87 protein-coding genes and 1 tRNA gene (1 of these 88 only partly in view) are annotated in these 89945 nt (G+C 60.0%); 61 read left to right on the forward strand and 27 right to left on the reverse strand.

Annotated features, from left to right (window positions below; genetic code table 11):
• The 3 genes from HFK74_RS25160 to HFK74_RS25170 form a co-directional block, all read left to right on the forward strand.
• On the forward strand, positions 1–167 hold the 3' portion of the coding sequence (locus HFK74_RS25160; protein WP_180205843.1) for a hypothetical protein. Its footprint begins 217 nt before the window's first position; only the last 167 of its 384 coding nucleotides appear in the window; its start codon lies off the left edge, out of view; the stop codon is at positions 165–167.
• 192 nt (positions 168–359) lie between these two features.
• Positions 360–746, forward strand: coding sequence for a hypothetical protein (locus HFK74_RS25165; RefSeq protein ID WP_180205901.1), 387 nt, complete (start codon positions 360–362; stop codon positions 744–746).
• 153 nt (positions 747–899) lie between these two features.
• Positions 900–1643 (forward strand): hypothetical protein, encoded by a 744-nt coding sequence (locus HFK74_RS25170; protein WP_257230420.1) that lies wholly within the window; start codon positions 900–902, stop codon positions 1641–1643.
• 187 nt (positions 1644–1830) lie between these two features.
• Here HFK74_RS25170 and HFK74_RS25175 read toward each other — a convergent pair whose 3' ends face one another.
• Together HFK74_RS25175 and HFK74_RS25180 are read right to left on the reverse strand one after the other, a co-directional pair.
• Positions 1831–2160: a hypothetical protein gene (locus HFK74_RS25175; protein ID WP_180205844.1), complete on the reverse strand. Its 330-nt coding sequence runs from the start codon at positions 2158–2160 to the stop codon at positions 1831–1833.
• A 158-nt stretch (positions 2161–2318) separates the two neighbouring features.
• Positions 2319–2403 (reverse strand) — tRNA-Leu (locus tag HFK74_RS25180).
• A 105-nt stretch (positions 2404–2508) separates the two neighbouring features.
• Here HFK74_RS25180 and queA point away from each other — a divergent pair.
• The 6 genes from queA (at position 2509) to HFK74_RS25210 (ending at position 8593) form a co-directional block, all read left to right on the forward strand.
• On the forward strand, positions 2509–3558 hold the full coding sequence (gene queA / locus HFK74_RS25185) for a tRNA preQ1(34) S-adenosylmethionine ribosyltransferase-isomerase QueA (protein ID WP_008020244.1): 1050 nt from the start codon (positions 2509–2511) through the stop codon (positions 3556–3558).
• Positions 3559–3572: 14 nt separating this feature from the next.
• Positions 3573–4688, forward strand: coding sequence for a tRNA guanosine(34) transglycosylase Tgt (gene tgt, locus HFK74_RS25190; RefSeq protein WP_162135911.1), 1116 nt, complete (start codon positions 3573–3575; stop codon positions 4686–4688).
• A 43-nt stretch (positions 4689–4731) separates the two neighbouring features.
• A complete protein-coding gene (gene yajC / locus HFK74_RS25195; protein ID WP_007956696.1) occupies positions 4732–5067 on the forward strand; it encodes a preprotein translocase subunit YajC in 336 nt (111 codons plus the stop codon).
• A gap of 63 nt (positions 5068–5130) precedes the next feature.
• On the forward strand, positions 5131–6999 hold the full coding sequence (secD, locus tag HFK74_RS25200) for a protein translocase subunit SecD (RefSeq protein WP_180205845.1): 1869 nt from the start codon (positions 5131–5133) through the stop codon (positions 6997–6999).
• A gap of 9 nt (positions 7000–7008) precedes the next feature.
• Entirely contained in the window at positions 7009–7923 is a 915-nt protein-coding gene (secF, locus tag HFK74_RS25205; RefSeq protein WP_180205846.1) for a protein translocase subunit SecF, read from the forward strand.
• Positions 7924–8041: 118 nt separating this feature from the next.
• On the forward strand, positions 8042–8593 hold the full coding sequence (locus HFK74_RS25210) for a glycine zipper 2TM domain-containing protein (RefSeq protein WP_180205847.1): 552 nt from the start codon (positions 8042–8044) through the stop codon (positions 8591–8593).
• 239 nt (positions 8594–8832) lie between these two features.
• On the opposite strand, the gene suhB is transcribed toward HFK74_RS25210, so the two are convergent.
• Complete coding sequence (gene suhB / locus HFK74_RS25215; RefSeq protein WP_008057724.1) at positions 8833–9651, reverse strand: inositol-phosphate phosphatase; 819 nt, start codon at positions 9649–9651, stop codon at positions 8833–8835.
• Positions 9652–9796: 145 nt separating this feature from the next.
• Here suhB and trmJ point away from each other — a divergent pair, with 145 nt between their 5' ends.
• From trmJ to HFK74_RS25320, 21 genes are all read left to right on the forward strand, one after another.
• Complete coding sequence (trmJ, locus tag HFK74_RS25220) at positions 9797–10567, forward strand: tRNA (cytosine(32)/uridine(32)-2'-O)-methyltransferase TrmJ (RefSeq protein ID WP_008057726.1); 771 nt, start codon at positions 9797–9799, stop codon at positions 10565–10567.
• A 2-nt stretch (positions 10568–10569) separates the two neighbouring features.
• Entirely contained in the window at positions 10570–11346 is a 777-nt protein-coding gene (gene cysE / locus HFK74_RS25225) for a serine O-acetyltransferase (RefSeq protein WP_180205848.1), read from the forward strand.
• A gap of 264 nt (positions 11347–11610) precedes the next feature.
• Complete coding sequence (iscR, locus tag HFK74_RS25230; protein WP_007903581.1) at positions 11611–12102, forward strand: Fe-S cluster assembly transcriptional regulator IscR; 492 nt, start codon at positions 11611–11613, stop codon at positions 12100–12102.
• Positions 12103–12152: 50 nt separating this feature from the next.
• Positions 12153–13367 (forward strand): IscS subfamily cysteine desulfurase, encoded by a 1215-nt coding sequence (locus HFK74_RS25235; protein WP_008057730.1) that lies wholly within the window; start codon positions 12153–12155, stop codon positions 13365–13367.
• 102 nt (positions 13368–13469) lie between these two features.
• Entirely contained in the window at positions 13470–13856 is a 387-nt protein-coding gene (gene iscU / locus HFK74_RS25240; protein ID WP_007974006.1) for a Fe-S cluster assembly scaffold IscU, read from the forward strand.
• Positions 13857–13890: 34 nt separating this feature from the next.
• Entirely contained in the window at positions 13891–14214 is a 324-nt protein-coding gene (iscA, locus tag HFK74_RS25245; RefSeq protein ID WP_003227904.1) for an iron-sulfur cluster assembly protein IscA, read from the forward strand.
• An 8-nt stretch (positions 14215–14222) separates the two neighbouring features.
• Positions 14223–14744: a co-chaperone HscB gene (gene hscB, locus HFK74_RS25250; RefSeq protein WP_008025499.1), complete on the forward strand. Its 522-nt coding sequence runs from the start codon at positions 14223–14225 to the stop codon at positions 14742–14744.
• 51 nt (positions 14745–14795) lie between these two features.
• On the forward strand, positions 14796–16658 hold the full coding sequence (hscA, locus tag HFK74_RS25255) for a Fe-S protein assembly chaperone HscA (RefSeq protein WP_180205849.1): 1863 nt from the start codon (positions 14796–14798) through the stop codon (positions 16656–16658).
• A gap of 2 nt (positions 16659–16660) precedes the next feature.
• Positions 16661–17002, forward strand: coding sequence for an ISC system 2Fe-2S type ferredoxin (gene fdx / locus HFK74_RS25260; RefSeq protein WP_007998670.1), 342 nt, complete (start codon positions 16661–16663; stop codon positions 17000–17002).
• 14 nt (positions 17003–17016) lie between these two features.
• Positions 17017–17217 carry a Fe-S cluster assembly protein IscX gene (gene iscX / locus HFK74_RS25265; protein ID WP_180205850.1) on the forward strand — a complete coding sequence of 67 codons (201 nt, stop codon included), beginning with the start codon at positions 17017–17019 and terminating at the stop codon, positions 17215–17217.
• Between the two features lie 88 nt (positions 17218–17305).
• Positions 17306–17731: a nucleoside-diphosphate kinase gene (gene ndk / locus HFK74_RS25270; protein ID WP_007903599.1), complete on the forward strand. Its 426-nt coding sequence runs from the start codon at positions 17306–17308 to the stop codon at positions 17729–17731.
• 28 nt (positions 17732–17759) lie between these two features.
• On the forward strand, positions 17760–18902 hold the full coding sequence (rlmN, locus tag HFK74_RS25275; RefSeq protein ID WP_008057736.1) for a 23S rRNA (adenine(2503)-C(2))-methyltransferase RlmN: 1143 nt from the start codon (positions 17760–17762) through the stop codon (positions 18900–18902).
• Positions 18903–18918: 16 nt separating this feature from the next.
• Positions 18919–19677 (forward strand): type IV pilus biogenesis/stability protein PilW, encoded by a 759-nt coding sequence (gene pilW, locus HFK74_RS25280; protein ID WP_180205851.1) that lies wholly within the window; start codon positions 18919–18921, stop codon positions 19675–19677.
• Positions 19677–20696: a RodZ family helix-turn-helix domain-containing protein gene (locus HFK74_RS25285; protein WP_180205852.1), complete on the forward strand. Its 1020-nt coding sequence runs from the start codon at positions 19677–19679 to the stop codon at positions 20694–20696. The genes pilW and HFK74_RS25285 overlap by 1 nt, the downstream gene beginning before the upstream one ends.
• Before the next feature lie 3 nt (positions 20697–20699).
• Entirely contained in the window at positions 20700–21809 is a 1110-nt protein-coding gene (ispG, locus tag HFK74_RS25290) for a flavodoxin-dependent (E)-4-hydroxy-3-methylbut-2-enyl-diphosphate synthase (RefSeq protein ID WP_008057743.1), read from the forward strand.
• 36 nt (positions 21810–21845) lie between these two features.
• Entirely contained in the window at positions 21846–23135 is a 1290-nt protein-coding gene (gene hisS, locus HFK74_RS25295) for a histidine--tRNA ligase (protein WP_180205853.1), read from the forward strand.
• A gap of 41 nt (positions 23136–23176) precedes the next feature.
• Entirely contained in the window at positions 23177–23818 is a 642-nt protein-coding gene (locus tag HFK74_RS25300; protein WP_180205854.1) for a tetratricopeptide repeat protein, read from the forward strand.
• Positions 23811–24962 (forward strand): outer membrane protein assembly factor BamB, encoded by a 1152-nt coding sequence (gene bamB, locus HFK74_RS25305; protein ID WP_180205855.1) that lies wholly within the window; start codon positions 23811–23813, stop codon positions 24960–24962. The genes HFK74_RS25300 and bamB overlap by 8 nt, the downstream gene beginning before the upstream one ends.
• Before the next feature lie 235 nt (positions 24963–25197).
• Entirely contained in the window at positions 25198–26670 is a 1473-nt protein-coding gene (gene der, locus HFK74_RS25310) for a ribosome biogenesis GTPase Der (RefSeq protein WP_008057747.1), read from the forward strand.
• A gap of 229 nt (positions 26671–26899) precedes the next feature.
• Positions 26900–28048, forward strand: a complete 1149-nt coding sequence (locus HFK74_RS25315; RefSeq protein WP_180205856.1) for a pyridoxal phosphate-dependent aminotransferase — start codon at positions 26900–26902, stop codon at positions 28046–28048.
• Positions 28036–28827 (forward strand): amidohydrolase, encoded by a 792-nt coding sequence (locus HFK74_RS25320; RefSeq protein WP_180205857.1) that lies wholly within the window; start codon positions 28036–28038, stop codon positions 28825–28827. Before HFK74_RS25315 ends, HFK74_RS25320 begins: the two co-directional genes overlap by 13 nt.
• Positions 28828–29034: 207 nt before the next feature.
• Here the strand turns inward: HFK74_RS25320 and leuA are convergent, their stop codons facing one another.
• Positions 29035–30714: a 2-isopropylmalate synthase gene (gene leuA / locus HFK74_RS25325; protein WP_180205858.1), complete on the reverse strand. Its 1680-nt coding sequence runs from the start codon at positions 30712–30714 to the stop codon at positions 29035–29037.
• A 394-nt stretch (positions 30715–31108) separates the two neighbouring features.
• Here leuA and HFK74_RS25330 point away from each other — a divergent pair, with 394 nt between their 5' ends.
• Positions 31109–31465, forward strand: a complete 357-nt coding sequence (locus tag HFK74_RS25330; RefSeq protein ID WP_180205859.1) for a hypothetical protein — start codon at positions 31109–31111, stop codon at positions 31463–31465.
• 133 nt (positions 31466–31598) lie between these two features.
• On the opposite strand, the gene HFK74_RS25335 is transcribed toward HFK74_RS25330, so the two are convergent.
• Positions 31599–32420 carry a M23 family metallopeptidase gene (locus tag HFK74_RS25335; protein ID WP_180205860.1) on the reverse strand — a complete coding sequence of 274 codons (822 nt, stop codon included), beginning with the start codon at positions 32418–32420 and terminating at the stop codon, positions 31599–31601.
• A gap of 3 nt (positions 32421–32423) precedes the next feature.
• The gene (gene xseA, locus HFK74_RS25340) at positions 32424–33803 is read right to left on the reverse strand and encodes an exodeoxyribonuclease VII large subunit (RefSeq protein ID WP_032831500.1); all 1380 of its coding nucleotides are present in this window, start codon (positions 33801–33803) and stop codon (positions 32424–32426) included.
• Between the two features lie 183 nt (positions 33804–33986).
• Between xseA and HFK74_RS25345 the strand changes: the two genes are divergently transcribed.
• The 4 genes from HFK74_RS25345 to guaA all read left to right on the forward strand — a co-directional run bounded on the left by HFK74_RS25345 (position 33987) and on the right by guaA (position 38718).
• Positions 33987–34754: a sulfite exporter TauE/SafE family protein gene (locus tag HFK74_RS25345; protein ID WP_180205902.1), complete on the forward strand. Its 768-nt coding sequence runs from the start codon at positions 33987–33989 to the stop codon at positions 34752–34754.
• A gap of 61 nt (positions 34755–34815) precedes the next feature.
• Positions 34816–35364 carry a sugar ABC transporter ATPase gene (locus HFK74_RS25350; protein WP_180205861.1) on the forward strand — a complete coding sequence of 183 codons (549 nt, stop codon included), beginning with the start codon at positions 34816–34818 and terminating at the stop codon, positions 35362–35364.
• 207 nt (positions 35365–35571) lie between these two features.
• A complete protein-coding gene (gene guaB, locus HFK74_RS25355; RefSeq protein ID WP_095193736.1) occupies positions 35572–37041 on the forward strand; it encodes an IMP dehydrogenase in 1470 nt (489 codons plus the stop codon).
• Between the two features lie 99 nt (positions 37042–37140).
• The gene (guaA, locus tag HFK74_RS25360; RefSeq protein WP_180205862.1) at positions 37141–38718 is read left to right on the forward strand and encodes a glutamine-hydrolyzing GMP synthase; all 1578 of its coding nucleotides are present in this window, start codon (positions 37141–37143) and stop codon (positions 38716–38718) included.
• A 71-nt stretch (positions 38719–38789) separates the two neighbouring features.
• Here the strand turns inward: guaA and HFK74_RS25365 are convergent, their stop codons facing one another.
• Positions 38790–41825, reverse strand: a complete 3036-nt coding sequence (locus HFK74_RS25365; protein ID WP_180205863.1) for a membrane-targeted effector domain-containing toxin — start codon at positions 41823–41825, stop codon at positions 38790–38792.
• 100 nt (positions 41826–41925) lie between these two features.
• A complete protein-coding gene (gene treR, locus HFK74_RS25370) occupies positions 41926–42630 on the reverse strand; it encodes a trehalose operon repressor (RefSeq protein WP_180205864.1) in 705 nt (234 codons plus the stop codon).
• A gap of 238 nt (positions 42631–42868) precedes the next feature.
• On the opposite strand from treR, the gene treP reads away from it, so the two are divergent.
• The 7 genes from treP to tadA all read left to right on the forward strand — a co-directional run bounded on the left by treP (position 42869) and on the right by tadA (position 52309).
• Complete coding sequence (gene treP, locus HFK74_RS25375) at positions 42869–44311, forward strand: PTS system trehalose-specific EIIBC component (RefSeq protein ID WP_180205865.1); 1443 nt, start codon at positions 42869–42871, stop codon at positions 44309–44311.
• Between the two features lie 132 nt (positions 44312–44443).
• The gene (gene treC / locus HFK74_RS25380; protein ID WP_180205866.1) at positions 44444–46093 is read left to right on the forward strand and encodes an alpha,alpha-phosphotrehalase; all 1650 of its coding nucleotides are present in this window, start codon (positions 44444–44446) and stop codon (positions 46091–46093) included.
• Between the two features lie 104 nt (positions 46094–46197).
• The gene (locus HFK74_RS25385) at positions 46198–47421 is read left to right on the forward strand and encodes a carbohydrate porin (protein ID WP_180205867.1); all 1224 of its coding nucleotides are present in this window, start codon (positions 46198–46200) and stop codon (positions 47419–47421) included.
• 62 nt (positions 47422–47483) lie between these two features.
• Complete coding sequence (gene ptsP / locus HFK74_RS25390; protein ID WP_180205868.1) at positions 47484–50018, forward strand: phosphoenolpyruvate--protein phosphotransferase; 2535 nt, start codon at positions 47484–47486, stop codon at positions 50016–50018.
• A gap of 2 nt (positions 50019–50020) precedes the next feature.
• Positions 50021–50311 (forward strand): PTS transporter subunit EIIB, encoded by a 291-nt coding sequence (locus HFK74_RS25395; protein ID WP_180205869.1) that lies wholly within the window; start codon positions 50021–50023, stop codon positions 50309–50311.
• 124 nt (positions 50312–50435) lie between these two features.
• Positions 50436–51812, forward strand: coding sequence for a multicopper oxidase family protein (locus HFK74_RS25400; protein WP_180205870.1), 1377 nt, complete (start codon positions 50436–50438; stop codon positions 51810–51812).
• A complete protein-coding gene (gene tadA / locus HFK74_RS25405) occupies positions 51812–52309 on the forward strand; it encodes a tRNA adenosine(34) deaminase TadA (protein WP_180205871.1) in 498 nt (165 codons plus the stop codon). The genes HFK74_RS25400 and tadA overlap by 1 nt, the downstream gene beginning before the upstream one ends.
• A gap of 131 nt (positions 52310–52440) precedes the next feature.
• Here tadA and cmoB read toward each other — a convergent pair whose 3' ends face one another.
• From cmoB to HFK74_RS25445, 8 genes are all read right to left on the reverse strand, one after another.
• Positions 52441–53397, reverse strand: a complete 957-nt coding sequence (gene cmoB, locus HFK74_RS25410) for a tRNA 5-methoxyuridine(34)/uridine 5-oxyacetic acid(34) synthase CmoB (protein ID WP_180205872.1) — start codon at positions 53395–53397, stop codon at positions 52441–52443.
• Positions 53394–54137 carry a carboxy-S-adenosyl-L-methionine synthase CmoA gene (gene cmoA, locus HFK74_RS25415; protein WP_180205873.1) on the reverse strand — a complete coding sequence of 248 codons (744 nt, stop codon included), beginning with the start codon at positions 54135–54137 and terminating at the stop codon, positions 53394–53396. The genes cmoB and cmoA overlap by 4 nt, the downstream gene beginning before the upstream one ends.
• A 254-nt stretch (positions 54138–54391) precedes the next feature.
• A complete protein-coding gene (locus HFK74_RS25420; RefSeq protein WP_180205874.1) occupies positions 54392–55027 on the reverse strand; it encodes a lysoplasmalogenase in 636 nt (211 codons plus the stop codon).
• Positions 55028–55029: 2 nt separating this feature from the next.
• Complete coding sequence (locus HFK74_RS25425; protein WP_180205875.1) at positions 55030–55422, reverse strand: protease inhibitor I42 family protein; 393 nt, start codon at positions 55420–55422, stop codon at positions 55030–55032.
• 155 nt (positions 55423–55577) lie between these two features.
• Positions 55578–56036, reverse strand: coding sequence for a hypothetical protein (locus HFK74_RS25430; protein WP_180205876.1), 459 nt, complete (start codon positions 56034–56036; stop codon positions 55578–55580).
• Between the two features lie 179 nt (positions 56037–56215).
• Positions 56216–58633 carry an endopeptidase La gene (lon, locus tag HFK74_RS25435; RefSeq protein WP_180205877.1) on the reverse strand — a complete coding sequence of 806 codons (2418 nt, stop codon included), beginning with the start codon at positions 58631–58633 and terminating at the stop codon, positions 56216–56218.
• Between the two features lie 167 nt (positions 58634–58800).
• Positions 58801–59304, reverse strand: a complete 504-nt coding sequence (locus HFK74_RS25440; RefSeq protein WP_008057785.1) for a murein L,D-transpeptidase family protein — start codon at positions 59302–59304, stop codon at positions 58801–58803.
• Between the two features lie 125 nt (positions 59305–59429).
• The gene (locus HFK74_RS25445; RefSeq protein WP_180205878.1) at positions 59430–59981 is read right to left on the reverse strand and encodes an NUDIX hydrolase; all 552 of its coding nucleotides are present in this window, start codon (positions 59979–59981) and stop codon (positions 59430–59432) included.
• A 147-nt stretch (positions 59982–60128) separates the two neighbouring features.
• On the opposite strand from HFK74_RS25445, the gene HFK74_RS25450 reads away from it, so the two are divergent.
• From HFK74_RS25450 to purT, 5 genes are all read left to right on the forward strand, one after another.
• The gene (locus HFK74_RS25450) at positions 60129–60728 is read left to right on the forward strand and encodes a CoA pyrophosphatase (RefSeq protein WP_180205879.1); all 600 of its coding nucleotides are present in this window, start codon (positions 60129–60131) and stop codon (positions 60726–60728) included.
• A 55-nt stretch (positions 60729–60783) separates the two neighbouring features.
• Positions 60784–61308, forward strand: a complete 525-nt coding sequence (locus tag HFK74_RS25455) for a gamma carbonic anhydrase family protein (RefSeq protein ID WP_180205880.1) — start codon at positions 60784–60786, stop codon at positions 61306–61308.
• Positions 61305–61520 (forward strand): DUF1289 domain-containing protein, encoded by a 216-nt coding sequence (locus HFK74_RS25460; protein WP_180205881.1) that lies wholly within the window; start codon positions 61305–61307, stop codon positions 61518–61520. Before HFK74_RS25455 ends, HFK74_RS25460 begins: the two co-directional genes overlap by 4 nt.
• A gap of 142 nt (positions 61521–61662) precedes the next feature.
• Positions 61663–62130, forward strand: coding sequence for a VUT family protein (locus HFK74_RS25465; protein ID WP_008057794.1), 468 nt, complete (start codon positions 61663–61665; stop codon positions 62128–62130).
• 99 nt (positions 62131–62229) lie between these two features.
• A complete protein-coding gene (gene purT, locus HFK74_RS25470; protein ID WP_180205882.1) occupies positions 62230–63411 on the forward strand; it encodes a formate-dependent phosphoribosylglycinamide formyltransferase in 1182 nt (393 codons plus the stop codon).
• Positions 63412–63524: 113 nt separating this feature from the next.
• Here purT and HFK74_RS25475 read toward each other — a convergent pair whose 3' ends face one another.
• The 3 genes from HFK74_RS25475 to HFK74_RS25485 form a co-directional block, all read right to left on the reverse strand.
• Positions 63525–64841: an MFS transporter gene (locus tag HFK74_RS25475; RefSeq protein WP_180205883.1), complete on the reverse strand. Its 1317-nt coding sequence runs from the start codon at positions 64839–64841 to the stop codon at positions 63525–63527.
• Between the two features lie 234 nt (positions 64842–65075).
• Positions 65076–66329 (reverse strand): transporter associated domain-containing protein, encoded by a 1254-nt coding sequence (locus HFK74_RS25480; protein WP_180205884.1) that lies wholly within the window; start codon positions 66327–66329, stop codon positions 65076–65078.
• 12 nt (positions 66330–66341) lie between these two features.
• Positions 66342–67154 (reverse strand): inner membrane protein YpjD, encoded by an 813-nt coding sequence (locus tag HFK74_RS25485; RefSeq protein ID WP_032831493.1) that lies wholly within the window; start codon positions 67152–67154, stop codon positions 66342–66344.
• A 195-nt stretch (positions 67155–67349) separates the two neighbouring features.
• Here HFK74_RS25485 and ffh point away from each other — a divergent pair, with 195 nt between their 5' ends.
• From ffh to rplS, 5 genes are all read left to right on the forward strand, one after another.
• Positions 67350–68726 (forward strand): signal recognition particle protein, encoded by a 1377-nt coding sequence (gene ffh, locus HFK74_RS25490; protein WP_180205885.1) that lies wholly within the window; start codon positions 67350–67352, stop codon positions 68724–68726.
• Positions 68727–68976: 250 nt separating this feature from the next.
• Entirely contained in the window at positions 68977–69228 is a 252-nt protein-coding gene (rpsP, locus tag HFK74_RS25495) for a 30S ribosomal protein S16 (protein ID WP_003198088.1), read from the forward strand.
• 5 nt (positions 69229–69233) lie between these two features.
• Positions 69234–69770, forward strand: a complete 537-nt coding sequence (gene rimM, locus HFK74_RS25500; protein WP_180205886.1) for a ribosome maturation factor RimM — start codon at positions 69234–69236, stop codon at positions 69768–69770.
• A 2-nt stretch (positions 69771–69772) separates the two neighbouring features.
• Positions 69773–70525, forward strand: coding sequence for a tRNA (guanosine(37)-N1)-methyltransferase TrmD (gene trmD / locus HFK74_RS25505; RefSeq protein WP_008057805.1), 753 nt, complete (start codon positions 69773–69775; stop codon positions 70523–70525).
• A gap of 45 nt (positions 70526–70570) precedes the next feature.
• A complete protein-coding gene (gene rplS / locus HFK74_RS25510) occupies positions 70571–70921 on the forward strand; it encodes a 50S ribosomal protein L19 (protein WP_003175895.1) in 351 nt (116 codons plus the stop codon).
• Positions 70922–71095: 174 nt separating this feature from the next.
• Here rplS and HFK74_RS25515 read toward each other — a convergent pair whose 3' ends face one another.
• Entirely contained in the window at positions 71096–72904 is a 1809-nt protein-coding gene (locus tag HFK74_RS25515) for a sodium:proton antiporter (protein WP_180205887.1), read from the reverse strand.
• Between the two features lie 105 nt (positions 72905–73009).
• Here HFK74_RS25515 and xerD point away from each other — a divergent pair, with 105 nt between their 5' ends.
• The 5 genes from xerD (at position 73010) to HFK74_RS25540 (ending at position 78356) form a co-directional block, all read left to right on the forward strand.
• Positions 73010–73906 carry a site-specific tyrosine recombinase XerD gene (xerD, locus tag HFK74_RS25520; RefSeq protein WP_180205888.1) on the forward strand — a complete coding sequence of 299 codons (897 nt, stop codon included), beginning with the start codon at positions 73010–73012 and terminating at the stop codon, positions 73904–73906.
• A gap of 251 nt (positions 73907–74157) precedes the next feature.
• A complete protein-coding gene (gene dsbC / locus HFK74_RS25525; protein ID WP_180205889.1) occupies positions 74158–74889 on the forward strand; it encodes a bifunctional protein-disulfide isomerase/oxidoreductase DsbC in 732 nt (243 codons plus the stop codon).
• 123 nt (positions 74890–75012) lie between these two features.
• Entirely contained in the window at positions 75013–76317 is a 1305-nt protein-coding gene (locus tag HFK74_RS25530; protein ID WP_180205890.1) for a homoserine dehydrogenase, read from the forward strand.
• Positions 76318–76386: 69 nt separating this feature from the next.
• On the forward strand, positions 76387–77796 hold the full coding sequence (gene thrC / locus HFK74_RS25535; protein WP_008057816.1) for a threonine synthase: 1410 nt from the start codon (positions 76387–76389) through the stop codon (positions 77794–77796).
• A 272-nt stretch (positions 77797–78068) separates the two neighbouring features.
• Positions 78069–78356, forward strand: coding sequence for a DUF3509 domain-containing protein (locus HFK74_RS25540; protein WP_008057818.1), 288 nt, complete (start codon positions 78069–78071; stop codon positions 78354–78356).
• 171 nt (positions 78357–78527) lie between these two features.
• Here HFK74_RS25540 and HFK74_RS25545 read toward each other — a convergent pair whose 3' ends face one another.
• Both HFK74_RS25545 and HFK74_RS25550 read right to left on the reverse strand, forming a co-directional pair.
• Positions 78528–79499, reverse strand: coding sequence for a TIGR02285 family protein (locus HFK74_RS25545; RefSeq protein WP_180205891.1), 972 nt, complete (start codon positions 79497–79499; stop codon positions 78528–78530).
• Positions 79453–80652: a CaiB/BaiF CoA-transferase family protein gene (locus HFK74_RS25550; protein WP_180205892.1), complete on the reverse strand. Its 1200-nt coding sequence runs from the start codon at positions 80650–80652 to the stop codon at positions 79453–79455. The genes HFK74_RS25545 and HFK74_RS25550 overlap by 47 nt, the downstream gene beginning before the upstream one ends.
• A 147-nt stretch (positions 80653–80799) precedes the next feature.
• On the opposite strand from HFK74_RS25550, the gene HFK74_RS25555 reads away from it, so the two are divergent.
• From HFK74_RS25555 to HFK74_RS25565, 3 genes are all read left to right on the forward strand, one after another.
• Entirely contained in the window at positions 80800–81342 is a 543-nt protein-coding gene (locus HFK74_RS25555) for a YaeQ family protein (protein ID WP_008057823.1), read from the forward strand.
• 57 nt (positions 81343–81399) lie between these two features.
• Entirely contained in the window at positions 81400–83109 is a 1710-nt protein-coding gene (recJ, locus tag HFK74_RS25560) for a single-stranded-DNA-specific exonuclease RecJ (RefSeq protein ID WP_008057825.1), read from the forward strand.
• A gap of 282 nt (positions 83110–83391) precedes the next feature.
• Positions 83392–84498, forward strand: a complete 1107-nt coding sequence (locus tag HFK74_RS25565; RefSeq protein ID WP_180205893.1) for an NADH:flavin oxidoreductase/NADH oxidase — start codon at positions 83392–83394, stop codon at positions 84496–84498.
• 56 nt (positions 84499–84554) lie between these two features.
• On the opposite strand, the gene HFK74_RS25570 is transcribed toward HFK74_RS25565, so the two are convergent.
• On the reverse strand, positions 84555–86180 hold the full coding sequence (locus tag HFK74_RS25570; RefSeq protein WP_180205894.1) for a glucan biosynthesis protein D: 1626 nt from the start codon (positions 86178–86180) through the stop codon (positions 84555–84557).
• A gap of 413 nt (positions 86181–86593) precedes the next feature.
• Between HFK74_RS25570 and HFK74_RS25575 the strand changes: the two genes are divergently transcribed.
• Positions 86594–86779 carry a hypothetical protein gene (locus HFK74_RS25575; RefSeq protein WP_008057830.1) on the forward strand — a complete coding sequence of 62 codons (186 nt, stop codon included), beginning with the start codon at positions 86594–86596 and terminating at the stop codon, positions 86777–86779.
• Positions 86780–86831: 52 nt separating this feature from the next.
• Here the strand turns inward: HFK74_RS25575 and HFK74_RS25580 are convergent, their stop codons facing one another.
• From HFK74_RS25580 to HFK74_RS25595, 4 genes are all read right to left on the reverse strand, one after another.
• On the reverse strand, positions 86832–87122 hold the full coding sequence (locus HFK74_RS25580; RefSeq protein WP_180205895.1) for a type II toxin-antitoxin system RelE/ParE family toxin: 291 nt from the start codon (positions 87120–87122) through the stop codon (positions 86832–86834).
• Positions 87100–87348 carry a CopG family ribbon-helix-helix protein gene (locus tag HFK74_RS25585; RefSeq protein ID WP_008057832.1) on the reverse strand — a complete coding sequence of 83 codons (249 nt, stop codon included), beginning with the start codon at positions 87346–87348 and terminating at the stop codon, positions 87100–87102. Before HFK74_RS25585 ends, HFK74_RS25580 begins: the two co-directional genes overlap by 23 nt.
• Positions 87349–87551: 203 nt before the next feature.
• Complete coding sequence (locus HFK74_RS25590; RefSeq protein ID WP_180205896.1) at positions 87552–89036, reverse strand: APC family permease; 1485 nt, start codon at positions 89034–89036, stop codon at positions 87552–87554.
• A 222-nt stretch (positions 89037–89258) separates the two neighbouring features.
• A partial coding sequence (locus HFK74_RS25595; RefSeq protein WP_180205897.1) for an aldehyde dehydrogenase family protein occupies positions 89259–89945 on the reverse strand: 687 nt, incomplete at its 5' end.

The raw sequence follows: 89945 nt of genomic DNA on the forward strand, positions 1-89945 counted from the left end.
CCTTCCCTCGCTTTTTTATAAAGCGCGGAATAGCCAGTGCTGAAGATGTCGAGAACTTTCCACTTCCATTTAGGCGCAAATTAATTATTTTGCAATGGAGTGTAATAGGGTTGCTCACCACTTTGGTGTTCCTGGTTTCATTGTGGGAGTCAGGAGTGCTCAAGTAATGTGGCTGTGGATCTATGTTGTGTCTGATCGGTGGCTGGCTGGCTTAAGGCTAGCCAGCTACCGAGAACTAAACTGCAAGCTCAGAAATTTAGGTATGTTGATTTGTATTGGCAATAGGACGCTTGGCTGTAGGGTTTGCCCTCGGCAAGACGGGTGAAAAAAACTGGCGAAATAATTTACGAGACCCTGAAATGAGCGTGAGTGTCGCGCAAAAGATATTTCTGTGTATCAGCATAATTGGTTTTAGCGGTCTTCTCATTTTCCTTTGTGTGGCGTTGCATTTGGCCTACACCAAAATGGATATGATGCTGGATCACTTGAAAAACTGCCCATCTATTATGGTTAGGGCTCAATTTAAGAATGGGGGTGCTTGGGGAAGGCTGTTCGTTCTGGCTGCAATGATGGGCGTTATGACTATGCCTAATGTGTATCTTCGCGATGGCGGAGCCAGTGCTAAGGACCTGCAAAGCTTTCTTGGGAACCTCAGACGCAAACTAATTGTTTTGCATTGGAGTGGGGCATTTTTTATTGTTCTATTGCTTGGGCTTTTTGTAGTTAGCGCACTTGGCTTCGTTTAACAATGTTTGGAGTGAAGTTCACTGCGGAAAATGGAGTAGGAGAAAGGGGGCAATTGGAAAAATGGGCAGATTGTCCGTACACCGTATGAGAATAGATCCAATTTTGCGGTCGTCCCCTTTTTGCCCTCTCGACTCTGAAGATAAGGAATGATCATGAAACTCATAGAGTGGGCTGACCTCAAGGTCCTCTACAAGTACAGTCGAAAACAACCTAACAAACTATTGTTCAAACGCGAAAATGCTCGCAGGTTATGGCCCATGTGGACGACTGCAGCTTCAACGATACTGCTCGTTGTGTTCGCCGGCTTGGGCATCAAGAACCCGGCACTGATTCCCTACGCCTACATAGCCCTCCTTCCTTGGGCACTCGCGCTCTACTTCACTCGCCTCAAAGCGCTTCGCATCGTTTATCCGCGACAGTTCGCCGAACATGCCATCGACCGTCAGTCCTCACTGGGAAAGGAAAATATCCTTTGCTATGCCTTTTTTCTGGAGGCGCTACGCAATGAGGGCTACACGGTCGCGAAGCTCCGGGAGTTATCGGCCTATGCGGACCTGACAGGCAAACCGGCACGCCCAGCGCTGTCGCAGAACCTGGGTTTTGCCTCGCTCATTGCCTTTATGATTGCCCTTTGCGCCGAGGTCATCAAAGCTACAACATTCTTTACGTTGGGCAAGGGCTGGGTATTTGTGATGCTGTGCATCGTCGCGCTTTTCATCTATGGGATGGTTTTGGACGGCATTCACAGCACGGCCTATGAGAGGGGGTGGGTAAAACGCTATCTAGACATGGCAGTCTGTGACCTGGAGGAGTCTATTCAGGGAACCCCGCGGGACAGTGCCGAGGTACTCGCGCGGCATACCCGGTCTGCCGTAGTCACAACTTCATCTGCGTAAGCCAACCCCACCAAAATCATTACTCCCTAATGAACTGTTTAGGTTGTTCATCAGGGGTTAAGGAATTTTCATGAGGGAAACACGGAGTCGGAAGGGAAAAGGGGACGGATTTATTATTGGATGAACACATGGCGACCAGCTTTGGCCCTGCTACGGGCATTCCCGTTTTTAGGTCGCACGCAGTCATTCATTGAATCTCTTTCAGGTAATCCTTGAGCGCAACAAGCGGGGCATCAAGCTGCACCATCGTCTGAGTGCTGGCAAATTCCCCCGCCAACCTCCGCAACTCCCGCCCCAACGGCTTATCCACACCCCCAACAGCCTCCAACGCCAACCCCACGCACTCACCCACCTTCACCTGAATCCCCTCAACATCCCCCCGCCGCACCAGCAACTCAAACACATCCCGCTGGTAATCCCCCATCACCAAATCATCCCGCAAAATCGGGCTTGAACCTTCCGACTCGTAAGCCAGCTTGAGGGAGAAGAGGGCGACGGTTTCCAGGTGCGATTCCATGGGGGGAGTCCTTGTGAAATGTTCCGGCGGTGCGGGTGGTGTGGAGGAGGAGGGTCAAAAGCTTCGCCGGCAAGCCGACTCCTACAGGTCGGCGGCGTACCGGTCACTTTTTGACAGGCGAAAAAAAAGGCCTTGCTAAGCAAGACCTTTCTTAATTTTGGTGCCCCGAGGGAGACTCGAACTCCCACTCCTTTCGAAAACGGATTTTGAATCCGCCGCGTCTACCAATTCCGCCATCAGGGCAATGGCCGCGGAGTATAGAGATGAGATAACCGTCGGTCAATCAGGTACATGGAGAATTTTTGATATTTCCGCTAGACTTCCCGGCCCTGCTAGACGAACCCCATCATGCGCGTTGCTGACTTTACTTTCGAGCTTCCTGATTCGCTGATCGCCCGCCACCCTTTGGCCGAGCGTCGCGGTAGTCGCCTGTTGACCCTGGATGGGGTCAGCGGCGCCCTGGCACACCGTCAATTCACTGATTTGCTGGAGCATTTGCGCCCTGGCGATTTGATGGTGTTCAACAATACCCGGGTGATCCCGGCGCGGCTGTTTGGCCAGAAGGCTTCCGGCGGCAAGCTGGAAATCCTGGTGGAGCGGGTGCTGGACAGTCATCGCGTGCTGGCCCATGTGCGTTCCAGCAAGTCGCCCAAGCCTGGGTCGAAGATTTTGATCGACGGCGGTGGCGAGGCTGAGATGCTGGCGCGCCACGATGCGTTGTTCGAGCTGGGCTTTGCCGAAGAGGTGTTGCCGCTGCTCGACCGCGTTGGGCACATGCCGCTGCCTCCTTATATAGACCGCCCGGACGAAGGCGCGGACCGCGAGCGTTACCAGACCGTCTACGCCGAGCGTTTGGGCGCGGTGGCGGCGCCGACGGCGGGGCTGCATTTCGATCAGGTGCTGATGGAGGCGATTGCCGCCAAGGGCGTCGAGACGGCGTTCGTGACCTTGCACGTGGGTGCTGGCACGTTCCAGCCGGTGCGGGTCGAGAAGATCGAAGACCACCACATGCACAGCGAATGGCTGGAAGTCGGCCAGGACGTGGTGGATGCGGTTGCCGCCTGTCGTGCGCGCGGCGGTCGTGTGGTGGCGGTGGGGACCACCAGTGTGCGTTCCCTGGAAAGCGCTGCCCGCGATGGCGTGCTCAAGCCGTTCAGCGGCGACACCGACATTTTCATCTACCCGGGCCGGCCGTTTCATGTGGTCGATGCCCTGGTCACCAATTTCCATTTGCCTGAATCCACGTTGTTGATGCTGGTCTCGGCGTTTGCCGGTTATCCGGAAACCATGGCCGCCTATAAGGCCGCCGTCGACAACGAATACCGCTTTTTCAGCTACGGTGATGCGATGTTTATCACCCGTAACCCCGCACCACGTGGCCCTGAGGACAAAGAATGAGTCGCCAATGTCGTATGTCGTTTGAGTTACTTGCTACTGACGGCAAGGCTCGTCGCGGTCGTTTGACCTTCCCGCGCGGTACCGTCGAGACCCCGGCTTTCATGCCGGTGGGCACCTACGGCACGGTCAAGGGCATGTTGCCGCGGGATATCGAGGCCACTGGCGCTGAAATCATTCTGGGCAACACCTTCCACCTGTGGCTGCGCCCGGGCATGGAAGTGATCAAGAAGCACGGCGACCTGCACGATTTCATGCAGTGGAAAGGCCCGATTTTGACCGACTCCGGTGGTTTCCAGGTGTTCAGCCTGGGCGCCATGCGCAAGATCAAGGAGGAGGGCGTGACTTTCGCCTCCCCGGTCGACGGCGCCAAGGTGTTCATGGGCCCGGAAGAGTCGATGCAGGTCCAGCGCGACCTGGGCTCGGACATCGTGATGATTTTCGACGAATGCACGCCGTACCCGGCCGACGAAGACGTCGCTCGCGTGTCCATGGAGTTGTCGCTGCGTTGGGCCCAGCGCTCGAAAAACGCCCATGCCGACAACACGGCGGCGCTGTTCGGTATCGTTCAGGGCGGCATGCACCAGGATTTGCGCATGCGCTCCCTGGAAGGCCTCGACAAGATCGGCTTCGACGGCCTGGCCATCGGCGGTCTGTCGGTGGGCGAGCCCAAGCATGAAATGATCAAGGTGCTGGATTATCTGCCAGCCCAGATGCCGGCTGACAAACCTCGTTACCTTATGGGCGTTGGCAAACCGGAAGATCTGGTGGAGGGTGTGCGCCGCGGTGTGGACATGTTCGATTGCGTGATGCCAACCCGTAATGCCCGCAATGGGCATCTGTTCATCGATACCGGCGTGATCAAGATCCGTAACGCGTTCCATCGCCATGATGATTCGCCGCTGGATCCGACCTGCGATTGCTATACCTGCCAGAACTTCTCCCGCGCTTATCTGCATCACCTGGACAAGTGCGGCGAAATGCTGGGGAGCATGCTCAATACCATCCATAACTTGCGTCATTATCAAGTGCTTATGGCTGGTTTGCGCGAGGCTATTCAACAGGGTACATTGGCCGCCTTTGTCGATGCCTTCTACGCCAAACGCGGGCTACCCGTTCCGCCTTTGGACTGAGTTTTCTGACCCCAAGATTCAACATTTGCAACTGGAGTGCTAAATGAGCTTTTTTATCTCTAATGCCATGGCAGACGCTGCAGCACCTGCTGCAGCCCCGATGGGCGGCGGCTTTGAGTGGATTTTCCTGGTCGGCTTCCTGGTCATCTTCTACCTGATGATCTGGCGTCCACAGGCCAAGCGCGCCAAAGAGCAGAAAAACCTGCTGAGCAGCCTGCAGAAAGGCGACGAAGTCGTGACCACCGGCGGCATCGCCGGCAAGATCACCAAAGTGGCCGACGATTTCGTGGTCCTGGAAGTTTCCGACACCGTCGAAATGAAGTTCCAGAAGGGCGCCATCGCCGCCACGCTGCCAAAAGGCACGCTCAAAGCGATCTAAGTTTCAACTTCTACTCAATCGACGGGGCGCGCAAGGCGCCCCGCGTCATAAGCGGGCGGCGTGATGCTGAACAAATACCCTCTGTGGAAATACATTCTGATCCTGGCGGTGCTGGCGATCGGTCTGATTTATTCCGCTCCCAATCTTTATCCTGATGACCCGGCCATTCAGGTCAGCGGTGCAAGCACTGCACTGCAGGTCAATCAGGCTGATCTGGACCGTGTGAGCGCTGCGCTCAAGGAATCCGGGATCAACGTCAAGGCTGCCACCCTGGCTGCCAACGGCAAGGGCGGCTTGATTCGCCTGACCAAGGCTGAAGACCAGCTGCCGGCCAAAGACGTCGTGCGCAAGGCATTGGGTGATGACTACGTCGTTGCACTGAACCTGGCGCAAACCACCCCGCAATGGCTGCGCAGCCTGGGCGCGCACCCGATGAAGCTGGGCCTGGACTTGTCCGGTGGTGTGCACTTCCTGCTGGAAGTGGACATGGACAAAGCCCTGGACGCACGCTTGAAAGTGTACGAAGGCGATGTAAAGAGCCTGTTGCGTAAAGAGAAACTGCGCTATCGCAGCCTGCCGCAACTTAACGGCGCCATTCAGCTGGGTTTCAGTGATGAAGCGTCCCGCGAACAGGCCCGTACGATCATCCGCAAGAACTTCAACGATTTCGACATTGTTCCGGCCGACCTCAATGGCCAACCGGTGCTGCGTCTGGCGATGACCCCGGCCAAGCTGGCGGAAATCCGCGAATACTCCATCAAGCAGAACTTGACCACGGTACGTAACCGCGTCAACGAGCTGGGTGTTGCCGAACCTATCGTCCAACGTCAGGGCGCCAACCGCATCGTGGTTGAGCTGCCGGGCGTGCAGGACACCGCCGAAGCCAAGCGTATCCTCGGCAAGACGGCCAACCTGGAATTCCGCCTGGCGGCTGAGCCGGGTGCTTCGAAAGCCACTTCCGAGTCCTTCGAGTTCCGTGAGGGCAAGCGTCCTCCTGCGCTGATCGAGCGTGGCCTGATCATCACCGGTGACCAGGTGACTGACGCCAAGGCTGGTTTCGGCGAGCACGGTACGCCTGAAGTGAACATCCGCCTGGATGGTCATGGTGGCGAGCTGATGAGCCGCGCGACCCGTTCGAACGTCGGCCGCAGCATGGCGGTGATCTTCATTGAGCAGCGTCCAGTCACCACTTACACCAAGCAAGTGGTTGATGGCGTCGAGAAAGACGTGGCGGTGCAGTCGTTCAAGGAAGAGAAGAAAATCATCAGCCTGGCGACCATCCAGTCGCCGCTGGGTGCGCAATTCCGTATCACCGGCCTCAACGGCCAGGGCGAGTCGTCCGAACTGGCGCTGCTGCTGCGTGCCGGTGGCCTGGCTGCACCGATGTACTTTGCTGAAGAACGCACTATCGGCCCGAGCCTGGGTGCGGACAACATCACCAAGGGTATCGATGCTTCGTTGTGGGGCATGCTGTTCGTCTCGCTGTTCATCATCGCCATCTACCGCTTCTTCGGCATCATCGCCACCGTCGCACTGGCGGTGAACATGGTGATGCTGCTGGCCCTGATGTCGCTGCTGGGGGCAACGCTGACCCTGCCGGGTATCGCCGGTATCGTGTTGACGATGGGCATGGCGGTCGACGCCAACGTGCTGATCTTCTCGCGGATTCGTGAAGAGATCGCCGCCGGCATGACCGTGCAGCGCGCAATCAACGAAGGCTTCGGCCGGGCATTCACCGCGATTCTCGACGCCAACCTGACCACGTTGCTGGTCGGCGGCATCCTGTTTGCCATGGGCACCGGCCCGGTCAAGGGCTTCGCAGTGACCATGTCCCTCGGGATCTTTACCTCGATGTTCACGGCCATCATGGTGACCCGCGCGATGGTCAACCTGATCTTCGGCGGACGTGACTTCAAGAAGTTGTGGATTTAAGGGGCTGCCATGTTACGTACAATCAACTTCATGGGCGTTCGCAACTTTGCGTTCGGCGTCACATTGTTCCTTACCGTGCTGGCCTTGTTCAGCGTCGCCACCAAGGGCATGAACTGGGGCCTGGACTTCACCGGCGGTACGCTCATCGAGCTGACCTACGAGCGTCCGGCCGATGTCACCAAGGTGCGTGAGCAACTGGTTACCGCCGGTTATCACGAAGCCATCGTGCAGAACTTCGGTGCTACTACCGATCTGCTGGTGCGTATGCCTGGTGAAGACCCGCAACTGGGTCACCAGGTGGCTGAAGCGCTGCAGAAAGTCGGCGGCGAAAACCCGGCGACGGTCAAGCGCGTCGAGTTCGTCGGCCCGCAGGTGGGTGAAGAACTGCGCGACCAGGGCGGCCTCGGCATGCTGATGGCGCTGGGCGGCATCCTGATCTACCTGGCGTTCCGCTTTCAGTGGAAGTTTGCGGTCGGTGCGATCGTTTCCCTGATCCACGACGTGATCGTGACCATCGGTATCCTGTCGTTCTTCCAGATCACCTTCGACCTGACGGTGCTGGCGGCGGTGCTGGCGATCATCGGTTACTCGCTCAACGACACCATCGTGGTATTCGACCGGGTTCGTGAGAACTTCCGTGTACTGCGCAAGGCCAGCCTGATCGAGAACATCAACATCTCGACCACGCAAACCCTGCTGCGCACCATGGCCACCTCGATCTCCACCTTGCTGGCGATCGCGGCCCTGTTGTTCTTCGGTGGCGACAACCTGTTCGGCTTCTCCATCGCCCTGTTCATCGGTGTTCTGGCGGGTACCTACTCGTCGATCTACATCGCCAACGTGGTGCTGATCTGGCTGAACCTGAGCTCCGAAGACCTGATTCCTGCGGCCAACACCGAGAAGGAAGTCGACGACCGTCCTTGAAGGAGGCTTCCCTCAGCGATGTAGTCAAAAAAGGCGCGAGTTGAACTCGCGCCTTTTTTTATGCTCCAAGGCTAGGAGAAGCGCGGTTAATCCCGCCTGTGATGGTAAGGAGGTTCATGTGAACAAGTCGATGCTGGTTGGTGCTGTACTGGGTGCTGTCGGTGTGACTGCCGGCGGTGCTGTGGCCACCTACAGCCTGGTTAAAGATAACGGCCCTGAGTATGCGCAAGTGCTCGCCGTTGAACCGATCAAGACACAAATCAAGACTCCACGTGAAGTGTGCAAGGATGTAGCGGTCACCCGGCAAGCGCCGGTCAAAGATCAACACCAGATCGCCGGTACCGTGGTAGGTGCGCTGGCGGGTGGTTTGCTGGGTAACCAGATTGGCGGCGGCACCGGCAAGAAGATTGCCACGGTTGCAGGCGCTGTCGGTGGTGGTTATGCCGGTAACAAGGTTCAGGAAGGCATGCAGGAGCGTGACACCTACACCACGACCCAGACCCGTTGTAATACGGTGAATGACATCAGTGACAAGGTGGTCGGTTACGACGTGCGTTATTCGCTGGATGGCAAGGAAGGCAAGGTGCGGATGGATCGCGATCCGGGGAACCAGATCCCTGTGGATAAAGAGGGCAAGTTGATCTTGACGGAGAATCAGCAGGCGCATTGATCCGCTGAAGCCAGATTCAAAAAGAAGCACCCTGCGGGGTGCTTTTTTGTGCGCACGATTCAAGCGTCACCGCAAACCCCTTGTAGGAGTGAGCCTGCTCGCGATAGCGGTCTTTCATTCAAAATAAATGCTGGCTGATACACCGCTATCGCGAGCAGGCTCACTCCTACAGGGGGCTGCGGTGAATTCCAGGCATAAAAAAAGCACCTCGAAGGGTGCTTTTTCTGTCGCTTGGGGGCTTAGCGCTTCAGCGAGGCTGGCAGGTGCGGCTGGATGGCCGTCAGGACTGCCTTGAAGCACTTGGTGTTGCCGGCAACGACGTGGCCTTTTTCAAGGAAGTCGTGACCGCCGGTGAAGTCGCTCACCAGGCCGCCAGCTTCCTGGATCAGCAGGGCGCCTGCCGCCATGTCCCACTCGGACAGGCCCGACTCCCAGAAGGCGTCGAAACGGCCGGCAGCCACGTAGGCCAGGTCCAGGCTCGCCGAGCCAGCGCGGCGGATGCCGGCAGTCTGGCCCACCAGGGCGCGGAACATGCCCAGGTAGTTGTCGAGGTTGTCCATCTGGTCGTCACGGAACGGGAAGCCGGTACCCAGCAGGGCGCCGTCCAGGCTGGTGCGACCGCTGACGCGCAGGCGACGACCGTTCAGTTGGGCGCCGCGACCACGGCTGGCGGTGAATTCTTCCTGGCGAACCGGGTCCAGGACAACAGCGTGTTCCAGGCGACCGCGGTATTTGCAGGCGATGCTGACAGCAAAGTGAGGAATGCCGCGCAGGAAGTTGGTGGTGCCGTCCAGCGGATCGATGATCCACAGGTACTCTTCGCCTTCGATGCCGGAACCGGCGTGCATGCCGGTCTCTTCACCCAGGATCGAGTGGTTCGGGTACGCCTTGCGCAGCGCGTCGATGATTTTCTGTTCAGCGGCGCGGTCCACCTCGGATACGTAATCCTTGGCGTCTTTTTCGTCGACCTTGATGGTATCCAGGCGCTCGATGGAGCGGAAGATCAATTCACTGGCGCTGCGGGCGGCGCGCAGCGCGATATTCAGCATGGGCTGCATGGATGTGTCACCTAAGGTTGTTAAAGAAAGCCGGGCATTCTATCAGAAAGTTTCTACAGGAGAAGGACGACGTTCGCTTTCATGGCTTAACGGTAGTGAGCGCTGTAAGATTCTGCTCCCGATAATGTGTTCGAGAGCGCCTCCCTTGCTGCAAAACATTCGTGTCGTCCTGGTCAATACCAGCCATCCGGGCAATATCGGCGGGACCGCGCGCGCCATGAAAAACATGGGGCTGTCGCGCCTGGTGCTGGTCGAACCACGCCTGTTCCCGCACCACGAGGCCGATGCCCGTGCTTCCGGTGCCGGTGACATCCTTGAAAAGGCGCAAGTCGTCGCCACCTTGGAAGATGCCCTGGTCGGTTGCAATCTGGTGCTGGGCACCAGTGCCCGCGACCGGCGCATTCCCTGGCCACTGCTGGATCCGCGCGAATGCGGGACCAAAGTGGTCGAGGAAGCCGGGCAGGGCGCCGAGATCGCCCTGGTGTTCGGTCGTGAAGATTCCGGCCTGACCAATGACGAGCTGCAGCGATGTCACTATCACGTGCACATTCCATCAGACCCTGAGTTCAGTTCGCTGAACCTTGGGGCGGCGGTGCAGGTGTTGAGTTATGAAGTGCGCATGGCCTGGCTGGCCGCCCAAGGCCAGCCAACCAAGGTCGAGAAGGAAGAAGTGGCGTCGGTCAAAAGCGCTGAGCTGGCGACCATGGATGAGCTGGAGCGATTCTATGAGCACCTGGAACAGACCCTGGTGGCCATCGAATTCCTCGACCCGGAAAAGCCACGGCACTTGATGGCGCGCCTGCGCCGGTTGTACGGACGCAGCTCGGTCAGCCGGGCGGAAATGAATATTTTGCGTGGCATCCTCACGGAAACCCAGAAAGCGGCCCGTGGTGAGCTTCTTAAGCGGAAGGATTAATGATGTTTGAGCGTTTGCGTGAAGATATCCAGAGCGTATTCCATCGAGACCCGGCGGCGCGTAACGCTTTTGAAGTCCTGACCTGCTACCCCGGCATGCATGCCATCTGGATTCACCGTTTGTCGGCAATGCTATGGCGCGCGGACCTGAAGTGGCTGGCGCGGCTGGTGTCGAACTTCGGTCGCTGGTTGACCGGGATCGAGATCCATCCGGGGGCCAAGGTCGGTCGGCGTTTCTTCATTGACCATGGCATGGGCATCGTCATTGGTGAAACGGCTGAAATCGGCGACGACGTGACCATTTACCAGGGTGTGACCCTGGGCGGCACCAGCTGGAACAAGGGCAAGCGTCACCCGACCCTGGGTGATGGCGTGGTGGTCGGGGCGGGAGCGAAGGTGCTCGGTCCGTTCACTGTTGGCGCCGGCGCCAAGGTGGGCTCCAATGCCGTTGTGACCAAGGAAGTGCCACCGGGCGCCACTGTGGTGGGCATCCCGGGGCGGATCATCGTCAAGCCTGACCAGGAACTGGACGCCAAGCGCAAGGCCATGGCCGAGAAAATCGGCTTCGATGCCTATGGTGTGACGGAAGACATGCCGGACCCGGTGGCGCGTGCCATCAACCAGTTGCTCGACCACCTGCAGGCGGTCGATGGGCGCCTGGAGGGGGTGTGCGGGGCGTTGAAGGATCTGGGCAGTAATTACTGTGCCAAGGACCTGCCTGAGCTGCGCGAAGAAGACTTCGCCTGTGTGAAGGACAAGGACCAAAGCCAGGCCAGCTAGACCGAGTCGACTTCATCGCGGGCAAGCCCGCTCCCACAGGGATTTTCGGTATCCACACAATTTGTGCTTCACCCGAAACCTTGTGGGAGCGGGCTTGCCCGCGATGAACGATAACTCGGTACTGCTGGCTGTTTGGCCCCAGCCTTTGCTATGATGCGGCCGCTCTTTTGCGGGTAAACCTGACTAAAGTACTAGGTCTTATAGTTGACTTAAATACTCGGGAATTGCATACTCGCCTCATTCCGAACTCCGTGGTAATTGTCCATGCGACTGACTACAAAAGGCCGATACGCCGTGACCGCCATGCTCGACCTGGCGTTGCACGCGCAGCACGGGCCCGTGTCCCTGGCCGATATCTCCGAGCGCCAAGGCATCTCCCTGTCCTACCTCGAGCAGCTGTTTGCCAAATTGCGCCGCAGCAATCTGGTCTCCAGCGTTCGCGGTCCAGGCGGTGGCTACCAGCTGTCACGCGACATGCAAGGTATCCAGGTCGCCCAGGTGATCGATGCGGTGAACGAATCGGTCGATGCAACCAAATGCCAGGGCCAGGGTGATTGCCATCAAGGTGACACCTGCCTGACCCACCACTTGTGGTGCGATCTGAGCCTGCAGATTCACGAATTTCTGAGCGGTATCAGCTTGGCTGACCTTGTGACTCGCCGTGAGGTGCAAGAAGTAGCCCAGCGTCAGGATCAACGCCGTTGCAACAGCAAGGCGCCACGCCTGGACAAGATTGAAGCGTCCGCCGTCGAATGACAGCCAGAGAGCTAGCGGCACGCCAGCCAGCCTGATTTAGGAGATAGTCCATGAAATTGCCGATTTACCTTGATTACTCTGCGACTACCCCGGTTGATCCGCGTGTCGCGCAAAAGATGAGTGAATGCCTGCTGGTCGACGGAAACTTCGGTAACCCGGCGTCCCGTTCCCACGTGTTTGGCTGGAAAGCCGAAGAATCCGTCGAAAACGCCCGTCGTCAGGTGGCCGACCTGGTCAACGCCGACCCGCGCGAAATCGTCTGGACTTCCGGTGCCACCGAATCCGACAACCTGGCAATCAAGGGTGCGGCACATTTCTATGCCACCAAAGGCAAGCACCTGATCACCACCAAGATCGAGCACAAGGCTGTCCTGGACACCATGCGCCAACTGGAGCGTGAAGGTTTCGAAGTGACCTACATCGAGCCTCGCACCGACGGCCTGGTTACGCCTGAGATGATCGAAGCCGAACTGCGCGACGACACCATCCTTGTGTCGGTGATGCACGTGAACAACGAAATCGGCACCATCAACGACATCGCAGCGATCGGCGAACTGCTCCGTTCCAAGGGCATCCTGTTCCACGTCGACGCCGCCCAGTCCACTGGCAAGGTCGAAATCGACCTGCAGAAGCTGAAAGTCGACATGATGTCGTTCTCCGCCCACAAGACCTACGGTCCTAAAGGCATCGGCGCCCTGTACGTCAGCCGCAAGCCGCGTGTTCGCATCGAAGCGACCATGCACGGCGGCGGTCACGAGCGCGGCATGCGTTCGGGCACCCTGGCGACCCACCAGATCGTCGGCATGGGCGAAGCGTTCCGTGTGGCCAAGGAAGACATGGCTGCCGAGAACGTGCGTATCAAGGCCTTGAGCGACCGTTTCTACAAGCAGGTCGAGCACCTGGAAGAGTTGTACGTCAACGGCAGCCTGACTGCCCGCGTACCGCACAACCTGAACCTGAGCTTCAACTACGTTGAAGGCGAGTCGCTGATCATGGCGCTCAAGGACCTGGCGGTTTCGTCCGGTTCGGCCTGCACCTCGGCGTCGCTTGAGCCTTCGTACGTACTGCGCGCCCTGGGCCGCAACGACGAACTGGCACACAGCTCGATCCGCTTCACCTTCGGCCGTTTCACCACCGAAGAAGAAATCGATTATGCCGCGCAGAAAGTCTGCGAGGCCGTTACCAAGCTGCGCGCTTTGTCGCCGCTGTGGGACATGTACAAAGACGGCGTCGATATCTCGAAGATCGAGTGGGCGGCACACTAAACAAAGAAGCCGCCGGATACAGCTCCTGTAGCGACGCGGCGACTGACGCAAGCGCAGCTACAGGGTCTCAAGAGCGGCCCTGATGAGTGAGGATTGAGAATCATGGCTTACAGCGAAAAGGTCATCGACCACTACGAAAACCCGCGCAACGTCGGCAAGATGGACGCGGAAGATCCTGATGTCGGCACCGGCATGGTCGGCGCTCCGGCGTGCGGCGACGTGATGCGCCTGCAGATCAAGGTCAACGACGCCGGCATTATCGAAGATGCCAAGTTCAAGACCTACGGCTGCGGTTCGGCGATCGCCTCCAGCTCCCTCGCCACCGAGTGGATGAAGGGCAAGACCCTGGACGAAGCGGAAACCATCAAGAACACCCAGCTGGCTGAAGAGCTGGCCCTGCCGCCAGTGAAAATTCACTGCTCGGTACTCGCCGAAGACGCCATCAAGGCGGCTGTTCGCGATTACAAGCAGAAGAAAGGCTTGATCTGACTTTCAGTTTTTGGCGACGAGTAAGGAGTCACCGATGGCTATCAGCATGACAGAAGCGGCTGCTCGACACGTGCGACGCTCCCTTGACGGGCGCGGCAAAGGTGAGGGGATTCGCCTGGGTGTTCGCACCACGGGCTGCTCCGGCCTTGCCTACGTGCTGGAGTTTGTCGACGAGGTGGTTGCAGAGGACCAGGTGTTCGAGAGTCACGGCGAGAAAGTGATCATCGACCCGAAAAGCCTGGCCTACCTGGACGGCACCGAGCTCGATTTCGTCAAGGAAGGGTTGAACGAAGGCTTTAAGTTCAACAACCCCAACGTACGCGGTGAATGTGGCTGCGGCGAAAGCTTCAACATCTGAGGCTTGTCGTGGGTACTCCTTGTCATTTCGCTTTATTCGAGCTGCAACCGAGCTTCAACCTGGATCTCGACCAGCTGGCTACGCGCTACCGTGAGTTGGCGCGCAGTGTACACCCAGACCGCTTTGCCGACGCTTCCGAGCGGGAGCAGCGGCTGGCGCTAGAGCAATCCGCGAGCCTCAACGAGGCCTACCAGACGCTCAAGAGTCCACCCAAGCGCGCGCGATACCTGCTCGCCTTGAATGGTGGCGAGTTGCCGCTGGAGGTCACGGTGCATGATCCGGAGTTTCTTCTGCAACAGATGGAGTTGCGCGAAGAGCTCGAAGACCTGCAGGACAGCGCCGACCTCAATGGCGTTGCCGTCTTCAAGCGCCGCCTGAAAGTGGCCCAGGAAAAACTGAACGACAGTTTCGCAGCCTGCTGGAATGATGCAGCGCAACGTGAACAGGCCGAACGCCTGATGCGGCGCATGCAGTTCCTCGACAAGCTGACCTACGAAGTGCGCCAGTTAGAAGAGCGCCTCGACGATTAACCCAGTGCCGCTCCGGTCGCACGCCTGATATACAGATAAGTCCTGATAACGATGGCCCTACTGCAGATCGCCGAACCCGGCCAAAGTCCTCAACCGCACCAGCGTCGCCTGGCTGTGGGGATCGACTTGGGCACTACCAATTCGCTGGTCGCTGCGTTGCGCAGTGGTCTTTCCGAGCCTCTGGCTGACGCGCAAGGGCAGGTCATCCTGCCGTCTGCCGTGCGCTATCACGCTGATCGCGTCGAGGTTGGCGAATCCGCCAAGCTGGCTGCCGCCACCGATCCCTTGAACACCGTGCTGTCGGTCAAGCGCTTGATGGGTCGCGGTCTGGCCGACGTCAAGCAGTTGGGCGATCAACTGCCATACCGCTTTGTCGGCGGCGAGTCGCACATGCCGTTCATCGACACGGTCCAGGGCCCGAAAAGCCCGGTCGAAGTGTCTGCCGACATCCTCAAGGTCCTGCGCCAGCGCGCTGAAGCGACCCTGGGCGGTGAGCTGGTAGGGGCGGTGATCACCGTTCCGGCCTATTTCGACGACGCCCAGCGCCAGGCCACCAAGGACGCGGCCAAGCTGGCCGGCCTGAACGTGCTGCGCTTGCTCAACGAGCCGACTGCCGCGGCGGTGGCTTACGGTCTGGATCAGCATGCCGAAGGCCTGGTGGCGATTTATGACCTGGGCGGTGGCACCTTCGATATTTCGATTCTGCGCCTGACCGGCGGTGTGTTCGAAGTTTTGGCTACCGGCGGCGACAGCGCCCTGGGCGGTGATGACTTCGACCACGCGATCGCTGGCTGGATCATCGAGAGCGCCGGCCTGTCCGCCAATCTCGATCCGGGTGCGCAGCGTCAACTGCTGCAAACGGCCTGTGCTGCCAAAGAAGCCCTGACCAACGCCTCGTCGGTCGAAGTGGCACATGGCGACTGGAAAGCCGAGCTGACCCGCGAAGCCTTTGATGCCTTGATCGAGCCGATGGTCGCGCGCAGCTTGAAAGCCTGTCGCCGTGCGGTGCGTGATTCCGGTGTAGAGCTGGAAGACGTGCATGCGGTGGTCATGGTCGGCGGCTCGACTCGCGTGCCGCGCGTTCGCGAAGCCGTCGCTGAGGCCTTTGGGCGTCAGCCACTGACTGAAATCGACCCGGATCAAGTGGTGGCCATCGGTGCCGCGATCCAGGCCGATACCCTGGCCGGTAACAAGCGCGATGGCGATGAATTGCTGCTGCTGGACGTGATTCCGTTGTCCCTGGGCCTGGAAACCATGGGCGGCCTGATGGAGAAGGTGATTCCACGCAACACCACCATCCCCGTCGCTCGCGCCCAGGACTTCACCACCTACAAAGATGGCCAGTCGGCCATGGCGATCCACGTGTTGCAGGGCGAGCGCGAGCTGATCAGCGACTGCCGCTCCCTGGCACGCTTCGAATTGCGCGGTATTCCGGCGATGGTGGCCGGCGCGGCGAAGATTCGCGTGACCTTCCAGGTCGATGCCGACGGCTTGCTCAGTGTTTCCGCTCGCGAATTGGGTTCGGGCGTCGAAGCCAGCATCCAGGTCAAGCCGTCCTACGGCCTGACCGACGGCGAAATCGCCAAGATGCTCAAGGATTCGTTCCAGCACGCCAATGACGACAAGGTTGCCCGCGTATTGCGCGAGCAGCAGGTCGATGCCCAGCGCTTGATTGAAGCGGTGCAGGGCGCCCTGGAAGCCGACGGCGACCGCCTGCTCGATGCCGAAGAGCGCATGGTCATTGAATTGCAGATGCAGGAACTGACCGAACTGATGAAAGGTTCCGATGGTTTTGCCATCGAGCAGCAGACCAAGCGTCTGTCGCAAGTAACCGACGCTTTTGCCGCCCGTCGCATGGACTTGACCGTGAAAGCCGCGCTGTCGGGGCGCAACCTGAATGAGATTGAGGAATAACGATGCCGCAGGTCATTTTTCTGCCACACGAAAAGTTTTGCCCGGAAGGCATGGTCGTGGAGGCTGAGACAGGTATTTCCATCCTCGAACTGGCCCACGAACACCATATCGAGATGGAAAGTGCCTGTGGCGGCGTCTGCGCCTGCACCACCTGTCACTGCATCATCCGCGAGGGTTTCGACTCGCTGGAAGAGGCTGACGAGCTGGAAGAAGACTACCTTGACAAGGCTTGGGGCCTTGAGCGCGAATCGCGCCTGGGCTGTCAGGCCAAGGTCGGCACCGAAGACCTGACCGTCGAAATTCCGAAGTACTCGCTCAACCACGCAGCCGAAGCACCGCACTGATTCAAGGAATTGTCATGAAACTCAAGTGGACTGATGTGCTGGAGATCGCGATCCAGCTGGCTGAAAGCAAGCCCGATGTTGACCCTTTGTCGGTCAACTTCGTCGATCTGCGCAAATGGGTGATGGAATTGCCCGAGTTCGACGATTTGCCTGAGCATTGTGGCGAAAAGATCCTGGAGGCCATTCAGGCCCACTGGATCGAAGAACGCGACTGAGCCACGCTGCAGGTTAGGCAATACCCAAGAACCCGCGTATAATTCGCGGGTTTAATTTTTCGCAAATTACCGTTTCTGGAGTTACACCATGGCTGTTCAACGTACTTTCTCCATCATCAAGCCTGACGCCGTTGCTAAAAACGTGATCGGCGAGATCACCACTCGTTTCGAAAAAGCTGGCCTGCGCGTTGTAGCTTCGAAACTGAAGCAACTGTCCAAAGCCGAAGCCGAAGGCTTCTACGCTGAGCACAGCGCTCGTGGTTTCTTCAACGACCTGGTTGCTTTCATGATCTCCGGTCCAGTTGTTGTTCAGGTTCTGGAAGGCGAAAACGCTATCGCTCTGAACCGTGAGCTGATGGGCGCTACCAACCCTAAAGAAGCTGCTGCTGGCACCATCCGTGCTGACTTCGCTGACTCGATCGACGCCAACGCCGTACACGGTTCGGACTCCGAAGCCGCTGCCGCTCGCGAAATCTCGTACTTCTTCGCAGCTACTGAAGTAACCACTCGCTAAGCATTGGCTTAAGAGTGAAGGTGAATCCATGACTACATCGACTGTAAAAACTAACCTGCTGGGTCTGACTCAACAGGAAATGGAAAAATTCTTCGACTCAATCGGGGAGAAGCGTTTCCGTGCCGGTCAGGTAATGAAATGGATTCACCACTTTGGCGTCGATGATTTCGACGCCATGACGAACGTCAGCAAGGCCTTGCGCGAAAAGCTCAAGGCTGTTGCTGAGGTCCGTGGTCCGGAAGTGGTCAGCGAGGACATCTCCAGCGACGGCACCCGTAAGTGGGTGGTGCGCGTGGCGTCCGGCAGCTGCGTCGAGACCGTGTACATTCCCCAGGGCAAACGCGGCACCTTGTGCGTTTCGTCCCAGGCAGGCTGTGCCCTGGATTGCAGTTTCTGCTCCACCGGCAAGCAAGGCTTCAACAGCAACCTCACCGCCGCCGAAGTCATCGGCCAGGTGTGGATTGCCAACAAATCCTTTGGCAGCGTCCCGGCAACCGTCGACCGTGCCATCACCAACGTGGTGATGATGGGCATGGGTGAGCCGCTGCTGAACTTCGACAACGTCATCGCCGCCATGCACCTGATGATGGACGACCTGGGCTACGGCATTTCCAAGCGCCGCGTGACCCTGTCGACCTCAGGCGTAGTGCCGATGATCGATGAGCTGTCCAAGCACATCGACGTCTCCCTGGCGTTGTCCCTGCACGCACCGAATGACGCATTGCGTAACCAATTGGTGCCGATCAACAAGAAGTATCCGCTTAAGATGCTCCTCGAGTCGTGCCAGCGCTACATGTCGTCCCTGGGCGAAAAGCGCGTGCTGACCATCGAGTACACCTTGCTCAAGGACGTGAACGACAAGGTCGAGCACGCCGTTGAAATGATCGAGTTGCTCAAGAACATCCCGTGCAAGATCAACCTGATTCCTTTCAACCCGTTCCCGCATTCCGGGTACGAGCGGCCAAGCAACAACGCCATTCGTCGGTTCCAGGATCAGCTTCATCATGCCGGTTTCAACGTCACTGTCCGCACCACCCGTGGTGAAGACATCGACGCCGCTTGTGGTCAACTGGTAGGGCAGGTGCTGGATCGCACCCGTCGCAGCGAACGTTATATCGCCGTGCGTGAACTGAACGCCGACAACGATATGGCTTCGAACGCTGCGAAGTAATCAAGAGAGGATCTCCATGTTCCTGCGCTTTGCGCTGCTTTTGCTAATGGCCAGCCTGTGCGCTGGCTGTGTGCTTTCGGGCGACTACAACCCGATGAAGACCAGCAAAGGCCGTGACGAGGCGCGCGAGGCCTACGTGCAACTAGGCATCGGTTATTTGCAACAAGGCATGACCGAGCGCGCAAAAGTGCCGCTGAAAAAGGCGCTGGAGCTGGACGCCGCGGACCCGGACGCTAATGCGGCGCTGGGGTTGGTGTTCCAGGCCGAGATGGAGCCGGAGCTGGCTGACCAGCATTTTCGCAAGGCGCTGTCCTCCCGTCCCGCCGATGCGCGAATCCTCAACAACTACGGCAGCTTTCTCTTCGAGCGGAAACGTTACAAGGAAGCCTACGAGCGCTTCGAACAGGCCGCGGCCGATACCCTGTATCCTGAGCGTTCGCGGGTGTTCGAGAACCTCGGCATGACCGCTTCGATGCTCGGCCAGCGTGAGTTGGCCCAGCAACAACTGGAAAAAGCCCTGCGTTTGAATCGACAACAGCCTCGGGCATTGCTGGAAATGGCTGAGTTGTCTTACGAAGACAGGCATTATGTGCCCGCGCGTGACTATTACGACCGTTTTAGCCTGCTTACCGAGCAAAATGCACGTAGTCTATTGCTCGGCATTCGCCTGGCAAAAGTGTTTGATGATCGCGACAAGGCCGCCAGTGCGGGCCTGCAATTAAAACGACTCTATCCCGGTACACCGGAATATCAGCAATACCTGTCGGAGCAATGATGAAAGCGGCGCATCCCGAAGTTGTAGCAGCGAATCGCGTTAACCCCGGTGAGACCTTGCGCCAGGCCCGCGAAAGCAATGGCTGGTCGCTGGCCGAAGTGGCCCTCAAGCTCAACCTTACCGTCAATTCCCTGAGCAATCTGGAAGCCGGTGAGTTCGACAAGCTGCCAGGGCATACCTTCGCCCGCGGCTATATTCGCGCCTATGCCAAATTGCTCGGCATGGACCAGGCCGTCCTGGTCCAGCAGTTCGACCAATCCACCGGTACCGACTCCAAGGGCAGCAACGTTCACAGCCTTGGCCGTATCGAAGAACCGGTGCGCGTGTCCCACACCATCCTGCGCATTGTCAGCCTGTTGTTGCTGGTGGCCGTGGTGGGTGGCGGTTTTGTCTGGTGGCAGGACCAGACGTCGCTGCGCACCAAGGACCTGATCAGCCTGACCCCGGAACACGTGGAAGTTGAAGGCGCCGACGGCACCACCCAGATTCATCCGCTGGACGAGCCGGAAGACCAGGCCGTCGCCGAAGGCCAGGCTGAAACCACAACGGCCTTGGCATTGCCGCAGGCCGACACCTCGACCCAGGCACCGACTGAAACGCCTGCTCCGGCAACTGTTGCACCGGCCGCTACCGCTCCGCTCGTGGCCACACCTGTTGCGCCAGCCCCGGCAGCTCCTGTTGTTGCAGCGCCTGCGGTGACTGCACCGGTTGCTCCAAGTGCTCCAGCGCCAACCGCTGCGGCTCCAGCACCGGCACCCGCAGCGCCTGCGGTGGCAGGCCAGGGCCAGGTCCAACTGCAGTTCACCGCCGACTGCTGGACCCAGGTGACCGACGGCAACGGCAAGGTGCTGTTGAGCGGTCTGAAGCGTAAAGGCGAAAGCGTTTCCCTCAATGGCAAGCCGCCGTTTTCCGTGCGCCTGGGTTATGCCCGCGGCGCGCAAGTCAGCTACAACGGTCAGGCGGTCAATGTCGCTCCGTTCACCAGTGGCGAGACTGCTCGCCTGAAGTTGGGTCAATAAGTCATGCACGGCGAATCTCCAATCAAACGTCGCGAATCGCGCAAGATCTGGGTCGGTAATGTACCTGTTGGCGGCGATGCGCCCATCGCTGTGCAAAGCATGACCAACAGCGACACCAATGACGTCGCTGCGACTGTTGCGCAAATCAATCGCCTGGAAGCAGCCGGTGTCGATATCGTGCGGGTATCCGTGCCGGATATGGACGCCGCCGAGGCCTTCGGCAAGATCAAGCAACTGGTCAAGGTGCCCTTGGTCGCCGACATTCACTTCGACTACCGCATTGCCTTGCGCGTGGCCGAGCTGGGTGTTGACTGCCTGCGGATCAACCCGGGCAACATCGGTCGCGAAGACCGTGTGCGCGCGGTGGTCGATGCCGCCCGCGATCGCGGCATTCCGATCCGTATCGGCGTGAACGCCGGCTCCCTGGAAAAAGACCTGCAGAAAAAATACGGCGAGCCGACCCCGGCTGCGCTGGTCGAATCGGCGTTGCGCCACGTCGAACACCTTGAGCGCCTGAACTTCCAGGACTTCAAGGTCAGCGTGAAAGCCTCCGACGTGTTCATGGCCGTCGAAGCCTACCGCTTGCTGGCCAAGGAAATTGTCCAGCCACTGCACCTGGGGATCACCGAAGCCGGTGGTTTGCGTTCAGGCACAGTGAAATCTGCCGTGGGCCTCGGTATGCTGCTCGCCGAAGGGATTGGCGATACCATTCGCATCTCGTTGGCGGCTGACCCGGTCGAGGAAGTGAAAGTCGGCTACGACATCCTCAAGTCCCTGCATCTGCGTTCCCGTGGCATCAACTTCATCGCCTGCCCGAGTTGCTCGCGGCAGAACTTCGATGTGGTCAAGACCATGAACGAGCTGGAAGGGCGCCTCGAAGACCTGCTGGTGCCGCTGGATGTCGCGGTCATCGGTTGCGTGGTCAACGGGCCGGGCGAAGCCAAGGAAGCCCATATCGGCTTGACCGGCGGCACGCCAAACCTGATTTACATCGACGGCAAGCCGTCGCAGAAACTGACGAATGACAATCTGGTGGATGAGCTTGAACGCTTGATCCGCCAGAAAGCGGCCGAGAAGGTCGAGGCTGAAGCAGCGGTTATCGCTCGCGGCTAAGCCCGACGACGCGCCGAACGAATTTAAGGATTTAATGTGAGCAAGTCTCTGCAAGCCATTCGTGGCATGAACGACATCCTGCCCGAACAGACCCCCCTGTGGCGTCATTTCGAAGGCACCGTTTCGCGCCTGCTGGATAACTACGGTTACAAGCAGATCCGTATGCCGATCGTCGAGTTCACCGAGCTGTTCAAGCGCTCCATCGGTGAAGTGACCGACATCGTCGAAAAAGAGATGTACACCTTCGACGACCGTAACGGTGACTCCCTGACCCTGCGCCCTGAAGGGACCGCAGCCTGCGTGCGTGCCGTGCTCGAACACGGCATCACCGGCGGTGGCCAGGTGCAGAAACTCTGGTACATCGGCCCGATGTTCCGTCACGAGCGTCCGCAGAAAGGCCGTTATCGCCAGTTCCACCAGATCGGCGTCGAAGTGTTCAACCTCGACGGTCCGGACATCGATGCCGAGCTGATCGTGCTGACCTGGCGCCTGTGGGGCGAGCTGGGCATCCGCGATGCGGTCAAGCTCGAACTCAACAGCCTGGGCACCAGCGAGTCCCGTGGTCGTTATCGTGAAGCGTTGGTCGAGTTCCTGTCCGGTCACCTGGACAAGCTGGACGAAGACAGCCAGCGCCGTCTGAAAACCAACCCGCTGCGGGTCCTGGACACCAAGAACGCCGACACACAGGCGATTCTGGTCGATGCGCCGAAAATGGCCGATTACCTCGACGAAGAATCCCGCGTGCACTTCGAGGGCCTCAAGGCTCGCCTGGACGCCGCCGGCATTCCTTATGTGATCAACCCGAAGCTGGTTCGCGGGTTGGACTACTACAGCAAGACCGTTTTCGAATGGGTCACCGACAAACTCGGCGCCCAGGGCACCGTGTGTGCCGGTGGTCGTTATGACGGCCTGGTCGAGCAGATGGGCGGCAAGCCTACTGCTGGCGTCGGTTTCGCCATGGGCATCGAGCGCCTGGTGTTGCTGCTGGAAACCCTGGAGCAGATCCCGGAAGAAATCTCCCGTCAGGTCGACGTCTACCTCTGCGCCTTCGGTGAAGCCGCCGAGCTGGCTGGCCTGGCCCTAGCCGAGCGCGTGCGCGACCAGTTGCCCAACCTGCGCCTGCAAGTCAATGCCGGTGCCGGCAGCTTCAAGAGCCAGTTCAAGAAGGCCGACAAGAGCGGTGCGCTGTACGCACTGATCCTCGGTGACGACGAAATGGCCCAGCAAGTGGTAGGTTTCAAACCCCTGCGTGGCCAGGGCGAACAACAAAGCATTGCCTGGGATGCGCTTGCTGCACACCTGGCCACCTGCGTCGTGCAGGGTTGAAGCTGTCTTAACAGCCGAATTAGCGATTAAGGAGTATTGGGGTGTCGAGTACCGAAGACGAACAGCTGGCGGATTTTAAGGAATGGTGGTCACGCAACGGCAAGCCCCTGGTCACTGGCGGCCTGTTGGCGCTGGTCATCGTGTTCGGTTGGCAGGCGTTCCAGAAGTATCAGAGCAACCAGTCGCAAGGCGCCTCGATGCTCTATCAGCAACTGCTCGAAACCACGCTGACGCCTGACGGCAAGCCGGATGCGGCGCGGGTCTCGGACCTGGCCGGCAAGCTCAACAGCGAGTTCGGCGGCAGCGCCTATGCGCAATACGGCAGCCTGTTCGTGGCGAAAGTCGCGGTCGACAGTGGCAAGCTCGATGACGCAGCCAATGAGCTCAAGGCCATCGTCGCCAAGCCGGCCAACCCGGCACTGGGCGAAATCGCCCGTCAGCGCCTGGCGCAGGTGCTGGCCGCGCAGAGCAAGGTCGATGAAGCCCTGAAGCTGCTCGAAGGCGATGCCGACAAGGCTTTCCTGGCCACTCGCGAAGAACTCAAGGGCGACCTGCTGGTGCAGCTGGGTCGTACCGACGAAGCGCACGCGGCGTATCAAAAAGCCAAGGCGGCACTGTCGGATGAAGCGGCGGTCGGTGGCCTGCAAATCAAGCTGGACGACCTGGCCAAAGGGGATGCGTGACGTGATCCGTTGGAAGCATGCAGCATTGCTGGCCCTGGCCATTTTGGCCGCGGGTTGCAGCAGCAACAGCAAGAAAGAATTGCCACCGGCCGAGTTGACCGATTTCAAGGAAGAAGTGGTCCTGCAAAAGCAGTGGAGTCGTTCGATCGGTGACGGTCAGGGCGAAACCTACAACATGCTGGTTCCGGCCATCGATGGCGATACCATCTATGCCGCCGATGTCACCGGTGTGGTGATGGCGCTGGATCGCAGCAACGGCGACGTCAAATGGAAGAAAGATCTCGAACTGCCTGTTTCCGGCGCCGTTGGCGTGGGTTACGGTCTGCTGACGATCGGTACGATCAAGGGTGAAATCGTTGCCCTGGACGCCATCAACGGCGAAGAGAAATGGCGCGCTCGCGTGTCCAGTGAAGTCCTCGCACCACCCGCCAACAATGGCGATGTGGTCGTGGTCCAGACCCAGGACGACCGTTTGATCGGTCTGGATGCCGCCACCGGCAACCAGCGCTGGTTGTATGACAGCACGCCGGCGGTACTGACCCTGCGCGGCACCAGCGCACCGATCGTGACCAACCGCCTCGCGGTGGCTGGCTTCTCGACCGGTAAAGTGGTCGCTCTCGACATCTCCAACGGCGTGCCGGTGTGGGAACAGCGTGTAGCGATCCCGCAAGGTCGTTCGGAACTGGAGCGTGTTGTCGACATCGACGGCGGCTTGCTGCTGTCCGGTGAGACGATTTATGTCGCCAGCTACCAGGGTCGCGTTGCGGCACTGGACCTGCAAAGCGGCCGGCAGCTCTGGCAGCGTGATGCTTCCAGCTACGCCGGTGTCGCCCAGGGTTTCGGCAGCGTCTACGTGAGCCTGTCCTCGGGCACCGTTGAAGGCGTCGACGAGCGTTCCACCACAGCCTTGTGGAGCAACGATTCGCTGGCTCGCCGTCAACTGACGGCTCCGGAAGTGTTCTCCAGCTACGTTGCAGTCGGTGACCTGGAAGGTTACCTGCACCTGTTGAGTCAGGTGGACGGTCGATTCGTCGGCCGTGAGCGCATCGACAGCGACGGCCTGCGTGCGCGTCCGCTGGTGGTGGGTGACACGATTTATGTCTATGGCAACAGCGGCAAACTGGAAGCCCTGACCATTAAGTAACGACTATGCTTGGGTTTTAACCCCAAGCGGCTTCACCTGTGGGTAGAAATGTGGGAGCGAGCCTGCTCGCGATGGACGTTAACGATGACGTTGGCGACCTGAATAAACGCGGTGCCTTTGCGTTTATCGCGAGCAGGCTCGCTCCCACAGAAAAGCACACAGTGATTGCCCCGAGCACCAGCCGCTGCCTAGCAGCGGCTTTTGTATTTTCTGAAATAACGAAGTGGAGAGCCGCATGGTTCCCGTAATCGCCCTGGTGGGCCGACCGAACGTCGGCAAGTCCACCTTGTTCAACCGCCTGACCAGGACTCGCGACGCCATCGTCGGCGACTTGTCCGGTCTGACCCGTGATCGCCAGTACGGTGAGGCCAAGTGGCAAGGGCGTTCCTACATTCTGGTCGACACCGGCGGTATCTCCGGTGACGAGCACGGTATGGACGAAAAAATGGCCGAGCAGTCGCTGCTGGCCATTGAAGAAGCGGATGTTGTTCTGTTCCTGGTAGATGCCAAGGCCGGTTTCACCGCCGCCGACCAGATGATCGCCGAGCATTTGCGTAAACGTAACAAGCGTTCCCACGTAGTGGCCAACAAGGTCGACAACATCGACCCGGAAATGGCCCGCGCTGAATTCGCCCCTCTGGGCATGGGCCATGCGATCCCGATCGCGGGTGCTCACGGTCGTGGCATCACCCAGCTGCTGGAAATCGCCTTGGGCGACTTCCCGAAAGATGAAGACGAGCCGCAAGAAGGCGAGGAAGAAGAGGACGTCGCTGAAGGCGAGGAAGCCAAGCGCATTCCTGGCCCGAGCGAAAAAGACGGGATCAAGATCGCCATCATCGGTCGCCCGAACGTCGGCAAGTCGACCCTGGTCAACCGCATGCTCGGTGAAGACCGGGTAATCGTGTATGACCAACCCGGCACCACCCGCGACAGCATCTACATCCCGTTCGAACGTAACGAGGAGAAGTACACGCTGATCGACACCGCCGGTGTGCGCAAGCGCGGCAAGATCCACGAAGAAGTCGAAAAGTTCTCCGTGGTCAAAACCCTGCAAGCGATCAAAGACGCCAACGTGGTGATCTTCGTGATGGACGCCCGCGAAGGCGTGGTGGACCACGACCTCAACCTGCTGGGCTTTGCCATCGAGTCGGGTCGTGCGCTGGTCATTGCGATCAACAAGTGGGACGGTATGACGCCGAGCGAGCGCGACTTCGTGAAGGTCGAGCTGCAACGTCGACTGTTCTTCGTTGACTACGCCGACATCCACTTCATCTCGGCACTGCACGGCACTGGCGTGGGCAACCTCTACGCCTCGGTGCAGAACTCGTTCAAGTCCGCGGTCACCCGCTGGCCGACCAACCGCCTGACCCAGATCCTGGAAGACGCGGTTGGCGAGCACGCACCGCCGATGGTCAACAACCGCCGGATCAAGCTGCGTTACGCTCACTTGGGTGGTGCGAACCCGCCGATCATCGTGATCCACGGTAACCAGATCGAGAAGGTGCCGAAGTCTTACGTTCGTTACCTGGAAAACACTTATCGCCGTGTGCTCAAGCTGGTCGGTACGCCGATCCGCATCGAGTTCAAGGGCGGCGAGAACCCGTACGAAGGCAACAAGAACTCGCTGACCGACCGCCAGGTCAACAAGAAGCGTCGCTTGATGTCGCACCACAAGAAGGCCGACAAGAAGCGCCGCGACAAGCGCTGATCTGCGGTTTTGATCGTTCCCACGCTCCGCGTGGGAATGCATCCCGTGACGCTCTGCGTCACATTCGGTATGGACGCGGAGCGTCCGTGGCGGCATTCCCACGCAGAGCGTGGGAACGATCAGCTTGGAGAAGGGCGCTGTTAGCGCCCTTTTTCATGCCTGCCGTTTGGGCTATCCTCGGGCTCTCCCGCGCCGCCGTTAGAGCCGGGTGTAGAGCAGGGAGTCCTCGATGATCACCAGTAAGCTGCCGAATGTCGGCATCACCATCTTTACGCAGATGTCTCAGCTCGCGGCGCAAACCGGGGCGCTCAACCTGTCCCAGGGTTTTCCCGATTTCGCTGCACCGCAGGCCCTGTGCGATGCGGTTGGTCGGCATATCGCCAATGGCCACAACCAATACTCGCCAATGACCGGCCTGCCGGTACTGCGTCAGCAGATCGTGGCGAAAATCGCCCGCAGCTATGGCGTCACCGTCGATGTGGACAGCGAAGTAACCGTGACGCCCGGCGCGACCGAGGCGATTTTCTGCGCCATTCAGGCGGTTATCCACAGCGGTGACGAAGTCATCGTGTTTGATCCGGCTTATGACAGTTACGAGCCCTCGGTCGAGCTGGCCGGTGGCCGTTGCGTTCACGTGCAACTGGGGCTGGACGACTTCAGCATCGATTTCCAGAAGCTCGCCCAGGCACTGAGTCCGCGCACGCGGATGATCATCCTCAATACCCCGCACAATCCCAGCGGCGCACTGATCAACCGCGCTGAGCTGGACCAACTGGCGGCGTTGATCCGCGATCGCGACATCTACGTGATCAGCGATGAGGTCTACGAACACCTGGTCTACGACGGTGTGCCCCACGTCAGTGTGCTGGCCCATGAAGAGCTGTATCAGCGTGCCTTCGTGGTCAGTTCCTTCGGCAAGACCTACCACGTCACTGGCTGGAAAACCGGCTACGTGGTCGCGCCACCGGCCCTGACGGCAGAGTTGCGCAAGGTGCACCAGTACGTGAATTTCTGCGGCGTCACACCGCTGCAGTATGCCTTGGCCGACTTCATGGCCGAACACCCGGAGCACGTGGAAGAGTTGCCAGCGTTCTATCAGGCCAAGCGCGACCTGTTCTGCGATCTGTTGGTGCCTTCGCGCTTCAGTTTTACCCGGGTAAGCGGTACTTATTTCCAGTTGGTCGATTACTCGCAGATCCGTCCTGACCTCAATGACGTCGAGATGGCGCTGTGGATGACCCGTGAACATGGCGTAGCGAGTATCCCGATCTCGGTGTTCTACCAGACGCCGCCGGTCGGCCAGCGCCTGGTGCGCCTGTGCTTCGCCAAACGTGAGGAGACCCTGCGTGAAGCAGCGGAAAAACTATGCGTGATCTGAGTGCGCTGCCGAACCTGACCGTTGCGCTGATCCAGACCACCCTGGCCTGGCACGATCGCCAGGCCAACCTGGAGCATTTCGAACCGTTGCTGGAACAGGCTCGCGGCGCGGACCTGATCATTCTGCCGGAGATGTTCACCACCGGTTTCTCGATGGAGTCCGAGACCCTCGCCGAAGCTGAAAACGGGCCGACCAGTAAATGGCTGCGGGCCCAGGCGGCAAAATTGGATGCGGTGATCACCGGTAGCGTGATCGTACAGGCCGCTGATGGCAGCCATCGCAACCGCCTGTTGTGGGCGCGGCCGGACGGCGAAGTGTGGCACTACGACAAGCGTCACCTGTTCCGCATGGCCGGCGAGCATAATCACTACACCCCGGGCGAGCGCCAGGTGCAGTTCGAACTCAAGGGCTGGCGGGTACGGCCGCTGATTTGCTACGACCTGCGCTTCCCGGTGTGGAGCCGTGACCCGCAGGACACGGACTTGCTGCTGTACACGGCAAACTGGCCGGGTGCACGGCGTCAACACTGGAACCGCTTGCTGCCGGCACGGGCGATCGAGAACCTGTGCTATGTGGCGGCGGTTAACCGCGTCGGCACCGATGGCAAAGGCTTTGCCTATACCGGGGACAGTCAGGTGCTGGATTTCCAGGGTGAGACCTTGCTCAGCGCGGGGGAGGCGGACGGCGTGTTCAAGGTGGTGCTGGATGCGGCGGAACTGGCGGCTTATCGCACGCGTTTTCCGGCGAACCTGGATGCCGATACCTTCGAATTCACCTGATATCGTCGCTGGCTGAAAGGGCCTCTTCGCGGGCAAGCCCGCTCCTACAAGGTTTGCGCCGGCCACTAAATTTTGTGTACCCCACCAATCACTGTAGGAGCGGGCTTGCCCGCGAAGAGGCCGGTACAGGCACTACAAAAATCACAGGCAAACAAAAAGGCCCCGAGATTCACATCTCGGGGCCTTTTGTATTTCAGCGAAGACTAATTACGCCGCTTTCGCTTCCGGCTGGCTCAGCGAACGGTTCAGCGCGCTGAACAGGGCCTTGAAGCTGGCGGTGGTGATGTTTTCATCGATGCCCACGCCGTGCACCGCACGTTCACCGTTCACGCGCAGCTCGATGTAGGCCGCAGCCTTGGCATTGGTGCCCGCGCCAATGGCGTGTTCGTTGTAATCCATGATTTCCACCGGGATCGGAAGGCCGGCCACCAGTGCTTCCAGGGCGCCGTTGCCCTTGCCGCGCCAGTGCAGGTTGGTTTCGCCCTGGCCCTTGCTGGCCACTTCCACTTCGACGGCGCTGTGGCCGTTTTCTTCCTGCAGGCGATGGCTGACCAGCGCGTACGGGGTGTTGGCCTGCAAGTACTCGCTGTGCAGCAGCGCGTGGATTTGCTGGGCGGTCATTTCCAGGCCCAGGCGATCGGTTTCACGCTGCACGACCTGGCTGAACTCGATCTGCATGCGACGCGGCAAGCTGATGCCGTATTCCTGTTCCAGCAGGTAGGCGATGCCGCCCTTACCCGACTGGCTGTTGACGCGGATGACCGCCTCGTAGCTGCGGCCGATGTCGGCCGGGTCGATCGGCAAGTAAGGCACTTCCCACAGGGCATCGGATTTCTGCTGGGCGAAGCCCTTGCGGATCGCGTCCTGGTGCGAGCCGGAGAATGCGGTGTGCACCAGATCGCCAACGTACGGGTGACGCGGGTGAACCTGGATCTGGTTGCACTCTTCGACGACTTTGCGTACGCCGTCGATGTCGGAGAAGTCCAACTCAGGGTTCAGGCCCTGGGTGTACATGTTCAGGGCCACGGTCACCAGGTCGACGTTACCGGTACGCTCGCCGTTGCCGAACAGGCAGCCTTCGACGCGATCGGCGCCAGCCATCAGGCCCAACTCAGTGGCGGCCACGCCAGTGCCACGGTCGTTGTGGGTGTGCAGGCTGATGATTACGCTGTCACGACGGTTGATGTGACGGCCAAACCATTCGATCTGGTCGGCATAGATGTTCGGGGTCGCGCATTCGACGGTGGCCGGCAGGTTGAGGATGATCTTGCGCTCGGGCGTCGGGTTCCAGACTTCGATCACCGCGTCGCAGACTTCCTTGGCGAACTCCAGTTCGGTGGCGCTGAAGGTTTCCGGGGAGTACTGGAAGGTCCACTCGGTTTCCGGCTGCTGGGCGGCATATTTGACGAACAGCTTGGCCGCGTTTACGGCGATTTCCTTGACCCCTTCCAGGTCCTGGTTGAAGACAATGCGGCGGAAAGAAGGAGAAGTGGCGTTGTACAGGTGAACGATGGCTTTTTTCGCGCCACGCAGGGATTCGAAAGTACGCGCGATCAAATCTTCACGTGCCTGGGTCAATACCTGGATGGTGGTGTCGTCCGGGATATGACCGTCTTCGATCAGGGTGCGTACGAAGTCGAAATCGGTCTGCGAGGCGGACGGGAACGACGCTTCGATTTCCTTCACGCCAACCTGCACCAGGGTTTTCCAGAAGCGCAGCTTCTTGACGGCGTCCATCGGTTCGATCAGCGACTGGTTGCCATCGCGCAGGTCGGAGCTGCACCAGATCGGCGCGGCGGTGATGGTCTTCGACGGCCAGGTGCGGTCCGGGAGATCGATGGTCGGGAACGCGCGGTATTTCGAAGACGGGTCTTTGAGCATGCTCATCGGGAAATCCTTATTGTGTTGGCCGAAAAAAGGCGGCCTGCCGGTGGATCAAAATGTTCTTGGAGTAACGCTGGGGATGAGGCGCCGCGATTCAGCCCGGCAGTCGTGCGCTGACAAGGCACAAGCTGCGGTGCTGACGAAGCTGAATGAGGGTGTGAGAGGTTTTCATGTCTTCAACCCTAACCGCGGGGGGGAAGGATGGCAAGCGGTCGAAAAAAATTGAGAGGAATCCTCTTCAGGGCTTATTTATCGAGATTTTATTGCTCGGCATAAGCCTGATCTTCAGGTTGTTTGCGCAAGGTTTGAACGATGCGCAATCGACGGATTGAGCGACCGCGTCCTCGCAGTGGGACTATTCTTCTTTAAAGCCCCGACGGGCAAGCGGGAGTCGGCGATGAACGAGTCCGATTGGAAACAGTATTGCGTATTGCGTCCGGTGGCCCATGAGCGGATGTGCACCCGGATCATGACCGATGTCGAAAAGATCGTGCTGGACACGAGTATTGCGCCCTACGAGCGGATCGATGCCAGCGAGGAATTGCTGAAAGCCGGGCAAAAAGAGCTGTATTGGGCGTTTGGCGTCTTCAGGTTTTCACGCCATGAAGCGCGGTCGCATTTGCTTGGGTTGTGCGCGCGGGAGTTGATCACGGCGGAGGAGTTGAGCTGGTTTTCAGTGGAGACCCAGGAGTGGGTCAGGCATTGCCTGGCGGACCGGGAAGTCCATGGGATAGAAGATCTGGAGGCGGAATAGACGGCGTCAGTGACGCCGCCTTCGCGGGCAAGCCCGCTCCCACAGTGACCGAGGTGAACATGAATTTTGTGTGCACCGCCAATCCCTGTAGGAGCGGGCTTGCCCGCGAAGGGGCCATCAGCCATACAAAGGATCAGGGTTGGAATGCCCCGATAAATATCGCCGGATCCACCCGCGCATCATTCAGGCTGACATTCCAGTGCATATGCGGCCCGGTCGCCCTGCCGGTAGCACCCACCTTGCCGACCACCCCACCACGCGCCAGCTGCTGCCCAACCTTCACATCGATCTTCGACATATGGCAGAACATGCTGATAAAGCCCTGGCCATGGTCGACAAACACCGTATTGCCATTGAAGAAGTAGTTACCAATCAAGATCACCTTGCCCGCGGCCGGGGTCTTGATCGGTGTCCCGGCAGGCACGGCGAAGTCCAGGCCTGAGTGGGGATTACGTTCTTCACCATTGAAGAACCGGCGCACACCGAACTTGCTCGACAGCGGGCCATTGACCGGCTTGTCCAGCAGCACATTACTCGGCGTATTCGGGCTGAAGGTGCGGTAGGCGGCGATCTGCTCGGCCAGCTCGCGCTCGATGCGCTTCAGGTTGTCCTGATCAGGATTGACCTGCTGGGTATTCTTCAGGGTGATGCGTTGTTCCGGGTATTTCTTGTTACCGACGGTGAAACCCAGGCTGCGCCCACCGCTGCTGATGGACTGGGCGCCCGGCTTGACCGTCAGCGGCACGCCGACAATCGCCAGCCAGTTGTTCTGTTCCTTGATCACCAATACAGGCTTGCCCTGATAACTGGCTTTCGGCGCTTGCACGGCAGCGCCCAGGTCGACCACCGCTACGCCGCCCGGCACCGGCTTGTTCAACAGGCGGGTGATGTAACTGTCGGCGTGGGCGTTGAAGGTCAGGCACAGCAACAGCAGCGGAGCTAAAAAACGCGGCATGGATCAGTCCAGTAAAGAGAGGGTGACGGGCGTCAGGTGATTGTCTTCGACCCGCACCTGCAGTTCGCCTTCACCCAATTTGGCCTTCAGGCGCTGGCCGGTGTGGGTCTGTGCGGCATTGCGGATTGCATTGCCACGCTCGTCGAGCAAGATGCTGTAGCCACGGCCGAGGGTCGCCAGGGGGCTGACCACGTGCAGTGTTTGCATCTGGCTCTGCAGTTGCAGGCGACGGTTTTTCAGGCCCTCGCGGATGGCGCGGGGCAAGCGTTCGGCGAGGCTGTCGAGACGTTGGCGCAGCATCGCCAATTGACGGCCCGGATGTTGCCCGGCCAGGCGGGTTTCCAGGCGGATCAGCCGTTCGCGGCGGGTGTTGAGGCTGCGTTCGAAGGCGCGGCGCATGCGCATGTCCAGGTCGTCCAGGCGTTGCGCTTGCTGGCGCAGGCGTTCGCCGGGATGGCGCAGGCGACGAGAGATGCCTTCCAGGCGCAACCGGTCACGCATCAGGCGATCGCGCATGCGCATCACCAGGCGCCGATGCAGGCTTTCGACCCGCCGTACCAGGTCGCTGGAATCCGGTGCCAGCAGTTCGGCGGCGGCCGATGGCGTGGGCGCGCGGACGTCGGCGACGAAGTCACTGATGGAGACATCGGTTTCATGGCCGACGGCGCTGACGATCGGTGTCACGCAGGCATCCACCGCACGCGCCACGGCTTCTTCGTTGAAGCACCAGAGGTCTTCCAGCGAACCGCCACCGCGGGCCAGGATCAACGCGTCGAAGCCGCGGGCGTCCGCCAGTTTCAGCGCGCGGACAATCTGCGCGGTGGCTTCGCGGCCCTGCACGGCGGTGGGGATCAGGGTCAGTTGCACCTGCGGCGCGCGGCGGCGGAACACGCTGATGATGTCGCGGATGACCGCACCGGTGGGCGAGCTGATGATGCCGATACGCTGCGGATGCGCCGGCAGCGGCACTTTGCGTTCGGCGCTGAACAGGCCTTCGGCGCTGAGTTTTTCCTTCAAGGCATCGAAAGCCAGGCGCAACGCCCCATCACCGGCCGGCTCCACGGTGTCGAGGATCAGCTGGTAATCGCCGCGCCCCTCGAACAACGAGACTTTGCCGCGAACCTTGACGGCCAGGCCATCCTTCAACGCCTGGCGCACACGCGCGGCGTTTTGCCGAAACAGCGCGCAACGCACCTGGGCGCCGCTGTCCTTGAGGGTGAAATACACGTGGCCCGACGCCGGCCGGGCGAGGTTGGAGATTTCGCCTTCGACCCAGATGTTGCTGAAAACGTCTTCAAGCAACACCCGCGCGCGGCCGTTGAGCTGGCTGACGGTCAGGACTTCGCGGTCCAGGCCGAGTCTTGCAAAGGGATCTTTAATCATGGGGCGCATGATAAAGGCAATCTCCACGGGAATGCACGATCCCCTGTAGGAGCGAGCCTGCTCGCGATGGACTTGAGGGCGACGCGCTTATCCATACATAACGCGTTATCGTTAACGTCCATCGCGAGCAGACTCGCTCCTACAGGGGTAGAGTCTGCTTCGCGATTCATGGATGACTGGGGAATTAATGTGCTTGAGTTGATGAGCCAATGGCCATTTGGCGCCACGGACTGGCTGGTAATCGGGTTGGGCATCGCCCTGGCCTACATCGTGTTCGGCATTGCCGGTTTCGGCACGGCGCTGGTGGCCGGGCCGATCCTGATCCTGTTCATGCCGCTGTCGAAGATCGTGCCGTTGCTGGTGTTGCTGGATTTTGTCGCGGCATTCGGCAATCTGTTGCCCTCGCGGCGTGATGTCGCCAAGCCTGAGCTGCTGCGATTACTGCCTTGCATGGCCGTGGGCTGCACGCTGGGCGTGGCTTTCCTGTTGAACCTCAAGTCCGATCTGTTGCTGCTGTTGATGGGGCTGTTCATCAGTGCCTATGCCATCTACAGCCTGTGGATAAAAACCCGCCCGGCGCAGTTGTCTGCCGCCTGGGCATTGCCGATGGGCACCGTGGGCGGGATGTTCGGGGCGCTGTTTGGCAGTGGTGGCTTTCTGTATGCGATCTATTTGAACGGCCGCTTGCCCAAGGAAGCGGCCCGCGCGACCCAGAGTGCGCTGATCAGTTGCAGCACGGTGGTGCGCCTGAGCCTGTTCATTGTCGCGGGTGTCTATGCCGAGCTACCCTTGTTGGTGCTGGCGTTGTGTTTGCTGCCGGCCATGGCAATGGGCCTGTGGATCGGTCGACGGTTGACCATGAAATTGTCGCGCGAGGCGTTCGTGCGGCTGGTGACCTGGCTGGTACTGGCCAGCGGTATCGCCTTGATCGGGCGTTACTTGAGTACTTGACCTCTGAAGCCCTGGGCTTAAGCTGCCGGGCTTCTTTCAAAGCGTTACAGCAGGCCGCCCCATGAATTCCCAAAGCATCATTGTCCCGAAAATTTCCACGCTGCCGGTGCATGAGCCACGGGCCCGGGCGATCGTGCGTTGGCTGGTGCGCAAGAACATCATCAACGAAGAGCTGACCACCTGTGGCCGCACCGGCAATCGCATGGGCCACGCCATCGCCGACGGTGCCCGGGCAGTGGTCCTGCATCCGCAAGCCTTGCCGTTCGGTGAGCCGGTCAATGGCCTGGAGATCGTCACCAAGCGCTGCATCTATACGCCGGCCAAGGGATTTCTTGGCGAGGCCGGTTGTGCCGAGTGTCGCAAGGAGATCGGTGAAGCGCTGTTTGAAAGCCTGGAAGACTGGATGCCCGGGCGTACCGACAACTTCACCTGCCCGGAATGCGGGCATGAAGACGACATCAACGGCTTTCTATTCCTGCAGGAGTGCGGGTTTTCCAACCTGGGCTTCATTTTCAACAACTGGGCCGAGGCGGGGTTCAAGCAGAGCTTTCTCGACGAATTTGCCGATTGGCTGGATCAGCCTGTCAGTTGGGTGAAAGTGGAGTTGTGAAACGGCTGATGGACCGCGTTATCGTTCTTCGCCGGCAAGCCAGCTCCTACAGATTCGGCGTGATCTTGTAGGAGCTGGCTTGCCAGCGAAGCTCTTCAAATCTCCCGTCGATCACCGCATCGATAATAGACAGAGTTTTACATTGAACCCGAGGGGGTGTCTGACTATAATGGCGCGCTTCCATTTTCCCGCTCGGGAGCCCCCGCGATGCTGCGTATCAGCCAAGAAGCTCTGACATTCGACGACATTCTCCTAGTGCCCGGTTATTCCGAGGTGCTTCCTAACGAAGTCAGTCTCAAGACCCGCCTTACCCGTGGCATCGAGCTGAATATTCCACTGGTTTCCGCCGCCATGGACACCGTCACTGAAGCCCGTCTGGCAATCGCCATGGCTCAGGAAGGTGGTATCGGCATTATCCACAAGAACATGACCATCGAGCAGCAAGCTGCCGAAGTCCGCAAGGTCAAGAAGTTCGAAGCCGGCGTCGTCAAAGACCCGATCACCATCGAGGCTGATGCCACGGTGCGTGACCTGTTCGAACTGACCCGCCTGCACAACATTTCCGGCGTTCCGGTACTGCACGATGGCGACCTGGTCGGCATCGTCACTTCCCGTGACGTGCGTTTCGAAAATCGCCTGGACGCCAGTGTCCGTGAAGTGATGACGCCTAAAGAGCGCCTGGTCACGGTCAAGGAAGGCGCCGACAAGAACGACGTTCGCGAGCTGCTGCACAAGCACCGCATCGAACGCGTGCTGATCGTCGACGACAAGTTCGCCCTCAAGGGCATGATGACCGTCAACGACATCGAAAAAGCCAAGGCTTACCCGCTGGCCAGCAAGGACGATCAAGGTCGTCTGCGCGTTGGCGCTGCCGTCGGTACCGGTAAAGACACCGGTGACCGCGTTGCCGCCCTGGTCAATGCCGGCGTTGACGTGGTGGTGGTCGACACCGCCCACGGTCACTCCAAAGGCGTGATCGACCGCGTTCGCTGGGTTAAAGAGAACTTCCCTGAAGTGCAGGTGATCGGCGGCAACATCGCCACCGGTGCTGCCGCCAAGGCCCTGGCCGAAGCTGGCGCTGATGCGGTCAAGGTCGGTATCGGCCCTGGCTCGATCTGCACCACGCGTATCGTCGCCGGTGTCGGCGTCCCGCAAATCAGTGCCATCGCCAACGTCGCCGCTGCCCTTGAAGGCACTGGCGTACCGTTGATCGCCGACGGCGGCATCCGTTTCTCCGGTGACCTGTCCAAGGCCATCGTAGCCGGTGCTTCCTGCGTGATGATGGGCTCGATGTTCGCCGGTACCGAAGAAGCGCCGGGCGAAATCGAACTGTTCCAGGGCCGTTCGTACAAGGCTTACCGCGGCATGGGTTCGCTGGGCGCCATGTCCCAGGCCCAGGGCTCCTCCGACCGTTACTTCCAGGACTCCTCGGCCGGCGCCGAGAAGCTGGTTCCGGAAGGCATCGAAGGGCGTGTTCCGTACAAGGGCACCCTGAGCGCCATCATCCATCAACTGATGGGCGGCCTGCGTTCTTCCATGGGCTACACCGGTAGCGCCAACATCGAAGAGATGCGCACCAAGCCTGAGTTCGTGCGGATCACCGGCGCTGGCATGGCCGAGTCCCACGTCCACGACGTGCAGATCACCAAGGAAGCGCCAAACTACCGCGTAGGTTGAGCCTTCAAGTAAAAAGTTAAGCAACCGGGGCTGTATTATTCAGCCCCGAGTTGTTTCTGAATCACGACTGTTTCTGAATGACTTAGACGAGACTGAATCATGGCCCTCGATATTCACGCCCACCGCATCCTGATCCTCGACTTCGGTTCCCAGTACACCCAGCTGATCGCCCGCCGCGTGCGTGAAATCGGCGTGTACTGCGAACTGCACCCGTTCGACATGGATGACGAAGCGATTCGCGAATTCGCGCCAAAAGGGATCATCCTCGCCGGCGGCCCCGAGTCCGTACACGTCGCCGACAGCCCTCGCGCACCGCAAGCGGTGTGGGACCTGGGCGTGCCGGTTTTCGGTATCTGCTACGGCATGCAGACCATGGCCGAGCAACTGGGCGGCAAGGTTGAAGGTTCCGAGCTGCGTGAGTTCGGTTACGCCCGTGTCGACGTGGTCGGCAAGAGCCGCCTGCTCGACGGCATCGAAGACCACATCGACGCCGACGGCCTGTTCGGCCTCGACGTGTGGATGAGCCACGGTGACAAGGTCACCCGCATGCCGGAAGACTTCCACATCCTGGCCAGCACTCCAAGCTGCCCGATCGCTGGCATGTTCAGCGACGAGCGTCGTTACTACGGCGTGCAGTTCCACCCGGAAGTGACCCACACCAAGCAGGGCGGTCGCATCCTGTCGCGCTTCATCCTCGAGATCTGCGAGTGCGAAGCGCTGTGGACCCCGTCGAAGATCGCTGAAGACGCCATCGCCCAGGTTCGCGCCCAGGTCGGCACCGACAACGTACTGCTCGGCCTGTCTGGCGGCGTTGACTCCTCGGTAGTTGCTGCGCTGCTGCACAAGGCCATCGGCGACCAACTGACCTGCGTCTTCGTCGACAACGGCCTGCTGCGTCTGCACGAAGGCGAGCAAGTGATGGCCATGTTCGCCGAGAACATGGGCGTCAAGGTGATCCGCGCCAACGCCGAGGACCAGTTCCTCGACAACCTGGCCGGCGAGTCGGACCCTGAGAAGAAGCGCAAGATCATCGGCCGTACCTTTATCGACGTGTTCGATGCCCAGTCCAACAAACTGGAAAACATCAAGTACCTGGCCCAGGGCACCATCTACCCGGACGTGATCGAGTCGGCTGGCGCGAAAAGCGGCAAGGCCCACGTGATCAAGTCGCACCACAACGTGGGCGGCCTGCCGGAAGAAATGAACCTCAAGCTGGTCGAGCCACTGCGTGAGCTGTTCAAGGACGAAGTCCGTCGTCTGGGCCTGGAACTCGGCCTGCCGTACGACATGGTCTACCGTCACCCGTTCCCGGGCCCGGGCCTGGGTGTGCGTATCCTCGGTGAAGTGAAGAAGGAATACGCCGACCTGCTGCGTCGTGCCGACCACATCTTCATCGAAGAGCTGCGCAAGGCCGACTGGTACCACAAGGTCAGCCAGGCATTCGTGGTGTTCCAGCCGGTGAAATCGGTTGGCGTGGTGGGTGATGGCCGTCGTTACGCCTGGGTCGTGGCCCTGCGTGCCGTGGAAACCATCGACTTCATGACCGCGCGTTGGGCACACCTGCCTTACGAACTGCTGGAAACCGTCAGCGGCCGCATCATCAATGAAATCGAAGGCATCTCCCGCGTCACCTACGACGTGTCGAGCAAGCCGCCAGCGACGATCGAGTGGGAGTGATCCCGGTCTGATTGATCGCCTGTAACACCGCAAAGGCCCCGTGAATGTGAATTCACGGGGCCTTTTGCGTATCAGGCTGCTACAGAGGGCAGCCGCCCTTCCAACGTGAGGCCCATGCGGTTGAGTGCGTGGGCAAGGCTGATCAGGTTTGCGAAGGTGATCTGATGCACGCCGGCCCAGGCAGGGCGGTTGATCCGAAAGCCGTTGTCCATCGTTCGCCCGATTGTCGTTCGCACAATCTGGCCAGCGCGGCTGCGATGAATCAGCGAGAAGGCATCCTGCGACCGTTCAATGGTGAACATGCCTTGGCGCATCAGCAGCTGATCGATCTGTTCGGGCGTTCGTTGAATGAACGGCGTTGGCGTCTGCAGGCTGATGTCGGCATACAGGGTGTCGGTATTACCGCGCATCGGGCCAAGTCCCCCCGCAATCTCATGGCCTACTTCGATACCCTGGTCGATGTCCAGGTCCAGAGGTTGATCGGGTTGCACTTCTTCTATGCGCAAACCGATACCACCTTCCGTTTCGCTGATGCCGGCCATTCCCCTGAACGTGTTGGTGTTTTCCTGCTCGGTGAGTACCAGCCATTTTCCGCCACCGTTGCGGGCTTGAGTGGCTTGCATGATGGTGTGGGTGAGGTAGGTCTTGATGGATTGCCGTGATCTGAGGCCCGTGGTCGTGTCCGTATAGCGATAACTTGCCAGGCAGTCAGTGGCCTGGACTCGAATACCGTTGCGTTGGGCCGTTTTGACGACCTCCAGCGGCGTGAACTGTCCCGCAGGATCGCCTGGCAGCTTTTGCAGGTACATCTTCAGCATGCCGCGCATCATCCCGGTCTCGGCGAAGCTGTTCAGCTCGACTTGACTGAAGTCGTTGAGCAGGCGATGCATGTAGAGCGTCTTGACGCCTTGCCGGGCAAACGTCGGCATGTTTTCAATCAGGAACCGCATGCTGGCAATGCGATCCTGACTTTCGCCGACCACCAGCCCCGGCGCTGCTTCGAATATCTTCTCGATGAGTTCGGTAACGGTTGTGGATGGCGTGATCGCGGGCTGGACCGGCCGGGGAGGCAGCGAGGCGAAAAAGTCCTGGGGCTTCTGGAATTCGATTGCATCCCTGACCAGTGCCGTGCGGCGTCCGGCGACGAACTCTTCGTAGGGGGAAAGCCCTCTAATGGACCCATCGTACATAGCGACGACTTTTATATGAGTTTCCGGTTCTCCCATCGCCAGGAAGTTCAGTGAGCGGCCGTTGGGGGCATCGTATCGGGTCAAGTGCGTCAGATCTTTCACTTTGGGCGGCACTGGAACCGTGGGCCGGGAGGGGCCGGGAACAGGCTTGCTGAGGCCTTTGCCGCCGCCGGTCAAGCGTAGTTTCGGTGCCAGCTCCCATTCACCTTCGGCATTCAGGCGTACCGGAATTGAGCCCGTGAAGGCATCAGGATTTTGCGGGTCGATGATGGCCCAGCTACCGCCGCCGTTGACGTCAGCTTCGTAACGTACGTAGTAAGCCCGTTCGTTGATCAGGATGGCGTTGGCAGGGTTTGAGTCCAGGGTGTAGATACTTTGGTATTTCCCGCTGGTGGCCATGGGGTAGCTTTCGAGGATTTCATTGCTCTGCCAGTGCTCTGGCACTTCAATAGCCTCCCCGGTTTCGTCGGGCAGGATTGGCAATACACTGGGTTCAAGTGGACCTTCTTCTGATTCGCCGGGCTCGTGGGGTTCTACGGTTTCCTGCTCCGGATCGATCGACTTGTCCAGCTCCGCAGCTTCAGTCTCAGCCGCAGCCCCGGCTTCGTCCAACACACTCGCGTCCCTGAGCAGCGGGATATTGAACAGCACATTGATGCCATCGAGCACCGCGCCAATCACGCCAGCCTTGCGATCAGCCGCAGTTTTGCCATTCACCGCCTTGTCGATGTTCAAACCCATCGCCGCAATGCTGGCCCCGATCACGGGCAAGGCGATGGGCCAGCCGAGCACCGCCAGTGGGCCGAAGACCTTCAAGCCGACAGTCAGGTAACCCAGCCACAGGTGTTCGCGCATTTGCCCATTGGTCACCAGGGTCAGATTGGCTTCCTCCAGCATCGCACCCTGCACGGCCCGGCTCTGCCAGGTGAACACGTCGCCGCTGACGGTGATGTTTTTCTGATTGATCAGGTGATGATCGTATTTGCCCCAGGTGCCGACCAACTGGTTCATCAGTGGGGTGATGTTGTCGTGGACCTCCTTGCGAACCGACAGTGGGAAATGGGTCATGAATTCGGTTCGGGGTTGCTCTTCGTTCATCTGCAACAGCATCCACCAGTGTATGTCGGTGGGCGTCGGGTGCACGTGGAAAGGTGTGGCTGCGCCAGGTACGTAGGTGATCTGCCGACCGTTGCGGTCGACGATGCGCAGGATGTCGGTGGCGACATGGCCTGCGACATCCAGCGCACAGACTTTCAGATCCGCAGGCACGGTGTTTTGCGCCCTTAGGGTCGCCAGGGTGACAGGCCAGGTCGTGTCGCCAACGGCGGCCCTGACGACGGTCTGGAAGTCCTCTTCCCCCAGTTGCCCGCTCTCGCGCGCCTCTATGGCTTTACTGAAGTAGTTACACTTGGCCAGGGTCCGATAGTCATCGAAATGCTTGGTCCAGAAGACATTGAATCGGGTCAGGTAGCGGTCACTGAGGTTCAGCTCCCAAAGGTCGGCGAGCACCTTGCTGGGGTACATCCGCACTTCATTGGTTTCGTTGTAGAGACTGGCGTTGGCATCTGCGGTGTAGAACCCGCCATTGCTGTTCAGTTCGAGGGCATCGTCCTGGTCGGTCACGCGAAACCGATGTATGACCAATTGCGTCAGTGTGAACGACTCACTGGGTTTGGGTGCGTGTTCCCACCCCAGAAAGGCCTTGGTGCTGCTGGCCGAGACATTGTCGAAACGATGCCACCAGACCTGGTCCGGATCGTAGCCGGTGATGCCGTGTTTTTTCAGGATTTCACTGGCGACGGCATGGGCTTCTTCCAGCAGGCCGGGGCAGGCGGTCACGACGACGGGCGCAATGAGTTTGAGCTGTTCCCGGTCGGCGGCATGGGTTGCGGCTGGGATGGTTTGATCGCTAGGCATGATCTCGTTCCTTGAGAGGTGGGCCTGCGAGGATTGCCCAGTTGCTCAAGGAGCGTGCACTACATAGTTATGCCTGCACGCGGTTCAACCCTCTGCCGGGTCAGCGTCGCGCCACGTCCGAAAAGTAGAACTTGTCGAGGGTATGCCGTGATTCCGTGTACTCGAACTGCCGGCCGTCCTGCAGAAACGTCTGGTTGCTGACCACGATTACATGGCTCTGGCCGTCGAGGTCCAGGTGTTGCTGGTCGTCCTTGCTGCGGGGCACGGCTTCAATGGTGCGCTGGGCGTAGGCGATTTGCAGTTGCAGGGTCTGTTCGATGAAGGCGTAGATCGAGTGTTCGGCGATGTCCCGTGAGAGTCCGGGAATCACGTCGCTGACGAAATGGTTGATGTCGAGGATCACGCGTTTTCCGTCGATCCGCCGTACGCGCTTGATCCTCGTGATCAGGCTACCTTCTTGCGCCTTGATGTGTTCCAGCAGCGCACCTTCGAGAGGGATCTGGCTGAACTCGACCACCTCGGTGCTGACGTCGTTGCCCAGTCGCGGATAGGTCTCCTGGAAGCTGACGATGCCACCCAACTGGAATTCGATCGGGTTGGTCGACAACACAAAGGTGCCTTTTCCGTGGACTTTCTGGGCGAAACCGCGCTCCTGCAGTTGCTCGATGGCCTTGCGCACGGTGCCGCGACTGGCCTGGTAGCTGTCCATCAGTTCGGTTTCGGAGGGCAACCGGGCGCCGCGCTCCAGACGTTCGGTGGTGATGCTGGCAAGCAGATCGCTGTAGATCTGGTTGTATTTACTCATGGGGATGGCTCTGTGCCGCAAAGTACTCGAGGTTTCGAACCTTAAGGGCAGGGTAGGGGTTTGTCCATGTGGGTTTAGGATTTCATCGTCTGTGCGGGTAGGAAAAATCGCCGCCTGTCGGGTTACAGATAAACAAATTCAAACTCGTCTGTACGAGTTGTTGATTTAACTCGTACAGACGAGTACTTTTCGCTTCGGCGTGCTGCCAATAACAAAAAACCACAGCGGAAGAACAAGCATGAGCCACGACTATCCGAACATCGTCAGCGAGCTGCTGCAAAGCCTCGGTGGCAGCGACAACCTTGAGCAGGCCGCGCATTGCGTCACGCGTCTGCGCCTCGCCCTCAAGGATCCACGCCTGGTCAACAGCGCCACGCTGAACCAGATCGACCTGGTCAAAGGCTCATTCTTTACCGGCGGCCTGTTCCAGGTGGTGATCGGCCCTGGTGAGGTGGAGAAGGTCTACGCAGAATTGCGCCATCAAACCGGTCTGGCCGCGTCGACAATCGCCGACGTCAAACAGAAAAGTGCCGAAAAGATAAACGCCATGCAGCGCCTGGTGCGGGTGTTTTCCGACGTGTTCATGCCCATCTTGCCAGCGTTGATCATTGCCGGCCTGCTGATGGGCATCAACAACCTGATCGGCGCCAAGGGCATGTTCATCGAGGGCCAAACCCTGCTGGACGCCTACCCGAAGCTTGACGGGCTCTGGAGCCTGATCAACCTGATGGCCAACACCTCGTTCGTGTTCCTGCCTGCGCTGGTGGGCTGGTCAGCCGCCAAGCGATTTGGCGGCAGCGAAATCCTCGGCATCGTGCTGGGCCTGATGCTGGTTCACCCCGATCTGCTCAACGCCTGGAATTACGGCAAGGCGGTCGCCGGTCTCGAGGGCCAACGCTTGCCGTACTTCGACATCCTCGGTGTGTTCCAGATCGAAAAGGTCGGTTATCAGGGGCAGATCCTGCCCATCCTGCTGGCGGCCTACGTGATGAGCGTTATCGAAAAATGGCTGCGGGCGCGAGTGCCTAATGCGGTGCAATTGCTGGTGGTGCCGATCACCACCATCGTGGTGACCGGCGTGCTGGCGCTGGCGGTCATTGGCCCGGTGACCCGGCACCTGGGGATTCTCATTACCGAAGGGGTGGTCACCCTGTTCGATCTGGCGCCGATGGTCGGCGGTGCGATCTTCGGCCTGCTGTACGCCCCCCTGGTAATCACCGGCATGCACCACATGTTTCTTGCGGTCGATTTGCAGCTGATCTCGACCCAGGGCGGCACCTTTATCTGGCCCATGATCGTCATGTCCAACCTCGCCCAAGGCAGCGCGGCGCTCGCGGTGTTCTACATGACCCGTAGCGTGCGGGATAAATCCATGGCGTCGACCTCAGCGATTTCGGCCTTTTTCGGCATCACTGAGCCGGCGATGTTCGGGGTCAACCTGCGCTACAAGTTTCCGTTTTACGCCGCACTGATTGGCTCGGCATTGGCGAGCATCTTCCTGTCGCTGAACAAGGTCCAGGCCTCGGCCATCGGTGTCGGCGGCTTGCCGGGATTCATCTCGATCATTCCGCAGTTCATCCCGATGTTCGTGATCGGGATGATCATCGCCCTGGTCGTGCCGTTTGTCCTGACCTGTGGGTTGAGCATGAAGATTGTCCGGCCCGGGTATCGGGTCGCCTGATAGATCGCATTCGCGGGCAAGTCGAATCGTCGCACCGCTCGCTCCTACAACGGAAACGCGCCCCTGTAGGAGCGAGGCTTGCCCGCGAAGGGGCCCGAAAGGCCGGTACAAAACTTACTGAAGGAATCCGCCATGCAAGACTGGCAACGTTCGGTTATCTACCAGATCTACCCGAAGAGTTTTCACAGCCACGCGGGCAACCCCACGGGTGATTTGCTCGGTGTCGTGGCCAAGCTCGACTACCTGCACTGGCTGGGTGTCGATTGCCTGTGGCTCACGCCGTTCCTGCGTTCGCCCCAGCGCGACAACGGTTACGACATCAGCGATTACTACGCCATCGATCCCAGCTACGGCACCATGGCCGACTGCGAGTTGCTGATTGCAGAGGCCGGCAAGCGCGGGATCAAGTTGATGCTCGATATCGTGGTCAACCACACCTCGATCGAGCACACCTGGTTCCAGCAGGCGCGCAGCAGTCTCGACAATCCGTATCGCGACTTCTATATCTGGCGCGATCAGCCCAATAACTGGGAGTCCAAGTTTGGTGGTTCGGCATGGGAGTACGAAGCGCAGACCGGCCAGTATTACCTGCACCTGTTCGATCACACCCAGGCCGACCTGAACTGGGACAACCCGAAGGTGCGCGCCGAAGTGTTCAAGATGATGGAGTTCTGGCGGGATAAAGGTGTCGGGGGGTTCCGTCTGGACGTGATCAACCTGATCTCGAAACCGGCGGACTTTCCCGAGGACAACACCGACGGCCGACGCTTCTATACCGACGGCCCGAATGTTCACCAATACTTGCAGCAACTGCACCGCGAAGTGTTCGAAGGGCATGACCTGATCAACGTCGGCGAGATGTCGTCTACGAGTCTCGACCACTGTATTCGCTATTCGCGGCCGGACTCGAAAGAACTGTCGATGACCTTCAATTTCCACCACTTGAAGGTTGATTACCCAAACTTGCAAAAGTGGGTTCGCGCCGATTTCGATTTTATCGAACTCAAGCGCATCCTCTCCGACTGGCAAACCGGTATGCAGGCCGGTGGCGGTTGGAATGCGCTGTTCTGGTGTAATCATGACCAACCGCGGGTGGTCTCACGGTTTGGTCATGACGGAGAACATCGCGTGGTGTCGGCGAAGATGCTCGGCACCGCGCTGCATTTTCTCCAGGGCACGCCATTTGTATATCAGGGCGAAGAACTGGGCATGACCAATCCGGGCTTCGATCACATCGACCAGTACCGTGATGTCGAAACCCTGAACATCTTCCGGCTCAAGCGCGAGGGGGGTATGAGCGATGCCGACAACATGGCGGCGATCATGCAGAAGTCCCGCGACAACAGCCGAACACCGATGCATTGGAGCACCGGACCAAACGCCGGTTTCAGCACGGCGCAACCCTGGATCGGCGTACCGGCGAACGCGTCGCAGATCAATGTCGCCGCTCAACTCGACGACCCGGATTCAGTGCTGCACCACTACCGCCAGTTGATCAATTTGCGGCGTACCGAAGTGCTGATATCCGACGGTGTTTACCGTCAGTTGTTGCCTGGGCACGCGCAAGTCTGGGCCTATGTTCGGGAAGGAAGCGGCGAGCGTCTGTTGGTAATTAACAACTTCTACGGGACGCCTTGCGAAGTTGAATTGCCGGATGCAGTGATTGCTGAATTCATGAGTCAGCGCCTGGTCATCAGCAACTATGCGGACTGTCCGCCGCGAAATCGGCAAGTGTTTTTACGACCCTATGAGTCGTTTGTCCTGCACTTGAACGACCACTAACCCCTCACCAGAAAGCACCGTTTCAAAAACACGCAGAACGCTGCGCGGGGGACTTTTGCGCGCCGATTTTGCTGCTGCACACAATAAAAATAATGGGGTGTTTCTTGAAAACAACAATAAATCGCAGCATTGCAGCGGCTGGCCTGTGCCTGGCATTGCCACTCTCGGCACAGGCTCTGGAGTTTGGGGGCTACTTGCGCAGCGGCGTCGGAACTTCGGTCAACAGCAGTTCCCAGTCGTGTTTCCAATTGCCGGGGGCGCAGACGAAGTATCGGTTGGGCAACGAGTGCGAGCAGTATGGGGAGCTGGAGTTGCGTCAGGATCTGTTCAACCTGGACGATGGGTCGGTGCTCAGCGTCGACGGCATGGCTTCGCTGTATAACCAGTACGATCAAAGCCCGACGTTCCAGGGTGACAACGGTTCGGTACGCCTGCCACAGTTGTATGCGCAATGGTCGAACATGCCTGGTCTCAACGGCGGTTCGCTGTGGGCGGGTCGGCGCTATTACAAACGCAATGACATTCACATTTCCGACTTTTACTACTGGAACCAGAGCGCCACCGGGGGCGGCATCGAGGACGTGCTGATCGGTGACCTGAAATACAGCTACGCCTTTTCGCGCAAGGACAACCTGTACCAGAAGGACTACATCAATCGTCACGATTTCAACGTGGCCGGTTTCAACACCAACCCCGGCGGTGAGCTGGAAGTTGGCTTGAGCTACATCGACAAGCCCGACAGCCGCGACGCCCATCGTGGCTGGGCGATCACCACCCAGCATGTGCAGAAGGGCTTTCTGGGTGGCAAGAACAAACTCGCGTTTCAGTATGGCGAAGGGCCGGGCACCGGGTTGGGTTATACCGGTAACGTGAAGTTCGATGACAGCAACAAAAGCTACCGGGTGGTGGAGTTCTTCGACTGGCAGGTGACGCCGCGGTTTGGCGGGCAGGTCGAGGCTGTCTATCAGAAGGATATTCGCCCCGACGGCGCAGGCCAGGACTGGATTTCCCTGGGTGTTCGGCCTGCCTACGCGATTAGCGAGCAGTTCAAGCTGGTGACCGAACTGGGGCTCGATCAGGTCGAAGCCACGGGTGGCACGCGCAAGCTGAGCAAGTTCACCTTCGCCCCGACCTGGTCGCCCAAGGGCCCGGCATTCTGGGCGCGCCCCGAAGTGCGCCTGTATTACACCTATGCCAGCTGGAACGAGGCGGCCAAGCGTGCGGCCAATGAGCTGGCAGCAGGTTCAGCGTTGTCCGACACCGGTGCCTTTGGCAGGGCGCGACACGGTTCGAACGTCGGATTGCAGGTCGAGTACTGGTGGAAATAAGCGATGCTGTCGGAGCCTCGCGCTCCATCGGCACTTCAAAGCACAAAAGAGCAGGTGACGTCATGGCCATACCCCAACAATTGCAACTCCACGCGCCCCTGTCCGGCGTATTGATGCCGCTGGACCTGGTGCCCGATCCGGTGTTTTCCAGCCGGGTCATTGGCGACGGGCTGTGCATCGATCCGGCGTCAACAACCTTGTGCGCGCCGCTTCGCGGGGTGGTCAGCAATGTGCAGGCCAGTGGGCATGCAGTCAGCATCACCGATGAAAATGGCGTGCAGGTGTTGATGCACATCGGGCTCGATACGGTGAACCTTGCAGGCAAGGGGTTCACGCAGTTGGTGGCGGAGGGGCAGCAGGTTGAGGTCGGGCAGGCGCTGATCGAGTTCGACGCCGATTTTGTTGCCTTGAATGCACGCAGCCTGCTGACCTTGATGCTGGTGGTCAGCGGTGAGCCGTTCACCTGGCTGGGGGCGCAAACGGGGTGGGTAGACAGTGGTCAGCCGTTGCTGGGCTTGAACCCTGTCGGGCAGGCAAAGGATGAGGCGGTGTTGCAAGAGGTCGGGGCGCTGTACTCCAATCCAGTGACGTTGCCTAACCTGAACGGCTTGCACGCCCGTCCTGCGGCGGTGTTCGCCCAGGCGGCGAAAGGTTTCTCGGCAAGCATTTTTCTGCATAAACAGCAGGAGCGTTCTAACGCCAAGTCCCTGGTGGCGATCATGGCGTTGCAGACGGCGTTTGCTGACGTTGTGCAAGTCAGCGCGGTCGGCCCGGACGCAGAGGCGGCGATCAAGACACTGGTCGAGCTGCTGGCCGCCGGATGTGGCGAGGCGGTGACGGTGACGGCGAACGTTGCCCCGGCGCCTCTGGAAACTTCATCGCCCAAGGTGTTGCGTGGTGTGTGTGCCTCGGCGGGTTCGGCATATGGCCAGGTGGTCCAGATCGCCGAGCAGGCCCTTGATGTCAGTGAATGGGGTGAAGGTTCGCAAGTTGAGCGCGAGCGCCTGTGCTCAGCGCTGAGTGAGGCCGTAGCCGCTTTGCAGCAGATGCGTGACAACGCCACGGGCGATGCCCAGGCAGAGATCTTCAAGGCTCACCAGGAATTGCTCGAAGATCCGGGTTTGCTTGAGTTGGCGCATGTGCTGATCGACGAAGGCAAAAGCGCCGGTTTCGCCTGGCGTGCGGCCACCGAGTCGACGGCAACCTTGTTCAAGAGCCTGGGCAATGCCCTGTTGGCCGAGCGAGCGGCAGACCTGGACGACGTCACCCAGAGAGTGCTCAAGTTGATACTCGGTGTGCAGGATCGCACGCTGGAGTTGCCTGAAGGCGCCATCCTGATTGCCGATCAACTGACACCGTCGCAGACCGCCGGGCTCGATACCCGTAAGGTGTTGGGCTTTGCCACGGTCGGCGGTGGTGCCACCAGCCATGTCGCGATCCTGGCGCGGGCCTCCGGTTTGCCGGCGATCTGCGGGTTGCCGGTGCAAGTGCTGGCGCTGGCCAACGGCACCCAGGTGTTGCTCGATGCCGATAAGGGCGAGTTGCAACTCGACCCGGATCTGGCCGCCATTGAGCAACTACAGGTCAGGCGCAAGCTTGAGCAGCAGCGCCAGCACCATGAATTGGCGCAGGCATCGCGGGCTGCCTGTACCCGTGACGGTCATCATTTCGAGGTGACGGCCAACATCGCTTCGCTGGCTGAAGCCGAGCAGGCGATGGCGCTGGGAGGCGAGGGGGTTGGTTTGCTGCGTTCGGAGTTTCTGTATCTGGATCGCCACCATGCGCCGAGCCATGACGAGCAGGCATCCACCTACAGCGCCATCGCCCGGGCCCTGGGGCCGGCGCGCAATCTGGTGGTGCGCACCCTGGACGTTGGCGGCGACAAGCCTTTGGCCTACGTTCCAATGGACAGTGAAACCAACCCCTTCCTGGGCTTGCGCGGGATTCGCCTGTGCCTGGACCGTCCGCAACTGTTGCGTGATCAATTCAAGGCGATCCTCAGCTGTGCGGGACTGGCTCGCCTGCACATCATGCTGCCGATGGTGGCGCAACTGGCGGAGTTGCGTTTGGCTCGGCAACTGCTCGAAGAGGAGGCACTGGCCCTGGGCCTCACGGAACTGCCGAAACTGGGGATCATGATTGAAGTCCCGGCAGCCGCGCTGATGGCGGATCTGTTTGCGCCTGAAGTCGATTTTTTCTCCATCGGCACCAACGACCTGACCCAATACACCTTGGCCATGGATCGCGATCATCCGCGCCTGGCCAGTCAGGCTGACAGTTTTCATCCATCGGTGCTGCGCCTGATCGCCAGCACCGTGAAAGCCGCCCATGCCCACGGCAAATGGGTGGGCGTGTGCGGCGCCATGGCCTCGGAAACCCTGGCCACGCCGCTCTTGCTGGGACTTGGAGTGGATGAGCTGTCGGTGAGCGTGCCGCTGATTCCGGCGGTCAAGGCGGCGATTCGCACCGTGGAACTGGTGGATTGCCAGACGATTGCCCAACAGGTCCTGGGCCTGGAAAGTGCCGAACAAGTACGCGCGGCCTTGCGCCTGTATCACGACGCGAGGGTCGTTCCTTCGCTGGTTCTGGAGAATTGAACATGTTCGAGAAAATGCAGCGTGCGTTCTGGAAAGCCTTGACCCCGGATCTGGTCGTGGACGAGCCGAAGGAGGTTGCACCATCGACGCCTGGCCTGGCAGCGAATGTGGTGGCCGCGTTGGGTGGCGCAGATAACCTCAAGTCTCAGCAGCCTGTGGCGCTGACCCGGGTTCGGGTGGAGTTGCGCGATGTGGCGCAGATGAATCGGCAGGCCTTGAGTCTGGCCGGGGTGCCAGGTGTCATGGTGCTGGAGGGCGGGGTGGTGCACCTGATTACCGGCCTTCAGCCGTAACCTTCCCTGGCCACAAATGATGTGCGTCTCCCGGTCACTCTTACTGTTTCTCAACCGCAGGTGTATCGTATTCGCCTTTTCCAGGCCCGTGGGCCTGTCGCTGATACGTGAGGTAGTTGAGTTCATGTCCTTTACCCGTCGCCAAATCCTCGGTGGCCTGGCCGGTCTTGTTGTCGTTGGCGTGGGAGCGGGCGGCGCATCGCGTTACTGGCTGGGCAAGATGGCCGACGCCGATGCGGGCCATGACTATGAGCTGATTGCGGCGCCGCTGGACATCGAGTTGGTGGCGGGGCAAAAGACCGAAGCCTGGGCGTTCGGTCCATCGGCGCCGGGTACCGAGTTGCGCGTGCGCCAGGGTGAATGGCTGCGGGTGCGCTTCATCAATCATCTGCCGGTGGCAACCACCATTCACTGGCACGGCATCCGCCTGCCGCTGGAGATGGACGGTGTGCCGTACGTGTCGCAGTTGCCGGTATTGCCCGGTGAATACTTCGATTACAAATTCCGCGTGCCCGATGCCGGCAGCTACTGGTATCACCCACATGTGAACAGCAGCGAAGAATTGGGCCGTGGACTGGTGGGGCCGCTGATTGTCGAAGAGCGTGAGCCGACCGGTTTCAAATACGAAAAGACCTTGAGCCTCAAGAGCTGGCATGTCGACGACGTGGGCAATTTCGTCGAGTTCAGCATTCCCCGGGAAGCCGCCCGAGGCGGCACGGCGGGGCGCCTGTCGACCATCAACGGTGTGCCGCAAGCGGTCATCGATTTGCCCGCGGGGCAGATCACCCGCGTGCGTCTGCTGAATCTCGATAACACCCTCACCTATCGCCTGAATATCCCGGGTGTCGAAGCGCAGATCTACGCACTTGACGGCAACCCTATCGAACCGCGACCGCTGGGCAAGGAGTACTGGCTCGGCCCGGGTATGCGTATTTGCCTGGCGATCAAAGCGCCACCGGCGGGTGAAGAGTTGTCGTTGCGCAACGGACCTGTTCGTTTGGGCACGTTTCGCTCCGTGGCCAACACCGACGCGCCGACTGCATGGCCTGCGGCACTGCCTGCCAACCCGGTGGCCGAACCGGACCTGGCCAACGCCGAGAAACTCAACTTCAATTTCGAATGGGTCGGTTCGGTGTCAGTCAACGTCGACAACGGCAAGCCGCCAAGCCTGTGGCAGATCAACGGCAAGGCCTGGGACATCACGGATAAAACCTGCGCCGACCGCCCGATTGCCAAGCTGGAAAAGGGTAAAAGCTATATTTTCGAATTGAAGAACATGACTCAATACCAGCATCCGATTCACCTGCACGGCATGAGCTTCAAGGTCATCGCTTCGAACCGGCACAAGGTCATCCCGTATTTCACCGACACCTATCTGTTGGGCAAGAACGAGCGTGCGCAGGTGGCGCTGGTGGCGGATAACCCTGGGGTTTGGATGTTCCATTGCCATGTGATCGATCACATGGAAACCGGCCTGATGGCCGCCATCGAGGTGGCGTGATGCGTCAGATTCGTCCCGCTGCGATCATCGACCGTAGCCGAGATCGTGACTTCATGCGTGAAGCGCTGGCCCTCGCGGCACAAGGCGCGGCACTGGGCGAAGTGCCGGTGGGCGCGGTGCTGGTGCAGGACGGTGAAATCATCGGCCGTGGTTTCAATTGCCCGATCAGTGGCAGCGATCCGAGTGCCCATGCCGAAATGGTCGCGATCCGCGCTGCCGCTCAAGCCGTGAGCAACTATCGCCTGCCGGGCAGCACGCTGTATGTGACGCTGGAACCGTGCAGCATGTGCGCCGGGTTGATCGTGCATTCGCGGATTGCGCGGGTGGTGTATGGCGCGCTGGAACCCAAGGCCGGGATTGTGCAGAGCCAGGGACAGTTTTTCACCCAGGGCTTTTTGAATCACCGGGTGTTGTATGAGGGCGGGGTGTTGGCGGATGAGTGTGGGGCGGTGCTCAGCGAGTTCTTCAAGGCCCGAAGAGCCAAGCCTTCAGACTGAACACAAAACCAATGTGGGAGCGAGCCTGCTCGCGATAGCAATCTGTCATTCAACATCTCGTTGACTGTCAGGCCCTCATCGCGAGCAGGCTCGCTCCCACAGGGTTCATCGTTGTTTGGGAGACTGTGACGCTACTTGCGGGCGACGATCACTGCCCGCATCGGCGCCGGCAGCCCTTCAATGGTCTTGCTGTGGTCTTCGGGATCGAGGAAGTCGCTCAGCGACTGATACTTCATCCACTCCGTGCCGCGCTGCTCTTCAACCGTGGTCACGCTCACGTCCACACATTTCACATCGGTAAAACCGGCACGACGCAACCACAATTCCAGCGCTGGCACTGACGGCAGGAACCACACGTTACGCATCTGCGCATAACGGTCTTCCGGCACCAGCACTTGGTGTTTGTCGCCTTCGACCACCAGGGTTTCGAGCACCAGTTCACCACCCTTGACCAGGCAATCCTTCAGCGCCAGCAAGTGTTCGATCGGTGAGCGACGGTGGTAGAACACGCCCATGGAAAACACCGTGTCGAAGCCCTCGAGGTTCGGCGGCAGGTCTTCGAAAGGGAAGGGCAGGTGCCAGGCGTTGGGTTCAGAGAGATAGCGTTGCACCGCCTGGAACTGGCAGAAGAACAACCAGTTCGGATCGACACCGATCACGCTGTCTGCACCGGCACCGAGCATGCGCCACATGTAGTAACCATTGCCACAGCCGACATCGAGGATGCGCTTGCCCTTCAGGTCCAGGTGCGGGGCGACCCGCGACCACTTCCAGTCCGAGCGCCATTCGGTGTCGACGTGCACGCCGAACAGATCGAACGGCCCTTTGCGCCACGGCGACAAACCCATCAATGCCGTGCGCATCTGCGCACGGGTTTCATCGTCGCAATCGGTGTCCAGCGTCAAACCGTTCAACAAGTCGACTTCGCTCGGCTGGATCTTTGGCAAAGCGTCCAGCGCACTCTGCCAACGCTCCAGGTCGCCGTGACCCTTTTCCATTTTCTTGTCGAGTTGATGCTGCAGGGTGTTGGCCCAATCGGCCAGCGGTGTGCCAGCCAGGCGGCGGGCGAGGGGAGACAGATCAATCATGGCAAGGCAATCAACGAGGCAAAGTTAAGACACTGGAACCACGGCACGACTTTCGAGAACCCGGCGGCCAACAGGCGCTCACGGTGTTCTTCGAGGCTGTCGGGCTTCATGACGTTTTCGATGGCGCTGCGCTTCTGGGCGATTTCCAGTTCGCTATAGCCGTTGGCGCGCTTGAAGGCGACGTGCAGGTCGGTGAGCAGCGCGTGCTCCTGCTGGTCTTCAAAGCGCAGTTTTTCCGAGAGAATCAGTGCACCACCGGGCAACAGGGACTGGTGGATGCGCGACAGCAACGCGCTACGCTGATCGGGAGCAATGAATTGCAGGGTGAAGTTCAGCGCCACCACCGAGGCGGGTTTGAACTCGAGGGCGAGGATGTCGCCTTCGACCACTTCCACCGGCAGTAGCTCCTGGAACATCGAGTCCTGGCCGTTCAGGTACTCACGGCATCGCTCGACCATCGCCGCGGAGTTATCCACAGCGATGACGCGGCAGCCGTCGGTGCGCACATGTCGACGTAGCGCCTGGGTCACTGCGCCCAGGGACGAGCCGAGGTCGTAGAGCACCGTGTTCGGCTGGGCGAACTGCGCGGCGAGCACGCCGAGGTTTTCGACAATGGTCGGATAACCTGGCACCGAGCGCTTGATCATGTCCGGGAACACCCGCACCACGTCCTCGTTGAAGGCGAAGTCAGGCACCTGGGCCAAAGGCTGGGCGAAAAGGCGATCGGATTCTTTGCTCACGGCGGTTCCGGCGGTGTCGGTGGAAAAGGCCGGCATTTTAGCCAAGTTGGCGCGGGGATGCGCGGGTTGTCTGATAAACCGGGAGGAGTTCATCAGGTTAGAGGAATAGAACACTATTGTGGCGAGGGGATTTATCCCCGTCGGACCGCGAAGCGGTCCCTAAACCTGAAATCTCAGTATCTCAGGTGCACCGTATTCACAGCATTTGCGCCTGCTTCGCAGGCGAGCGGGGATAAATCCCCTCGCCACAGGGGTTAGTGCTGTTTTTGGGAAAACGCCGACGCTGTAATCCCCCATTGCCCCAACCAATAGCTGAGAATGATCACATAAGGCGCGGCATCAAACGGCGCCACGAAGCGATTGATGCCAATCACGCTGTCCGAGAACACAAACGCCAAGGCACCCGCTGCAGCGAGCAGCGCCGAACGCTTGGGCACGTCGGTGCCGAGGCGGGCCAAGGATCGCCAGAGCATGGCGCTGATGGCCAGGCCGTAGACAATTACCGGAATCAGCAAAGGCCCCAATCCGTGGGCGATCAGAATCCCCAGCAGCACCGAGCCAACACCCAGGGCTATGATCAGCGGCAACATGGCCAGTCGCCTGCAATCGCTCAAATAAGCTTTCAGATAGGCCAGGTGTGCGACGAGGAATGCGCCGAGGCCGAACACGAACAAATCCCCCGGCCATGCCAGCAACACGTCGCCGAGCAGGGAAAAAATCAATCCAAGGCTGATCCAGCGTCGATAGTCACTGGGCGGTGCATCGTGCAGCCAGCCGAGCAAGGCGAGGACAGGCAGCGGCTTGACCAACAGGCAAAGCAGCGCAGCGTGCACGCTCAGGCCATAGAGAAACGTCACTGCGCCCATCAGCGCCAGAATCAGCCAGCCCACGGTCAGTTCACCGAAATGGCGCAGTCGAAGGCATCCGCTGGCAGCACTTCCGGTGCCCAAGGTTGTTGCGAGGTCAGGCGTAAACGCCCGGTGCCAGGGGCGAACGCCTGGAAGCGCCAGGTCGAAACACCGGCAGCACCCACGACGCCGGCATCTTCCGGGTTGCTGTAGACCTCAGGGCTGAGCGCGCGCAACACGCCACCGGCCGAATCCTGGATCGACCAGCGGTAACCCGTGGTCGGATTGCTGGGAAGGGTCAGGATCAGGTTTTGCCCGCTGGTGAGTTTTACCGGGCATTCGCTTTGTTTTTCCACGGTCACGTTGTGCGCAGGTTGCGTGGCGCAAGCGGCCAGCAAGGTGAGAGCGAGAGGGACAAACAGGCGAGTGGGGGACATAGGCTCAGTGGCTCCGGCGTTTACGACGAACGGCGAGCATAACTGAAGATGAGACAAAGTGTGACAGCGCCGGAGGCGGTGCTGTCAGTGCCGACGCCTTCGCCGGCAAGCCGGCTCCTACAGGAGCTGGCTGCCGGCGATAGCGCTGGTGCAGGTCAGGCTTGCAGCGAGAACGCAAACTTGCCTGCGGATACAAACTCACGCTGTTCGTTGTCCTTGAAGCTGACATTGAATGTGCCGGAGTAGTCTTGTTTGTTGGCGTCCACAATCAGGTTCATGACGCCCTTGAATGCCCGGTAACTGGTGTATTTCGGGTAACTTTCAGTCATGAAGATTTCTATCGATGGGTCCGGCGCGTTTAATTCGTAGGTGCCGGTTTCTATATTTTTAGGCAGATAAAGATCAAACGCACGATCTTCAGGGGTGTTTTTTTCACCGGCTTTGAAAATAGCCAGGATTTCCCGGGAGCCGACGCTGGTGTAGAACTCTTCGGAGTTGAAATCATTGCGGTCTTGAATGGTGGCATTCAAGCAGTTTTTCTGACAGCACTGGCGGAATTTCATTTCAACATTAATGCGGGTGTCGACTCGACTTCTTCGTTGCTTGATATCCATGGAACCTGTCTCTTCAAGGATTATTGGAACCTTGAATGTACGGACTGCGCATGGGGCAAGGTACTATTCGAATTGACAGTTTTTTATGAGGTTGATGACAAGTTATGTATGTTGTCAGGCGTGAAAATAACAATGGCCAGACAAAACGTCTGGCCATGTCGGTGTTGCGCTACATCCGCTTAAAACAAAACTTTTGCCACATCCGCAAAACGCTTGGCAAAGTGCACGGTAATCCCTTCCTTCAGGTAGTCCGGTAGTTCTTCAAAACTTCCACGGTTAGGTTCCGGCAGGATTAATTCGAAGATTTTCTGCCGCCGCGCCGCAATCACCTTCTCACGCACCCCGCCAATCGGCAGCACATGCCCAGTCAACGTCAGTTCGCCGGTCATGGCCACGCCTTTTTTCGGCGGCTGGTTACGGGCCAGGGACAGCAGGGCGCTGGCCATGGTCACGCCGGCGCTCGGGCCGTCTTTCGGGGTGGCGCCTTCCGGTACGTGCAAGTGCACGAAGGCTTCATCGAAGAACTTCGGATCACCGCCAAACGACTTCAGGTTGGAGCTGACGTAGCTGTAGGCAATTTCGGCCGACTCCTTCATGACATCACCCAATTGCCCGGTGAGCTTGAAGCCGCGATTGAGGGTATGAATGCGCGTGGCTTCGATCGGCAGGGTTGCACCGCCCATGCTGGTCCAGGCCAGGCCTGTGATCACTCCGGTGCCGGACAGTACTTGCTCATTACGGAACACGGGCTTGCCCAGCGAAGATTCGAGGTCTTTTGGACCTATCTTGATCACTGCTTCTGGATCGTCGAGCAGCTTAACTACGGCTTTGCGCACCAGTTTTCCGAGGTTTTTCTCCAGCTGGCGGACCCCGGCTTCACGGGCGTAACCGTCGATCAACGCCTTCAACGCACTGTCGTTGATGCTCAGGCTACCTTTCGATACCCCGGCCTTCTCAAGCTGTTTGGGCCACAGGTGACGTTTGGCAATGGCGACTTTTTCTTCAGTGATGTAACCCGACAGGCGGATCACTTCCATCCGGTCCAGCAAGGGGCCGGGAATCGAATCCAGGGTGTTGGCGGTGCAGACGAACAGCACTTTCGACAGGTCCAGGCGCAGGTCCAGGTAATGGTCGAGGAATTCGACGTTCTGCTCCGGATCGAGGGTTTCCAGCAATGCCGAGGCCGGGTCGCCCTGGTAGCTTTGGCCCATCTTGTCGATTTCGTCGAGCATGATCACCGGGTTCATCACTTCGACGTCTTTCAACGCTTGCACGAGTTTGCCCGGCATCGCCCCAATGTAGGTACGGCGGTGGCCCTTGATTTCGGCTTCGTCACGCATGCCACCGAGGCTGAAGCGGTAGAACGGTCGGCCAAGGGATTCGGCGATGGATTTGCCGACGCTGGTTTTACCCACGCCCGGCGGCCCCACCAGCAGCACGATGGATCCGCTGATTTCGCCCTTGTAGGCACCGACCGCGAGGAATTCGAGGATGCGGTCCTTGATGTCGTCGAGGCCGGCATGGTGGTTGTCCAGTACCTTGCGCGCATGCTTGAGGTCGAGTTTGTCCTCGCCGTACACGCCCCACGGCACCGATGTCGCCCAGTCGAGGTAGTTGCGCGTGACCGCGTACTCCGGCGAACCGGTCTCGAGGATCGACAGCTTGTTCATCTCTTCTTCGATGCGCTTCTGCGCCTGCGACGGCAGCACCTTGCCGGTCAACCGTTGCTCGAATTGTTCGATGTCGGCGCTGCGGTCGTCCTTGGTCAACCCGAGTTCCTGCTGGATGACCTTGAGCTGCTCCTTGAGGAAGAATTCGCGCTGATGCTCACCGATCTTGCGGTTAACTTCGGCGGAAATCTCTTTTTGCAGGCGCGCGACCTCGACCTCCTTGCGCAGCATCGGCAGGACTTTTTCCATGCGCTTGAGCATGGGCACGCAGTCGAGCACTTCCTGCAGTTCGCTGCCGGTGGCCGAGGTCAGTGCGGCGGCGAAGTCGGTCAAGGGCGATGGATCGTTGGGGCTGAAGCGGTTGAGGTAGTTCTTCAGCTCTTCGCTGTACAGCGGATTGAGCGGCAGCAACTCCTTGATCGCATTGATCAGCGCCATCCCGTAGGCCTTGACCTCGTCGGTCGGCTCGGTGGGCTGGTGCGGGTATTCGACTTCCACCAGGTACGGCGGGCGATGGTGCTTGAGCCAGGTCTTGAGGCGCACACGGGTCAGGCCCTGGGCGACGAATTGCAGTTTGCCGTTTTCGCGACTGGCGTGGTGCACCTTGACCAGGGTGCCGTACAGCGGCAGGGCCGAGGTATCAAAATGGCGCGGGTCTTCCTGGGGCGTGTCCATGTAGAACAGGGCCAGGGAGTGATGCTCGGATTTGGCGACCAGGTCGAGGGTTTCCGCCCAGGGTTCTTCATTGACGATGACCGGCAGGACCTGGGCCGGGAAGAAGGGGCGGTTGTGAATCGGGATGATGTAGACCTTGTCCGGCAGGTTCTGGCCGGGCAGGGCAAGCCCCTTGCCTGGGGTGTGGTGTTCGGCGTTTTCCGGGTCGGCGTATTCGCTGGGGTCTTCGGGGAATGCTTGCTGGTCGCTCATGGGGCACCTGCGCAATGGGGTATGGGTCTTAGATGGGGCAGGCCTCTGGTGGTTTCAATGGGGGAGGGGATATTCGGGGGAGCGTTCAGGATCGGGACAGGTCCCGGGCACCGGCCTGTTGCAGGCCGGGCAGCGTTCCCACGGCATGGGAACGCTCATCTGTCTTATTAAGGACGAATCTCGATCATCGTGCCGTCCGGCACCAGGTTCCAGATTTCGCGCATGTCCATGTTGCGCATGGCAATGCAACCGTCGGTCCAGTCCAGGGTGTGGAACAGGTGCTCGGGGTTTTCTTCGGTGTCCGGGGTGCCATGGATCATGATCATGCCGCCGGGATCGACACCTTCACGCCGGGAGCGCGCGGAATCGGTGATGTTCGGGTAGGAAATGTGCATCGCCAGGTTGAATTTGTCGCTGACCTTGCGCCAGTCGATCCAGTAGAAACCTTCTGGCGTGCGTTTGTCGCCTTCCATCAGCTTCGGCCCTAGGGGCCGTTTGCCCAGGGAAATGCGATAGGTCTTGACCGGCTTGCCGTCATTGATCAATTGCAATTGATGGGCAGACTTGAGAACCAGGATTTTCTCGATGACCTTGCCGTCCAGGGGCTCCATGGCAGTAGCCTGGGACACCGTGACAAACGACAAGCAGAACAGGGCAAGCAACCAGCGCATTGAAACGATTCCCCAGGAGGTGTCGCGACCATATATCTATTTATAGGTGTTTTTGCAGGCGCTGCCGAAGGTCCGGGCCGAGTTCGGACGATCTTTGCGCGCCTGGCGATGATACCAAGATGACATCAAGTGATGACAGGCTGAACCAGCGGCGGGATCGATTCGGACCGCACGGGGTAGACCTCGGTCCGCCGGTCAGCGAAGAAGCATTCTAAGGTACGGCCCACCGTGCGGAAAGCCAGCTCGTCCCAAGGAATGTCGGCTTCGTCGAATAGTTGCACTTCCAGGCTCTCTACACCGGCGGCAAAATCCAGGTCCGCCAGCTCGGCGCGGAAGAACACATGCACCTGGCTGATGTGCGGTACATCGATCAGCGTATAGATGCTCAGGTTGCGCACTCGCGCACAGGCTTCCTCGGCGGTCTCGCGAATGGCCGCCTGCTCGATGGTCTCGCCGTTTTCCATGAAACCGGCGGGCAGGGTCCAATAGCCACGGCGCGGCTCGATGGCGCGGCGACACAACAGGACCTGGGTGCCCCAGGTCGCCACGCAACCGGCGACGATGTTGGGGTTCTGGTAGTGAATGGCGTGACAGCTGTCGCAGACAAAACGCAGGCGCGAATCGCCCTCGGGAATGCGTTGGGTCACCGGGTTGCCGCACTGACTGCAAAATTTCATGCTTGGGTTCCTGAATGCTGCGCCTATCTTGGCGTGCGGCGGTGGCTGTCGGCAAGTTGTCGTTTCGCGACATGCCACTGTCCGGGGGGTTGGGCGACCGAAGCGATTGGTGCATGATGCAGGGTAAGGCACTGATCGAGAACACTCATGCTGGACGAGCTACTGCATCGGGTAAGTCACCACACACCGCGCACGTTGGAGACCGACCGACGTTTCCCAGAGGCTGCCGTCCTGGTACCGATCACTCGCAGTGACGAGCCGGAGCTGGTATTGACCTTGCGCGCCAGCGGGCTGTCGACCCATGGTGGCGAAGTCGCCTTTCCCGGTGGTCGCCGCGACCCCGAAGACCCCGACCTGGTGTTTACCGCCCTGCGCGAAGCCGAAGAAGAGATCGGCCTGCCACCGGGCCTGGTCGAAGTGATCGGCCCGCTGAGCCCGTTGATCTCCCTGCATGGCATCAAGGTCACTCCTTATGTCGGGGTGATTCCGGATTTTGTCCAATACCGGGCCAACGATGCGGAGATCGCCGCCGTGTTCAGTGTGCCCCTGGAGTTCTTCCGCAAGGACCCGCGCGAGCATACCCATCGCATCGATTATGAGGGGCGTAGTTGGTACGTGCCGAGTTATCGCTATGGCGAATTCAAGATCTGGGGCCTGACGGCGATCATGATTGTAGAGTTGATCAATTTGCTCTATGACGCGAAAATCAGCCTGCACTTACCGCCTAAAAGCTTTATCAATATCTGAAGCCATCACTCGAATGGCCTGAACACGCCGCTGCCTGAGCCTTGAGGACAACAAGATGAAATACCGCCTGGGCGACGCCCGTGTCGAGACCCATCCACAGAGCTGGGTCGCTCCCAATGCCGTGCTGGTGGGCAAGGTCAAGCTGGAAGAGGGCGCCAACGTCTGGTTCAACGCCGTGCTGCGGGGCGACAACGAGCTGATCCTGATCGGCAAGAACAGCAACGTCCAGGACGGCACCGTGATGCATACCGACATGGGCTACCCGCTCACCATCGGTACTGGCGTGACCATCGGCCACAACGCCATGCTGCATGGCTGCACCGTGGGTAACTACAGCCTGATCGGTATCAACGCGGTGATCCTCAATGGCGCGAAAATCGGCAAGAACTGCATCATCGGCGCCAATTCGTTGATCGGAGAAGGCAAGGAAATTCCGGATGGTTCGCTGGTCATGGGCTCGCCCGGCAAGGTGGTACGCGAGCTGACCGAACAGCAGAAGAAGATGCTGGAGGCCAGCGCAGCCCACTACGTGCTTAACTCACAGCGTTATGCCCGCGATCTGGCTGAGCAGGAAGAATGAGCACTCCCGAACGCCCGGTGGCATCGCCCTGCGTGAACATCTGCGCACTGGACGACGATGACATTTGCACGGGCTGTCAGCGAACGGTGGAGGAAATCACCCGCTGGAGCCGCATGACCAACGACGAGCGCCGCACGGTGTTGGGGTTGTGCCATGAGCGGGCCAAGGCCAGTGGGTTGGTGTGGATGATTGGAGCAAAGCCGCAGAACTGAGGTATGGCCATCGTAGGAGCGAGCCTGCTCGCGATGGACTCAAGAACACCGCGGGGAACCAGATTCCCCGCGTTATCGTTAACGACCATCGCGAGCAGGCTCGCTCCTACAGTATCCTGTGCGAAATTTGACAGGAACTTCCATGCTCTTTCTTATCGCCTATATCAGCAGCGTCGTGCTGATCAACTACGCCTTCTCCACCGCCCCGGACCTGGACATCATCTGGTCGGCTTGGGGCGGCCTGGTGTTCGTGTTGCGCGACATGGTGCAGACCCGCTTCGGCCACGGTGCGATCGCGGCGATGCTGGCGGCGCTGGTGTTGTCCTATATCACCTCCGATCCCTCCATCGCCCTGGCCAGCGCCACGGCATTCGCCGTGTCGGAGTGCATCGACTGGCTGGTCTTCAGCATCACCCGGCGCCCGTTGCACGACCGCCTGTGGATAAGTTCGGCCCTGAGCATCCCGCTCGATACGTTTATCTTCTTCGGCATGATCGACGCGCTGACCCCGGGCGTGATTCTCACCGCCCTGGGTTCCAAGTTCGCCGGCGTCACGGCTGTCTGGCTGATCATGGCCTGGCGCTTGCGCAAGCTGGCGGTCGCTAGCTGAAGCCAAACCCCGCGGTTCATGTAAAATGCCGCGCTTTCTCCCCATGGGAAGCGCGCCAGGCGCCGCATCCCTCGATGATCCGCTTCTTGAGGACTTGAGATGACCCGTATCGGAACTCCATTGTCGCCCACCGCGACCCGCGTATTGATGTGTGGCTGTGGCGAACTGGGCAAGGAAGTGGTGATCGAGCTGCAACGCCTGGGCGTTGAAGTGATTGCCGTGGATCGCTACGCCAATGCGCCGGCCATGCAGGTGGCGCATCGCAGCCACGTGATCAACATGCTCGACGGCGCGGCCCTGCGCGCGGTCATCGAAGCCGAGCAGCCGCACTTCATCGTGCCGGAAATCGAGGCCATCGCCACCGCGACCCTGGTGGAACTGGAATCCGAAGGCTTCACCGTGATCCCCACCGCGCGGGCCACACAGCTGACCATGAACCGCGAAGGCATCCGTCGCCTGGCCGCCGAAGAGCTGGACCTGCCGACCTCGCCGTACCACTTCGCCGACACCTTCGAGGACTACAGCAAGGCGGTCGAGGACCTCGGTTTTCCGTGCGTGGTCAAGCCGGTCATGAGCTCGTCGGGCAAGGGCCAGAGCCTGCTGCGCAGCGTCGATGACGTGAAGACGGCCTGGGATTACGCCCAGGAAGGCGGGCGTGCCGGTAAAGGCCGGGTGATCATCGAAGGTTTTATCGATTTCGATTATGAAATTACCCTGCTGACCGTGCGTCACGTTGGCGGCACGACCTTCTGCGCGCCAGTCGGCCATCGCCAGGAGAAGGGCGATTACCAGGAAAGCTGGCAGCCCCAGGCCATGAGCTCGGTAGCCCTGGCAGAATCGGAACGTGTGGCCAAGGCGGTGACCGAGGCCTTGGGTGGCCGCGGCCTGTTTGGCGTCGAGCTGTTCATCAAGGGTGATCAGGTGTGGTTCAGCGAAGTGTCGCCGCGTCCGCACGACACCGGCCTGGTGACCCTGATTTCCCAGGACCTGTCGCAATTCGCCCTGCATGCACGGGCGATCCTCGGCTTGCCGATTCCGTTGATCCGTCAGTTCGGCCCATCGGCTTCGGCGGTGATCCTGGTGGAAGGCCAGTCGACCCAGACGGCATTTGCCAACCTGGGCGCGGCGTTGAGCGAGCCGGATACGGCGTTGCGTCTGTTTGGCAAGCCTGAAGTGAATGGTCAGCGTCGCATGGGTGTGGCGTTGGCACGGGATGAGTCGATCGAGGCTGCCCGGGCTAAAGCGACCCGAGCTTCTCAGGCTGTTGTTGTAGAGCTGTAACCGAGGCGCGTCTATCGCCAGCAGGCTGGCTCCCACAGGGTTATTGGTTGGTCACGGATTTTGTGTACACCCAATCCCCATGTGGGAGCCAGCCTGCTGGCGATGCTCCTGATTCAGGCAACCCGATTCAGGTCGTTATTGCGCGTCTCTTTCAGGCACAGCACGGCGATCAGGCTCAGCACCGCCGCCCCCGACACATACCCGCCGACATAACCCAATCCCCCCATCGCCACCAGTTTCTGCGCGAAGAACGGTGCCGCCGATGCCCCTACGATCCCGCCCAGGTTGTAGGCCGCCGAAGCGCCGGTGTATCGCACGTGGGTCGGAAACAGCTCTGGAAGCAGCGCGCCCATCGGCGCAAACGTCACGCCCATCAGAAACAGTTCGATGCACAGGAACAGTGCCACGCCCCAGGTCGAGCCCTGGGTCAGCAGCGGCTCCATCAGGAAGCCCGACAGGATCGCTAGCACACCCCCGACGATCAGCACCGGTTTACGCCCGAAACGGTCGCTGGCCAAGGCTGAGAGCGGCGTGGCGGCGGCCATGAACAGCACCGCGAAACACAGCAGGCCGAGGAAGGTTTCGCGGCTGTAGCCGAGCGTCGCCACGCCGTAACTCAGCGAGAACACGGTCGAGATGTAGAACAGCGCATAGCACACCACCATCGAACCAGCCCCCAGCAACACCGGTACCCAGTATTGGCTGAACAGCTCCACCAGCGGGATCTTCACCCGTTCCTGGCGCGCCATGGCGTTGGCGAACACCGGTGTTTCGTGGAGTTTGAGGCGCACGTACAGGCCGACCATCACCAGCGCGGCGCTGAGCAGGAACGGAATCCGCCAGCCCCAGGCACGGAACTGCTCATCGTCCAGGGCCATGGCCAAGGTCAGGAACAGGCCGTTGGCCGCGAGAAAGCCGATGGATGGTCCCAGTTGCGGGAACATGCCGAACCAGGCGCGCTTGCCCTTGGGCGCATTCTCGGTGGCGAGCAAGGCGGCACCGCCCCATTCGCCACCCAGCCCCAGGCCTTGGCCGAAGCGCAGCACACACAGCAGGATCGGTGCCCAGGCGCCGATGCTGTCGTAACCCGGCAGTACGCCAATCAGCGTGGTGCACACGCCCATCAGCAACAGGGAGGCGACGAGGGTCGATTTACGGCCGATACGGTCGCCAAAGTGCCCGAACAACGCCGAACCCAGCGGTCGTGCCAGGAAGGCGATGCCGAACGTGAGGAACGCCGAGAGCATCTGTGCCGTGCCGGAGGTCTGGGGAAAGAACACCGGGCCAATCACCAGCGCGGCGGCGGTGGCGTACACATAGAAGTCGTAGAACTCGATGGCCGTGCCGATGAAGCTCGCGGTGGCCACGCGGGTGGCGGAGTTCACCGGTTGTGCGGGCGTGGAGTCGTTATAGGTCGTGCTGGTCGTCATGCGGTAATCCCTGACAGTCATGTGCCCCAGTGGAGCGAATTATTATGGTCGATTACCCAGGGATGTGGGTGCAGGCGCGGGTCGCTGCTCCAGGTAGGAGCAGGCGTCGGTTTGTAGCGGACATTTCTGATGGTCAGGCCGGAACTTGCGGTGTGCGGGGTAAGCACGGGGCGGCGAGGCTTGGGTAAGCGTCTCGATTATAGGAAGGTGGCTAACGATTCAACAAGTGCAAATCTAGCGGGTGGGTAACGCAGCGGGCGACGGGTTGGTATGCCAAATCAACACCCGCGTGACCCGATTGTCCTCGGTCTCGAGGATTTCCAGGCGATAGCGGCCGATTTTCAGGCATACCGGACAGTCCGGGATGGTTTCCAGCGCTTCGGTCACCAGGCCGTTCAGGGTTTTCGGGCCGTCGCTGGGCAGGTGCCAGCCCAGGCTCTTGTTCAGGTCGCGGATCGAGGCGGCGCCGTCGATCACCAGGCGGCCATCGGCCTGTGGATGGATGTGCGGGTTGTCCTGGCTTTGCTGGCTTTCGAATTCGCCGACGATTTCTTCGAGAATGTCTTCCAGGGTGACGATGCCCAGCACCTCGCCGTATTCGTCGACCACCATGCCCAGGCGCCGCTGTTGCTTGTGGAAGTTCAGCAGTTGCAATTGCAGCGGGGTGCTTTCAGGGACGAAATAGGGTTCGCGACAGGCCGCCAGCAAGGCTTCCAGGGTCAGGCTGCCATCGGGGAGCAAATGGGCGATTTGCCGGGTATTGAGCACCGCTTCGACTTGGTTGATGTCGCTGTGGAACACCGGAAGGCGCGTGCGCTTGTTGTGGCGCAGTTGCTCGATGATCTCTTCGATCGGGTCGTCGAGGTTGATCCCGTCGACTTCGCTGCGCGGCACCAGGATGTCGTTGACCGTGATGTTGTCCAGGGCGTGGATGCCCGGCAGCGCGTGCGGGCGGCTGACAGCATGTTCGTGATGGCTGTGAGGGACGTGTCGCTCGGGCACCAGCTCGTCTTCGCTCTGTTGCACGACGTTGGCTTTGCGGGCGAACGGGCGCAGCAGCAATTGGCTGATGGCGTTGAGCAGCCACGCCGCCGGGTAGATGAGCTTGAGGGGGATGGCCAGCAGGGTGTTGCCCAGGGCCAGGATCGCGTCTGGATGCCGAACCGCGAGGGCGCGGGGCAGGTAGTCGGCCAGGATCAACAGCAGTGCGCCCGCGCCCAGGCAGGCCAGCCAAGGGCCATTTTCAGCCCAGGTGAAAATCGCCAGCAAGGTGCAGATGACCAGCACCAGGGCGCGGCACAGGGTGTTGCAGAAAATCAGGCTGACCAGGGGGAAGCTCAGCCTGGCCAGCGGTTTGTCGCTTGCGCGCGAGGCTGTGCGCTGGGCCAGCAAGTGCTGCTGCGCGGCTTCAATGGCAGTGAACAGGCCCGACCATAAGATCAGCAAGGCCACTACTGCAAGCATCGGCCCTATGGGCAAGTCGTCCATTATTGCCGCCCGTCAGATGTGCAGGATGTATTCACGAACCAGCTTGCTGCCGAAATACGCCAGCATCAACAGGCAGAAACCGGCCAGGGTCCAGCGGATGGCCTTGTGACCGCGCCACCCAAGGCGGTTGCGGCCCCAGAGCAGCACGCTGAAGACGATCCAGGCCAGGCAGGCCAGCAAGGTCTTGTGCACCAGGTGCTGGGCGAACAGGTTGTCGACGAACAGCCAGCCGGAGATCAACGATAGCGACAGAAGGGTCCAGCCGGCCCAGAGGAAGCCGAACAGCAGGCTTTCCATGGTTTGCAGCGGCGGGAAGTTCTTGATCAGCCCCGAGGGGTGCTTGTGCTTGAGTTGATGATCCTGGAGCAGCAGCAGCAACGACTGGAACACGGCGATGGTGAACATGCCGTAGGCGAGGATCGACAACAGGATGTGGGCGAGAATGCCGGGCGCTTCGTCGATGATCTGCACGGTGCCGGCGGGGGCGAACTGCGCCAGCAGCGCGGTCAACGCGCCCAGGGGGAACAGCAGGAGCAGCAGGTTCTCCACCGGAATCCGTGAGCAGGCCAGCAGCGTCAGGGCGATGACCGCGGCGGCAATCAGGCTGGCGGCGCTGAAAAAATCCAGGCCCAGGCCAATCGGCGTCAGCAGGTGGGTGACAAGGCTGGCACTGTGGGCCAGCACCGCAAGCACGCCGAGCGTAACCAGCAGGCGCTTGTTGGCCTTGGCGCCGGTGGCCAGGCGAGTACCTTGATAGAAAGTCGCAGCGGCGTATAAGCAGGCGGCGGCGAGGGTAGCAAGCAAACTGGGTGACAAGGGGAGCATAAGTCCTGTTAGGCAAGCCCGAAAGGCGCTGAGTTTGGCATAGAACCCACGCGACACGAAAGTGCGAGGTGTCCGCCAGACGCAGTCTTCGCTATAATCCGCGACCTGCCCACGCCGCAGGCTCGCCGAGCACATGTTTAGTCCGGTCTGGGCCGCCATTATCCCGGTCTACACAGGGCCTGAAAGGATCGCGCAATGTTTGAAAACTTAACCGACCGTCTCTCGCAGACGCTGCGCCACGTCACCGGCAAGGCCAAGCTGACCGAGGACAACATCAAAGACACGCTGCGCGAAGTGCGCATGGCGTTGCTCGAAGCCGACGTCGCCCTGCCGGTGGTCAAGGACTTCGTCAATTCGGTCAAGGAACGCGCTGTCGGCACCGAGGTGTCGCGCAGCCTGACGCCGGGCCAGGCCTTCGTGAAGATCGTCCAGGCCGAACTCGAAAGCCTGATGGGCGCGGCCAATGAAGACCTGAACCTGAGCGCCGTGCCGCCAGCGGTCATCCTGATGGCCGGTTTGCAGGGTGCTGGTAAAACCACCACCGCCGGCAAACTGGCGCGCTTCCTTAAAGAGCGCAAGAAAAAGTCGGTCATGGTCGTGTCCGCGGACGTTTATCGTCCAGCGGCTATCAAGCAGCTGGAAATGCTCGCCGGTGAAGTCGGCGTTACCTTCTTCCCGTCCGACCTGAGCCAGAAGCCGGTCGCGATCGCGCAAGCGGCTATTAAGGAAGCGAAACTCAAATTCATCGACGTGGTCATCGTCGATACCGCCGGTCGCCTGCACATCGATGAAGAGATGATGGGTGAGATCAAGGCGTTGCATGCTGCGATCACCCCGGTCGAAACATTGTTCGTGGTCGACGCCATGACCGGCCAGGATGCCGCCAACACGGCCAAGGCCTTCGGCGACGCGCTGCCACTGACCGGCGTGATCCTGACCAAGGTCGACGGCGACGCCCGTGGCGGTGCCGCCCTGTCGGTACGTGCCATCACCGGCAAGCCGATCAAGTTCATCGGTATGGGCGAGAAGAGCGAAGCGCTCGACCCGTTCCACCCTGAGCGTATCGCCTCGCGCATCCTCGGCATGGGCGACGTGCTAAGCCTCATCGAGCAGGCGGAAGCGACGCTCGACAAGGACAAGGCCGACAAGCTGGCCAAGAAGCTGAAGAAGGGCAAGGGTTTCGACCTCGAAGACTTCCGTGACCAGCTGCAACAGATGAAGAACATGGGCGGCCTCGGCGGCCTCATGGACAAGCTGCCGAACATGGGCGGTGTGAACCTGGCGCAGATGGGCAACGCCCAGAGCGCGGCAGAGAAACAGTTCAAGCAGATGGAAGCCATCATCAACTCCATGACCCCGGCCGAGCGCCGTGACCCTGAGCTGATCAGCGGTTCGCGCAAGCGTCGTATCGCCATGGGCTCCGGCACCCAGGTTCAGGACATCGGTCGCTTGATCAAGCAGCACAAGCAGATGCAGAAGATGATGAAGAAATTCTCCGCCAAAGGCGGAATGGCCAAGATGATGCGCGGCATGGGCGGTATGTTGCCCGGCGGCGGCATGCCAAAAATGTAAAGAATTCGCGCCGGCAGTCATGTCGGCGCTGCCCCACACGGACGTGGGATTCACAGCAAACCCGCACTTGGCGGGAGCTGACTGGCTGTTTTCACCGACGGCTCTATAGCAAATCTGGATGGCGGCCGATAGGCAGCCGGAAAAAGTCATTTGCAAAAGTCCGGATATTCCTTAGAATATGCGGCCTTTCGGGCACCTATGCCCGCTGTGCCTTTAGATTTGCAGCACCGACTACAGGAACGATGTTCACATGCTAACAATCCGTCTTGCCCTTGGCGGCTCCAAAAAGCGCCCGTTTTACCACCTGACCGTAACCGACTCCCGCAACCCGCGTGACGGTTCCCACAAAGAACAGGTTGGTTTCTTCAACCCTGTTGCTCGTGGTCAGGAAGTTCGTCTGTCCGTGAACCAAGAGCGCGTAGCCTACTGGCTGAGCGTTGGTGCACAACCTTCTGAGCGCGTTGCTCAGTTGTTGAAGGAATCTGCTAAGGCTGCGGCCTGAGCAATATGAACGCGACGCCAGCTGCTGCTGATGATTTGATCGTTATCGGCAAGATTTACTCGGTTCACGGCGTTCGCGGCGAAGTGAAGGTGTATTCCTTTACTGATCCGATTAAGAACCTGCTGGATTACAAAACCTGGACGCTCAAGCGTGACGGCAATGTAAAGCAGGTAGAGCTGGTCAGCGGACGCGGGAACGACAAGTTCCTGGTCGCAAAGCTCAAGGGTCTCGATGATCGTGAAGAAGCTCGTCTTCTGGCCGGTTATGAGATCTGCGTGCCGCGCAACCTGTTCCCTGAACTGACCGACGGCGAGTACTACTGGTACCAGCTGGAAGGTCTCAAGGTCATCGACACCCTCGGACAACTGTTCGGGACGATCGATCACCTGCTGGAGACCGGCTCGAATGATGTAATGGTGGTCAAGCCTTGCGCTGGCAGCCTGGATGATCGCGAACGCCTGTTGCCCTATACCGAGCAATGCGTGTTGGCCATCGACCTGGTCGCGGGCGAGATGAAGGTGGATTGGGATGCGGATTTCTAAGCGTGGCTAACTTGCGCGTAGAAGTGATCAGTTTGTTTCCCGAGATGTTCTCCGCCATCAGCGAGTACGGCATCACCAGTCGGGCGGTGAAACAGGGGCTGTTGCAGCTTACCTGTTGGAATCCGCGAGACTACACGACGGATCGACATCACACTGTGGATGATCGCCCTTTTGGCGGTGGTCCGGGCATGGTGATGAAGATCAAGCCCCTGGAAGATGCTCTGGTTGAGGCCAAGGCAGTCGCCGGGGAGGGAGCGAAGGTGATTTACCTGTCCCCCCAAGGCCGTCAACTGACTCAGTCGGCGGTACGCGAGTTGGCGAATCTGGATGCATTGATCCTGATTGCCGGCCGCTATGAAGGCATTGACGAGCGTTTTATTGATGCTCATGTCGATGAAGAGTGGTCGATTGGCGACTATGTACTGTCTGGCGGCGAGCTGCCGGCGATGGTCCTGATCGATGCGGTTACACGACTGCTGCCTGGAGCTTTAGGGCATGCGGACTCCGCCGAGGAAGATTCCTTTACGGATGGTTTGCTGGATTGCCCGCACTACACCCGACCGGAGGTGTATGCGGATCAGCGTGTTCCCGACGTATTGCTAAGTGGCAATCACGCGCACATCCGGCGTTGGCGTTTAAAGCAGTCCCTTGGTCGGACCTTTGAACGACGCGTCGATCTTCTGGAAAGCCGCTCGCTTTCTGGAGAAGAGAAGAAGCTGCTCGAGGAATACATCCGCGAGCGGGACGATAGTTAACAACGTATCGATGGTAGATCCGACGATTTACCTTAGGAGCACAGCATGACTAACAAAATCATCCTTGCACTCGAAGCAGAGCAGATGACCAAAGAGATCCCTACCTTTGCCCCGGGCGACACCATTGTCGTTCAGGTGAAAGTGAAGGAAGGCGACCGTTCGCGTCTGCAAGCGTTCGAAGGCGTTGTAATCGCCAAGCGAAACCGCGGCGTAAACAGTGCATTCACCGTGCGTAAGATCTCCAACGGTGTTGGCGTAGAGCGTACTTTCCAGACCTACTCCCCGCAAATCGACAGCATGGCTGTCAAGCGTCGCGGTGACGTACGTAAAGCCAAGCTGTACTACCTGCGTGACCTGTCGGGTAAAGCAGCTCGCATCAAGGAAAAACTGGCTTAAGTCCAGCTTCCGATGCAGAAAAAAGCAGCCTACGGGCTGCTTTTTTGTTGCCTGCGATTTGTTTGTCCCTGTAGGAGCTGGCTTGCCAGCGAAGACGGCCGCACAGTCGATGAATATGTCGGCAGACACACCGCCTTCGCTGGCAAGCCAGCTCCTACAGAGTGAATCGATCTTTCAGGCGGTGCTTGTCTCGGGCTCAATCAACGCCAGCAACGTCCACCCCGCCGCAGGCTTGACCGCACTGTCCGGCGTCACCACATGCACCCAGCCACTGTCATCACGGGCAAACAGCAGCGTCGCACGATCGCCATGCAACGCCTGATAGTCTTCCCAGCCAAAGCCCTCGGTCAGGTGCGTGCTGTACAACTCAGCCCCCTGATGCAGCTGGTTGGCCAGCTTGATGTAGGTTAATTCCTCGTTGCCCAGCAAACGTCCTCGATGCTCATGGCTGGCGCGATGCTTGTCGGTGCGTCGACTCTCCTGGCCACTGGCGAGCCCGAACAAGCGTTGATGCCCAAAGTCATGCCGAAAGCGCATCGACGCCAGTGTGTTCAGTTCGCCGGACGGCGACAGCGTCAGCAAATGCCCCAGCCCGACCAGGTCCAGGTGCGCGTCAGCATGCTGCGAAGCCGGATTGCCGAAGTACGTCGGCAAACCCTCCATGCGCGCCGCCCGAATGTTTTCCCAGCTCGAGTCGGTCAGGAGCACGCGACTGCCCAATTGCTGCAAGGCCTTGCCCAGGCTTCGCGCCGGACCGTTGGCACCGACGATCAGGAAGCCGCTGGGCGCCGGTTCAGCCACCTTGAGCAAGCGCGCCAGTGGCCTCGCCGTGGCACTTTGCAGCACCACGGTGCCAATGATCACGGCGAAGGTCAGTGGCACCAGCAGCAAGGCGCCCTGGTGGCCGGCCTCATGCAGGCGAATCGCGAAAATCGCCGACACGGCCACCGCGACGATCCCGCGAGGGGCTATCCATGACAGCAGCGCCCGTTCGCGCCAGCTCAAATTCGAGCCGGCGGTAGAGAGCATCACGTTCAAGGGGCGGGCGATGAACTGGATGATCAGCAGCAGAATCAGCACCAGCGGCCCAAGGCCGATCATGGCGTTCAGGTCGAGGCGCGCCGCCAACAGGATGAACAAGCCCGAAATGAGCAGTACGCTGAGGTTTTCCTTGAAGTGCAGGATGTGCCGTACATCCACGCCCTTCATATTGGCCAGCCACATGCCCATCAAGGTCACGGCCAGCAGACCGGACTCGTGCATCACAGCGTTGGCGCTGATGAAAATCCCCAGCACCGAGGCCAGCGCGGCCAGGTTGTGCAGGTACTCTGGCAGCCACTGGCGCCGGATAATCATGCCGAGCACCCAGCCACCGGCCAGGCCGAACACGCTGCCACACACAATCACACCGCCGAAGGTCAGCAGGCTATGGCTAAGGCCTTCGCCCGCCGCGCTGGCGATGATGAAGCTGTAGACCACCACGGCGAGCAGGGCGCCAATCGGGTCGATGACAATGCCTTCCCAGCGCAGGATGTTGGCAATCGAGGCCTTGGGCCGTACCACGCGCAGCATCGGGACGATCACCGTGGGGCCGGTGACCAGCGTCAGGCTGCCGAAGAGAATGGCGAGCAGCCAGTCAAAATCCAGCAGGTAATGGGTCGCGACGGCGATGACCACCCAGGTCGCGAGCGCGCCGATAGTGACGAGTCGATGCACCACGCTGCCGATCTCGCGCCATTCCGACAGATGCAGCGTCAGGCTGCCTTCAAACAGAATCAGCGCCACCGCCAGCGACACCAGCGGCATCAGCAGCGGTCCGAACATCACTTGCGGGTCGAGCCATCCCAGGATCGGCCCGACCAGAATCCCGGTCAGCAACAGGAAAAGGATCGCCGGCAATTTCAGGCGCCATGCCAGCCACTGGCAACCCAACGCCGCCGCTCCAATGCCGCCAATCGCCAACAGAATTTGCTGTTCGTTCATCGAAGCTCCTGTTCCTTGAAGTAGCTTGCTATGAAAGACTAGCGGCCATTTTTCCGTTCACCCTTTTTTCGCACGCCGTCCCGGGACGGCGTGTCTAGAGCGACCATGCCTGCTATCGATCATCCACTGATAGACCAATTCCTCGACGCGCTGTGGCTGGAAAAAGGCCTTTCCGACAACACCCGCGATGCTTATCGCAGCGACCTGGCCCTGTTCAATGGCTGGCTGCAGGAGAAGGGCCTGGAATTGGTCAATGCCGGTCGCGAATTGATCCTCGATCACCTGTCCTGGCGGCTGGAACAGAACTACAAACCCCGCTCCACGGCGCGATTTCTTTCGGGTGTGCGGGGTTTTTATCGCTATCTGTTGCGGGAAAAGCTGATCGCCGTCGATCCGACCTTGCGCGTGGACATGCCGCAGTTGGGCAGGCCCTTGCCTAAATCCCTGTCGGAAGCTGACGTCGAAGCCTTGCTCAAGGCACCGGATTTAAGCGAGGCCATCGGCCAGCGCGACCGCGCCATGCTCGAAGTGCTCTATGCCTGTGGTCTGCGGGTGACAGAGCTGATCAGTCTGACGCTGGAGCAGGTCAACCTGCGCCAGGGGGTGTTGCGGGTAATGGGCAAGGGCAGCAAGGAGCGGCTGGTGCCGATGGGCGAGGAGGCGATCGTCTGGGTCGAACGCTATCTGCGCGATGGTCGCGGCGAGTTGCTCGGCGGGCGGCCCAGCGATGTGTTGTTCCCCAGCCAGCGCGGCGAGCAGATGACTCGCCAGACGTTCTGGCACCGGATCAAGCACCAGGCCAAGGTCGCGGGGATCGGCAAGTCGCTGTCGCCGCATACCTTGCGCCATGCCTTTGCCACGCACCTGCTCAACCATGGCGCTGATTTGCGGGTGGTGCAGATGCTGCTCGGCCACAGCGACCTGTCGACCACCCAGATCTACACCCACGTCGCCCGGGCGCGTTTGCAGGACCTGCACGCCAAACACCACCCCCGCGGCTGAATGAAATCCCTGTGGGAGCGAGCCTGCTCGCGATAGGGCCAGCACATCCAACATGGATGGCGCCTGAAAAACCGCAATCGCGAGCAGGCTCGCTCCCACAGAAAAGCGCTCTGCAATGCCTTGCATCACCGGGAGTCGGCCACACGGGCCTTATGTGGTAGGCTTTGCCGGTTTGCACGATGGGCGTTTATGACCCGGTGTTTCGGCACGGGCGTTCTGAGCGTCCCATTTGTCCGCCTTCAGGAGTTCTCATGCGTCTGACCCAGATTTTCGCCGCCGCCGCCATTGCGTTGGTCAGCACCTTTGCCGTCGCCGATGACGCGGCGGATAAAGCCATTCGTAAAAGCCTGGAAAACCTCCAGCTCGAAGTACCGGTAGAAAGCATCTCCGCCAGCCCGCTGCCGGGCCTGTATGAAGTCAAGCTCAAGGGCAGCCGCGTGCTGTACGCCAGTGCCGACGGCCAGTACGTGGTCCAGGGCTACCTGTTCGATCTCAAGGACGGCAAACCGGTCAACCTGACCGAGAAGACCGAACGCCTGGGCGTTTCCAAACTGGTCAACGCCATCCCAGTCGCGGAAACCGTGGTGTACCCGGCCATTGGTGAAACCAAGTCGCACATCACCGTGTTCACCGACACCACCTGCCCGTACTGCCATAAACTGCACGCCGAAGTGCCTGAGCTGAACAAGCGCGGCATCGAAGTGCGCTATGTTGCGTTTCCACGCCAGGGCCTGGGCTCGCCGGGTGACGAGCAGCTGCAGGCGGTCTGGTGCTCCAAGGACAAGAAAGCGGCCATGGACAAGATGGTCGACGGCAAGGAAATCAAGGCCGCCAAGTGCGATAACCCGGTGTCCAAGCAGTTCGCCCTCGGCCAGTCGATTGGCGTGAATGGCACGCCGGCCATCGTTTTGGCCGACGGCCAGGTCATTCCGGGCTACCAGCCGGCGCCACAAGTCGCCAAACTGGCGCTGAGCGCAAAGTAATACGAGTCAGCCTTTGACGCGTGTGGTCCGACGGCAGCTCAGTCGGGCCATCAATAGTGAGCCGCGAGCATGCGGCTGTTTTCACGGCCGGCCTCGAGTCGGCCGTTTTATGGGGAGTTCACAGTGAAACCGGTCAAAGTAGGCATCTGTGGGTTAGGGACCGTCGGTGGCGGTACCTTCAACGTACTTCAGCGCAACGCCGAGGAAATTGCTCGTCGTGCCGGGCGTGGAATCGAAGTGGCACAAATTGCCATGCGCACGCCAAAGCCTCAGTTCCAAACGACCGGTATTGCGATTACCACCGATGTCTTCGAAGTGGCCACGAACCCTGAGATCGACATCGTCATAGAGCTGATGGGCGGCTACACCGTTGCCCGCGAGCTGGTACTCAAGGCCATCGAGAATGGCAAGCATGTGGTCACCGCGAACAAGGCGCTTATCGCCGTTCACGGTAATGAAATTTTCGCCAAGGCACGCGAGAAGGGCGTGATCGTCGCGTTCGAAGCGGCCGTGGCCGGCGGCATCCCGGTGATCAAGGCGATCCGTGAGGGCCTGTCCGCCAACCGCATCAACTGGGTGGCCGGCATCATCAACGGCACCGGCAACTTCATTCTCACCGAGATGCGCGAGAAAGGCCGGACCTTCGAAGACGTGTTGGCCGAAGCGCAAGCCCTGGGCTACGCCGAAGCCGACCCGACCTTCGACGTCGAAGGCATCGATGCGGCGCACAAGCTGACGATCCTGGCGTCGATTGCCTTCGGCATCCCGCTGCAGTTCGACAAGGCCTACACCGAAGGCATCACCAAGCTGACCACCGCTGACGTGAACTACGCCGAAGCCTTGGGCTACCGCATCAAGCACCTGGGCGTGGCGCGCAGCACCGCGGCCGGTATCGAGTTGCGCGTGCACCCGACGCTGATCCCGGCCGATCGCCTGATCGCCAACGTCAACGGCGTGATGAACGCGGTGATGGTCAACGGCGACGCCGCCGGTTCGACCTTGTTCTACGGTGCGGGTGCCGGCATGGAGCCGACCGCTTCGTCGGTCATCGCCGACCTGGTCGACGTGGTTCGCGCCATGACCTCGGACCCGGAAAACCGCGTACCGCACCTGGCCTTCCAGCCGGATTCGCTGTCGGCGCACCCGATCCTGCCGATCGAAGCCTGCGAAAGCGCGTACTACCTGCGGATCCAGGCCAAGGATCATCCGGGCGTCCTGGCCCAGGTGGGCAGCATCCTGTCCGAGCGCGGCATCAACATCGAGTCGATCATGCAGAAGGAAGCCGAGGAGCACGATGGCCTGGTGCCGATGATCCTGCTGACCCACCGTGTGGTGGAGCAGCGTATCAACGACGCCATCGCCGCTTTGGAAGCCTTGGCGGGTGTGGTCGGTCCGGTTGTACGAATCCGCGTCGAGCACCTGAACTAAGTCGTTATCGATTACCGGGCGCCGTGAGCGGCGCCCGGCATTGCGAACACTGTCCCAATGGAGTCAGTCATGCGTTACATCAGTACCCGCGGCCAGGCACCGGCCCTGAATTTCGAAGACGTCCTGCTGGCAGGTCTTGCCACCGACGGCGGTCTGTACGTCCCGGAAAACCTGCCACGTTTCACCCAGGAAGAAATCGCTTCCTGGGCCGGCCTGCCGTATCACGAGCTGGCTTTTCGCGTTATGCGTCCGTTCGTCACCGGCAGCATTCCGGATGCCGATTTTAAAAAGATCCTTGAAGAAACCTACGGTGTGTTTGCCCACAGCGCCGTCGCGCCATTGCGTCAGCTGAACGGCAACGAATGGGTGCTGGAGCTGTTCCACGGCCCGACCCTGGCGTTCAAGGACTTCGCCCTGCAACTGCTCGGTCGCCTGCTCGACTACGTGCTGGAAAAGCGCGGCGAGCGCGTGGTGATCGTCGGCGCCACGTCCGGCGATACCGGCTCGGCGGCCATCGAAGGCTGCAAGCACTGCGAAAACGTCGACATCTTCATCCTGCACCCGCACAACCGTGTGTCCGAAGTGCAGCGTCGCCAGATGACGACCATTTTCGGCGAGAACATCCACAACATCGCCATCGAAGGCAACTTCGATGATTGCCAGGAAATGGTCAAGGCGAGCTTCGCCGACCAGGGCTTCCTCAAGGGCACACGCCTGGTGGCGGTAAACTCGATCAACTGGGCGCGGATCATGGCCCAGATCGTCTACTACTTCCACGCGGCCCTGCAGCTGGGCGGTCCGGCGCGTTCGGTGGCGTTCTCGGTGCCCACCGGTAACTTCGGCGACATCTTCGCCGGTTACCTGGCACGCAACATGGGCCTGCCGATCAACCAGTTGATCGTCGCCACCAACCGCAACGACATCCTGCACCGCTTCATGAGCGGCAACCAGTACGTCAAGGAAACCCTGCACGCGACCCTGTCGCCGTCGATGGACATCATGGTGTCCTCGAACTTCGAACGCCTGCTGTTCGACCTGCACGGCCGCAACGGCGCGGCGATTGCCGGGCTGATGGACAGCTTCAAGCAGGGCGGCGGTTTCAGCGTCGAGCAAGAGCGCTGGACCGAAGCACGCAAACTGTTCGACTCGCTGGCCGTGGACGATGCGCAAACCTGCGAAACCATCGCCGAAGTCTTTGAACAGACCGGCGAAGTGCTGGACCCGCACACCGCGATCGGCGTCAAGGCCGCACGGGAATGCCGTCGCAGCCTGGATATCCCGATGGTGATCCTGGGCACGGCCCATCCGGTCAAATTCCCCGACGCCGTGGAAAAAGCGGGTGTAGGAAAAGCCCTCGAGCTCCCTGCACATCTGTCTGATTTGTTTGAAAGAGACGAGCGCTGCACCGTCTTGCCGAATGACCTCAAGGCCGTTCAAGCCTTTGTCAGCCAGCATGGCAACCGTGGTAAGCCTTTGTAACAGGCTAACCCTGTCACTCAACAAAGCCCGTCTCCTGACGGGCTTTGTTGTTTTTGCAGGCCGCATTTGCCAATAGCGATCCCAATGGCTATCTACCGGTCGACGAACCGGACGGACGTGATGCGGTTGTTTTTTCCCTGTCATCTTCGCCGTGCATGCTCTATCGACCAGAGACGCAGGTTCATCCCCAGAACTTTCTACTCGGGCCAGCGGTCATTTACTGTACACACGCCCCCAGGCACTTTGTTTTCGGACTATTGAGTGGTGATCGGATGGAAAGTATCAGTCTCTTGCTCGGTGAGGCCCTGAGCCCGTACCAGGTGACGTTGACCCCGTCAGGCATGCATGGCGAATGCCGGGTGACCTTGAAGAATGAAATCGGCGCCATCGTGGTCGATCGCGCGTTCAACCAGGCGCAATTGACCGACAAGCGCCAGCTGACGGATGTCGTAGACGGCTTGCACCGCGACGTGCTGATTGCTGAAGGACGCCTGGAACCCTGCGTGATCGCGGCGTTGCGCAATGCGGCACAGGACAAATTGCTGGCCAGCCGAAATTGAATTGACGATTGTGGGAACCTTCCTGCATCCGGATCAGTCAGACCCATTAACAGCAGGAGCAAGCATTGTGCTCCGGTGCTTGTCGCTTGCTGTTACGGGTCTTTGAAAAAGACCACGTTTAACCCCGAGATGTCTCCCCACTTCTCGGGGTTTCTTTTTGCCCGGCCATTGTCAGTAGCCGTCCTGGTGCTCGAAAAATTCTTTGGCCGCTTGCAGGTAGTCGCTGCGGCTTTGCGGGTCGAGCCACCCGGCGTACGCCTCGCTCAGGTGATCCCGGGGCAGGGCACGCAGCAGTTGGTTGATCTCGATGATCGCCTGGCGGCCCTGGGGCGTATTGGTGCAGCCGATGTAGCCGGACAGGTATTTGCCGGTGCCGCGAATCGGGTAGAACTGCAGTTCATCTTCGGCGATCCCCTGTTGCCGGGTCTGATAGCGAATTTCCGGGCGATAGCCCAACAGCAATTGCAGGCGTCCCAGGCGTTGCATTTGCAGCAGGCTGCCCAAGGCGTCGTTGCCATAATGGAGCGTCAGGGCCTTGCCCGGCGCCTGTTTGAGCAGGGTGTCGAGAAATTCGCCATAGTTGCGTTCGGCAACGATGCCCAGGGTCACGTTGCCGGTGGCCAGCAGGGCGGCCAGGTCCACCTCTCCATCCTTGAGGAACGGCGTCAGTACTTCCCGATCTTTGCTGCGCACGGCCAGGCCATTGCTCATGGCGCGAAAGACCGGCAGGGAAAATGCGATCCAGCTTTCGCGCTCCTTGCTCCAGTTCAGCGCCGCGTCGCAGGTGAGGGAGGGTTCGTGGAGCTTTTGCAGGCCACGGGCACGATTGACCTTCAACACACTGTGCCGGTACTGCGGCATGCCGGCGATCAGTTGCCGGAGCAATTGATCGATGACCCCCTGGCCCTTTTCCGGACCGTCGAAAATGAACAGCGGCGGTAGATCGCGTTTCAGCCAGACCAGGTTTTCCTTGGGCTGCGCCGACACCGGCGAGGCCAGCGCAATGATCAGGGCCAGGCTCGCCAACGCGCCCAGGCGTCGCCGCCCGTCCCGCAACAGGCCGGGCGTGATGAATCGCGCAATCAGACGCTTGGGCTCAGATGGCCCCGTCTTTGCGCAGCTGTGTGATCTGCGACGCGTCATAGCCAAGTTCCTGGAGTACCTGGGCGTTGTGCTCACCCAGTTGCGGCCCGACCCATGCACAATCACCGGGAGTCTCTGAGAGTTTCGGCACGATCCCCGGCATCTTGAAGTCCTTGCCATCGGGCAGTTTGGCCTGCAGGAACATTTCCCGGGCCAGGTACTGAGGATCGCTGAACATGTCCTCGGCGCTGAAGATCCGGCTGGCCGGTACGTCGGCCTGGTTCAAGCGCTCGATGACGGTGTCCAGGGGCAGCGAATTGACCCAGCGATCGATGACCCCGTAGATTTCGTCGCGACGGCTGTCCCGGCCGTCATTGCTGGCCAGCAGCGGATCGTTGGCCAGGTCCTCCCGGCCGATGATCAGCATGAAACGCTTGAAGATCGCATCGCCATTGGCGCCGATCTGCACATGCTTGCCATCGGCACTGGTGTGGATCGAGGAGGGCGTGATGCCCGGCATGATGTTGCCGGTACGTTCGCGGATGAAGCCGAACACGTCGAACTCCGGCACCATGCTTTCCATCATGGCGAAGATCGCCTCGTACAGCGCCACGTCCACCACTTGGCCCTCACCGCCATTGACCTCGCGGTGACGCAGGGCCATCAGGGCACCGATCACGCCCCACAGCGCGGCAATCGAATCACCGATGGAAATCCCGGTGCGCACCGGTGGCCGGTCCTCAAACCCGGTGATGTAGCGCAGGCCGCCCATGGATTCGCCGACCGCGCCAAACCCGGGCTGATCCTTCATCGGGCCGGTCTGGCCGAAGCCCGAGAGCCGCACCATGACCAGCTTGGGATTCAAGGCATGCAGGACGTCCCAGCCCAGGCCAAGCTTTTCCAGCACGCCGGGGCGGAAGTTCTCGATCAGGATGTCTGCTTCACCGAGCAGTTTTTTCAGGATCGCCAGGCCGTCCGGATGCTTGAGGTTCAGCGTCAGCGACTTTTTATTGCGTGCCTGGACGAACCACCACAGCGAGGTGCCCTCGTACAACTTGCGCCATTTGCGCAAAGGATCGCCACCGTCCGGCGATTCGACCTTGACCACATCGGCACCGAATTCAGCGCAAATGCGCGAGGCGAACGGGCCGGCGATCAAGGTACCCAATTCGATGACTTTCAGACCTGAGAGCGGTTTGGCAGAGGACGGCATGCGGGTTCCTGTAGGACAAAGGTTGAGCGAGTACAGAGTTTTAACATAGCCGACTGTCAGGCGCCCAAGGGAGATCGCCTTCTATTCGTTGATTGGTGGCTGCATCGGTTAGACTTGCCGCCTTTCCACGTATCAAGAAGCCCGTTCATGGCCCAGCCGTCCACGACCTACAAGTTTGAACTGAACCTCACCGACCTCGATCGCAGCGTCTACGAGTCCGTCAAGCAGACCATCGCCCGCCACCCTTCGGAAACCGAAGAGCGCATGACCGTGCGCCTGTTGGCCTACGCCCTCTGGTACAACGAGCAGCTGTCGTTCGGCCGTGGCCTGTCGGACGTGGATGAACCAGCGTTGTGGGAAAAGAGCCTGGATGACCGTGTCCTGCACTGGATCGAAGTCGGTCAACCGGACGCCGATCGCCTGACCTGGTGCTCGCGCCGCACCGAACGCACCAGCCTGCTGGCCTACGGCAGCCTGCGCGTGTGGGAAGGCAAGGTGATCCCGGCGATCAAGAACCTGAAAAACGTCAACATCGCGGCGGTCCCTCAGGAAGTCCTGGAAACCCTGGCCAAAGACATGCCCCGGGTGATCAAGTGGGACGTGATGATCAGCGAAGGGACGATTTTCGTCACCGACGACCGCGGCCAGCATGAAGTCCAGTTGCAGTGGCTGTTGGGCGAACGCGGCTGATCAGTCGCTGCCTCACCGGTTTAATCCTACGTATTGAAGAGAAGCCCCTGTCACCCCATGCGCATCGAACCTCGCCTGCTGCCCGACACCCTGCCATTTCTCGGTGATATTCCACCGCTGTTGACCCGGCTGTACGCAGCGCGGGGCGTGCAATCCGAAGCCGAACTGGACAAAAGCCTGGCGCGGCTGATTCCGTTCCAGCAGCTCAAGGGCATCGAGGCGGCGGTGGATTTGCTGGTGACTGCGCTCGAGCAGCGCCAGCGGATCCTGATCGTGGGCGACTTTGATGCCGACGGCGCCACAGCCAGTACCGTGGGCACTCTGGGCTTGCGCCTGCTGGGTGCGGCGCATGTCGACTATCTGGTGCCCAACCGATTCGACTACGGTTACGGCCTGACCCCGGAAATCGTCGCGGTGGCCCTGGAGCGTCAGCCTCAGTTGCTGATTACCGTGGACAACGGCATTTCCAGTGTCGAGGGTGTGGCCGCGGCGAAAAAGGCCGGGCTCAACGTGTTGGTCACCGACCACCACTTGCCGGGCGACGAACTGCCGCTGGCCGATGCCATCGTCAATCCGAACCAGCCCGGTTGCACGTTCCCGAGCAAGGCGCTGGCCGGCGTCGGGGTGATTTTTTATGTGCTGATGGCCTTGCGCGCGCGTTTGCGCGAACTCGGCTGGTACGCCAGCAAGCCACAGCCGAACATCGGCGAACTGCTCGATCTGGTGGCGCTGGGCAGCGTGGCCGACGTGGTGCCGCTGGATGCCAATAACCGCATCCTGGTGCATCAGGGCCTGGAACGGATACGCGCCGGACGTGCCCGGCCGGGGATCAAGGCGATTCTCGAAGTGGCCAAGCGCGATCATGCGCGCATCACCTCCACCGACCTGGGGTTCATTGTCGGGCCGCGCCTCAACGCCGCCGGGCGACTGGATGACATGAGCCTGGGCATCGAATGCCTGCTGACCGAAGACGCGGCGCTCGCGCGGGAGATGGCGGCGCAACTGGACGGGATGAACCAGGACCGCAAATCCATCGAGCAGGGCATGCAGCGTGAAGCGCTGGCCCAGCTCAAGGATTTGCCGGTGGAATCGATGCCGTTTGGTTTGTGCCTGTTCGATCCCGAATGGCACCAGGGCGTCATCGGCATCCTGGCCTCGCGCATGAAAGAGCGTTATTTCCGTCCGACCATCGCCTTTGCCGATGCTGGCGACGGCTTGCTCAAGGGCTCGGGACGTTCGGTCCAGGGCTTTCATATTCGCGACGCCTTGAGCGTGGTGGCGGCGCAGCATCCGAACCTGATCACCAAATACGGTGGCCACGCCATGGCCGCTGGCCTGACGCTGCCGGAGGCGAATTTTCCGCTGTTCGCCGAAGCTTTCGACGCGGAAGTGCGTCGGCAATTGCGCGAAGAAGACCTGACCGGGCGTTTGTTGTCGGACGGTACCCTGGCTGTCGAGGAGTTTCACCTGGAACTGGCGCGTGCTTTGCGCCATGCCGGCCCTTGGGGGCAGCACTTCCCGGAGCCGCTGTTTCATGGGGTGTTCCAGTTGGTCGAGCAGCGCGTCGTCGGCGAACGGCACCTTAAAGTGGTGCTAAGAAGTGAATGCGGCTCGGTCAAACTCGATGGCATTGCCTTTGGCATCGACCGTGACATCTGGCCGAATCCGACCATCAAGTGGGTCGAATTGGCTTACAAACTCGACGTGAACGAGTTTCGCGGTAACGAGACGGTTCAACTGATGATTGCCCACATCGAACCCCGTTGACCCCATCGTCGGAACGCCGCCCGGAGCCGGCTCGCTCCCACAGGATTGCGCAATCCCCTGTGGGAGCGAGCCTGCTCGCGATGGCGATCTCCTTGGTACCGAATTCGTCAGAACCCTCCACCATCTCCCGATGTCGACTAGGCTCTAAAGCACTGCTTGATTATCCTTGTGACGTCTTGTCAATTTTTTGCCCGCGGGGGCGGGTGCTGCATCCCTTTCATGTCACTCGTCGACTATTCAAACAGAACCCTGGAGCCTGCCCACTGATTTGAGAGGTGCCCCATGAGTCTGCTGCTTGAACCCTACACCCTTCGTCAATTGACCCTGCTCAACCGCATTGCGGTATCGCCCATGTGCCAGTATTCGAGCGTCGATGGCCTGGCCAATGACTGGCACCTGGTCCACCTCGGTAGTCGCGCTGTCGGCGGTGCGGGACTGGTTTTTACCGAAGCCACGGCGGTCACGGCCGACGGGCGTATCACCGACCAGGACCTTGGCCTGTGGAACGATGAACAGATCGAACCCCTGCAGCGCATCACCCGATTCATTGCCGCTCAAGGCGCCGTTGCCGGCATCCAGCTGGCCCACGCCGGGCGCAAGGCCAGTACCTATCGCCCCTGGCTCGGCAAGCATGGCAGCGTAAAAATTGAAGAGGGCGGCTGGCAGCCGGTCGGCCCGTCACCGATCGCGTTCGACCCTCAGCACACACAACCCAGGCAGCTCGACGACGGTGACATCGCCAAGATCATCCAGGCCTTTGTCGACGCCGCGCAGCGCGCGCTCACGGCCGGTTTCAAGGTGGTCGAAGTGCATGCGGCCCATGGTTATCTGCTGCACCAGTTTCTTTCGCCCCTGAGCAATCAGCGGCGTGATCAGTACGGCGGTTCCTTCGAAAACCGCATTCGCCTGGTGTTGCAAGTCACCGAAGCGGTGCGCAAGGTCTGGCCGGAAGAGTTACCGCTGTTCGTGCGGGTGTCCGCCACCGACTGGGTGGAGGATGGCTGGAACCCGGATGAAACCGTCGAACTGGCGCGACGCCTGAAAGACCTGGGCGTGGACCTGATCGATGTTTCGTCGGGCGGCACGGCCGTCAACGCGGAAATCCCCACAGGCCCGGGTTATCAGACCCGCTTCGCCGAGCGTGTGCGCAAGGAGTCAGGCATCGCCACCGGCACTGTAGGCATGATCACCGAGCCGGCACAGGCCGAGCATATCCTGCGCACCTGCCAGGCCGACATCATCTTCCTCGCTCGTGAGCTGTTGCGTGATCCTTATTGGGCGCTGCATGCCGACGATGACCTGGGCGGGCGCAAGGCCATATGGCCAGCGCAGTATCACCGCGCAACCCACCGTGACCAGCCCATTCATGAGTCGGATTTGCGTGATTGAGTGAGGCTGCAAAGCAAAAAGCCCCGGTCGATTTGACCGGGGCTTTGTTTTTTCCGTCAGGTGTACTTGCGCTTGTCCGGCGCTGGCGGGAAGTACTGGTACAGCCAGGTTTCACTCAGCGTGCGGTCATTGGTGCGGATGAACAGGCGCAGCTCCACCGGTTCGACACTGTCGTTGGTCGGGTACCAGTCAAAAATGATGCGGTAGCCCTTGATGTCATCGAGCACCAGCACGTTGAAGTCCTTCACCTGGCCGTTCGAGCAGGTGACCACCGGTTCGATACCGGTGCCCTGCGGCAGGCGATCCAGGCCGCCGCCGTTGAAGTCCACGGCGAAGCGACGGGCCCAGACGTCCGGGTAATGCTCGCCCGGTGCCCAGCCTTCGGTGAAACCGCCCATGCCCGAACGGGTCGCGTTGACCCGTGCCAGCGGCGTGCCAACGGGCGGCAGGGCACTCCAGTAGAGTTTGTAGCCGTAGTTCAGCGAGTCGCCGGCCGCGACCGGTTTTTTCGGGGTCCAGAAGGCAACGATGTTGTCGAGGGTCTCGCCGGTGGTAGGAATTTCCAGCAGATCGATAGAGCCTTCGCCCCACGGGGTCGTCGGTTCCACCCACAGGCTGGGGCGTCGGCTGTACCAGTCGACGGTGTCCTGGTAGTTGGCGAACTCGTGATCGGTCTGCACCAGGCCGAAACCTTTCGGGTCCTTGTCGGTGAAGGCGTTGAACTGCAGGGTGGCCGGGTTGTTCAGCGGGCGGCAGATCCATTCGCCGTTGCCACGCCACATCGCCAGGCGATCGGAGTCGTGGATCTGCGGGTGAATGGTGTCGCACATGCGGCGCTCGTGGGTGCCGCAGCTGAACATGCTGGTCATCGGCGCGATGCCCAGTTGTTCGATGGCGGTACGCGCGTTGACATGGGCGTCGACCTCCATGACCACGCGCTCGGCCTGGCAATCGATGTCAAAACGATAGGCGCCGGTGGCACTCGGCGAATCGAGCAAGGCGTAGACCACGAAACGGGTGCTGTCCTTGTCGGGCGTCTCGAACCAGAACTTGGTGAAGTCGGGGAATTCCTCGCGCTTCTTCGCGTAGGTGTCGATCGCCAGGCCGCGGGCCGACAAGCCGTACTGGCCGGTGGCGTCTACCGCGCGGAAGTAGCTGGCGCCGAGGAAAGACACCACATCGTGCTTGTCCAGTTCCGGCGCCTTGAACAGCTTGAACCCGGAAAAGCCCAGGTCGCCCTTGAGCTGCTGGGTGTCGACGGACGTATTTTCATAGTTGAACAACGAAGGGCGGAAATGTACTTCGCGGGCCATGTGGCTCTTGGGGTCGACGCTGTACATGCGCACCGGCTGGCGAAAACCCATGCCCACATGGAAAAACTGCACATCCAGCTGACCATTCAAGTCATTCCACAACGAATGCTTGCCGTCATAGCGGATCGCGTTGAAGTTCTGCGGGGTCATGGTCGCCAGGGTGGGCGGCAGCACCTGCTTGGTATCCTGATAGCTCTTGCTGGCCAGTTGCTTGGCCTGGGTCTTCAGTGCGTCGAAGTCGAACGCCTGAGCCTCGCCATCCGCCGTGCCATTGCTTGCCCAGGCTCGGGCAGCGAGCAGTCCGGTGGCCGACAAACCGGTGTAGGCCGCGATGGCCATGGAGGCCTTGAGCAAATTCCTGCGATGCATAAATTCAACCTGTCGTGAACGATCCCGCGCCGGCCCTGGCACTGCTGGATCAAAAATATCGGTTCGGACATGCCTTCGGCCAAACGCAACTGCCTTTTAAACAGATAACGAATAGCTTAAACCGTTCGGTTGCGCAGAAAAAATGATTGATGGCGTGACGATGGCGCGGCAATGAAACAAGAGATGTCGGTTAACGTTTCCGACAGTAAGTTCTGATTTAAAGGGCATTTCTGCTTTTTTCGACTAATTACTCTAAAAAGTACTTTTCAGCGCCCGGATAGTTTCTATTCTATGGGCATGACCGGTTTCTGCCCTTCGGACCGGTGGCTTCAGTGGACACAGGGTGACTGCTGAAAAGGGGTAGGGCGATGCGGTTTCTGAAGTTTTCTTTGACGTAGAGAAGGACATCGTCCATGTCGAAAGTACAAGGCATCACCGAAATCCTGGGAATCTTTGCGTGCCTATCTACTGGCCGGCGAAGACGTCGGCTCAATAGCGAGGAGATGAAGCTGGTGGAGCGCTATCGGGAATTGTCGGAGAGTGACCGTATTGCGATGCGTTATCTGGTGGATGCGATGCGCAGTGTTTCGCGGTTTTGAAGAAATGGAACATTCAGTCGCGGCAATCCTGTCGCGGCTGGACGTTCTCCCCTTACCAATCCTGAGAACGTTCCGAACGCTGATGCAGCACCCTCAACACCTGTATCTGGCCATTGGCAAATCGATACGGGGCAATGAAGGGATAGCGGCCAAGTACCAACTCTCGTACATCAGGCATGACAGAAGGCCTGCCTGAGCCGGGAAACTGTTCCAACTGCCGGAAACATTGCAGCATGTTGGAAATAATCTCGATGGCAGTACCCGCGCCTATGACCTTTCGGTAATGTTCATGGATGGCATCCAGGTCGCTTTCAGCGTTCTCAGTCAGTACTACGCTCGGCACGTTTTTCCCACTTAGCCTTCACGGCGTCCAGATCGGTCAGTTTTCCAGCATCGGCATCGGCTATGCCGTCGCTTATGGCTTGCAGATGCCATGACTCGGCTTCCACGTATCGAACCAATGCACGCTTGAGGTGGTACTGACGGTCGCGGTCGGTGGCAGCCGCCAGCTGATCCAGTTGTTGGGCCAGGAGTTCTTCGACACGAAACGACAAAACGGGCGAGGCCATGGTGGCTCTCCTAAAGATGTATACGTTGTAAACGACGTAAACACCCTAGGCCCTGCTGCGACTATCGTCAACCACTACCACGTGCGTGGTTGGGAAACTCTAGCTGGGGATGCATCTGCGGGACGCCAGGAACTGTTTCGAAATGCTTGCCTGCTTAAGGCATGTGATGACCCCGGTGCCTATTGGCACCGGGGCAACTTCCATTAGCGACTAACCTTCCACGCATCCCCCGCAGGCGCCGTGCCGTGGTCATACGGCTTGGCGATCCACATGTAGAGCAACCCCAGCCCAATGACGATGGCGGTGCTCAGCACCATGGCGTAGTTGATGTACCACGCTGCATCTGGTGTCCGTGGCCAGGCCATGTTGATGATTGCGCCGACGCCGTAGACCAGTGCGCCGATGTTCACTGCCCAGCCCCAGGCGCCGAGGGTGAATTTGCCGCTGGGTTTCCAGCCTTTGAGGCGTGCGTACAGTGCCGCCAGCACGATCATCTGGAAGGCCAGGTAGATACCGATGGCGGCGAAGCTGACGATGGTGGCGACCGCATCCTGCAGGAAGAAGCCGAGGATGATGATCAACGCCGGCAGGACGCCGGACACGAACAGTGCCGCAACCGGAACCTGGGTTGTCGGAGAAATCCTCTTCAGCAGTCGGCTGCCGATGACCATTTCATCCCGGGCGTAGGAGTACAGCAGGCGACTCGCCGCCGCTTGCAGGCTGATGACGCAGGAGATGAAGGAAATCATCACCACGCCCATCACCATCTTCGAGCCCACCGGGCCGAAAGCGTTGTTGAGGATGGTGCCGACCGGGTCCTTGTCAGTGCCGTCGATCACCGCTTGCATGTCCGGCACGGCGAGGATCAGCGCCAGGCAGGCGAACATCGCCGCAACGCCGCCGATGTAGATGGTCATGCGCATGGCCACCGGAATTTTCTTGCTCGGGTTCGGGGTTTCTTCGGCCACGTCGCCGCAGGCCTCGAAGCCGTAGTACAGGAACATCCCCGCCAGCGAAGCGGTGAGGAAGGCCGGCAGGTACGAGCCGTTGACGCTGATGTCGAAGGTGTTGAACAGCACGCTGATCGACTGGTGACGCTCGAAGATCAGCAGGTACACGCCGACGATCACCGCCCCCACCAGTTCGCAGAGGAAGCCGAACATGGCGATGCGCGCCAGCACCTTGGTGCCGCTGAGGTTGACCAGGGTGGCGAACAGCGTCAGCACCAGGGCGATGACGATGTTGGTGTTGTTGCTCGGTTCAAAACCCAGCATGGCGGCCAGGTATGGGCCGGCGCCGACGGCTACGGCGGCGATGGTGACGCACAGGGCGATGGAGTAGATCCAGCCGACCATCCACGCCCAGCGTTTGCCCACCAGGCGACGCGCCCAGGGGTACACGCCACCGGAAATCGGGAACTGCGAAACCACTTCACCGAAGATCAGGCACACCAGCAATTGGCCGCAACCGACCAGCAGGTAGGCCCAGAACATCGGCGGCCCGCCAGCGGCGAGGCACAGGCCGAAGAGGGTATAAACCCCTACGACCGGCGAGAGATAAGTGAAGCCCAGGGCGAAGTTTTCCCACAGGCTCATGCTGCGATTGAAGTTGGAGGTGTAACCCAGTTTTCGCAGTTGCTCGGCGTCGCTGTCGACGACGGCGGCAGAGAGATCGGGTGATGCAGTCATGTGTGTTTCTCCGGAAAATCGGCAGATTTCGGATGTCCGATGCCGTGGCGGAGCCTGGAGGCGCCGCCCGGATCGGTGGTTATTGTTTTGTTGGTCTGACCTTGAAACCTGGTGGTACGTGTTGTCGGTTTCGACCTTGAAACCGAGTCGACTCGTTCGCTGGCAAGCCAGCTCCTACAGGGTTGCGTAACCTTTGTAGGAGCTGGCTTGCCAGCGAAGCTTTTAATGCTTGAACATCACATGCCGCACAACGGTGTAATCTTCCAACCCATACATCGACATGTCCTTGCCATACCCCGACAGCTTCTGCCCGCCATGGGGCATTTCGCTGACCAGCATGAAGTGCGTATTCACCCAGGTGCAGCCGTACTGCAAGCGCGCCGACAGGCGATGGGCGCGGCCGACATCGGCGGTCCACACCGAGGACGCCAGGCCGTAGTCCGAATCGTTGGCCCAGCCCAGCACTTGCGCTTCATCGCTGAATTTAGTCACCGACACCACCGGCCCGAACACCTCGCGACGGACGATCTCGTCGTCTTGCTGGGCGTCGGCCAGCACGGTGGGTTCGAAGAAGAAACCATTGCCCGGGGCAGCCTTGCCGCCCGTGATCAAGCGAATGTGCGGCTGTGCCACGGCGCGTTCGACGAACCCGGCGACGCGGTCGCGGTGTTGCGCGGTGATCAGCGGGCCGAGCTCGGTCGATGGATCGTCCTGCAAGCCGTACTTGATGCTGCTGACCGCGGCGCCGAGCTTCTCGACGAATTTCTCGTAGATGCCTGCCTGGGCATAGATGCGGCAGGCGGCGGTGCAGTCCTGGCCGGCGTTGTAGAAACCGAAGGTGCGGATGCCGTCGACGGCGGCGTCGATGTCGGCGTCGTCGAAGATGATCACCGGGGCCTTGCCGCCCAG

The sequence above is a fragment of the Pseudomonas sp. SbOxS1 genome (genome assembly GCF_013416725.1).
In the GTDB taxonomy this organism is placed as follows: Bacteria; Pseudomonadota; Gammaproteobacteria; order Pseudomonadales; family Pseudomonadaceae; genus Aquipseudomonas.

What these genes read in the sequence shown, in the direction of transcription:
- HFK74_RS25165 (WP_180205901.1), top strand. Translation starts at nt 360, where the DNA reads ATGAGCGTGAGTGTCGCGCAAAAGATATTTCTGTGTATCAGCATAATT.
- HFK74_RS25170 (WP_257230420.1), top strand. Translation starts at nt 900, where the DNA reads ATGAAACTCATAGAGTGGGCTGACCTCAAGGTCCTCTACAAGTACAGT.
- HFK74_RS25175 (WP_180205844.1), bottom strand. Translation starts at nt 2,160, where the DNA reads ATGGAATCGCACCTGGAAACCGTCGCCCTCTTCTCCCTCAAGCTGGCT.
- queA (WP_008020244.1), top strand. Translation starts at nt 2,509, where the DNA reads ATGCGCGTTGCTGACTTTACTTTCGAGCTTCCTGATTCGCTGATCGCC.
- tgt (WP_162135911.1), top strand. Translation starts at nt 3,573, where the DNA reads ATGTCGTTTGAGTTACTTGCTACTGACGGCAAGGCTCGTCGCGGTCGT.
- yajC (WP_007956696.1), top strand. Translation starts at nt 4,732, where the DNA reads ATGAGCTTTTTTATCTCTAATGCCATGGCAGACGCTGCAGCACCTGCT.
- secD (WP_180205845.1), top strand. Translation starts at nt 5,131, where the DNA reads ATGCTGAACAAATACCCTCTGTGGAAATACATTCTGATCCTGGCGGTG.
- secF (WP_180205846.1), top strand. Translation starts at nt 7,009, where the DNA reads ATGTTACGTACAATCAACTTCATGGGCGTTCGCAACTTTGCGTTCGGC.
- suhB (WP_008057724.1), bottom strand. Translation starts at nt 9,651, where the DNA reads ATGCAGCCCATGCTGAATATCGCGCTGCGCGCCGCCCGCAGCGCCAGT.
- cysE (WP_180205848.1), top strand. Translation starts at nt 10,570, where the DNA reads ATGTTTGAGCGTTTGCGTGAAGATATCCAGAGCGTATTCCATCGAGAC.
- iscR (WP_007903581.1), top strand. Translation starts at nt 11,611, where the DNA reads ATGCGACTGACTACAAAAGGCCGATACGCCGTGACCGCCATGCTCGAC.
- HFK74_RS25235 (WP_008057730.1), top strand. Translation starts at nt 12,153, where the DNA reads ATGAAATTGCCGATTTACCTTGATTACTCTGCGACTACCCCGGTTGAT.
- iscU (WP_007974006.1), top strand. Translation starts at nt 13,470, where the DNA reads ATGGCTTACAGCGAAAAGGTCATCGACCACTACGAAAACCCGCGCAAC.
- iscA (WP_003227904.1), top strand. Translation starts at nt 13,891, where the DNA reads ATGGCTATCAGCATGACAGAAGCGGCTGCTCGACACGTGCGACGCTCC.
- hscA (WP_180205849.1), top strand. Translation starts at nt 14,796, where the DNA reads ATGGCCCTACTGCAGATCGCCGAACCCGGCCAAAGTCCTCAACCGCAC.
- fdx (WP_007998670.1), top strand. Translation starts at nt 16,661, where the DNA reads ATGCCGCAGGTCATTTTTCTGCCACACGAAAAGTTTTGCCCGGAAGGC.
- iscX (WP_180205850.1), top strand. Translation starts at nt 17,017, where the DNA reads ATGAAACTCAAGTGGACTGATGTGCTGGAGATCGCGATCCAGCTGGCT.
- ndk (WP_007903599.1), top strand. Translation starts at nt 17,306, where the DNA reads ATGGCTGTTCAACGTACTTTCTCCATCATCAAGCCTGACGCCGTTGCT.
- rlmN (WP_008057736.1), top strand. Translation starts at nt 17,760, where the DNA reads ATGACTACATCGACTGTAAAAACTAACCTGCTGGGTCTGACTCAACAG.
- pilW (WP_180205851.1), top strand. Translation starts at nt 18,919, where the DNA reads ATGTTCCTGCGCTTTGCGCTGCTTTTGCTAATGGCCAGCCTGTGCGCT.
- HFK74_RS25285 (WP_180205852.1), top strand. Translation starts at nt 19,677, where the DNA reads ATGAAAGCGGCGCATCCCGAAGTTGTAGCAGCGAATCGCGTTAACCCC.
- ispG (WP_008057743.1), top strand. Translation starts at nt 20,700, where the DNA reads ATGCACGGCGAATCTCCAATCAAACGTCGCGAATCGCGCAAGATCTGG.
- bamB (WP_180205855.1), top strand. Translation starts at nt 23,811, where the DNA reads ATGCGTGACGTGATCCGTTGGAAGCATGCAGCATTGCTGGCCCTGGCC.
- der (WP_008057747.1), top strand. Translation starts at nt 25,198, where the DNA reads ATGGTTCCCGTAATCGCCCTGGTGGGCCGACCGAACGTCGGCAAGTCC.
- HFK74_RS25315 (WP_180205856.1), top strand. Translation starts at nt 26,900, where the DNA reads ATGATCACCAGTAAGCTGCCGAATGTCGGCATCACCATCTTTACGCAG.
- HFK74_RS25320 (WP_180205857.1), top strand. Translation starts at nt 28,036, where the DNA reads ATGCGTGATCTGAGTGCGCTGCCGAACCTGACCGTTGCGCTGATCCAG.
- leuA (WP_180205858.1), bottom strand. Translation starts at nt 30,714, where the DNA reads ATGAGCATGCTCAAAGACCCGTCTTCGAAATACCGCGCGTTCCCGACC.
- HFK74_RS25330 (WP_180205859.1), top strand. Translation starts at nt 31,109, where the DNA reads ATGAACGAGTCCGATTGGAAACAGTATTGCGTATTGCGTCCGGTGGCC.
- HFK74_RS25335 (WP_180205860.1), bottom strand. Translation starts at nt 32,420, where the DNA reads ATGCCGCGTTTTTTAGCTCCGCTGCTGTTGCTGTGCCTGACCTTCAAC.
- xseA (WP_032831500.1), bottom strand. Translation starts at nt 33,803, where the DNA reads ATGATTAAAGATCCCTTTGCAAGACTCGGCCTGGACCGCGAAGTCCTG.
- HFK74_RS25350 (WP_180205861.1), top strand. Translation starts at nt 34,816, where the DNA reads ATGAATTCCCAAAGCATCATTGTCCCGAAAATTTCCACGCTGCCGGTG.
- guaB (WP_095193736.1), top strand. Translation starts at nt 35,572, where the DNA reads ATGCTGCGTATCAGCCAAGAAGCTCTGACATTCGACGACATTCTCCTA.
- guaA (WP_180205862.1), top strand. Translation starts at nt 37,141, where the DNA reads ATGGCCCTCGATATTCACGCCCACCGCATCCTGATCCTCGACTTCGGT.
- HFK74_RS25365 (WP_180205863.1), bottom strand. Translation starts at nt 41,825, where the DNA reads ATGCCTAGCGATCAAACCATCCCAGCCGCAACCCATGCCGCCGACCGG.
- treR (WP_180205864.1), bottom strand. Translation starts at nt 42,630, where the DNA reads ATGAGTAAATACAACCAGATCTACAGCGATCTGCTTGCCAGCATCACC.
- treP (WP_180205865.1), top strand. Translation starts at nt 42,869, where the DNA reads ATGAGCCACGACTATCCGAACATCGTCAGCGAGCTGCTGCAAAGCCTC.
- treC (WP_180205866.1), top strand. Translation starts at nt 44,444, where the DNA reads ATGCAAGACTGGCAACGTTCGGTTATCTACCAGATCTACCCGAAGAGT.
- ptsP (WP_180205868.1), top strand. Translation starts at nt 47,484, where the DNA reads ATGGCCATACCCCAACAATTGCAACTCCACGCGCCCCTGTCCGGCGTA.
- HFK74_RS25395 (WP_180205869.1), top strand. Translation starts at nt 50,021, where the DNA reads ATGTTCGAGAAAATGCAGCGTGCGTTCTGGAAAGCCTTGACCCCGGAT.
- HFK74_RS25400 (WP_180205870.1), top strand. Translation starts at nt 50,436, where the DNA reads ATGTCCTTTACCCGTCGCCAAATCCTCGGTGGCCTGGCCGGTCTTGTT.
- tadA (WP_180205871.1), top strand. Translation starts at nt 51,812, where the DNA reads ATGCGTCAGATTCGTCCCGCTGCGATCATCGACCGTAGCCGAGATCGT.
- cmoB (WP_180205872.1), bottom strand. Translation starts at nt 53,397, where the DNA reads ATGATTGATCTGTCTCCCCTCGCCCGCCGCCTGGCTGGCACACCGCTG.
- HFK74_RS25425 (WP_180205875.1), bottom strand. Translation starts at nt 55,422, where the DNA reads ATGTCCCCCACTCGCCTGTTTGTCCCTCTCGCTCTCACCTTGCTGGCC.
- HFK74_RS25430 (WP_180205876.1), bottom strand. Translation starts at nt 56,036, where the DNA reads ATGGATATCAAGCAACGAAGAAGTCGAGTCGACACCCGCATTAATGTT.
- lon (WP_180205877.1), bottom strand. Translation starts at nt 58,633, where the DNA reads ATGAGCGACCAGCAAGCATTCCCCGAAGACCCCAGCGAATACGCCGAC.
- HFK74_RS25440 (WP_008057785.1), bottom strand. Translation starts at nt 59,304, where the DNA reads ATGCGCTGGTTGCTTGCCCTGTTCTGCTTGTCGTTTGTCACGGTGTCC.
- HFK74_RS25445 (WP_180205878.1), bottom strand. Translation starts at nt 59,981, where the DNA reads ATGAAATTTTGCAGTCAGTGCGGCAACCCGGTGACCCAACGCATTCCC.
- HFK74_RS25450 (WP_180205879.1), top strand. Translation starts at nt 60,129, where the DNA reads ATGCTGGACGAGCTACTGCATCGGGTAAGTCACCACACACCGCGCACG.
- HFK74_RS25455 (WP_180205880.1), top strand. Translation starts at nt 60,784, where the DNA reads ATGAAATACCGCCTGGGCGACGCCCGTGTCGAGACCCATCCACAGAGC.
- HFK74_RS25460 (WP_180205881.1), top strand. Translation starts at nt 61,305, where the DNA reads ATGAGCACTCCCGAACGCCCGGTGGCATCGCCCTGCGTGAACATCTGC.
- HFK74_RS25465 (WP_008057794.1), top strand. Translation starts at nt 61,663, where the DNA reads ATGCTCTTTCTTATCGCCTATATCAGCAGCGTCGTGCTGATCAACTAC.
- purT (WP_180205882.1), top strand. Translation starts at nt 62,230, where the DNA reads ATGACCCGTATCGGAACTCCATTGTCGCCCACCGCGACCCGCGTATTG.
- HFK74_RS25475 (WP_180205883.1), bottom strand. Translation starts at nt 64,841, where the DNA reads ATGACGACCAGCACGACCTATAACGACTCCACGCCCGCACAACCGGTG.
- HFK74_RS25480 (WP_180205884.1), bottom strand. Translation starts at nt 66,329, where the DNA reads ATGGACGACTTGCCCATAGGGCCGATGCTTGCAGTAGTGGCCTTGCTG.
- HFK74_RS25485 (WP_032831493.1), bottom strand. Translation starts at nt 67,154, where the DNA reads ATGCTCCCCTTGTCACCCAGTTTGCTTGCTACCCTCGCCGCCGCCTGC.
- ffh (WP_180205885.1), top strand. Translation starts at nt 67,350, where the DNA reads ATGTTTGAAAACTTAACCGACCGTCTCTCGCAGACGCTGCGCCACGTC.
- rpsP (WP_003198088.1), top strand. Translation starts at nt 68,977, where the DNA reads ATGCTAACAATCCGTCTTGCCCTTGGCGGCTCCAAAAAGCGCCCGTTT.
- rimM (WP_180205886.1), top strand. Translation starts at nt 69,234, where the DNA reads ATGAACGCGACGCCAGCTGCTGCTGATGATTTGATCGTTATCGGCAAG.
- rplS (WP_003175895.1), top strand. Translation starts at nt 70,571, where the DNA reads ATGACTAACAAAATCATCCTTGCACTCGAAGCAGAGCAGATGACCAAA.
- HFK74_RS25515 (WP_180205887.1), bottom strand. Translation starts at nt 72,904, where the DNA reads ATGAACGAACAGCAAATTCTGTTGGCGATTGGCGGCATTGGAGCGGCG.
- xerD (WP_180205888.1), top strand. Translation starts at nt 73,010, where the DNA reads ATGCCTGCTATCGATCATCCACTGATAGACCAATTCCTCGACGCGCTG.
- dsbC (WP_180205889.1), top strand. Translation starts at nt 74,158, where the DNA reads ATGCGTCTGACCCAGATTTTCGCCGCCGCCGCCATTGCGTTGGTCAGC.
- thrC (WP_008057816.1), top strand. Translation starts at nt 76,387, where the DNA reads ATGCGTTACATCAGTACCCGCGGCCAGGCACCGGCCCTGAATTTCGAA.
- HFK74_RS25540 (WP_008057818.1), top strand. Translation starts at nt 78,069, where the DNA reads ATGGAAAGTATCAGTCTCTTGCTCGGTGAGGCCCTGAGCCCGTACCAG.
- HFK74_RS25545 (WP_180205891.1), bottom strand. Translation starts at nt 79,499, where the DNA reads ATGACGCGTCGCAGATCACACAGCTGCGCAAAGACGGGGCCATCTGAG.
- HFK74_RS25550 (WP_180205892.1), bottom strand. Translation starts at nt 80,652, where the DNA reads ATGCCGTCCTCTGCCAAACCGCTCTCAGGTCTGAAAGTCATCGAATTG.
- HFK74_RS25555 (WP_008057823.1), top strand. Translation starts at nt 80,800, where the DNA reads ATGGCCCAGCCGTCCACGACCTACAAGTTTGAACTGAACCTCACCGAC.
- recJ (WP_008057825.1), top strand. Translation starts at nt 81,400, where the DNA reads ATGCGCATCGAACCTCGCCTGCTGCCCGACACCCTGCCATTTCTCGGT.
- HFK74_RS25565 (WP_180205893.1), top strand. Translation starts at nt 83,392, where the DNA reads ATGAGTCTGCTGCTTGAACCCTACACCCTTCGTCAATTGACCCTGCTC.
- HFK74_RS25570 (WP_180205894.1), bottom strand. Translation starts at nt 86,180, where the DNA reads ATGCATCGCAGGAATTTGCTCAAGGCCTCCATGGCCATCGCGGCCTAC.
- HFK74_RS25575 (WP_008057830.1), top strand. Translation starts at nt 86,594, where the DNA reads ATGTCGAAAGTACAAGGCATCACCGAAATCCTGGGAATCTTTGCGTGC.
- HFK74_RS25585 (WP_008057832.1), bottom strand. Translation starts at nt 87,348, where the DNA reads ATGGCCTCGCCCGTTTTGTCGTTTCGTGTCGAAGAACTCCTGGCCCAA.
- HFK74_RS25590 (WP_180205896.1), bottom strand. Translation starts at nt 89,036, where the DNA reads ATGACTGCATCACCCGATCTCTCTGCCGCCGTCGTCGACAGCGACGCC.